We start from the raw sequence: 91,711 nt of genomic DNA, 5'->3' as shown, positions 1-91,711 counted from the left end.
GCTCCGCTGCAGCACCACCCGCATCACCGACCTGGTCAAGGCCGTACTCGCCCTTCACCTGGCCACGTCAAGCTGAGGTTGGAAAAGCCTCAAGGACGCCGCCCACGCCGAGGTGGGGGCCTCTTACGTCGCAAGCTCGGTGCGCTGGACGCCCCTTTGCCGCCCGGCTCAGAACTGGAGGTCCGCCCGGCTGGGCCGGGACAGCCCGCCGGTGGGGCCCTCATGGGGCCAAGATGGGTCCGGAAGGACGGTGAAACTCCGTGAACGATCACCGCAGCCTGAGTAGCCTCATGTCCGCTGACCTGCACAGACGGCAAATGCAGGGACAGAAAGTGAACCTTGGGGTAGCGCCCTGGCGTTCTCGTAATGCGTAGGTCTCGGGTTCGAATCCCGAAGGCGGCTCCATTCGAGGCCCAGTTCAGACCTTATCTGAACTGGGCTTTTTCGTTCAGCGGATGCGGCGGCGACGTGGCGCGCGGGCCGCGCGAGTGTCAGCGGTCTCAGTTCTGGTCTCAGTGGGGCCTTGAATCGGAGCCGCGGGCGGGGGCACGGAGAACCCGCCCACGCGCCGCACGGCGTCCTTCCCGGGCGTGGCGACGTTCTCACCGACTATGCCGCAGCGGTGGGCGATTTTCAGGGCGCGGTGCAGGGCGCGGTGCAGGGCGCGGCGCAGGGCGCGGCGCAGGGGGCGGCGCAGGGGGCGGTGTACCCGCACGATCTGCGACGGAGCACGGCCGACGTCGAGCAGTGCCCGGTACGTCCGGTCCAGGTGCTCAGCCGCAGCTTGTCGATGCGGTGCCGGCCGGCGCCGGGGATGATGCCGTTGCGGGTCTTCGACCGGTCATCGAGGCCACCGTGACCGTTCGCCCGGCCGGGCTCCACATCAGGGGCGTCTTCCGGCGGCCGCCCGATGGAGTCGGAACACAATCGCCTGGCGCCGACCGCCGCGCCGTGACGCAAATTGAGCATCCATTACTCCCGAAGAGTGTTGAGTGACGTGCCTACTGTCAGAAGATGATCAATAAAGTGACATCCACCCGTGGCCGCTTCATCAGGATTCTTGCGGTGGCGCTGGGTTTGTCCGCCCTGTCGTCGTGTGGGTTCACGCTCTCCTCCGATGACGGGGATGCGTCGCGAGGGGAGACATCGAAGAAGCACCGGACGATCGTGGGTGCCGAGAATGCCGGTGGTCTGAAGCGGGACCGCGACCACGAGATGCTGAAGAAGGTCTCCGTGGATCCCGGCAAGGTCACAAAGGACTCCACCGTGGTGGTAACCGCGTACACCGGGGAGCAGGCAGCCGATCCGATCCTCTTCGTGGGCGAGGCCGACATCCCGGAAAGCACCGCTGAGCGGCGGGAGTACCTGTACGGGCAACTGATCCCGCTTCTGTCCCAAGAGTCTGCCGGCAAACGGCCCGAGGCGCATGCGGTCGACGCAGGCACACTGGGCGGATCGGTGGAGTGCATGATGGTGGACCCGAAGCGCGAGAACAGCATCTGCGGTTGGGCAGATTCCCATACAACCGGCGTCGCCGTCATACCCGACATGAAACTTGACGAGGCCGGTCGGCTCTTTGCTTCCATGCGCGCGGACATTGAGAAGTGACAGTCACGACCCTTGCCTGATCAGCCTGCCGGTCTCCGCGGCCGAGCTCATGATCAGGGACGGGGCCGGACACCGGTGGCATCCGGGTCCTGGCCCCCGCGCATCGAGGATCCGCACCAGGGAGTCCGCGATCTGGGTGATGAGGCCTCCCGCAGCCTCGAATCCTCCGCCGAGGTGAGCCGGGTACTGCGGCTCACCTCGGCGTGGGCCGGGGCGGCGAGGGGTGCCGTCCCGGGGGCCGGTGGCCGGGGCGGCGCGCTACTCCAGCAGGGACTGGCCGATCCAGCCGTCCGTCGGGCAGCCGGGGGGGATGGCGAAGACGGCCGAGCCGATCGGGGTGGTCCACTGGTTGAGGAGGTCCGCGGCGGCGAGTCTGCGCTGGATGGGCAGGAACTGTTCGCCGATGTCCCGCTGGAACGAGGCGAACAGCAGGCCGGTGTCGGGGCGTCCGTCCGCGGCCGGGGCGTCGTCGTAGTTGTAGGGGCGGCGGAAGATGCGCGCCCGGTCCTCGGTGACGCGGGCGCGCCGTATGTGGGCGAAGTCGGAGATGACGGGGAAGCCGAGCTCGTTCTTCGCGTCGAAGTCCGGCAGGTCCTTCTCGGCCTTGCCGGTGAGCGGGGCGCCGGTGGCCAGGCGCCGGCCGACGGTGAACTCCTTGGCCTTCGTGTCGGCGGCGTCCCAGGTCTCCAGCTCGATGCGGACACGGCGCAGGACGAGGGTCGTGCCGCCGTCCTTGAGCCACGCGGGGCCCGAGTCGGTCCACACGGCCCCGGCGAAGACGTCGCCGCCGGGGGCCGGGTTGGCGGTGCCGTCCAGCTGGCCCATGAGGTTGCGCTGGGTCACGCCGTCGTCCTCGACGCCGCGCCCGCGGCGGAACCCGCGCTGTGCCCAGCGCAGCCGGGCGAAGCTGCGGGCATCCTTGATGAGCATCCGCTGGGCGTGCGCGACGGTGAGCGGGTCGTCGGCGCAGATCTGGACCAGCAGGTCGCCGCCGCAGAAGCGGTCCTGGAGCCGGTCGATGGAGAAGCGGGGCAGCGGCGCGAGCGACGCGGGCCGCTGGTGCTCCAGTCCGGCTGCCGTGAACAGGCCCGGCCCGAAGCCGAACGTGACCGTCAACCGGGCCGGCAGCGAAGCCAGTTCACCTTCGGTGTCGGCGAGTGCGGGCTCACCCCGGGTCAGCCGTGCGGCGTCGTCGGTGAGCAGCCGCATCATCCGGCCCAGTGCCGCGCGGTCCACGCCCTTGGCCAGGTCGAAACCGAGGAACACGGCGTGCGCCTGGGCCGGGGTGGCGATCCCCGCCTGGTGGCGGCCGTGTAACGGGACGCGCTGCGTGCCGTAGGCCGGGGCCTGCTGCCGCGCCGCGGCGGGGGCGGGGCCGGCCGAGCGGTCGCCGCCGGTGGCCGCGGCGCTGATTCCGGCCCCCGCCAGGGCCCCGCCGACGGTGAGCGCGCCGCCCGCCAGCAGCCGGCGGCGGCTGACCGCGCCGGCCCCGGCACCGTCGGCCGGGGAGACGGTGGTGTCGTCCATGGCGGGGGTCAGCCCTTCTTCATGCCGGGGCTGTAGTTCTCCTTGCCGCCCGCGAACGCCTTGGCGACCGCGGTGAAGCGCAGGCTCCGGCCGTCCTCGAGCGTGAGGGTCACGGTGACCTCGTCGCCCGGTTTCACCTCCTTGGCCAGGCCCATCAGCATCAGGTGGTCGGCGCCGGGCTGCAGTTGGTGCTTGCCGCGGGCCGGGACGGTGAAGCCGCCCTCCTTCGGGCGCATCACCATCTTGCCGTCCACGTCGGCGACTTCGTGCAGCTCCGTCTTCTTCGCCGCGGTCGAGGTCGCGGACACGACCGTGACCTTGCTGCCGGTGGTGTTGACCAGGGTGCCGAAGACGCCCGTCATGGCGGAGTCGGTGGCCTTCACCCACGGGTCCTTCACCGTCACCGCGGCCGCCGGGGTCGCCGCGGCCTTGGCGGAGGCCTTGGCGGAGGCGCTCGGGTCCGAGGACGACGACCCGCTCGTGCCGCAGCCGGCGAGGGCGGTGAGGCATACGGCCGTGGCCGCCGTGGCGGACGCGAGGGCACGCAGGCGGGCGGCGCGGGCCACCGGCGTCGTCTTGGGGGTGATGGTGTGCATGGTGTCTGTGCCTCCGGCTCGGTTGCGGCGTCACTCCCGCAGTCACACAGGGAGTCGGGCCGCGTCGGCGGCGAGTTCCCGGGCCGTGTGTGACGTGTCCCGCACACGCCGCGGCGCGGAAAGCGGCGCCGGCCGGGAACTCGTCGGGGGCCGGATCCGACGTACTGGGATGTGAAGCGCCGAAGCCTCCTCGTAGAAACCAGAGCTGTGCCGCTCGTCGTCCCGGTCCTGCTGCTGGCCGTGGTGTCGGTCCTGTGGCCGGCCGCGCCGGCGTGGGCGCACGCGCGGCTGCTCGACTCCAGTCCGGCGGCCGGGTCCGTGACGGCGAAGGCGCCCACGGTGATCACGCTGAGTTTCGACGGGCCGGTGAAGCAGCCGTACACCGCGGTCGTGGTCACCGGTCCGGACGGGGCGTCGTACGGCGACGGCGCGCCGAGCGTGGTGGACGGCGACGTACGGCAGAAGGTGGGGCCCCTGCCGACGGGCCGGATCCAGGTGACCTGGCGGACCGTCGCGGCGGACGGAGCCCCGCTCCAGGGCCGTTTCGCCTTCACCAGCACGGACGCGTCGGCTGCCGCGGCCGCCCGGCCCGGGCCCACGCCGGCCGCTTCCACACCCACGCCGGCCGCTTCCACATCCACGCCCACGGCGGCGTCCTCGGCCTCGTCGTCGGCGCGACCGGTGGCCTCCGCGGGCTCCGGAGCCGCCGCCGACTGGCCGTGGTGGGTGGCGGGCGGTGTGCTGGTCGCTTCGGCGGCGGCGTTCATGGCCGTCGGCGCCCGGCGCTCCGCGCCGCGGCCCACGACACGGCCGACCGACCGGCGTCCTTGAGAAGTCCTTACCGTGAACGGTTAGCATCGCGCCCGGTGTCGTCGGCGGCCGGGACGGAGTGGGACATGGCGGACACGGGGGCGTCGGGGATCGCGGTCGCCGTCGTGACCATGGGCAACCGGCCCGCCGAGGTCGAGGCGCTGCTGGAGTCCGTGGCCAAGCAGGACCTGGCGCCCGCGCGGATCGTGGTCGTCGGCAACGGCTGCCCGCTGCCCGACTACGGCGCGCGGCCGGCGCTGCCCGGCGAGGTCATCCTCCTCGAACTGGACGAGAACCTCGGCTGCCCCGGCGGGCGGAACGCGGCCCTGCGCGCGCTGCGCGAGTTCGGCGACATCGACGTCGTCGTCGAGTTGGACGACGACGGTCTGCTGGTGGACGCCGGTGTGCTGCGGCGCGTACGGGAGTTGTTCGACGTGGACCCGCGGCTCGGGATCGTCGGCTTCCGCATCGCGGACGAGAACGGGGAGACGCAGCAGCGGCACGTGCCGCGGGTGGGTTCCGCCGACCCGATGCGCGGCGGGTACGTCACCCACTTCCTCGGCGGCGGGCACGCGCTGCGTACGACGATGCTGGACGAGGTGGGGGACTGGCCCGCCGAGTTCTTCTTCGCGCACGAGGAGACCGACCTCGCCTGGCGGGCCGTCGGCGCGGGGTGGCGGATCCTGTACGCGCCCGAACTGCTGCTGCGGCACCCGAAGACCTCACCGGCCCGGCACGCCATCTATTACCGCGTCAACGCGCGGAACCGGGTGTGGCTCGTGCGGCGCCGGCTGCCGTTCGTCCTCGTCCCCGTCCACCTGGGGATCTGGATGCTGCTCACCCTGGCACGGACCCGGTCGTGGGCCGGGCTGCGTGCCTGGTTCGGCGGATTCGTGGAAGGGCTGCGGGAGCCGGCCGGTGAGCGGCGGCCCATGCGGTGGCGGACGGTGTGGCGGCTCACCCGGCTGGGCAGGCCGCCCGTGATCTGACCGGGGGAGGAAGACCCGGCGGTTCGGCCCCGCCGCCGGTCACTTGGCGTCGGCGTAGCACTCCACCACCGCCGTCGTGAAGGGGAACCGCACCGGCGTCTCGCCGAACGTGAGCCGTCCGGCCAGGTCCGCCGCCTCCCGGATCGCCGTCACGACCGCCTCGGCCTCCTCCTCGGGGCAGTGCACGATCACCTCGTCGTGCTGGAAGAAGACCAGCTCGGCCGCCATGCCCGCGCAGGCCTGCCGCAGCGCGGCGAGCAGCAGCAGCGCCCAGTCGGCGGCGCTGCCCTGGACGACGAAGTTGCGGGCGAAGCGGCCCCGGGCGCGGGCGTCGCCGGAGGAGTGCCCCGGAGCCCACTGCCGTCCGTCGGGGTCGTCCTCACCGACGGGGATGCCCGCCTCCTCCGCCGCGTCCCCGCCCGCCCCGGCCGCGGGCGGGCAGGTCCGCCCCAGCCAGGTCCGCACGAGTCGGCCCTCCTCGCCCGCGCGGGCCGCGTCGTCGACGTACGCCACCGCCCGGGGGAAGCGGCGTCTGAGCGCGGCGAGGTTCTTCAGGCCGTCGCCGGAGGTCTGGCCGTAGACCGCGCCGAGGACCGCGAGCTTGGCCTGCGCGCGGTCGCCGGAGAACGCCCGGTCGGAGACGGACTGGTACAGGTCCGCGTCGCGTCCGGCGACCTCCATCAGCGCCGGGTCGCGTGAGATGGCGGCGAGCACCCGCGGCTCCATCTGGTCGGCGTCGGCGACGACCAGCCGCCAGCCGGGGTCGGCGACCACGGCACGCCGGATGACCCTGGGGATCTGCAGCCCGCCTCCGCCGTGGGTGACCCAGCGTCCGGTGACCGTGCCGCCCGCGAGGAACTCGGGACGGAACCGCCCGTCGCGCACCCAGTCCTGCAGCCAGGACCAGCCGTGGGCGACCCAGATCCGGTACAGCTTCTTGTATTCCAGCAGCGGTTTCACGGCCGGATGGTCGACGGACTCGAGCTCGTGGCGGCGGGTGGATCTGACCTTGACGCCGGCCCGGGCGAAGGCCTTGACGACCTCCGCGGGCAGGTCGGGGCGGACGCGGCGGCCGAACGCGGCGGACACCTCGTCGGCCAGCTCGGCCAGCCGCCGGGGCTCGCCGCCGCCCGCGTACCGCTCGCCGAGCAGTTCGTGCAGCACCCGGCGGTGCACCTCGGCGCTCCACGGCAGTCCGGCGCGGTTCATCTCGGCGGCGACCAGCATGCCCGCCGACTCGGCCGCGGTCAGCAGCCGCATCCGCTCGGGGTGCGCCGCCGCCTCGTGCCGGCGCTGCTGCCCGGCGTACACCTCGACGAGGTCGGCCAGCGGGAGGCGGACGGACTGCGGCTCGAAGAGGGGGGACTGGGCGCCCGGCTCGGCGGAGCGCTGCGGCGGATCGGGGGGTACGGGGCCGCCGCGCAGCCGGGCCAGGGCGGCGGCCGCCGAGCGGGGTTCGCCGTATCTCCCCTCGTGGCCGAGGAGGAGGGTCTCGGCGTCCTCGACGTCGTAACACCGCTCCACGCGCACGCCGGCGGCGAGCAGGCGCGGGTAGACCTCGGCGGTGGACCGCCACACCCACCGCGTGACCTCCGGCCGCTCCCGCACGGCCCGCGCGAGGTCCGCCTCCCTGCGCACCGGTCCGGCGGGCAGCCCGTCGGGACCGAGGGGGGCGACCTCCGCGCCGCCGTCCTCGGCCGGAGCGAGCGCCCACCGGTCGGTCATGCCTGCGAGTGTCGCAGGCGGGTCTGACAACGCGGGTCCGACGAGCCGGGGCGAGTGCAGGGCGGGGCCGGCATGAGGCGGGGTCGGCACAAGGGCGGGTCGGCACAAGGGCTGGCCGGCACAAGGGCTGGCCGGCACAAGGTCGGGCCGGCACAAGGTCGGGCCGGCAACGCGGGCTCTCGCCGCGATGCCGGCCCGTTGTTCCGGGCGGTCCCGCTCGGTCCCGCTCGGTCCCGTTCGGCTCAGCTCGTCTCCTTCGGGGCCTGCGCGTACCGCGCGAGCGCCTTCGCGACCTCGGCCTCCACCGCCGGCTTCCCGATGCCGAGGTCCGCCAGCACCCCCGTGCCGTTCTCGAACTCCAGCAACGCCAGCAGGATGTGCTCGGTGCCGACGTAGTTGTGGCCGAGGCGAAGGGCCTCGCGGAAGGTGAGTTCCAGCACCTTCTTGGCGGCGGAGCCGTAGGGGATGAGATCCGGGACCTCTTCGGCGGCGGGCGGGAGGGCGGCGGTCGCCGCCTGCCGTACGGCGTCGAGCGGCACGCCCTGTGCCGTGATCGCCTTGGCCGCGAGTCCCTCCGGCTCGGCCAGCAGGCCGAGGAGCAGGTGCTCGGGACGGCCCTCGGGGGTGCGGGCCGCGACCGCCTCGTTGTGGGCGGCCATCACCGCGTTGCGGGCGCGCGGGGTGTAGCGGCTGAAGTCCTGGTTCTGGTCGGCGTCCGCCGACTCCTTCGGCACGAAGCGCTTCTGGGCTGCCTGCCGGGTGACGCCCATGCTCCTGCCGATGTCCGTCCAGGAGGCGCCGGACCGGCGGGCCTGGTCCACGAAGTGCCCGATCAGGTGGTCGGCCACCTCGCCGAGGTGGTCGGCGGCGATCATCGCGTCCTGGAGCTGTTCGAGGGGCTCGCTGTGGACCTTCTTGATGGCGGTGATGAGTTCGTCGAGGCGTACGGATGACGTGATGCTCGGGTTCGTCGTCATCTGTCAACCGTAGGTTGACGGCCTAAGAGTGTCAACCTCGGGTTGACGATTCTGTGCGGTGTGCGCGTGCGCCGGAACCGTGGGGGGAGTGGGCCTGTCGGTGGGGCGTGTCAGGATCGAGGGGTGAGCAGCACGACCACCGGTACTGTCGACCGCGCCTTCCGGGCCGCCCTCTACGACGACAGCGACACCGCCCTCGACACGGGCGCGTCGGTGCTCGCCGCCGACCCCGCGGCGGACGCCGAACTCGAACGCCGGGGGAGGGAGTTCGTCGCGGCGGCCTGGCAGCGCGGGTGGCAGCCCGCCGACGTCGTACGGATCGTGCGTCGCGAGCTGGACGACGTCCACATACGCCTGGTGTCGTCGCTGATCCGTGCGCAGGCGCCGGACGACCGCCCGCGCGGTCCGCGTTGGGCCGCGCAGTTGGCGGACCTGGCCGCCGAAGCAGCCGAAGCGGGCGAAACAGTCGAAGCAGGCGAAGCCGAAGCGGTCGGCTCCGCCGACGCCGCCGGGCCGGGCGGGGTCCTCCGCCCTCCGCCCCGCACCGACCGCTTCTCGCACGCCACCGCGCTCCTGCAGCTGTACCGCCTGCTGCTGCGCCTGCCCGCGCTCGAACCGCTCGACGAGCGGCAGCCCGCCCCCGGGCAGCCCCGGCCGGAGTCCCGCATGCTCGCGCGCGTCCGCGCGCTGCTCGCCAAGGCGGAGGCGACGGCCTTTCCCGAGGAGGCCGAAGCGCTCACCGCCAAGGCGCAGGAACTCACGGCCCGCTACAGCCTCGACGAGGCGCTGCTGTCGGCGGCGGCGCCCGCCGGGGACGCCCCCGGCGCCTGCCGCGTCGGCGTCGAGCCGCCGTACGAGCAGGCCAAGGCGGTGCTGCTGGACGCGGTCGCCACGGCCAACCACTGCCGTGCCGTGTGGAACGAGGCGTTCGGCTTCTCCACCGTGGTCGGCTTCGAGGCCGACCTGGAGGCGGTCGAGCTGCTGTTCACCTCGCTGCTGGTGCAGGCCCAGTCGGCGATGACGACGGCGGAGGCGGCCCAGCGCAGGGGCGGCCGCAAACGCACCAAGACCTTCCGCCAGTCCTTCCTCGCGGCCTACGCCCACCGCATGGGCACCCGCCTCGCGGCGGCCGCCGGGACCCAGGTGACCGACGACCTGCTCCCCGTCCTGGCCTCGCGCGAGGTCGCGGTCGGCGACCGGCTGGACCGGATGTTCCCGGAGACGACCACGACCCGGCTGCGCGGAGCCGGCGACGCGGCCGGCTGGACGGAGGGCACCGAGGCCGCGGACCGGGCGCGGGTGGCGGACCGGCCGCGGCTGCCGTGAGGCGGGACGTCGGTCGCCGGCGTGCTGTCGGTCGCCGGCCTGTTCTCAGTCGCCGGCCTGCTGGTAACCGGTCACCGAGGCGTCCGGCCCGCCCGCGTCGCCCTTGACGGCGACATCGCCGTACGACCAGGTGAAACTGTGGTCGGCGGAGGAGCCGGGCAGGGTGAAGGTCGCGGTCTTCACCGGCAGGCTCTTGGCGCCGCCCGCCTCGCCGCGCACGTAGGTGAGGGTGAACGAGGCGGTCGCACCCTTGGCGAGGGTCAGCTTCTGCCCCTTGGCGGCCTGGTCGGCCGGTACCGCGGCGGTGCTGCTCCCGGCGTGCAGGCCGACGCCGGGGAAGCCGGTCAGGGTGCACTCGGTGCCGCGGTTGGTGAGGGTGACGGTGACGTTGCCGGTGTCCCCGGCGGCCGGGGCGGGGCTGGCGGCAACCTGCACGCCGAGGCCGTCGAGCGTGCAGGCGCCGCCGGCCTTCGGTGTGCCCTTGTCGCCGCCGTCGCTCCCGCCGTCGTCGCAGGCGGTCAGCAGCAGGGCCGCGGCGAGAGCGGCGACGGTGATCGGGGTGGCGCGCATGTGGGTCCTTCGGTGCTCAGGGGCGTGACGTGCTTCGGGGCGGCGTGACGCCGGTGATCGCGTCCAAGGATCATCGCCCACGAGCCCACGAGCCCACGAGCCCACGAGCCCACGAGCCCACGACCACGCACCGGTTGCCCGGGTGGGTGTCCTACGACCCGAGAGTCGCCGTCGGCAGACCCGAAGGCAGCGTGCCGCCCTCCGACTTGGTGTACGTCTCCTGGCCGAGACCACCCGACCAGGTGATCTTCAGCGACGTCTTGTTGACGGAGTCGACCGTCCCCGTCGCCCGGTCCTTGCTGCCGTCCGTGCAAGTGAGCCGGATCGTCCGCGCGCCAGACTCCTTGCCCGCGGTGCCGCTGCACACCGTCCCGCCGGTCGAGAACAGCCCGGCCTGCCGGCCGTTGACCACCAGCGCCACCGCCTTGCCGCCGGTCGTGGCCAGCCAACTGCCCTGCAGTTCGTCGGAGGTGGCCGTCGTCCCGCCGCTGCCGCCTCCGGTGTCCGCGGTGGCCGTGGCGGACGCGCCCGAACCGGACGAGGAGTCGTCCGAGGAGTCGCCGTCGCCGCCGCACGCGGTCAGCGTCAGCACGCCCACCAGCCCCGCGGCCGCTGCCGCGATCCGCACCGGCGACACCGGCCGGCGTGACACCGTGCGCGACGAACGCGGGAAGCGCGAGAAGATCGCCGAAGTCACTGCAAGCTCCAAGCTGTAGCGGGTTGGCCCGAACGCCCGCAGCAAGCTACCAGTGCACGCCGCCCCCGTGTCTCCGCGCTCTTCGAGCGGTCGCGCGAACCCGTCACGCGGACGCTGCAACAGGAAGGCCCCGGCGAGCGTCTCTTCCTAGTACACGAGGAACGCGGGTGCGCGCGAAGCGCGGCCCCGACGACCCGCACGCACGACGGGACAGGTCACGGGCGGGGACCGAGACCGCAGGTGATGGGAACCCCGGACGGTGCGCTGGATCAGAGGGACCACCGCGCGGGGCGCGTCCGTAACCGCAGCAGCAGCTCGCGTGCACGTGCATCTGCTCGCGCAGCTGCACGTGAACGCAGCTATGATCCGGATCAGTTGACCACTGCATCTTCGGCCCCAAAGGCCACGGCACCACCAGGAGCAACCTGTGGACCAGGACGTGTACAACGGCATGGCGGCCACACAGCTGGACGGGGTGGCCTGGCAGAAGAGCCGGCACAGCAACTCGCAGGGCTCCTGTGTGGAGTTCGCGCGGCTGCCCGGCGGCGACGTGGCAGTGCGCAACTCGCGCTTCCCCGAAGGGCCCGCGCTCGTCTACACGCGCGCGGAGATCGAGGCGATGTTGCTCGGGGTCAAGGACGGCGAATTCGATCACCTGATCGTGGGCTGACCGTCACGGGATTGCCCGGGCGCCCGCGGTGACCGCAGCGTCCGCGGTGACCCGGTACCGCCCGGCGCGACCCTTGGTGATCGGGACGTCACCCTCCGCCACGCGCGTAGAACCGCGGCGTCAGAAGACGCCGCGGTCCGTCATGCGCCGCGCAGCCGGTATGGCGGGTGCTGCGGGTGCCGCGTGTGGCGCCGGCGACAGCATGAACAGCGCCCAGACGACCTTGCCGCCGAACGCGCCCGCCAGCGGGTGCCAGCCCCAGCTGTCGGCGAAGGAGTCGACGAGGAGCAGCCCGCGGCCCGACTCCGCGGAGAAGTCGTCCGCGTCGCCGGCCACCGGGGCGCCGTCGCTGAGGTCGCGCACCGCGCACACCAGCCGCCCGGACCACCGCATCAGGTGCAGCCGCACCGGCGCCTGCTGCCCCGCCGTGCTCGCCGCACCCACGCCTGTCGCACCCGCACCCGCATCCGTACTCGCCCCCGCCCCCGCCCCCTCCGGCAGCGCGTGCCGCAGGGCGTTGGTCACCAGTTCCGAGACCACCAGGCAGACGTCGTCGTAACGGTCGACGGCGCCCCATTGGTCGAGTGTCGCGCGGGTGAACCGCCGTGCCTCGCGCACCGCTTCGTAGCGGGCGGGAAGGGCGCAGGAGGCGGCGTCGGACGCGGCCGTGGCATCCAGCGGCGGAAGGCCCTGCCGTAACGGCTCGAGCATGGTCGATCCATTCGTCCCCATGCGAGGCACTCCCGGGAATTCGCGGTCGTTGCGATGCAGCGGTGGCGCGAGTCCATGGTTTCGGATGCGCAGGGTAGATGCAAGGGCAGATGCACGTGCACGTGACCGAATTGGATATCCACGTACCGCTTACTGGCCATTTTTTCCATCACCTTCCCTCCCTTCCCTTGCCACAACCTTCCTCCTTCCTGCGCAGAATCTCTGGGTTCCTTCCGTATCTGTAATCGGACGAGTACTGCTCGGAGTGTTTTAGTGGCAGACTGCGGCCCCTGAACACGGTTGGGGAGGCTGGCGAAAGTGAGCGCGGGAGAGCCCGGATCGGTGGTGCGGCGCATGCTGCTCGGCTCGCAACTCAGGCGGCTGCGTGAGTCCAAGGGGATCACGCGGGAGCAGGCGGGGTACTCGATCCGCGCCTCGGAGTCGAAGATCAGCCGGATGGAGCTGGGCCGGGTGAGCTTCAAGACGAGGGACGTGGAAGACCTGCTGACGCTGTACGGCATCACGGACGAGGCGGAGCGCACCTCGCTGCTCTCCCTCGCCCGGGAGGCCAACGTCGCGGGCTGGTGGCACAGTTACTCGGACGTGCTGCCGAGCTGGTTCCCCACCTATGTGGGGCTGGAGGGCGCGGCATCGTCGATCCGCGCCTACGAGGTGCAGTTCGTGCACGGGCTGCTGCAGACCGAGGCGTACGCCCGGGCGGTCGTCGAACGCGGCATGCGGGGCGCGAGCGAGGCCGACATCGAGAAGCGGGTGGCGCTGCGCCTGGAGCGGCAGAAGTACCTGGTCGCCGAGAACGCCCCCGAGTTCCACGTCGTGCTCGACGAGGCCGCCCTGCGCCGCCCCTACGGTGACCGCGAGGTGATGCGCGGTCAGCTCCAGCACCTGATCGAGATCTCCGAACAGCCCAATGTGCGGCTGCAGATCATGCCGTTCGGCTTCGGCGGTCACTCGGGCGAGAGCGGCGCGTTCACGATCCTGTCCTTCCCCGAGTCGGACCTGTCGGACGTGGTCTACCTCGAGCAGCTCACCAGCGCCCTCTATCTGGACAAGAACGAGGACGTCACCCAGTACGAGAGGGCCCTCAAGGAGCTCCAGCAGGACAGTCCCGGACCCGGCGAGAGCCGTGATCTTCTCCGGGGTCTCCTCCAACTCTCTTGAAACATAAGTACGATGACGTGTGATCAGACTGTGATGGAGATCTGTCGAAGATCTGGTGTCTGCTAGTGATTGAGGGATCACATGTCGTCCTACTTCAACGACCTGGCTCAGCAGTACATCGACGGTGAGTGGCGTCCGGGAACCGGTTCCTGGGACATCATCGACTTCAACCCGTACGACGGCGAGAAGCTCGCGTCGATCACGATAGCCACGGTCGACGAGGTCGACGAGGCGTACCGGGCAGCGGCCCGCGCCCAGAAGCAGTGGGCCGCGACCAACCCGTACGCGCGCCGCGCGGTCTTCGAGAAGGCGCTCGCGCTGGTCGAGGAACGTCAGCAGGAGATCACCGAGGTGATCATCGCCGAGCTCGGCGGCACGCACCTGAAGGCCGGTTTCGAACTGCACCTCGCCAAGGAGTTCCTGCGCGAGTCGATCCACCTGGCGCTGCGCCCCGAGGGCAAGATCCTCCCGTCGCCGGTCGACGGCAAGGAGAACCGCCTCTACCGGGAGCCGGTCGGCGTCGTGGGCGTGATCAGCCCCTTCAACTTCCCCTTCCTGCTGTCCCTCAAGTCGGTCGCGCCGGCCCTCGCGCTTGGCAACGGCGTGGTGCTCAAGCCGCACCAGAGCACCCCGATCGTCGGCGGCTCCCTGGTCGCGAAGATCTTCGAGGACGCGGGCCTGCCGGCCGGCCTGCTCAACGTCGTCATCACCGACATCGCGGAGATCGGCGACGCCTTCATCGAGCACCCGGTCCCGAAGGTCATCTCCTTCACCGGCTCCGACCAGGTCGGCCGCCACGTGGCCACCGTCTGCGCCGCGCAGTTCAAGCGCACGGTCCTCGAACTCGGCGGCAACAGCGCCATCGTGGTCCTCGACGACGCCGACCTCGACTACGCGGTCGACGCGGCCGTCTTCAGCCGGTACGTCCACCAGGGCCAGGTCTGCATGGCCGCCAACCGCGTGCTGGTCGACCGCTCGATCTACGAGGACTTCACCGAGAAGTTCGTCGCCAAGGTCATGAGCCTCAAGGTCGGCGACCCGCGCGACCCGGAGACCGTCATCGGCCCGGTGATCAACTCCTCGCAGGCGGATGCGCTTTCGGCGGTCGTGACGCAGGCGATCCAGGAGGGCGCGACGGCCCGGTCGCACGGCACGACCACGGGCAACCTGGTCACGCCGACCGTCCTGCTCGACGTACCCCTCGACTCGGCCCTGCTCCGGCAGGAGGTCTTCGGGCCCGTAGCCTTCCTCCTCCCCTTCGACGGCGAGGAGGAGGCGGTGCGCATCGTCAACGACACGCCGTACGGCCTGAGCGGCGCCGTGCACACCGGTGACGTCGAGCGGGGTGTGGCCTTCGCCAAGCAGATCGACACCGGCATGTTCCACGTGAACGACGGCACCGTGCACGACGAGCCGCTCGTCCCCTTCGGCGGCGAGAAGAACTCGGGCATCGGCCGGCTCAACGGCGAGACGACCCTGGACGCCTTCACCACGCTGAAGTGGATCTCGGTGCAGCACGGGCGCAGCCGCTTCCCGTTCTGACCCCTCCCTTCGGGGCATTCCCACCGGCCACGGGCCCTTGCGGACAGAACCTGACCGCAAGGGCCCGTAGCTTCGTCGGTGTCCGGGGAAAGCCCCCGGGCACCGACGAAAGGCGGCGGTCATGGTCACTCACGTCCGAGCTGAGGCACCGGGCGACGAGCGCGGGGCGCTCCTGTCCTTCCTCGCCGAGCAGCGCGGCGGGATCCGGCGGGCGGTACTGGGGCTGACCGAGGAGCAGGCCGCGAGCCGGCCCAGCGCCAGCGAGCTGTCCCTGGGCGGGCTGGTCAAGCACGTCGCCGAGGTCGAGCAGTACTGGATCGCCCTCGTCAAGGGCGAACCGCCGGCGGTCAAGCGTGACCAGTCGAACTGGGACGAGTGCTTCCGGTTGGCCGACGGCGAGACCCTCGCCTCCCAACTGGCCTACTGGGAGAAGGTCGCCGCCGAGACGGAGGCGTTCATCCGGTCCGCCCCGAGTCTCGACGAGACCTTCCCGCTGCCGAACGCCCCCTGGTTCCCGCCGGACGAGGCCGTCTCGCTGCGCTGGCTGTGCCTGCACCTGATCCGCGAGACGGCCCGGCACGCCGGCCACGCCGACATCATCCGCGAGTCGCTGGACGGCAAGACGGCGTTCGAGCTGGTCACCCTCGCCGGCGACTGAGGCCGTCGGACGGGGGCGGGGCCTAGTGATGGAACCCGGTGGCCGCCTGCCGGTCCCGGGTCAGGGGGCGCTGCTGCCGCCGCAGTTCCGGCAGCAGCCGGGTCAGGTCCTCCATGAACAGGTCGGCGAGGTCGGCGGAGAAGCCGTTGCGGCACACGATCCGCAGCACGGACAGGTCCTCGCGGTTCGGCGGGAAGGTGTACGCCGGCACCAGCCAGCCGCGCTCGCGCAGCCGCCGGGAGACGTCGAAGACGTCGAACGCCTCGACGTCCGGGGCCGTCGTGAAGGCGAAGACGGGCAGCTGGTCGCCCCGGGTCAGCAACTGGAAGTCGCCGAGCGCGTCGACCCGCTCGGCGATGCTCCGGGCCACGTCCCGGGTGGTCTGCTGCACCGCCCGGAACCCTTCGTGGCCCAGCCGCAGGAACGTGTAGTACTGCGCGGCCACCTGGGCGCCGGGGCGGGAGAAGTTCAGGGCGAAGGTGGGCATGTCGCCGCCCAGGTAGTTGACGTGGAAGACGAGTTCGTCCGGGAGCGCCTCCTTGTCGCGCCACAGCGCCCAGCCGACGCCCGGGTAGACCAGGCCGTACTTGTGCCCCGAGGTGTTGATGGACGCCACGCGCGGCAGGCGGAAGTCCCATACCAGGTCCTCGTCGAGGAAGGGCGCGATCATGGCGCCCGAGGCGCCGTCGACGTGCACCGGGATGTCGAGGCCGGTGCGCTCCTGGAGGTCGTCGAGCGCGGAGCACAGGTCCGCGATCGGTTCGTAGGACCCGTCGAAGGTGGAGCCCAGGATGCCGACGACCCCGATGGTGTTCTCGTCGCACAGCTCCGCCGCGGCCTGCGGGTCGATGTGGAAGCGGTCGCCGTCCATCGGCACCTGACGCGCCTCCACCTCCCAGAAGTTGCAGAACTTGTCCCAGCAGACCTGGACGTTGACCCCCATGACGAGGTTGGGGCGGGCCTCCCGTGAGGGGTAGCGGTCGGCGTTGCGCCGTGCCCAGCGCCGCTTGAGCGCCATCCCGGCCAGCATGCACGCCTCGCTCGACCCGGTCGTCGAACAGCCCACGGCCGCCGACGGGTCGGGCGCGTTCCACAGGTCGGCGAGCATCGCCACACAGCGCCGTTCCAGCTCGGCGGTGCGCGGGTACTCGTCCTTGTCGATCATGTTCTTGTCCCGGCAGTCCGACATCAGCACGCCGGCCTGCGGTTCCATCCAGGTGGTGACGAAGGTGGCCAGGTTCAGCCGCGCGTTGCCGTCCAGCATCAGCTCGTCGTGCACCAGCTGGTACGCCGTCGACGGCGACAGCGGGGTGTCCGGCAGCCGGTGCCTGGGCGGGGCGTCCGTCATGCCGCCGACCGGGTCGGCCTCCCCGTAGAAGGGGTTGACGGACATCGGACGCTCGTCGGGCTTGCCGGGACCTCGGTGGAGCGGCATGGGCGTGTCTCCAGACAGTCGGGTCGGACGACCGGGGGCGCGTGGTCGCTCCCCCGCACAGCGAGTTGGGCACCGCCGGATCACCATAGGCAGACCGGGCGGATGCGGCGGACGAAGCACGGCGGGGCGGAACGGGCGCCGCGTCCGGGAGGACCGGAGAACCGGCTTGGAGGACGGGAGAACCGACTTGCACCTCACGTGGCGTGAGGCCGCACGGTGGAGGCGTACCGAGAAGGGAGCGGAAGCGGTGAGCTACTCCGTGGGACAGGTCGCGGGCTTCGCCGGCGTCACGGTGCGCACCCTGCACCACTACGACGACATCGGCCTGCTCGTCCCCGGCGAACGCAGCCGAGCGGGCCACCGGCGCTACAGCGACGCCGACCTCGACCGGCTCCAGCAGATCCTGTTCTACCGGGAGCTCGGCTTCCCGCTCGACGAGGTCGCGGTCCTGCTCGACGACCTGGCCACCGGCAGAGGTGACCCGCGCGCACACCTGCGCCGGCAGCACGAACTGCTGACCGCCCGGATCGAGAGGCTGCAGAAGATGGCCGCGGCCGTGGAGCACGCCATGGAGGCACGCACGATGGGCATCAACCTCACGCCCGAGGAACGGTTCGAGGTGTTCGGGGACAAGGACCCCGAGCAGTACGCCGAGGAGGCGGAGGCACGCTGGGGCGACACCGCGCAGTACGCCGAGTCGCAGCGCCGGGCCGCCCGCTACACCAAGGAGGACTGGAAACGGCTGCAGGCCGAGGTCGACGACTGGAGCGAGCGCTACGCCGCCCTCATGGCCTCCGGCGAATCCGCCACCGGTGAGGCGGCCATGGAGCTGGCCGAGGAGCACCGCCTGCACATCTCCCGCTGGTACTACGAGTGCCCGTACGACATGCACCGCTGCCTGGGCGACATGTACGTCTCCGACGAGCGGTTCAAGGCGTTCTACGACGCCATGCGCCCGGGACTCGCCGAGCACCTCAGGGAGGCGATCACGGCGAACGCCGACCGCGCCACCCGGTGAAGCGCGGCCTCGGCCCTTGGTGAGCGGCGGCTACGGCATCCGGTGACCCGCGACTTCGGCCCCCGGCGAGCGGCGGCTTCGGCACCGGACGGAGTCGCCCAACGGGTCCTCGGCTTTGTACCGGCTCTCGCACAGGGGCATCCTGGAGGCACCGGTGGAACCCGGGGCGGACACATTGCGTTGATAGCTTTGTGCGGCCGCACAAGGATGCCGTACCCGCCCACCCCCTCAGGAGCCCGGAACCGTGACGACGCTGGCCCTCGGCCCGAACTGGCTGGATCCGAACTATCTGCTCGACACGTTCGGCATCTGGGGCCTGCTCCTCATCGTCTTCGCGGAATCGGGCCTGCTCATCGGGTTCTTCCTGCCCGGCGACTCGCTGCTGTTCACCTGCGGCCTGCTGATCACCGCAGGCACCCTGGACTTCCCGCTGTGGGCGGCCGTCGCGCTGATCTGCCTCGCGGCGGTGCTCGGCGACCAGGCGGGCTACCTCTTCGGCAAGAAGGTCGGCCCGTCCCTCTTCACCCGGCCGGACTCCCGCCTGTTCAAGCAGGAGAACGTCACCAAGGCGCACGAGTTCTTCGAGAAGTACGGCGCCAAGTCGCTGGTGCTGGCCCGGTTCGTCCCGATCGTGCGGACGTTCACGCCGATCATCGCGGGCGTCAGCGGCATGCGGTACCGCTCGTTCATCACGTACAACGTCATCGGCGGCGTCATGTGGGGCGCCGGCGTGACGCTGCTGGGCTCCTGGCTCGGCAACGTGGCCTTCGTCCACAAGAACATCGAGGCGATCCTCATCCTGATCGTCCTCGTCTCGGTGATCCCGATCATCATCGAGTTCCTGCGCGCCCGCTCCAAGAACAAGAACGCCCGGCCCGAGCCCGCCGCCGCCCAGCAGCAGCCCCAGCCCGCGCTGATGGACGACGCGACCACCCAGCTGCGCCGCGTCCCGCCGACGCCGGACCGCCCGCAGCAGGCCCAGCAGCAGCCGTACCGGGACCAGCCGTACCAGCAGGACTACGGACAGCAGCAGCCGTACCAGCAGGACTACGGCCAGGACTACGGCCAGGATTACGGCCAGGACTACGGCCAGGACTACGGGCAGCAGCCCTACGCCCAGCAGTACCCGCAGCAGACCTACCCGCCCCAGCAGCCCTACGGCGACCAGCGGGACCAGCGGGACCAGCAGCAGTACCCCTACAACGGCGGTTACTAGGAGAACGCGGCCGGACCCGGCGGCGCTAGAAGCCCCGGGTCCGCTTCGCCGCCCGCCGCTTCTCCGCGGACCCGATCCGCAGGAACAGCCGGGAGATCTCCGACCCGAGATTGACCCCGATGGCGATGGCCATGGCCAGCGAGGCCGCCGTGGCCAGCGACACCAGCCCCTTGTTCACGTCGTTCTGCGCGATCGCCAGCAGCCCGAAGTACGTCGCCGACCCCGGCAGCAGCGGCCCGATCGCCGCGGTCGTGTACGGCAGCGCCGAGGCGAACCGGTACCGCGACAGCAACTGCCCGAACAGCCCCACCAGCCCGGCCGCGGCGGCCGTGGAGGCCACCGGGGACAGACCGCCGGCGTAGTGCATCGCGCCGTACACCGACCACGCGACCCCGCCGTTCAGGGTCACGGCGAGCACGGTGGACCGCTCCTGCTGCAGCAGCACCGCGAACGTCAGCGACAGCAGCATCGACGCGGTCAGCTGCCACAGCGGCCGCTCCTCGATGCTCAGACCGGCGTCCGGGTTGAGCTTGGCGCCCAGGTTCACGCCGAAGTACAGGACGACCAGCACCCCGACGACGATGCCGACGAAGAGGTACATCACCTCCAGCAGGCGCGCGGAGGCGGTGATGTAGAAGCCGGTCAGGCCGTCCTGCACGCCCGCCACCAGCGCCCGCCCGGGCAGCAGCGCGAACAGCCCGCCGGTGATGACCGCGGACGCCTTCACGTCCACGTGCGCCACCGTCAGCGCGACGCCGATCGCGGCCGGCGGCATCGCGGCGACCGTGAACTGGTAGAACTCCGGCAGCCCGCGGCCCGCGCACAGCCACGCCAGCCGGTCGCCGAGCATCGCCCCGATCGCGGCCGCCACGAACACCAGCGCCCCGCCGCCGACCAGCACGGAGGCCGCGCCCGCCAGCAGCCCGCTCGCCGCCGTGAGCACCCAGGTCGGGTACGGGTGCCGATTGCGGCGGATCTCCGCGAGCCGCCGGTAGGACTCCTCCAGCGAGATGTGCGTCACCGGGTCGCTGAGGTCGTCCACCAGCTGGAACACGGCCGCCAGCCGCGTGTAGTCGGTGGCCCTGCGGCGCACCGTGCGCGACGCGGTCACCGGGTCGTCCACCAGCGACGGCTGGTACGAGATCGACAGCAGGGTGAAGGTGACGTTCGGCTCGCAGCGGTCCAGGCCGTAGGACCGGCACACCGCGAACATCGCGGCCTCCACGTCCTCGGCGCCCTCGCCGCCCGCCAGCAGCAGCTCGCCGATGCGCAGGGTCAGGTCGAGCACGCGCGGGACGGCCGGACCGCCCTCCTCGGTCTTCGGGGGCGGCTCCGGCGCCGGACGCTCGGCCACCGGCATGCGCAGCATCGTGCGCATCCGGTCCTGCCAGGGCACGTCCTTGGTCAGGCTGACCACCGGGACACCGGCCGGCGGCGTGAACGCGGGCGGAGCCTGCCCCGCGCTGTAGGTGCGCGGCGGGCTGAAAGCCGACCCCTCGGCCTCCGCGCCGGACTGCTGCGGCACCTCCAGCCCCCGGGGCACCGCGAACTCGGACGTGGTCTCCGGCCCGCCTCTCGGCACGGCCAGCCCGCCGGGAATCGCGAACTCGGACGTCGTCTCGGCCTCGAACGTGCCCCTGACCTCGTCCGACAGCGGCTTGCGGCCCTCCGCTTCCGTCACGCACTGCTCCCGACTACGCACCTCCGGTACGTCTCAGTATGCGCACACAGACGCCCGGGAACACGGACGGGCCGCACGCGCGCGCGTGCGGCCCGGTTGTGCGCGGCGGGTCTCAGTGACCGCCCTGCTCCTTGAAGCGCTTGTAGGACCGCTCGATCTCGGCCTCGGCGTCGGTGCGGCCGACCCAGTTGGCGCCCTCCACCGACTTGCCGGGCTCGAGGTCCTTGTAGACCTCGAAGAAGTGCTGGATCTCCAGGCGGTCGAACTCGGAGACGTGGTGGATGTCACGCAGGTGCTCCACGCGCGGGTCCGTCGACGGCACGCACAGCAGCTTGTCGTCGCCGCCGGCCTCGTCCGTCATGCGGAACATGCCGATCGCGCGGCAGCGGATGAGGCAGCCCGGGAAGGTCGGCTCGTCCAGGATGACCAGCGCGTCCAGCGGGTCGCCGTCCTCGCCGAGGGTGTTCTCGACGAAGCCGTAGTCGGTCGGGTAGGCGGTCGAGGTGAAGAGTCGACGGTCCAGGCGGATCCGACCGGTCTCGTGGTCCACCTCGTACTTGTTCCGCGAACCCTTCGGAATCTCGATCGTGACGTCGAACTCCACCGGTGGTTCCTCCATGATCAGCACATAGTTCTGGTGGTTAAGTGTCCCTCACGCAGGTGTGTGATCGCGAAAGGGGCTGGTGGTCGTGCCCGAACTGAGGCCTTGGCGGGCCGCGAGACCGCATGTGGCGCGGATCGCGGGTGCCGTACGACCCCGTCTGGCACGGGCCGCCGGGACCGTACGACCGCGTCTGGCACGGGCGACGGACGCCGTACGGCCACGTGTCGCGCGGGCCGCGGACGCCGTACGGCCACGTGTCGCGCGGGCCGCGGACGCTGCGCGACCGCAGCTCGCTCGGATCACGAGGCCGGGGACCGGCAAGACCTGGCAGTACACCGCGGGCGCCGCCACCGCCGGTCTGGCGCTGACTGCCGCGGTGGTGACCGCCGCGGGCCCGTGGGACTCCAACGGTCAGCGTACGGCCGAGCGGGACCGGGCAGTCGCCCTGGAGCGCACGGGTGGCGCAGATCACGGGCGTCGCGCCGATTCGTCTGGTTCGTCCGATGAATCAGGATCCTTCGGCGCGGCCGACGGGGCGCCCCGCCCCGCCCCCAGCGCCGCCGCCGTCCTGACCGGCCTCGGCGGCGCCACGGGCACCGCCGAGGCGGCCCCGCCCGCGAAGGCCCTCGCCGCGGTCCTGGACCCGCTCCTGGACGACCCCGCGCTCGGCCGCCGCCACAGCGCCGCGGTCGTCGACGTCGCCACCGGCGAGCGCCTCTACGGCGCCGGCGCCGACGACGCCCTCACCCCCGCCTCCACCACGAAGATCGCCACCGCCGTCGCCGCCCTGTCCGCGATGGGCGCCGACCACCGCCTCACCACCCGCGCCGCCCTGGAACCCGACACCGGGGAACTCGTCCTGGTCGGCGGCGGCGACCCCACCCTGACCGCCCGCGGAGGCGACTCCGGAGGCTGGGCGAGTCTGCGCACGCTCGCCGCGAAGACGGCCGCGGCCCTGAAGAAGCGCGATGTCCACCGCGTCACCCTCTCCTACGACACCACCCTGTACAGCGGCCCCGAAGTCCACCCGATCGGGGTCAACGACAACCTGGCCCGCGTCACCGCCCTGATGACCGACGAGGCCCGCACCGACGACTCCTCCAGCGGCCCCGCTCCCCGCGTCGCGGACCCCGCGGCGGACGCGGCCCGCACCTTCGGCGCCCTCCTGGAGGACCGCGGCATCAAGACCACTTCTCCCGGACCGTCCAAGGCCACGAACCGCGCCGAGAACCTCGCCGCCGTCTCCTCGCCCCCGCTCTCCGCCCTGGTCGAACGCATGCTGACCAACAGCGACAACGACATCGCCGAGGCCCTGGCCCGCCAGACGGCCGTCGCGACCGGCCGCCCGGCGAGCTTCGGCGGCGGCGCCGCCGCGATCGCCGCCCGGCTCAAGGCGCTCGGACTGCCGGTCGGCAAGGCCGCGTTCCACGACGGCAGCGGCCTGGACCGCGCCGACCGCCTCACCGCCGGCCTGCTCACCGCCCTGCTGGCCGAGGCGGGCGACACCGGCCACCCCGAACTGCGCCCGGTCCTCACCGGCCTGCCCGTGGCCGGCTTCACCGGCACCCTGAGCAGCCGCTACACGGACGGCGCGGCAGGCGTCGTACGGGCCAAGACGGGCACGCTGACCGGCGTGAACACCCTCGCCGGGACCGTCGTCGACCGCGACGGCCGCCTGCTGGCCTTCGCGTTCCTGGCCTCGGACACGGTCAGCGCGACGGCGGCCCAGACGGCCCTCGACCGGACGGCCACGGCGCTGGCGGCCTGCGGCTGCGGTTGACGGCCGGGCGGTCTGGCGGGCCGTGCCGGCGTCTCCGCTGTGGTTGACGGCCGGGCGGCCTGGCGGGCCGTGCCCGTGCCTCCGCCGCGGTTGACGGCCGGGCGCCCCGGTGGGCCGGGCCCGCGCCTCCGCGCCCTGCCCGCGGCGGGGACGCTCACGTACGGTTGACGCATGACGAGCATCGGTGGTGCTGCTTCTTCTGGGATGGTCGACTGGAACCTCGCGGTGGCGACCGCGACCCGGCTCGTACGGCCGGGCCCCGACGTCAGCCGCGACGAGGCCCGGGCCGTCGTCGCGGAGCTGCGCCGGCACGCCAAGTCCTCGGAGGAGCACGTCCGGACGTTCACCCGGATGGGCACCGAGGAGATCCACGACACGCCTGTCCTCGTCGTCGACCGGCCCGGCTGGGTCCGGGCGAACGTCGCCGGGTTCCGGGAGATCCTCAAACCGCTGCTCGACAAGATGGAGGCGCGGCGCGGCAACAGTCCGGCGGGCGCGGTCCTCGGCGCCGTCGGCGGCAAGGTCACCGGCGTCGAACTGGGGATGCTGCTGTCCTTCCTGGCCTCCCGCGTCCTCGGCCAGTACGAGACCTTCGCCCCGGCCACCCGCGACCTGCCCGCCGGCGAGAACGGCGGCGGGCGGCTGCTGCTCGTCGCCCCCAACATCGTCCACGTCGAACGCGAACTCGACGTCGAGCCCCACGACTTCCGCCTGTGGGTGTGCCTGCACGAGGAGACGCACCGCACACAGTTCAGCGCGGTGCCGTGGCTGCGGGACCACCTCGAGGGCGAGATCCAGTCGTTCCTGGCCGAGACCGACGTCGACCCGGTGACGGTCCTCGAACGCGTCCGGGACGCCGCCCAGTCGCTCGTCGGCGGCCGCCCCGAGGGCGAGGAGGACGACGGCGGACGGTCCTTCGTGGAACTCGTCCAGACCCCGGCCCAGCGCGAGATCCTCGGCCGCCTCACCGCCGTGATGTCCCTGCTGGAGGGCCACGCCGACTTCGTGATGGACGGGGTCGGCCCGGACGTCGTGCCGACCGTCGCGGAGATCCGCGAGAAGTTCCAGCAGCGCCGCGCCAAGGGCGCCTCCCGGCTGGACGTGGCCCTGCGCAAGCTGCTGGGACTGGACGCCAAACTCCGGCAGTACCGGGACGGCGAACGTTTCGTGCGGGCCGTCGTCGACCAGGTCGGCGTGGACGGCTTCAACCGGGTGTGGACCTCGCCCAACACCCTGCCCACCAAGGCGGAGATCGCCGCCCCGGCGGACTGGGTCACGCGGGTGCACCGCAAGGCGGAGCAGTGACGTGAGAGACGGGGACCCCGGGCAAACCCGGAACGCCGTGAACGCACTCGGAAGGTAGTGAGAAGAAACCGGCCGACGGCAGAAGGACGCCCCTCCAATCACCCGTCCGAGGGACCGTGAGCCAGGGGTAGGCGTGCAATGCTCGGGTAACGCCCCGATTCTGTCACCATCTACACACTCTGAGTGACCGGGCTCGGGGCTCACCCCCGACAACTTCATGAAGGGAACCGGACATGGGTCCCCATCCTGCGGTCGCGGCGATACGCCTGGCGGTCCGCCGCGTCCTCCACGACATCCTCACCGAACACAGCCGTGCCCACGGCGACACCCCGGACGAGCCGCTGCCGGCGCCGCTCGTGCTCGTCGCGTGCTCCGGCGGCGCCGACTCCATGGCCCTCGCCTCGGCCCTCGCGTTCGAGGCCCCCAAGCTCGGCGTCCGGGCCGGCGGCGTCACCGTCGACCACGGTCTGCAGCCCGGCTCCGACCTGCGCGCCGCCGAGGTCGTCCTGCGCCTGACCGGCCTCGGCCTCACGCCGGCCGAGTCCGTCGCCGTGACCGTCGGCCGCGAGGGCGGACCGGAAGCCGCCGCCCGCGACGCCCGGTACGCCGCCCTCGACGCCGCCGCCGAACGCCACGGCGCCGCCGCCGTCCTGCTCGGCCACACCCGCGACGACCAAGCCGAAACCGTCCTGCTGGGCCTCGCCCGCGGCTCCGGCATCCGCTCCCTGTCCGGAATGGCCGCGGTCTCGGGGGCCGGCGGCCGTTACCGCCGTCCCTTCCTCGCGCTCGACCGGCAGACCGCCCGCAAGGCCTGCATGGTCCAGTCCCTGCCCGTCTGGGACGACCCGCACAACGCCGACCCCGCCTACACCCGCTCCCGGCTGCGCCACGAGGGCCTGCCCGCCCTCGAGAAGGCCCTCGGCAAGGGCGTCGTCGAAGCCCTCGCCCGCACGGCCCGGCTCTCCCGCGACGACGCCGACGCCCTGGACGCCTGGGCCGGGCAGGCCGACGCCACCGTCCGGGACGCGGCGGGCCTCCTGGAGTGCGCCAAGCTCTACGCGCTGCCCTCCGCCGTGCGCCGCCGTGTCCTGCGCCGGGCCGTCATCGAGGCCGGCTCGCCCGCCGGGTCGCTGTTCGCCGGCCACATCGAAGAGGTCGACCGGCTGATCACCGGCTGGCGCGGCCAGGGAGCCATCAACCTCCCCGGCAAAGTCGTCGCCCGGCGGCAGGGTGGCAGACTGGTGATTCGGCAAGGCTGAATCCTCACCCCTCACAGGGGGTGCAGCCGGTGGGATCAACCGACCGAAAGTGATGCGGGTGGACGCGAAAGACATGGGTGCCGACCTCAAGCAGGTACTCATCACCAAGGAAGAGATCGACGCGAAGCTGGCCGAGCTGGCCGCGAAGATCGACGTGGAGTACGCGGGCAAGGACCTGCTCATCGTCGGTGTCCTCAAGGGCGCGGTGATGGTCATGGCCGACCTGGCCCGGGCGCTGTCCACCCCCGTCACCATGGACTGGATGGCCGTGTCGTCGTACGGCGCGGGCACGCAGTCCTCCGGCGTCGTGCGGATCCTCAAGGACCTCGACACCGACATCAAGGGCAAGCACGTCCTGATCGTCGAGGACATCATCGACTCCGGCCTGACCCTGTCCTGGCTGATCTCCAACCTCGGCTCGCGCGAACCGGCGTCGCTGAAGGTCTGCACGCTGCTGCGCAAGCCGGAGGCCGCCAAGGTCGCCATCGACGTGGAATGGGTCGGTTTCGACATCCCCAACGAGTTCGTCGTGGGCTACGGCCTCGACTACGCCGAGAAGTACCGCAATCTCCCGTTCGTGGGTACGCTCGCGCCCCACGTCTACGGCGGCTGAGCCCGTACGGGCCACTCTTCCGGAGACGGTCGGGAACCCCCCGGGGTTGCTCGCCGTTGAAGCAAGCAGACGGGTCCGCCAGCCGTTCCGTGCGGCTTCGCGCGACAATGCTGGGGTACCGTCAGAAGAACTGTCTTATCAAACTCACTATGGCAGGAGGGACGGGGCGGCACCGCTCCGTGTGGATGGACGTGAAGCGATACTTCCGTGGGCCGGTCATGTGGATCGTGCTGGCCGTCCTTGCCGTGGTCGTGTTGATGCAGGTCGTCGGCTCGTCCGGCGGCTACAAGACGGTGGACACCGGCCAGGTCGTCGCAGCGATCAACGCCAACAAGGTGGAATCGGCCAAGCTGACCACCGGTGACGAGCAGACCATCAAGGTCCAGCTCAAGGACGGCGAAAAGGTCAAGGGCAGCTCGAAGATCCAGGCGAGCTACATCGGCGACCAGGGCGTGACCATCGCCAACACGCTGCAGACCAAGTACCAGGACAAGCAGATCCCGGACGGCTACACGGTGTCGCCGTCCAAGCAGAACCCGTTCCTCAACATCCTGCTCTCCCTGCTCCCCTTCGTCCTCATCGTGGTCGTCTTCCTGTTCCTGATGAATCAGATGCAGGGCGGCGGCTCCCGGGTGATGAACTTCGGCAAGTCCAAGGCCAAGCTCATCACCAAGGACACCCCGAAGACGACGTTCTCGGACGTCGCGGGCTGTGACGAGGCCGTCGAGGAGCTTCAGGAGATCAAGGAGTTCCTGCAGGAACCGGCGAAGTTCCAGGCCGTCGGCGCCAAGATCCCCAAGGGCGTGCTGCTGTACGGCCGTCCCGGCACCGGCAAGACGCTCCTCGCGCGCGCCGTCGCCGGCGAGGCCGGGGTGCCCTTCTACTCGATCTCCGGTTCCGACTTCGTCGAGATGTTCGTCGGCGTCGGCGCCTCCCGCGTCCGCGACCTGTTCGAGCAGGCCAAGGCGAACGCCCCGGCGATCGTCTTCGTCGACGAGATCGACGCGGTCGGCCGCCACCGCGGCGCCGGCCTCGGCGGCGGTCACGACGAGCGCGAGCAGACGCTGAACCAGCTGCTCGTCGAGATGGACGGCTTCGACGTCAAGGGCGGTGTGATCCTCATCGCCGCCACGAACCGGCCCGACATCCTCGACCCGGCCCTCCTGCGGCCCGGCCGGTTCGACCGCCAGATCGCGGTCGACCCGCCGGACCTGCAGGGCCGTCTGGAGATCCTCAAGGTCCACCAGAAGGGCAAGCCGGTCGCCCCGGACGTCGACCTCGCCGCTGTCGCCCGCCGTACGCCGGGCTTCACCGGCGCGGACCTGTCGAACGTGCTGAACGAGGCGGCCCTGCTGACGGCCCGCAGCGACAAGAAGCTGATCGACAACTCCATGCTGGACGAGGCGATCGACCGTGTGGTGGCGGGCCCGCAGAAGCGGACCCGGATCATGTCGGACAAGGAGAAGAAGATCACCGCGTACCACGAGGGCGGACACGCCCTGGTCGCGGCGGCCTCGCCCAACTCCGACCCGGTCCACAAGATCACCATCCTGTCCCGCGGCCGGGCCCTCGGGTACACGATGGTGCTCCCGGACGAGGACAAGTACTCCACGACCCGCAACGAGATGCTGGACCAGCTGGCCTACATGCTGGGCGGCCGCGCGGCCGAGGAGCTCGTCTTCCACGACCCGACCACGGGCGCGGCCAACGACATCGAGAAGGCCACGGCCACCGCTCGCGCGATGGTCACGCAGTACGGCATGACCGAGCGTCTCGGCGCGATCAAGTTCGGCGGCGACAACACCGAGCCGTTCCTCGGCCGTGAGATGGCTCACCAGCGCGACTACTCGGAAGAGGTCGCCGCGCTGGTCGACGAGGAAGTCAAGAAGCTCATCGAGAACGCGCACAACGAGGCCTGGGAGATCCTGGTCGAGAACCGCGACGTCCTCGACAACCTGGTGCTGCAGCTGCTGGAGAAGGAGACGCTGGGCAAGGAGGAGATCGCCGAGATCTTCGCCACCATCGTCAAGCGCCCGCCGCGGCCCGCCTGGACCGGTTCCTCGCGGCGCACGCCGTCCACCCGCCCGCCGGTGCTCTCCCCCAAGGAGCTCGCACTGACCAACGGTGCCAACGGCGCGACCCCGGCGATCTCCACCGTGAAGTCGACGGCGACGGAGCACTCCCCGGTGACCGAGCCGGCCCCCGAGGAGCGCCCGGAGACCTGATCCGGCACCTCGACCGGCCCCACCGGGCCCGGAATGGATGCCGCGCCCCCCAAGGTTCTAGCCTTGGGGGGCGCGGCATTCCATTTCGTATGCACGCAGACGAGGCGCGTGGCCCCGCGCGCGACCCGCACAGGAACGAGGCACCACATGACCGACCCCGTGACGCTGGACGACGGCGAGCGCGCGATCGGCGAGTTCGACGAGAAGCGCGCCGAGAACGCCGTGCGTGAACTCCTTCTCGCGGTCGGCGAGGACCCCGACCGCGAGGGGCTGAGGGAGACGCCGGCGCGGGTGGCGCGGGCGTACAAGGAGATCTTCGCGGGCCTGTGGCAGAAGCCCGAGGACGTGCTGACCACCACGTTCGACCTGGGGCACGACGAGATGGTGCTCGTGAAGGACATCGAGGTGCTGAGCTCGTGCGAGCACCACCTCGTGCCGTTCGTCGGCGTCGCCCATGTCGGGTACATCCCGTCCGCCGACGGCAAGATCACGGGCCTGTCGAAGCTGGCCCGTCTCGTGGACGTCTACGCCCGTCGGCCCCAGGTGCAGGAACGTCTCACCACGCAGGTCGCCGACTCGCTGATGCAGATACTGGAGCCGCGGGGCGTCATCGTCGTCGTCGAGTGCGAGCACATGTGCATGTCGATGCGGGGCGTCCGCAAGCCCGGGGCCAAGACCATAACGTCGGCGGTTCGCGGCCAGCTGCGTGATCCCGCCACCCGCAATGAGGCGATGAGCCTGATCATGGCGCGCTGAGGCGGCCGGCTTCTGGGGCGCCGCCTCGTCACGCCGCGCCCCTCACCGCGCCGGGGCGGCTCCCGTGCCGTTGTGTTCGTCGTCCTCCGGGAGTCTGCAGACGCGCTCCAGGAACAGGGCGGCGGCCACGACTGCGATGCCCGCGACGACGGAGAGGCCGGCGTAGACGGCCTGGTCGCGGCGGGCGGGGATGTCCAGGAGTTCCAGGAGGAAGACGCCCGTGCCGCCGTACATGCCGGCGACGAGGGCCGCGACCAGGGCGCTGGACTGGCCGAAGACGACCGCGCGGGCCGCCATCAGCGGGTCGACGCCCTTGGCCTCGGGGCGGCGTTCGCGCTGGGCCTTGAGGCGGGCGCGGATCGACAGCGCCGTGGCCAGCAGGACGACGGCGATCAGGGCCAGGACGATCGGCGCGGCCAGCGGGACGCTGGGCAGGGTCCCCACCGAGTTCCAGAGGCGGGCACCGGCCCAGGACAGGACGCCGGCCACGACGAAGACGCCGGCCAGCATCCTGATGCGCAGCTCTTTCACGGTGTCCCTTCAGCTCCCCCGGACCGGTCCCGGACTGTGCTCGTCTTGGCTCGTCTTGACCTTAACGGCTATTCGGGCAGGTGAAGTTCCAGGTCCTCGCGGGGTGCGACGCCATCGCGCGTGACGGCGTCGAGGAGGCCGGCGACCGTGCCGCGGCCGGGCAGCTGCGCGTCGGGCTCCACGTCGTGCCAGGGGGCCAGCACGAAGGCGCGCTCGTGGGCGCGCGGGTGGGGCAGGGTGAGGTGCGGGTCGTCGGAGAGCACGCCGTCGTAGGCGACGATGTCGACGTCCAGGGTGCGGGCGCCCCAGCGTTCGTCCCGTACCCGGTGGAAGGCCTCCTCGACCGCGTGGGCCCGCTCCAGCAGGGAGGACGGGGGGAGGGTGGTCTTGAGGACGACGACGGCGTTGAAGTACGACGGCTGGCTGCCCGGCTCGACGCCCCACGGCTCCGTCTCGTAGACGGGGGAGACTGCCTTGACGCGGACGCCGGGGGTGTCCTCCAGGGCGTCGACGGCGCCCTGGAGGGTCTCCAGGCGGTTGCCGAGGTTCGAGCCGAGGGAGATCACGGCGCGTTTGGGGTTGTGGAGGGTGGTGTCGGCGGCGTCCACCTGCTGCACCACGGAGGCGGGCACCGGCTGTACGGTCGGGTCGCTGTGACCGTTGGCGAAGGACGCGCTCATACTCGGCTCCGGGTGATGGTGACGGTCACGTCGTCGAAGGGCACCGTGATCGGCGCGTCCGGTTTGTGGACGCAGACCTCGACCTCCTGGACCCCGTCGTGCCGCAGGCAGACGTGGGCGATGCGCTCGGCGAGCGTCTCGATGAGATTGACCGGCTCGCCCTGGACGACGGCCACGACCTCCTCCGCCACGATGCCGTAGTGCACGGTCTTCGCCAGGTCGTCGTCGGCGGCGGCCGGGCGGGTGTCCAGGCCGAGGACGAGGTCCACGACGAAGGTCTGGCCCTCCTCGCGCTCCTCGGGGAACACACCGTGGTGCCCGCGGGCCTTCAGGCCGCGCAGCGCGACACGATCCACGCGAATCACTCCTGCAATCGTCGGTGACGGCCGGTCCGTACCGCGTGCGTGCGGCACACCGGCTGCGAACGAATCTACCTGCGGGCACTGACAGGGCCGGGCCGTGGGGGCGCGGGCCTGTGCCGGGGCCGGGAGTCTTCATCGTGCGTTCTCCCGGGGGAACCCGGCGGCTCACCGGTCGGTAGCCGCCCCTACCCAGGGCGCCGTGATCCCAACCACTTGTTGCTCCGGGCGGCCGCCCGCCCGCCCGCTCAGGAGGGGGTGTCCTCCTCCTCGTCCTCGTCGGTCTCGGCCATGACCGGAGAGGCGTGGTGGGACCACAGCTTCCAGCCGTCGGGTGTGCGGCGGAAGACGTTCGTGGCGACCACGAGCTGGCCCACCAGCGGTCCGAGCTCGTCGCCCTCCTCGGGGGCCGGGCCGCCGCTGAGGATGTTCTCCGTGCAGGTCACCACGGCGGTGTCGCCGGTGACGGAGACGTGCACGTCGGTGAGGAAGAACTGGATGTAGTCGGTGTTCGCCATGATCAGCGCGTACGACCGCAGGACCTCGCCGCGGCCGGTGAGCACCGGCCAGCCCGGATGTACGCAGGAGATCACGCCGGTGTCCGCGGGGTCGTGGTACTCCTCGTCGACCCCGAGGTCGGCCGGGGTGAGCCAGAGCGAGGCGAGCTCCTCGAAGTCGCCGCGTTCCAGCGCTTCGTAGAAGGCCGTGTTGGCGGCCTCGACCTGTTCGACGTCGGTGTGGGGGGCGCTCACCGGGCTCCCTCGGGGGACCCGCCGCCCGGTGCGGGGGAGTGCGCGCCGGGCGCCCGCTCGGAGATTCGCGCCCCGGTCGTGGTGCCTGTGCCGGGCGCACCTGCCGAGGCTCGCGCCCCGCTCGCGGTGCCCGCTCCGGGCGCACTCGCCGAGATTCGCGCCCCGCTTGCGGTGTCCGCGCCGGGCGTGTGCTCCGACGTATGCGCCGGGTGCGTGTCATCGGCGCCGGGCGCACCGGCCGCGGAACGCGCCTCCTCCACGGCGCGCGCGACCCGTACCGCGTCCGCGGTCGCGCGCACCTCGTGCACGCGCACCGCCCACGCGCCGGAGGCGGCCGCGAGCGCGGACACGGCGGCCGTGGCGGCGTCGCGCTCCCGCGCGGGCGGCGGCGCGCCCTCGGGTCCGGCGAGCACGCGGCCCAGGAACCGCTTGCGGGAGGCGGCGACGAGCAGCGGGTGGCCGAGACCGAGCAGGCGGTCGAGGTGGGCCAGCAGGGTGAGGTCGTGTCCGGCGTCCTTGGAGAAGCCGAGGCCGGGGTCGACGACGACGCGGTCGGGGGCGATGCCGCCCGCCAGGACGGCCTCCACGCGCGTGCGCAGTTCGTCGACGACCTCGGTGACGACGTCGTCGTACACGCCCCTGACGTTGCCGCCCTCCAGGAAGCCGCGCCAGTGCATGACGACGAAGGGGGCGCCCGCCCCGGCGACGACCGGAATCATCGCGGGGTCGGCGAGGCCGCCGCTGACGTCGTTGACGAGGACGGCGCCGGCGGCGAGGGCCTGTTCGGCGACGGAGGCGCGCATGGTGTCGACGGACACGGTGACACCCTCGGAGGCGAGACCGCGCACGACCGGGACGACGCGCCTGAGTTCCTCGGCCTCGTCGACGCGGGTGGCGCCCGGGCGGGTGGACTCGCCGCCGACGTCGACCAGGTCGGCTCCCTCGCCGACCAGGTCCAGGCCGTGCTTGACGGCGGCCGTGGTGTCGAAGAAGCGGCCGCCGTCGGAGAAGGAATCGGGGGTGACGTTCACCACTCCCATGACCGCGCAGCGGTCCCATTCCGGTAGGCCCGCGACGCGCCCGCGTCCGCTGTGCTTGCTCATACGTTCAGCGTAGGCCCAGGGCCGGGCCGCGCGGGCCCGGCCGGGCCGCCGCCGCACAGCCCGCGCGTGCGTTCCGCCGCTCAGGCCGCGCGTACGTTCCGTTCCGCCACCGCGTGGGCGCACGCGCGCGGGGAGGCCGTCCGGCGGCGCAGGGAGCGCGGCAGCGGCAGCGCGAGGTCGACGAAGCCCTCCGCCTGCATGGCGGCGAAGCCGATGCGCGGCAGGTCGGCCGACGCCCGGTAGACCACGAAGCGCGGCTCCCAGCGGGGCTGGAACTTGGCGTTGAACCGGTACAGCGACTCGATCTGGAACCAGCGGGAGAGGAACACCAGCAGCCCGCGCCAGGCACGCAGCACCGGACCCGCCCCGATCTTCTCGCCCCGCGCGAGGGCGGAGCGGAACATCGCGAAGTTCAGCGACACGCGCGTGATGCCGAGGCGGGGCGCGGCCTGGAGGGCGGCGACGATCAGCAGTTCGTTCATGCCGGGGTCGGCCGAACGGTCCCGGCGCATCAGGTCCAGCGAGGCGCCGTCCGGGCCCCACGGCACGAAGTGCAGGATCGCCTTCAGGTCGCCGTACGGACCCGGCTCGGCGTCCGCCTTGTGGGCGGTGGCGATGAGGCAGTCGCCGTCGGCGGGGTCGCCGATGCGGCCCAGCGCCATGGAGAAGCCGCGTTCGGTGTCGGTGCCGCGCCAGGCGTCGGCGGCCCGCCGGATCCGCTCCAGCTCGGTCTCGCCGAGGTCACGGACACGTCGTACCCGGGTTTCGTATCCGGCCCGCTCGATGCGCTTGACCATCTGGCGCACGTTGCGCATCGCGCGGCCGGCGAGCGAGAAATCCGCGACGTCCACCACCGCCTCGTCGCCGAGTTCCAGCGCGTCGAGGCCGGTCTCCCGGGTCCACACCTCGCCGCCCGTCTCCGAGCAGCCCATGACGGCCGGCGTCCACGAGTGGGCCCTCGCCTCGTCCATGAAGCGTTCGATGGCGCCCGGCCAGGCCTCGACGTCCCCGATGGGGTCGCCGCTGGCGAGCATCACCCCGCACACGACGCGGTAGGTCACCGCCGCCTTGCCGCTGGGCGAGAAGACGACGGCCTTGTCGCGGCGCAGCGCGAAGTGGCCGAGCGAGTCGCGGCCGCCGTGCTTGGCGAGCAGCGCGCGCAAACGGGCCTCGTCCTCCTCCGTCAGGCGCGCCGCCGGGTGTTCCGGGCGCAGGGCGAGGTAGATGGTGGTGACGGCGGTGAGCAGTCCGAGAGCGCCGAGGGAGAAGGCGACGGTCCAGGAGGTGTCTCCCTGGTAGTCGACCGGTCCTTCGAAGCCGAACAGACCGTAGAGGACGTGCGTAATGCGATCGGCCAGGCTCGGGTCGCCCACCATGCGATTCGGGTGGACGCTGACGATGATCAATCCGAGCATGAGGGAGCCGGCACCCATGAGAACGAAGTTCGCGAGCGCCCGCCACCGGCTGCGCGGGTCCGGCAGCGCCGCGAACTGGTCGCGGTGGCGCAGCAGCGCCGCCAGCAGCGCCAGCGAGATGACCACGCCGAGGAGCGAGTGCCGGTACGTGAACTGCGTCACCGCGCCCGCCGGCAGCAGCGCCACCCCGGCGCGCCAGGCGCGGCGCTTGCCGCGCCTGAGCCCGTGCGCGAGCAGCAGCAACAGCACGCCGGTGCTCAGCGAGAGGGCCGCCGCGAACGGACCGAGCGCGCCCGGCAGTACCTCGGCGAGGCTGTGCATACGGCTGTGCCGGAAGCGCGGGAAGACGCCCGCGGCGATGTCCAGGAGGCCCACGAGCGTGCACGCTCTGGCGACGAGGACCGGGACGGCCTCGGGGCGCGGACCCCGGAACACGCGCCGCGCCCTGCGTGATCGGGTCGGAACCCCGCCCGACATTTCCTCATCTGTCCTGACAGACATCGCATCCTGTAGTTCTGCGAGAGACCTTGAATCCGGTGCCGATTCGGGCATCCGGCGACATTGCGCCCTCTAGGACGGTGTCACGGGTACAGAGGTTCACTCGTCACTCCAAAGCCGTTTCAAAGGCCGGGGAAAGTCCCGGGCAAGCCCTCGCGAAGGAGCGGGGACCTGGGAGAAAGCGCAGGCAGGAAGCAACCCATGGGTCTTACGAGCAACGCAACGCTGGTACTGGCTATCGCGCTCGCCGTCCTGCTGTTCGTCGGCACGGTGTGGCTGTGGCCGCGCCTGGCACGGGGGAGCTGGCGCGCCGTCGGCGGGCGGGTCGGCCTGCTGCTCGCCACCCAGCTGACCCTGTTCGTGTCGGTGGGCCTGGCCGCCAACCAGGCCTTCGGGTTCTACGCGAGCTGGGCGGATCTGTTAGGCCGGGAGAACGACCAGGGCGTGGTCGTCAACCACACGGCACTCGGGGGATCGGGCGGCCCGCTGCAGGTGGTCGACACGGTACGGGTGCAGGGCGCCGCCGGGGCGCGGCCGCGGACCGGCGGGCAGATCCAGAAGGTCGACATCGTGGGCCGCAGGACGCACATCGCCACCCCCGCGTACGTGTACCTGCCGCCGGAGTACTTCCAGCCGCAGTACCGCACGCGCACGTTCCCGGCGGCCGTCGTCCTGACCGGGTATCCGGGCACGGCGGAGGCGCTTTTCAGCAAGCTGCACTACCCCAGCACGGCCCTGGCGCTCGCGAAGAACGGCCGCATGCAGCCGATGATCCTGGTGATGCTGCGGCCCACGGTGGCGCCGCCGCGGGACACGGAGTGCGTGGACATCCCCGGCGGCCCGCAGACCGAGACCTTCTTCGCCGAGGACCTGCCGGACGCCGTGCTCGCGCACTACCGGGTGGGCCGGAGACCCGGCAGCTGGGGCGTCATCGGCGACTCCACGGGCGGCTACTGCGCGCTGAAACTCGCCATGCACCATCCCCGGGTGTACGCGGCGGGCGCCGGCCTGTCCCCGTACTACAGGGCGCCGATCGACCCCACGACCGGCGACCTCTTCCACGGCCGCAAGGAACTGCGCGGCCGGGCCGACCTGTGGTGGTGCCTCAAGCACCTCCCGCCGCCGGACACTTCACTGCTCGTCACCAGCAGCAGGGTCGGCGAATCCAACTACAAGGACACGCTGAAGTTCATAGAGCGTGTGCAGGCCACCCGGCTGACCCGGATCTCGTCGATCATCCTGGAAAGCGGCGGCCACAACTTCAACACATGGCGGCGTGAGATTCCCGGGACGCTGCAGTGGATCAGCGGGCGGCTGAGCGACCGGTGACCACCGGGAGAGCGGCTCTCCGGAATTCCCGCGCACCGCGTCCGAATAGCGCCTTCACAGCAAAGGCACCGTCTGATGCGCTGTGAACGTTTCGTTATGGCTGTCTTTTTACGGGGCGGGGGGCCAACGTTCCCCTACGCGCGGTAAGTTTCTGGCCATGCCACGTGGACGTCACCGCCATTCTCCGCCTCTGCACAGGCTGCTTCCCCCGTCGGCGATCGCAGGCGTCTCCCTCGTCTGCGCCCTCGGTCCCTGGGTGTTCTGGGATCCGGCCGCGCTCCGGGTGACGGCTGCGATAGCCGCGGCGACCGCAGCCGTGGGCGCTGCTGTCATGCGCCGCTGGGACGTCGAGGCCGGCAAACGCGTCGCCGACCTCACGCGCGCGCGTGCGAGCGACGAGTGGCGGCACGAGGAGCGGGTCGCCGAGCTGGAGACCGACCTGGAGGAGTCGCGCGCGCTGCGCGCCAAGCTCGAGCAGCGGCTGCGAGCGAAGCGCTCCGAGCTGGCGGGGCTGCGCAACGAGCACGCGGCGCTGCTGCGGCGGTACGCCACCGCGGAGACCGAGCGCGCGAGCGCCCTGGAGGGCCGGCGCCTGCTGGAGATCGAGACCACGACCGACACGCCGGCCACGCGCGCGCTGCCGCCCGTGCCGGTGCCGAGGGCGGAGCCGGTGGAGGCGGCCAGGGCTGTGGCTGCCCCGGCGGAGGCCGCCGAGAACGCCGCCGAGAACGCCGACGAGAAGGCGGCGGCTCCCGGGGTGTTCTCACCCGAGGGGGCCGAGCTGTTCCTGCGGGCCGACGCGGCGCTGACGCGGTTCGCCGGAGGCGGCGCCCGCTCCGAGGACGACGCGGCCGCCGGCGCGGAGAGCGGCGAGCAGGCCGAGGGAGCCGAGGCGGCGGAGGCGGAGGCGGCGGAGGGGACGGCCGAGGAGGCCGAAGGCTCCAAGGTGGCCGAGGACGCGGCCGAGGACGCGGCGAACGACGCCGAGGACACCGGGGACGCCGAGGGCGCCGAGGCCTCCGAGCAGTCCAAGGACGACTCTCAGCAGCCCAAGCAGTCCAGGCAGCCCAAGCGGTCCGGGAACGTCGCGGACTCCCAGAAGCCTCAGGTCCCCCCGGCCTCCGTCGAGGAGGACGGCGCCGCGAAAGGCGAGCCGGTGAAGACGGGCGCCGCCGCTGTGGAGGCGGCGCAGGAGGACGAGGCGCAGGGGAAGCCCGAGGCGGCCGACGGGCACGAGCGCGCGGCCGCCACCACCACGGGCAAGCCCAACCAGCCCGTGCAGCAGCCCTCCGGGCACTTCGTCGCGCCGACCGCGGTGGCCGTCGTGCCGCCCGCGCCCGTGCGGCGCCCGGCGGTCGAGGGCGGGTTCGACTTCTTCGGTACGAAGGGCCAGCCGTCGCAGGGCGCCGCCCTGGAGAACGTGCACAACGAGGACCTCGCCGACGTGGTCGGGCAGGAGGCGCTCGCGCTGCACAAGGCCGACGCGGAGTCCGAGTTCAAGCCGGCGGACGAGGAGTCGCGCGGCGTCGGCCAGGTCATCGACCTGACGGCCCACGACGAGACGGAACCGATCAAGCTGCAGGGCTTGCGCAACGTGCGCAGCGCCGTCTCCTGACGGCGGGCGGGGGGCCGACGGGCTCGGCCCCCTCGCTCTCAGCTCTCGCGCCGGCCGTCCTGCCGCAGCCGCGGCGCCCCCTCGAAGACCGCTGAGGTCAGCGGCACGTCACCCGCTGGCGGGCTCGACCCGTCGGGCCCACCCGGCCCCGTCCCGCAGGGCCCGCGCTTTCTCCCGCGCCCACCCAGCGGGTGGGTCACAGGCCGACACGGTCAGGCCGGCACCGTTCAGGCCATCCACCGGTCGGGCCGTGCCGCCCGTCGGCTCGTTCGTGAACGCTCGGCCTGTGTCCGCAGCAGCTCCGCCGCCTCCCGCGCGTCCCGCAGCCGCGCGGTGACGGTCTTGTCGGCCCCGGTGTCCACGTGCACGTCCGCGAGCCGCCACAGCCGCTGCCACGGCCCCTGGGTCAGCCGCACGCTCTGCACCTTCGCGTGCGGCACGAGTTCCAGCCTGCGGCGCAGCAGCCCGCGCCGCGCGGCGAACACCGTGCCGGTGACGGAGAGCCCGTGCCCGCGCCACCACACCGGAGCGCACCACCCGGCGCGCCGCGGCGGCCATGCCCACGGGTCCGCCGCCGGGTCGGCCGCCGGGTCGGCCGTCGGGTCGGCCGTCGGGTCGGCCGCCGGGTCCGCCGCCGGGTCCGCCGCCGGTTCGGCCGCCGGTTCGGCCGTCGGCACGACGACGCCGGGCAGCACGCGGGCGACGACCGCCTCGGCGAGCTCGCGCGGGGCGACGGGCACCAGCACGGAGTTGGCCGACCCGGCCACGTCCAGCTCCACCCGCACCCAGCCGCGGCGCCGCCACAGCAGCGGCTCCACGATCCGTACGGTCTGCACCCGCCCCGGCGGCACCGTCTCGTGCGTGCGGTCCAGCAGACCGTGGTCGATCCGCAGGCCGTCGGGGGACTCGGACACCGTCCAGTCGTACTCCGCGACGAACCGTCCCACGCTGCTCGCGCCCGCCGTCCCCAGCAGCGGCAGGGCGCTGGCGAGGACCGTCCACACGCTGTGGGCGGCCAGCCACAGCACGGGCGGCACGACGAGCGCGGCGGCCAGCGAGCCCCAGGTGGCGCCCGTCAGCACGAGGGAGAGCGCGAGGTGACGCGGGGGCGTGCGCAACAGCTCGCACGCCGGCGCCTCGCCTACTTCGCGCGCCGTCTCGGGGGTGAAACCGGCGGCGCGCGCGAGGAGCTCCGCGCGGAGCGCACGGGCCTCGCGCTCCCCGAGGAAGGCGAGCTCGTCCTTCTTGCCGGCGCCTATGACGTCCAGCCGCAGCTTCGCGACGCCCGCCACGCGCGCGAGGAGGGGCTGGGTGACGTCGACGGCCTGGACGCGTTCCAGCCGGATGTGCGCGGTGCGGCGGAAGACCAGCCCGGTGCGGATGCGCAGTTCGGTGTCGGTCACCGCGAAGTGCGTGAACCACCAGCTGAGGAAGCCGTACAGGGCGGCGGCCGGGACGACGACGGCGAGCGCGATCAGCAGCGTGGTGGCGGTCAGCCGGGCCAGCTGGCGCTGCGCCTGGTCGGGGTCGTGGACGGCCCACCCGATGACCACCGCGACCGGCGCCCACGCCCGCCTGAGCGGCGTCACGGGGTGCAGCCGCCGTTCCACGAGCGCCACCGGAGGACGCTCGCCGTGGGCGTCGTCGGCGGCGGGAGGCGTCGTCACAGTCCCGCCGATCGGGCCTCGCCGAGCTCGGTGAGCCGGTCGCGCAGCCGTTCCGCCTCGGCCGGGTCGAGGCCGGGGATGGTGGCGTCGGTCGCCGCGGCCGCGGTGTGCAGCTGCACGCTGGCCAGCCCGAAGTACCGCTCGACGGGACCCGAGGTGACCTCGACGAGCTGCATCCGCCCGTACGGCACGACGGTCTCCTCGCGCCACAGCACTCCCCGGCTGATCAGCAGGTCGTCGGCGCGCTCGGCGTACCGCCACGAGCGCCAGTTGCGGCCGATCAGCACCCAGCCCCAGCCCGTCAGCGCGAGCGGCACCAGCGCGAGGGCGGCCCAGGCCGGGCCGGCGAGGAACCCGAGCAGCAGCCCGCTGACGAGGGCGCCCGTCCCCAGCCACACCACCAGCAGCAGCCGGCGCATCCGCAGCAGCCCCGGCGGAAGCCCGGTCCACGCCGGCCCCGCCTCCGCGGCGCCCGCCTTCTGATGGCTCCCCGTCTCCATACGGTCAGCCTACGTAGGAGAGACTGTGTCCATGACTCCTACGACGGAGACCATGGTCGGTATCGGCGGCGCCGCGGAGAGCACCGACATGGTGCTCAACATCGGGCCCCAGCACCCCTCCACGCACGGTGTGCTGCGGCTGCGGCTGGTGCTGGACGGTGAGCGCATCACGCGCGCGGAGCCGGTGATCGGATACATGCACCGGGGCGCGGAGAAACTCTTCGAGGCGCGCGACTACCGCCAGATCATCATGCTCGCCAACCGCCACGACTGGCTGTCGGCCTTCTCGAACGAGCTGGGTGTGGTCCTCGCCGTGGAGCGCATGCTCGGCATGGAGGTCCCCACCCGCGCGGTGTGGACGCGCACGCTCCTCGCGGAGCTCAACCGGGTGCTGAACCACCTGATGTTCCTGGGCTCCTACCCGCTGGAACTCGGCGGCATCACGCCGGTGTTCTACGCTTTCCGGGAGCGCGAGACCCTCCAGACCGTGATGGAGGAGGTCTCCGGCGGCCGTATGCACTACATGTTCAACCGCGTCGGCGGTCTGAAGGAGGACCTGCCCGCGGGCTGGACGGCACGCGCGCGTGCCGCCGTCGCCGACGTGCGGTCGCGCATGGACGTCTACGACGACCTGGTGCTCGGCAACGAGATCTTCCGCGGGCGCACGCGGGGCGTGGGGGCGCTCGCGCCGGATACCGTGCACGCGTACGGCGTGAGCGGGCCGATCGCGCGCGCCTCGGGGGTCGACTTCGACCTGCGCCGCGACGAGCCGTACCTCGCCTACGGGGAGCTGCAGGACACCCTGAAGGTCGTCACCCGGCGGGAGGGCGACTGCCTCGCCCGCTTCGAGGTGCTGTTGGAGCAGACCCACAACGCCCTCGACCTCGCCGACGCCTGCCTCGACCGTCTCGCCGACCTGCCGCCCGGCCCGATCAACCAGCGGCTGCCGAAGGTGCTCAAGGCGCCCGAGGGCCACACCTACGCGTGGACCGAGAACCCGCTCGGCATCAACGGCTACTACCTCGTCAGCAAGGGCGAGAAGACCCCGTACCGGCTCAAGCTGCGCTCGGCCTCGTACAACAACATCCAGGCGCTGGTGGAACTGCTGCCGGGAACGCTGGTCGCGGACATGGTGGCGATTCTGGGCTCGCTGTTCTTCGTCGTCGGGGACATCGACAAGTAGCCCTACTCGCCGTCCAGGAGCGCGTCCGGGATGCCCACCGGCTGCAGCAGCCAGCCGAAGCCGCCGAGGCCGCCCGGAGCGGTGAGCTCGGCGGCTTCGCCGGCGCTCGCGAGGGCGCGCACGTAAGCGGCGGGGTGTGTGGTCGCCAGGGTGAGCGGGGGGCGTGCGCCCGTGATGCCCAGCGCGCGCAGCGCGTCGCGCTGCCGCATCAGGCGCGCGCCGGGGAGCGTGCGCTCCGTCGCCGGCATCGTCGGGTGCGCCGTCAGGTGCGCCATGGCGTGCGCCGCGCACGCGTCCAGCGCGACATGCGCCGTGATGTCGCACGACCCGTCCGGCACGGGCGCCGCCGCGCGCCCCTCCCGGAACCCGGTGAGCGTCCCGAACGGGGGGCGCGCGTCCCGGCTGTGCGCGTAGTCGACCGCGACCGCGAGCCCCCGGTCGAGCGTCGCGACCGCGGCGGCCCAGGCCTCGTCCCGGGGCAGCCCGATCTCGGCCCGCAGCCCCTCCCCGGCGCCCAGCGGCCACCACCGCGCGAGCCACTCCGCCTCCGCGCCGCCGACCGGCTCCCCGAGGCGCTCGGTGCCGTCCCGCCGGACGAGCACCCGTCGCGGCACGCCCGTCGCGTCCGTCTCGGCGACCTCCACCGGAACGTTGTCCAGCCACTCGTTGGCGAACAGCAGCCCGGTGACACCCTGGGGCGGCTCGGCCAGCCACCGGACGCGGTCGTCGAGGTGCGCGGGACGGTCGGCGAGCTCGACGGCGTAGGCGCGCGTGCGGACGGCCACGTCGGCGGGGAGCACGGCCAGCACACCGGCGGCCAGCTCGCCCCGCCCCGCCGCCATGTCGACGAAGTCGAGCGACGCGGGCCGGCCGAGCGCCTCGTCGACGCGGCACAGCAGCCGGGCCACGGCCTGCGCGTACAGCGGCGACGCGTGCACGGACGTACGGAAGTGCCCGGCCGGCCCCTCCGGCCTGCGGTAGAAACCGCCCGGCCCGTACAGGGCCGCCTCGGCCGCCGCCCGCCAGCCGCGCCACTCGTCCGTCTCGTCCGTCGTCTCTGCCGTCACCGGGCCAGGCTAAGCGCACCGGGGAACGGGACCTCCACCTTGCGGAGTATGCGCACCGCTCGCGGATCGGCCCTCCGGTTGACCCCTGCACCTATCCCGCTTCCCTACTCTGGGTTACGTGCAGCGCCTCTATGACTTCCTCCGCAGGCACCCGACATGGGTCGACGGCTTCTGGGCCGTCTTCCTGTTCGGGATCTCCGCGGTGAGCGCGACCGCCCATCGGGAGGACCGGGGCACCGACGCGCCGATGGCGGTCGTTCCGGTCATCGTCCTGTTGTGCCTGGTGATCGCGGGGCGCCGGCGCATGCCCGAGAAGATGCTGCTGCTGACGATCGGCATCGGCGCCGCCCAGGTGGCGCTGGACGTGGCGGTGACGCCCGCCGACTTCGCGATGCTGGTGATCGTCTACACGGTCGCCGCGACCGGCGCCCGCTGGGCCTCCCGGCTGGCGCTGGCCGTGAGCCTCGGCGCGGCCACGGTGGCGCAGCTGCGCTGGCCGAACGACAACAGCAGCGTCCTGGGCAACGTGGCGATCGTGGTCCTGCAGACGGTGCCGTTCGCGCTCGCCTGGGTGCTCGGCGACTCGATCCGCACCCGCCGCGCCTACTTCGCCCAGCTGGAGGAGCGCGCGGCCCGGCTGGAGAAGGAGCGCGAGGCGCAGGCCAAGGTCGCGGTCGCCGCCGAGCGCGCCCGCATCGCGCGCGAGCTGCACGACGTCGTCGCGCACAACGTGTCGGTGATGGTCGTGCAGGCCGACGGCGCCGCCTACGTCCTCGACGCCGCGCCCGACCAGGCGAAGAAGGCCCTGGAGACGATCTCCTCGACCGGCCGCCAGGCCCTCGCCGAGATGCGCCGCCTGCTGGGCGTGCTGCGCACCGGCGAGCACCAGGAGACCAGCGAGTACGTTCCGCAGCCAGACGTCGAGCAGATAGACGAGCTGGTCGAGCAGTGCCGCCATGCCGGCCTGCCCGTCGACTTCAAGGTGGAGGGCACCCCGCGCCCGCTGCCCAGCGGCGTCGAGCTCACGGCGTACCGGATCGTGCAGGAGGCGCTGACCAACACCCGCAAGCACGGCGGCCCGAACGCGGGCGCCAGCGTGCGCCTGGTGTACTTCGACGACGGCCTCGGCCTGCTCGTCGAGGACGACGGCAAGGGCGCCCCGCACGAGCTGTACGAGGAGGGCGGCATCGACGGCCAGGGCCACGGTCTGATCGGCATGCGCGAGCGGGTCGGCATGGTCGGCGGGACCCTGGACGCCGGCCCGCGCCCCGGCGGAGGATTCCGCATCAGCGCCCTGCTGCCGCTCAAACCGGCGCACTGACGTTTCCGCACGCCCCCGGTTGACACCTGTAACGCCCCTCAGCAACCCCCTGGACGGACATGGAAGAGGCCTCGATGACGATCCGCGTGATGCTCGTGGACGACCAGGTGCTGCTGCGCACCGGGTTCCGGATGGTGCTCGCCGCGCAGCCGGACATGGAGGTCGTCGCGGAGGCCGGGGACGGTGTCGAGGCCCTGCAGGAACTGCGCGCCACCGACGTCGACGTCGTCCTGATGGACGTGCGCATGCCGAAGCTGGACGGGGTGGAGACCACCCGCCGCATCTGCTCGGCGCCGAACCCGCCGAAGGTGCTGATCCTGACCACCTTCGACCTCGACGAGTACGCGTTCTCCGGTCTGAAGGCGGGCGCCTCCGGCTTCATGCTCAAGGACGTGCCCCCCGGTGAGCTGCTCGCCGCCATCCGCGCGGTGCACAGCGGCGACGCGGTGGTGGCCCCCTCGACCACGCGCCGGCTGCTGGACCGCTTCGCGCCGATGCTGCCGAGCACCGGCAACGAGCCCCGGCACAACGAGCTGGAGCGGCTCACCGGCCGCGAACGCGAGGTCATGGTGCTGGTCGCGCAGGGCCTGTCCAACGGTGAGATCGCGGCCCGGCTCGTGCTGTCCGAGGCGACCGTCAAGACGCACGTGGGACGCATCCTGACCAAGCTCGGCCTGCGGGACCGGGTACAGGTGGTGGTGCTGGCGTACGAGACCGGGCTGGTGCGGGCGGGCGGGCACGGCTGAACCCCTTCGAACGCGCCCCCGACGCGCCCGCCGCCCACTAGGGTCTGCGCATGCTCCTGTGGATCAACGGCCCCTTCGGGGGCGGCAAGACACAGACCGCGCACGAGATCCAGCGGCGTCTGCCCGGCAGCGTCATCTGCGACCCCGAGCACGCCGGCTTCGGGCTGCACCGCATGATGCCGCCCGATCTGCGCGAAGACTTCCAGGACCTGGCGTCCTGGCGGCAGGGCGTCGTGGAGGTCCTCGACCTCGCCCTCACCCGGCACGACGGCGTGGTGATCGCCCCGATGACGGTCACCGACTCCGGCCACTTCAAGGAGACCGTCGGCCGGTTGCGGGAGCTCGGGCACGACGTACGGCACTTCACTCTGCTCGCCGAGCGCGGGACCGTGCTGAAGCGGCTGAACGAGCGCGGCTTCGGGCACCTCCTGCGGAACGTCGCCGGGAAGAACGCCGGTCTGCGGCGGGAGAGCTGGGCCGTACGGCAGCTGGACCACTGCCTCGAACGGCTGCGCGAGCCGGAGTTCGCCGAGCACCTGTGGACCGACCACTCGACCGTGCCGAAGACGGCGGACCGCATCGCCGTGCTGGCGGGGCTGACCCTCCGGCCGAACAACGAGGGCGCCCTGCGCACACGGCTGAGGCAGGCACGGGTCGGGGTGCGGCACATCCGGTTCGACTGAACCCGCTACCGAATCCGGTACGCCGGTCGACGGCCACACCGGGGATGTCGGGCCCACCGGGGGCACCGGGGGCTCAGCGCAGGACGCCCTCCAGGAAGTCGCTGCCCAGCCGGGCCACCACCGGCACGTCCAGCTGGTGCAGGACGTACCGGCCGCGCCGGCGGGTGGTGAGCAGGCCCGCCTTCTTCAGGACGCTCAGATGCCGGGATATCTCGGGCGGGGTCATGCCGTGCACCTGGGCCAGCTCACCCGTGGTGAAGGCGCTGCGGGCCAGGCTCCGTCACAGCCGCATGCGCACCGGGTGCGACAGGGCCGTCATCCGCAGGGCCAGCTGCTCGACCGAGGCCGGCGCGACCGGATCGGGGGAGGCCACCGGGTAGTGCAGCACCGGCTGCCAGGCGTACCGGTGCAGGACCATCAGGTGTGGCCGGCCCAGACTGGTGGGGACGAGCAGCAGGCCGCCGTCGCGCGTGGCCGTGCGGCCTTCACTGAACTTGTCGACCGTGACGCAGGCCGCCGCCTCGTCCAGGGCCACGGCCGGCGACACCGCGGCCAGCGCCTCGGCCAGGCCCTTGCGCCGCAGCAGGTCCGTCTTGTGGCGGGCGTCCGCCGCCAGCTGGTGGCGCAGCCGGGCCCAGGTCTCCGCGAAGAACGCCTCGTCGCAGTCCTCCAGGAACTGCCGCAGCCACGCCCTGATCCGCGGCGGGTCGGCCAGCAGCCGCTCGCTGAAGTGCAGCTGCCGCGGCCCGCGCGCGGCCGCGCGCTCCAGCGCGAGCCGCCGCGTCCCGGCGTCGGCCAGGGCGCCGGGACCGGGCAGGCTGTACGGCAGGGCGCAGGTGAACTCCAGCGCGCCGTCCACGAACTGCTCGTCCGTCAACTTGTCGAGCAGGTCCAGGTCCTCGGCGAGCGTCGCACCGGGCAGGGCGGTACGGTCCGGGACGCCCGCGCAGGGCAGGAAGAGGTCCGAGTACGTCGTCCGCCACAGGAAGTCCGCCTCGCACATCCGGTCCGCCAGATGCGGGTCGAGCCGCGCGGTCACCCCGGTCACCCAGCCCTGCAGGCCCGGATGGTGCCCCGGTTCGGACAGCGCGTGCAGCGCCATGCCGAGCTCGGCCAGGGGCGAGGGGACGACGGCGATCCGCTCCGGCCGCAGCCCCGCGATGTCGATGCGCAGGCTCATGACCTCATGGTGCACCCCGGCACCGACAACGCCGCCCCCGCGTGCGGCCGCCGCCGAACGCCGTCCGTGCCGGACCCGGCCCGGTCACGCGCCACTGGCCCACCCTGCCACTCGCGCACCCGGTTCGCTCCCGCACCGCGTCACTCGCGCACCTCGGGCTTGCCCACCTCCTCGTTCAGCCGGGCAACGAACTGCGAGACCGCCGCCTTCACGTCGCCGGCCGTCCACTCCAGGCCCGCCGCGCGTACGTCGACCTCCGTGTACGCCACCGCGGGGCCCTTGGCGTCCCAGGGGTTCGTGAACAGCAGCGTGTTCGTCTCCTCGGCCTGCCGTACGGCCGCCTCGGCGACGACGTCGGGGTCGTAGGGCAGCCAGACCTGGAACGCGTTGGTGTGCGGCACCTCGGGGTGTACGCGCGCCCACGGCAGCCCGGCAGCCGCGAAGCCCTCGCGCAGCGCGGCGGCCACCACACGCGCGTGGCGCACGTACTCGGGCAGCCGGGGCAGTTCGCGCTCCAGACCGGCGAGCGCCGACAGCGCGGTCGGGAACTGCTGGAAGACCTGCCCGCCGTACCGGTGGCGCCAGGTCCTCGCCTCGTCGACCAGCGTCTTCGGACCGGCGAGCGCCGCGCCGCCGTAGCCGTCGAGCGACTTGTAGAAGGAGACGTACACGCTGTCCGCCAGGTCCGCGATCTCGTCGAGCGGCCGGCCGAGGTGGACGGCGGACTCCCACAGGCGCGCGCCGTCGAAGTGCACCACCGCGTCACGCTCGCGCGCCGCCGCCACGACCTCGCACAGCTCCTCCCAGGACGGCAGCAGGAATCCGGCGTCCCGCAGGGGCAACTCCAGCATCAGCGCCCCGAAGGGCTCGGCGAAGTCGCGCACCTCCTCCGCGGTCGGCTGGCGCGGCTCGCCGGTCAGCCGGACCGGGCGCAGACCGCTGACCTGGCTGAGGGCATGGCGTTCGTGCACCTCCGGGTGGGACATCGCGTGCAGCGCGACGGCCCCGTCGCCGGTGCGGCCGGCCCAGCAGCGCAGGGCCACCTGCTGGGCCATCGTGCCGGTGGGGAAGAAGGCGGCCGCCTCCTTGCCGAGCAGCCCGGCGACCTTGCGCTCCAGGGCCTCCACGACACCGTCGCCGTAGACGTCCGACGCCTCGTCGAGGTCGTACAGGTCCGGCGCCGCGTCCAGGACCGCGAGGCGCTCCCTCAGCGTGCCCCGGAAACCGGGGCGCGACAGCACCCGCGCGCTCCGGTAGGCGCTCATGCGCCGCTTGTAGCGCCGTACGCGCCGCTCCTCGTCCGACAGCGGCTCCGGCTGCTCCGCCGAATGTTCCTCCGACGGATGTTCCTCCGCCGAACCCTCTTCCGGAGAATGTTCCTCCGGCAGCCGCTCCGCCGAGTGCTCCCCCGGCTCGCTGCCCTGCCCGCCCTGCTCCGCGCTCTCGGTCATGCCCCGGATCATGCCGCGCGCCGTCGCCCGCGGGCACGCCCATTTCCCCACCGGCGCACGCGCGCAGGCGGCGTGCGGTAACCCACAGCCTGTGGACAACCGGCCGCCCCTCGGACCGATCGCGTTAGCATGACGAGAAATCGTCCGGTACCCGAAGCGGACTGGAACGGGAAGGCCGCCGTCGCGTGAGTACAAGCCAACAGCCAGATCCCCAGGACCGCCCAGCGCGGCTCACCGTCGGCGTCGTCGGCGCCGGCCGCGTGGGCCCCGCGCTCGCCGCGTCCCTCCAGCTCGCCGGACACCGCCCGGTGGCCGTCTCCGGAGTGTCCGACGCCTCCAGGCGGCGAGCCGCGGAGCTGCTCCCCGACGTGCCGCTGGTGCCGCCCGCCGAGGTGCTCCAGCGCGCCGATCTCGTCCTGCTGACCGTCCCCGACGACGCCCTGCCCGGACTCGTCGAGAGCCTCGCCGACACCGGCGCCGTCCGGCCGGGCCAGCTGCTCGTCCACACCTCGGGACGCTACGGCGTACGGGTCCTGGACCCCGCCCTGCGCGCGGGCGCCCTGCCGCTCGCCCTGCACCCGGCGATGACCTTCACCGGGACCCCGGTGGACGTCCAGCGCCTGGCCGGCTGCTCCTTCGGCGTCACCGCGCCCGACGAGCTGCGGCTGGCCGCGGAGGCCCTCGTCATCGAGATGGGCGGCGAACCGGAATGGATCGCCGAGCCGATGCGCCCGCTCTACCACGCCGCGCTCGCGCTCGGCGCCAACCACCTCGTCACGCTGGTCGCCCAGTCCATGGAGCTGCTGCGCGCCGCCGGCGTCGAGGCGCCCGACCGGATGCTCGGCCCGCTGCTCGGCGCCGCCCTGGACAACGCCCTGCGCTCCGGCGACGCGGCCCTCACCGGCCCCGTCGCCCGGGGGGACGCGGGCACCGTCGCCGCGCACGTCGCCGAACTGCGCACGCACGCCCCGCAGACCGTGGCCGGCTACCTCGCGATGGCCCGCGCGACCGCCGACCGGGCGCTCGCCCACGGACTGCTGAAGCCGGAACTGGCCGAGGACCTGCTCGGGGTGCTCGCCGACGGGACCGGCGGGACCGGCGGGACGGGTGGTACCGGCGGGACCGGCGGCGCCGAGGGAGACGTCCGATGAGCATCACCTTGCTGCGCACCGCGGACGAACTGCACGCACGCACGCGTACCGGCCGTCGCGCCGTCGTGATGACCATGGGCGCCCTGCACGAGGGCCACGCCTCCCTGATCCGCACGGCGCGCGGGATCGCCGGACCCGACGGGGAGGTCGTCGTCACCGTCTTCGTCAACCCGCTGCAGTTCGGCGCGGGCGAGGACCTCGACCGCTACCCCCGCACCCTGGACGCCGACCTGGAGGTGGCCCAGCGGGCCGGGGCGGACGTCGTGTTCGCCCCGTCCGTGGACGAGGTCTACCCCGGCGGCGAGCCCCAGGTCCGCGTCAGCGCGGGCCCCATGGGCGAGCGCCTGGAGGGCGCCTCGCGGCCCGGCCACTTCGACGGGATGCTCACCGTCGTCGCCAAGCTGCTGCACCTCACCCGCCCCGACGTCGCCCTGTACGGCCAGAAGGACGCCCAGCAGCTCGCCCTGATCCGCCGCATGGTGCGGGACCTGAACTTCGGCGTCGAGATCGTCGCCGTGCCGACCGTGCGCGAGGACGACGGCCTGGCGCTGTCCAGCCGCAACCGCTACCTCTCGCCCGAGGAGCGCCGCACGGCGCTCGCGCTCTCCCGCGCGCTGTTCGCGGGCCGCGACCGGCACGCCGCCCAGGAGGCGCTGCGCGCGCGTGCCCGCGAGGTGCCCGCCACGCACGCGCGTGCCGAGGCACTCAGCGCGATAGGGGAGTCGAGGGCCGCGGCCGACGCGCACGCCGTCGCCCAGGCCCGCACGTCGCCCGCCGCCGCCCCGGGCCACGACGCCGAGGGCCGTGCCTTCCTCGGCGCCCCGTCGGCCGTCCGCGCGGCCGCCCGCCTGGTCCTCGACGACGCGTCCCGGCTGTCCCCGCCGCTGGAACTGGACTACCTGGCGCTCGTCGACCCGTCCGACTTCACCGAGATCGAGGACGGCTTCACCGGCGAGGCGGTTCTCGCCGTCGCCGCCCGGGTCGGGGCGACCCGGCTGATCGACAACATCCCCCTCACCTTCGGAGCCGCCTCGTGACCAGCACAGGCATACGCCCGCCCGTCGCCCACCACGACCCTCGAGCGGGAGCGCTTCGCACTCGCCCCCGCTTGTTCGCGCCCGCGCCCGGGTGGTCCATCTCCGCGGACGTGGTCGTCGTCGGCTCCGGAGTGGCCGGACTGACGACCGCCCTGCGCTGCGCGGCGGCCGGCCTGGAGACCGTCGTGGTCACCAAGGCCCGTCTCGACGACGGCTCCACCCGCTGGGCCCAGGGCGGCATCGCCGCGGCCCTCGGCGAGGGCGACACCCCCGAACAGCACCTGGACGACACCCTGGTCGCCGGCGCGGGCCTGTGCGACGAGGAAGCGGTACGGATCCTGGTCACCGAGGGGCCCGACGCCGTACGCCGCCTGATCTCCACCGGCGCCCACTTCGACACCGACGACGAGGGCGGCATCGAGCTCACCCGCGAGGGCGGCCACCACCGCCGCCGCATCGCGCACGCGGGCGGCGACGCGACCGGCGCGGAGATCTCCCGGGCGCTGGTCGAGGCGGTACGCGCGGCCGAGGGCGGCGGCGGGCGACGGGCGGGCGTGCGCACGATCGAGAACGCGCTCGTCCTGGACCTGCTCACCGACGCCGACGGCCGTACCGCGGGCGTGACCCTGCACGTCATGGGCGAGGGCCAGCACGACGGCGTGGGCGCCGTGCACGCGCCCGCGGTGGTCCTCGCGACCGGCGGCATGGGCCAGGTCTTCTCCGCCACCACCAACCCGTCGGTGTCCACCGGCGACGGCGTGGCGCTCGCGCTGCGCGCCGGCGCGGAGGTCTCCGACCTGGAGTTCGTCCAGTTCCACCCGACGGTGCTGTTCCTCGGCCCGGACGCGGAGGGCCAGCAGCCGCTCGTCTCCGAGGCGGTACGCGGCGAGGGCGCCCACCTGGTGGACGCGGACGGCGTGCGGTTCATGGTCGGCCAGCACGAGCTGGCCGAACTCGCGCCCCGGGACATCGTCGCCAAGGGCATCACGCGCCGGATGCAGGAGCAGGACGCCGAGCACATGTTCCTCGACGCCCGGCACTTCGGCGCCGAGATGTGGGAACACCGCTTCCCGACCATCCTCGCCGCCTGCCGCGCCCACGGCATCGACCCGGTCACCGAGCCCATCCCGATCGCCCCGGCGGCCCACTACGCCTCCGGAGGCGTGCGCACGGACTCCCACGGGCGCACGACCGTCCCGGGCCTGTACGCGTGCGGCGAGGTCGCCTGCACCGGCGTGCACGGCGCCAACCGGCTCGCGTCCAACTCCCTCCTGGAGGGGCTCGTCTACGCCGAGCGGATCGCCGCCGACATCGCCGCCGACGCCACGTCCGACGCCACGTCCGACGCCACGTCCGACGGCGCGGACGCCGGTGCGGACGGCCACGCGGACGCCGGCGCGGACAGCGGCGCGCGCGGCGGCCTCCACGCGCGCGTGCCGGAGCCGGCCGGGCATCCCGAGGAACCGGTCCACCCCCTGCTGGAGCCCGAGGCGCGCTTCGCGATCCAGCGGATCATGACGGACGGCGCGGGCGTCCTGCGCTCCGCCGCCTCCCTCGCCAGGGCCGCCGGCCAGCTGGAGCGCCTGCACACCGACGCCCGCGACGCGCTCGCCGAGAACGGCAAGACCGCCGAGCCCGGCGTCGACACCTGGGAGGCCACCAACCTCCTGTGCGTGGCCCGCGTCCTGGTCGCCGCGGCGGAGCTGCGCAAGGAGACCCGCGGCTGCCACTGGCGCGAGGACCACGCCGAGCGCGACGACGCCGCCTGGCGCCGGCACATCGTCGTACGGCTGAATCCCGACCGCACACTCGCCGTGCGCACCACCGATACCGCAGACTTCCCCCCGACCCGGCAGCGCCTTCAGGAGCAGTGACACAAGTGAGCACCCCCGACCTCCCCCTCGCGTCCACCGGCGGCTGCGGCGACGGCTGTGCCTGCGGCGCGGAAGCCGACGCGGAAGCCGCGGAATACCTCGAGTGCGGGCTCGACCCCGCGCTCGCCCAGCTCCTGGCGGACGCCGGACTCGACCCCGTGGAGGTCGAGGACATCGCAGGCGTAGCCATCCAGGAGGACCTCGCCCACGGCGTGGACGTGACCACGGTGGCGACGATCCCCGAGGACGCCGTCGCCACCGGCGACTTCACCGCGCGCGAGGCGGGCGTCGTCGCCGGCCTCAGGGTCGCCGAGGCGGTGCTCTCGGTGGTCTGCACGGACGAGTTCGAGGTCGAGCGGCACGTCGAGGACGGCGACCGCGTGGCGGCCGGCCAGAAGCTGCTGTCGGTCACCACGCGCACGCGTGACCTGCTCACCGCCGAACGCAGCGCCCTCAACCTGCTGTGCCGCCTGTCGGGCATCGCCACCGCCACGCGCGCGTGGGCCGACACCCTCCAGGGCACCGGTGCGCGGGTGCGCGACACCCGCAAGACCACGCCCGGCCTGCGCTCCCTGGAGAAGTACGCCGTCCGCTGCGGCGGGGGCGTCAACCACCGCATGTCGCTGTCGGACGCGGCGCTGGTCAAGGACAACCACGTGGTCGCCGCCGGCGGTGTCGCCCAGGCGTTCAAGGCCGTGCGCGAGGCCTTCCCCGAGGTGCCGATCGAGGTCGAGGTCGACACGCTGCACCAGCTGCGCGAGGTCGTCGACGCGGGCGCCGACCTGATCCTGCTGGACAACTTCACCCCCGGCGAGTGCGAGGAGGCCGTGGCCCTCGTCCACGGCCGCGCCGCCCTGGAGGCGTCGGGCCGCCTGACCCTGGACAACGCGCGCGCGTACGCCGAGACGGGCGTGGACTACCTGGCCGTGGGCGCCCTCACCCACTCCTCGCCGATCCTGGACATCGGCCTCGACCTGCGCGCGGCGGAGTAACGGCCATGCTCCTCACGATCGACGTGGGAAACACGCACACGGTCCTCGGCCTGTTCGACGGTGAGGACATCGTCGAGCACTGGCGCATCTCGACGGACGCGCGCCGCACGGCGGACGAGCTGGCGGTGCTGCTGCAGGGCCTGATGGGCATGCACCCGCTGCTCGGGGACGACCTCGGCGACGGCATCGACGGCATCGCCATCTGCGCGACCGTGCCGTCGGTGCTGCACGAGCTGCGCGAGGTGACGCGGCGCTACTACGGCGACGTGCCCGCGGTGCTCGTCGAGCCGGGTGTGAAGACGGGGGTGCCCATCCTCACCGACAACCCCAAGGAGGTCGGCGCCGACCGCATCATCAACGCGGTCGCGGCGGTCGAGCTCTACGGCGGCCCCGCGATCGTCGTGGACTTCGGTACGGCGACGACGTTCGACGCGGTCTCCGCGCGCGGGGAGTACGTCGGCGGTGTCATCGCGCCCGGCATCGAGATCTCGGTCGAGGCGCTCGGCGTCAAGGGCGCCCAGCTGCGCAAGATCGAGGTCGCCCGGCCGCGGCACGTGATCGGCAAGAACACGGTGGAGGCGATGCAGGCGGGCATCGTCTACGGGTTCGCCGGCCAGGTGGACGGCGTGGTGAGCCGGATGGCGCGCGAGCTGGCGGACGACCCGGACGACGTGACGGTGATCGCGACCGGCGGTCTGGCGCCCATGGTGCTGGGCGAGTCCTCGGTGATCGACGAGCACGAGCCGTGGCTGACCCTGATCGGACTGCGGCTGGTGTACGAGCGGAACGCGTCGCGCCTGTAGCCGCCCTCCGTCCTGTCGCCGCCCTCCGCGGGCGCGCGCCACGCGGGCACGTGGGCGTGGGCACGCGGGGGTGGGGGCCGGCGGCTGGGGCGCAGGGTGCGAGCAGCGCAGAGGCGCAGAGGCGCAAGGGCGCGGTGCGGCGGCCGCGCCCGACACGCCCTGTTTTATGTCGGTTTTGTCTGATTAGCGCGTATCGTCGGCACATGCCCACGCCATACGGATCCCGCGGCGGCATGGCGTTCGGCGTGGAGGAGCTGCGTGTGCTCCGCCGCGCTCTCGCCCTCGCCCTCCGCCCCGAAACCGCCTCGGCCGAGGAAGTCGCCGAGGAAGTCCAGGACTGCCTCCGCCTCGCCGAGTCCCTCGACGAGGCGATGCGCGAGGGCGCCCGGCTGCGCGCCTTCCTGGTGGCCGATCTCGCCCGTTACCGCGCCGCGCTGCCCGGGACCGCCACCGGCTATCTCGCGCTGCTGGAGGAGGTACTGGGTTCCGGCTACCGTCCGCACCCCGACGACCTCGCCGCCCTGCGGGCCCTGCGCGGCAATCCGGTGGCCGCCGCCCTCCTGGACCGCTGCCAGGTCCTCGCGGAACAGGACGTACGCGCCCGCCTCGCGCGCCGGGCGGCGCCCCCGGCCGTCCCGGTGGTCCCCGCCTCCCGCGTCCGCCTCACGGCCCTTCCGGGCGGCCTCTCGGCCGACGACGCCGACACTGGCGACGTCGTCGGCAGTGCCGCGGACCAGGATCCCGCCGAGCGGCCGGAGAAGCCCGCGGAGAAGCCGCCCGCCCCCGAGCCGGCCCCGGCCACCCCGAAGCCGCCCCGCCCCATCCCCACCCCCGGCGAGGTCTTCCCACGCCGCAAACCGAGCCCCGCGCCGCCGCCGAACCACCCCCGCCAGCTCACCGCGGTCTGACCGACCCCGCCCCGCCCGTCCGCCGCCCCGTGGTTAACCTGGGTGCATGGACTACGTCTCCGCGCTCCTGCCCCCGGTCGTCATGGCCGTGTTCTTCATCGGCGTGATCAGGGTGATCGTGAAGACCCAGGGCGGGGCCAACAAGGCCAAGGAGGACGCGGCCGTCGACGCCGCCATCGCGCAGGCGGAGGCGGCCCGTCAGGCCCCCGCGCGGACCGACGGCTGACACCCGGCCGACGACACCCCCACCGGCGTACGACTGCCGCGTCCGTGACTGTCGCGTCCACGACTGTCACGCCTGCTGGCGGCGTACGCCCTTTTTGTCGCGTTTGCTGAAGTAAGTGCCGGTTCGGCACGCGAATGGCGGGATCTCCCACTAGGGTGCTGAGGTGTGCCCCGCCCATTGGGAGAACTCGAAGACGCGGTCATGACACGGGTGTGGAAGTGGAACCGCCCGGTGACCGTTCGAGAAGTCCTGGAAGACCTTCAGCGGGAGCGGACCATCGCCTACACCACGGTGATGACCGTTTTGGACAATCTCCATCAGAAGGGCTGGGTGCGCCGCGAGGCGGAAGGCCGGGCCTATCGATATGAGGCCGTCTCCACCCGGGCCGCCTACGCCGCCGCCCTCATGAACGACGCCTGGTCCCAGAGCGACAACCCCGCGGCCGCTCTCGTCGCCTTCTTCGGCATGATGAGCGACGAACAGCGGCAGGCCCTGTGGGACGCCGTCCGCATCGTCCAGGGACCGGAAACACCCGGAGCCGGGGAGAACCCCGGCTCCGCGCCGCAGGGGGGCGGGCGATAGCGTCCGGTCATGTCCCGAGAGAGTCCCTCGTCCGCGAGTCCCGAAGTCGGCGCTAAAGCCATCACCGTGCGGCGGGCCCGCACCAGCGATGTTCCGGCCGTGCGCCGTCTCCTTGACGCCTACGTCCGCGGCCGCATCCTGCTCGACAAAGCGACGGTGACGCTTTACGAGGACATCCAGGAGTTCTGGGTGGCGGAACGGGACGACAACGCCGAGGTGGTCGGCTGCGGTGCGCTGCACGTGATGTGGGAAGACCTCGCGGAAGTGCGCACTCTCGCGGTCAAGCCCGGCCTGAAGGGCGCCGGCGTCGGCCATCAGTTGCTGGAGAAGTTGCTGCAGACCGCGCGCTGGCTCGGCGTTCGCCGCGTTTTCTGCCTGACCTTCGAAGTGGACTTCTTCGGCAAGCACGGCTTCGTCGAGATCGGCGAGACGCCTGTCGACACCGACGTCTACGCGGAGCTGATGCGTTCCTATGACGAGGGCGTCGCCGAGTTCCTCGGCCTGGAGCGAGTGAAACCGAACACCTTGGGCAACAGCCGGATGCTTCTGCATCTGTGATCGCCGATCACCGCGGAGTATTCCGTCCGGAGCTCTGCCCAGGTTCCCTATGTCCGAAACGCGCATGTTTCCGGGCCTGGCCGGGTCTGCCGGTCTCTCCCGGGGGTTTGTGTTTTTCCGGCAAAAGCGGTTTGCTTTCCGACGTACTGCAGTACTGCATATAACAGGGGACGGCGAAACGGCGGACGCCGCAGACCCCCGGCCCACAAGTCATGAATGAAAGGAAATCCGGTGGCACAGAAGGTTCAGGTCCTTCTTGTCGACGACCTCGACGGCGGCGAGGCGGACGAGACTGTCACGTTCGCGTTGGACGGCAAGACGTACGAGATCGATCTCACGACCTCCAATGCGGACAAGCTTCGCGGCCTTCTCGAGCCTTACGTGAAGGGCGGTCGTCGTACCGGAGGCCGTTCTTCGGGTGGGCGCGGAAAGGCCCGCGCCGCTTCCGGCGGCAGCCAGGACACCGCGCAGATCCGCGCCTGGGCGAAGGAGAACGGCTACGAGGTCAACGACCGCGGCCGCGTCCCCGCGTCCATCCGCGAGGCCTACGAGAAGGCCAACGCCTGAGCACGGGCGCGACGCAGGCGGATCCGGTGGCACTGCGTCGCCACCGTGTTCACGAGTCGTACGAGATCGGGGGCGCCCTCCCGGCCCCCCATGGCCGACAGCGTCGGCAGCGAGGCCTCGGCCTCGGCCTCGCATCCCGGCCCGGGGGGCCGCAGCCACACGGCGGCCCCCTGCAGGGTGCCGGGGGCGCCCGGAGCCGACGGCCGCGCCCCGGCCCGCTCCGGCCCGGGGGGCGGCGGAGCGTCCATCGCGTCGCCCTCGCCGAGCGCCGTCAGGTCGAGCGCCAGCGCTCCCCACTCCAGCCAGTCCAGCAGCCCGGACAGCTCCTCCGCGCTGCCCGCGGCCACCAGCAGCCGCATCCTTCCGCCCTGCACGGCCACCGGTGACCGCGGCGTGAGGTGTCTGAGGCCCGCGCGGCCCGCCTCGGCCGGGACGTCCAGGACGTCGAAGCGTACGCCCACCGCGAGCCGCACAGCGGACCCGGGGTTCCCGGATTCACCGCGCACCGCGGGCATCACGGGCACCGTGGGCCACCCCAGTTCGTTCTCGTACCAGTCGCGGACAGCGGCGCCCGGGTCGAGCGGGCGGCGGGGGAGCGGGACCGTGACCTTCGTCCCGTTTGTGACGTTCGCGACATCCGCGGTGACCGGGGGGAGGGTGCCGACCATGCCAGGTGCAACCGCCGAGGGGGCGCCGAAGTCACGCTGTGGCGTCATCCGGTCGCGCAGAGTGCCGGACAGGGGGTGCGCGGGGGGTGTGGGGAGGCGCAAGGTTGTTCGCCCATAGCGGAGGGAACCGGTGCGCGCGGCATGGACTGTCCGCCCCTGCGGGTAAGACATCCCTAGTGGGAGGGGGCGACACGCAGGACGAGGCGTCTCACGTTCGCCATCGGCGTACTGGTGGTGGGGGTAAGTGCCTGGCCTGCGGGAACATCGTCTCGCACCATCGGGTTGGAAGAGATGTCGGCGTTCGGGGTCAGGAGGCAGTGTTGGTTCTCGGGCCGGTGTCGGCAGTTGGAATGAGCGGTCCCCGCTTGCGGGACTAAGCTGCGGAAGGACAGGGAGGGGAAGTTCCCCCCACTGCCTGACCGCTCTGAGGAGCGATTAACGATGTTCGAGAGGTTCACCGACCGCGCGCGGCGGGTTGTCGTCCTGGCTCAGGAAGAAGCCCGGATGCTCAACCACAACTACATCGGCACCGAGCACATCCTCCTGGGCCTGATCCACGAGGGTGAGGGTGTCGCCGCCAAGGCCCTTGAGAGCCTCGGGATTTCGCTCGAGGCGGTCCGCCAGCAGGTGGAGGAGATCATCGGCCAGGGCCAGCAGGCCCCGTCCGGGCACATCCCCTTCACCCCCCGTGCCAAGAAGGTCCTGGAGCTGTCGCTCCGCGAGGCCCTTCAGCTGGGCCACAACTACATCGGCACGGAGCACATCCTGCTCGGCCTGATTCGCGAGGGCGAGGGCGTCGCCGCCCAGGTCCTGGTCAAGCTGGGCGCAGACCTCAACCGCGTGCGGCAGCAGGTGATCCAGCTGCTCTCCGGTTACCAGGGCAAGGAGACGGCCACCGCCGGCGGTCCTGCCGAGGGCACCCCCTCGACGTCCCTGGTCCTCGACCAGTTCGGCCGGAACCTCACCCAGGCCGCCCGTGAGTCCAAGCTCGACCCGGTCATCGGGCGCGAGAAGGAGATCGAGCGGGTCATGCAGGTGCTGTCCCGCCGTACCAAGAACAACCCGGTGCTGATCGGTGAGCCCGGCGTCGGCAAGACCGCCGTCGTCGAGGGCCTCGCCCAGGCCATCGTCAAGGGCGAGGTGCCCGAGACCCTCAAGGACAAGCACCTCTACACCCTGGACCTCGGCGCGCTGGTCGCCGGCTCCCGCTACCGCGGTGACTTCGAGGAGCGCCTGAAGAAGGTGCTCAAGGAGATCCGCACCCGCGGCGACATCATCCTGTTCATCGACGAGCTGCACACGCTCGTCGGCGCGGGTGCCGCCGAGGGCGCCATCGACGCGGCCTCGATCCTGAAGCCGATGCTGGCCCGCGGTGAGCTGCAGACCATCGGCGCCACCACCCTGGACGAGTACCGCAAGCACCTGGAGAAGGACGCCGCCCTCGAGCGCCGCTTCCAGCCCATCCAGGTCGCCGAGCCGTCCCTGCCGCACACGATCGAGATCCTCAAGGGTCTGCGTGACCGGTACGAGGCCCACCACCGGGTCTCCATCACGGACGAGGCGCTGGTGCAGGCCGCCACCCTGGCCGACCGGTACATCTCGGACCGCTTCCTGCCGGACAAGGCGATCGACCTGATCGACGAGGCCGGCTCCCGGATGCGCATCCGCCGGATGACCGCGCCGCCGGACCTGCGCGAGTTCGACGAGAAGATCGCCGGTGTCCGCCGCGACAAGGAGTCCGCGATCGACTCGCAGGACTTCGAGAAGGCCGCTTCGCTCCGCGACAAGGAGAAGCAGCTCCTGGCCGCCAAGGCCAAGCGGGAGAAGGAGTGGAAGGCCGGCGACATGGACGTCGTCGCCGAGGTCGACGGCGAGCTGATCGCCGAGGTCCTCGCCACGGCCACCGGCATCCCGGTCTTCAAGCTGACCGAGGAGGAGTCCAGCCGCCTGCTCCGCATGGAGGACGAGCTCCACAAGCGGGTCATCGGCCAGGACGACGCCGTCAAGGCGCTGTCGAAGGCGATCCGCCGTACCCGCGCCGGTCTGAAGGACCCGAAGCGTCCGGGTGGTTCGTTCATCTTCGCCGGCCCGTCCGGTGTCGGTAAGACCGAGCTGTCCAAGGCGCTCGCGGAGTTCCTCTTCGGTGACGAGGACGCGCTGATCTCCCTCGACATGTCGGAGTTCAGCGAGAAGCACACGGTCTCCCGGCTGTTCGGTTCGCCCCCCGGCTACGTGGGCTACGAAGAGGGCGGCCAGCTGACCGAGAAGGTCCGCCGCAAGCCGTTCTCCGTCGTCCTCTTCGACGAGGTCGAGAAGGCCCACCCGGACATCTTCAACTCGCTGCTGCAGATCCTGGAGGACGGTCGCCTGACCGACTCCCAGGGCCGGGTCGTGGACTTCAAGAACACGGTCATCATCATGACGACCAACCTCGGCACCCGGGACATCTCCAAGGGCTTCAACCTGGGCTTCGCCGCCTCGGGCGACACGAAGACCAACTACGAGCGCATGAAGAACAAGGTGTCGGACGAGCTCAAGCAGCACTTCCGCCCCGAGTTCCTCAACCGCGTCGACGACGTGGTCGTCTTCCCGCAGCTGACCCAGGCCGACATCCTGCGGATCGTCGACCTGATGATCGGCAAGGTGGACGAGCGCCTGCGGGACCGGGACATGGGCATCGAGCTCTCCCAGTCCGCCAAGGAACTGCTGTCCAAGAAGGGCTACGACCCCGTGCTGGGCGCCCGGCCGCTGCGCCGGACCATCCAGCGCGAGATCGAGGACTCGCTGTCGGAGAAGATCCTCTTCGGCGAGCTGCGTCCCGGTCACATCGTGGTCGTGGACACCGAGGGCGAGGGCGACGCCAAGACCTTCACCTTCCGGGGTGAGGAGAAGTCGGCGCTGCCGGACGTCCCGCCGATCGAGCAGGCGGCCGGCGGTCCCGGGCCGAACCTGAGCAAGGAGGCGTAAGCCTCACCGCACGTGAGAGGGGGCGGGGGCGTCGGGGCCCCGCCCCCCCCAACTGCCTCCCTAACACAAAGACAGCTGCCCCGGGGATGGCGGCAGCGGGTTAGGGTTGTCGGGGTGGCCGCCCCCCAGGGCGGTCGGGGGCCGGGGGGCCCGGGGCCAACCCTGACAACGTGGGCTAACCCCACCCCCCCGGGGGGGGGGGGGGGGCCGCCCGCCCCCCCCCCCCTCTCACGTGCCTCCGTACGACTACGACAGCTGCCCGTCGTAGTCCGGCAGCTTGTACGTCTTCTCGGCATGGCCGCCCGACAGGTCGGTGGCGCTGTTGCCGATGTTCGCGATGATCGTGTAGCCCTTGTTCCCGATGGCGACGCGCTGGGCGGTCTTGTAGGCGGCGACGTTCTTGAAGAGGTCGAGCAGGCCGCGGACGTAGAGGCTGGAGACGTCGTAGCCGTCGTACTCGAGGTTGTACTCGGTGGGCAGGTAGATGATGCCGGGGCGGGCCGTCACGAAGAACAGGGAGACGCCGTGCTCCTGGGCGTACTTCGCGACGTCCAGGACCGGCTTGTTGGCCGGCTGCGGGTAGCTGAAGCCGAAGTCGGTCTCCAGCGTGGTGTTGTCGACGTCGAACACGATCGCCTGCTTCTCGCCCGGCTTCGCGGCGGCGATGCGCGCCTTCAGGTACGGCAGGGCCTGGTCCATCACCGCCTGGCAGTCCCGCTGCCAGGTCGCGTAGTCGACGTCCCCGGCGGCGGTCGCGGTGCTGGTGGCCGTAGCGGCGTCGGCGGGGGCGGCCAGGGCCACCAGGGCGGCCGCGGCGACCGCGGTGACGGTGGTGCGGCGGGCCAGGGGGCGTCGTCCTGTCATGGGTGGGGGTTCCTCTCACGTCCGTGACGCTGCTGTTGTCGGGTGCATGCTCGTCGGCGCGGATGGCGCGAGGGGAACCGTAAGGTTACTGAGCGGTAAGTGGGAAGAGGTGTGCGCCGGATGAAGCCTCGAGCGTGTCCCGGCTCGGCGCGGCTCGGCACGGTTCGGCACGGCTCGGCGCGGTTCGCCGGGGCGGGTGGCGTCGGTCACGCCGCGGGGGTGCCGGGGGTCGCGCGCCGGTGACATGCCGCACAGGCGATTTGTCCGTTACTAGGGCGGTTAGTGGGTCTGGCGCGACGAACAAAAAGAACATTTCCCTCAAGGGGTGGGTCGGGATGTCGCTTTATGGGGCGATTCATGCGTCATGGGCGTTCTGTCAAGAAGGAAAAACATTTGAGGTGAAGTACTAGCGATCGTCGTAGATCGCGTTTTTTGGGCTTCGCGGATCCGGGGGTTACCAATGAATCGCCCATCCGGCGGCCGCTCGTGCGCCGGGTGGCCTTTTTCTGCCGCCGTCCCCCGAGGGGTCCCATGTCCACGTCTGTCTCGTCCCGTTCCGCCCGTACGTCCCTGCTGCGCACCCGCGCGGCTGTCCTGGCCGCCGGCCTCGGAGCGTCGGTCGTGCTGGGGGCCGGGGTCGCGGTCGCCGCCGACACCGGCTCCGCCCCCGGCGCGGCAAGCACCGTCGCCGCCCAGGCCGCCGCCAAGAAGGCCGCCTCCTGGGTCCACCCCGTGAAGAACTACAAGCTGTCCGCGAGCTTCAACCAGGCCGGCAGCATGTGGCAGTCCACCCACAGCGGGCAGGACTTCGCCGTGCCCAGCGGCACGGACGTCGTCGCCGCGCACGGCGGCACCGTGGTGAAGGCCGGCGGGAACGGCGCCGGCGACGGGCCCGCGTACGGCAACGCCATCGTCATCCGGCACGGCAACGGCACGTACTCGCAGTACGCGCACCTGTCCCGCATAGACGTCCGGGTCGGCCAGGTCGTCGCCACCGGCCAGCACATCGCGCGCTCCGGCAACACCGGCAACTCCAGCGGCCCGCACCTGCACTTCGAGATCCGTACGACCCCGAACTACGGGTCGGCCGTCGACCCGGTCGCGTTCCTGCGCGCCAAGGGCGTGACCGTCTGAGGACCGTTCAGGGCCGTGTTCGGGGCCTTCCGGGACCGTTCGGGGCCGTTTGGAGCGTCAGGGCGGGCCTATGACGGGTGCGTCCCCTCGTGGGCCCGCGTGACCAGGTCCGTGGCGACCTCGAGGACCGCCTTGCGCTTCTCCTCGGGGTCGGCCTCGATGTCGTTGAGGACGAGCATCCCGGCGTGCAGCGTGAACATCGCGCTGACGGAGCGCACCTGGTCGATCAGCTCGGCGTCGGGATCCATGAGGATGTCGCGGATGCCGAGCATGCGGTCGCGGAGCATCTCGCCGATGCGCAGTTCCTTCACCGTCGCCTGGTTCTCCTGCATGAAGCGGAAGAACCGGGACGCCCCGGTCAGCGCTTCGCTGTAACGGCGGATGAGTTCCTGCTTGGTGGCCAGTGTCCGGGGCTGCTGCCGGCCCCACTCGATCAGTTCCTCGATCGGGTGGGTGAGGTCCTCGAAGATGCTGACGAGGATCTCTTCCTTGGTCTTGAAGTGGTAGTACAGCGCCGCCTTGGTGACGTCCAGGTGCTCGGCGATCTCGCGCAGCGAGGTCTTCTCGTAGCCCTGCTCGGCGAAGAGTTCGAGGGCCACGTCCTGGATGCGCTGGCGGGTGTTGCCGCGGCGCTGCCGCTTGGTGCCGTCCATCGTGTCGCCCATCCTCGTCCCCCGATGAATACTTACTTGACGCCCGGCTAGTTGCGGGTCTACCTTCACGATTGTAGTCAACTTGCCGGGCGGCAAGTAAGTAGCGGTTGCTCTGGGGGAGTGGAAAAGATGGCGGACACACGGCAGGCCGACACGGCCGACCCGGGGGCGGGGAAGAAACCCAGGAGCGTTCGGGTCGTCCTCTTCGCGCTGATGATCACGATGATGCTCGCGATGCTCGACAACATGATCGTGGGCACCGCGATGCCGACGATCGTGGGCGAGCTCGGCGGACTGCAGCACCTGTCGTGGGTGGTGACGGCCTACACCCTCGCGACCGCGGCGGCGACCCCGGTCTGGGGCAAGCTCGGTGACATGTACGGCCGCAAGGCCACCTTCATGACCTCGATCGTGATCTTCCTGATCGGGTCCGCGCTCAGCGGCATGGCCCAGAACATGGGCGAGCTGATCGGCTTCCGGGCGGTCCAGGGCCTGGGCGCCGGCGGTCTGATGGTCGGCGTCATGGCGATCATCGGCGACCTGATCCCGCCGCGGGAGCGCGGCAAGTACCAGGGCATGATGGCCGGCATCATGGCGATCGCGATGATCGCCGGACCGCTGGTCGGCGGCACCATCACCGACAACTGGGGCTGGCGCTGGGCGTTCTACATCAACCTGCCGCTCGGCGTGGTGGCCCTCGGCCTGATCAGCGCCGTGCTGCACCTGCCCAGGAAGCGGTCGAAGGCGGGCATCGACTACCTCGGTGTCGGCCTGCTGACCGTCGGCATCACCTCCATCGTCCTCGTCACCACCTGGGGCGGCACGGAGTACGCCTGGACCTCGGCGCGGATCATGGAGCTGATCGGGATCGGCGTCGCCGCGCTCGTCGGGTTCGTGTTCTGGCAGACCAAGGCCGCGGAGCCGGTCGTGCCGCTGCACATCTTCCGCAGCCGCAACTTCACGCTGATGTCCGTCATCGGCTTCATCACCGGCTTCGTGATGTTCGGCGCGACCCTCTTCCTGCCGCTGTACCAGCAGTCGGTGCAGGGCGCGTCCGCGACCAACTCCGGGCTGCTGCTCCTGCCGATGCTCGGCGCGATGCTGGTGACGTCGATGGTCGCCGGGCGGGTCACCACCAGCAGCGGCCGCTACAAGGTCTTCCCGATCGCCGGCGGCGTGCTGATGATCACCGGGCTGTACCTGCTGTCGCTGATGGACACCGGGACCTCGCGCCTCACCTCCGGCGTGTACATGGCCGTACTGGGCCTGGGCATGGGCTGCCTGATGCAGATCACCATGCTGGTCGCGCAGAACAGCGTGCAGATGAGGGACATGGGCGTCGCGTCCTCCTCGACCACCCTGTTCCGCACGCTCGGTTCCTCCTTCGGCGTCGCGATCATGGGCGCCCTGTTCAACAACCGGGTCCAGGACGTGATGTCCGAGCGGGCCGGGGCGCTGGGATCGAAGATCACCGAGCAGTCCGCGCAGCTCGACGCGGCGAGCCTGGCCAAGCTGCCGGTCGCGGCCCGCGAGGCGTACCAGCACGCGGTGTCCGCCGGCACGCACTCGGCGTTCCTGCTGGGCTCCGTGATCGCCGTGGTGGTGCTGGTGGCCGCCCTGTTCGTGAAGGAGGTCCCGCTGAAGGGAGCGGGACCGAAGGCGGGCGAGAGCCCGGCCGACGGCACGGAGCCGGTCGCACCGCTGGCCGAGGCCGTGTGAGCCCGCACCGAACCGGACCGACTGATCAGACCCACCGATCCAGTCCCACTGATCCAGTCCCACTGATCCAGTCCCACTGATCCAGGCCCACTGAATCAGACCCGTTGATCCAGACCTGAAGACCCCGGCGCGTGTCCGCCCCGGGGTCTTCGGCTGTCCTCACCCTGCCCGGGAAGGCGTGCCGGGCCCGATGCCGGGCCCGGTGTCAGACCCGCGTGCCACCATCGGCCCCATGGACAAGATGCGGCAGTTGCGGCTGGCGAAGGACGCCATGGACCGTGACTGGTCCGACTCCGCGCTGGACCTGGACGCGGTCGCCGCGCACGCCGGATATTCGCGCTACCACTTCGTACGGGCCTTCAAGGAGGCGTACGGCGAGACGCCCGGCCAGTACCTGACGCACCGCCGCATGGAGCGCGCCGAGGACCTGCTGCGCACGGTCGGCCTGTCGGTGACCGAGATCTGCCACCTGGTCGGCTTCAGCAGCGTGGGCACGTTCTCCACCCGGTTCAAGGCGTGGACCGGGCTGACCCCCAGCGAGTACCGGACGAGACACAGGGGACGCGGCGCCGCCCTCATACTCACCCGGGACGCCGTCGCGGACACCTTCCGGCGGGTGGCCGCGCTCGCCGCGGGCTCGACGCTCGTCACGACCTTCCTGCGGCCGCCGGACGACGTCGAGCCGGAGGAACGGCCGCAGTTGCGGGCCGCGATGGAGGGCGCCCGTGCCTCCGGCACGCCCTTCCTCAGCTTCTTCGGGCCGCCGGAGATCCGGGCGCTCGCCGAGGAGGCCGGTTTCCGCGACACCCGGCACGTGCCGGCGGAGGAACTCACGGAACGCTATTTCGCGGGCCGGACGGACGGCGTACGGCCGTCGAGAGGGGAGGAACTGCTGCTGGCGGACGTGTGAGGGCTCCGCCCGGCAGGGGTGATCTACGGCAGCATCGGGTGGCTGCCGGTGTCCGTGGGTGCGTGTTCCGGCAGCCACAGCACCGCCACCGCGCCCTCGGCCGGCACGTGGTCCGGCGCCCCCGCCGGCCGTACGTTGCGGAACGTCAGCCGGGCGCCCAGCACCCGCGCCTGCCCCGCCGCGATCGTCAGGCCCAGCCCGTGCCCCTGGCCGGACCGGTCCCGGCTGCCGGTGCGGAAGCGGCTCGGGCCCTCGGCGAGCAGGTCGGCGGGGAAACCGGGCCCGTGGTCGCGCACCCGGATGACCCGGCCCTCGACGGTGACCTCGATGGGCGGCCTGCCGTGCCGGGCGGCGTTGGCGAGCAGGTTGAACAGCACGCGCTCCAGGCGCCGCGGGTCGGTCGTCACCTCCGACTCGTGCACCACCCGCACCTCGATGTCCGGGTCCTTGGCCGCCACCCGCCGGGCGACGAAGTCGCCCAGCATGATGTCCTGCAGCTCGGCCCGCTCGGAGGCGCCGTCGAGGCGGGCCACCTCCAGCACGTCCTCGACGAGGGTGCGCATGGCCTTCGCCCGGTCCAGGACCAGCTCGGTCGGCCGGCCGGGAGGCAGCAGTTCGGCCGCCGTCAGCAGCCCGGTGACCGGGGTGCGCAGCTCGTGCGCGATGTCGGCGGTGACCCGGCGTTCGGCCTCCAGCCGCTGCTGCAGCGCGTCCGCCATGGCGTCCACCGCTCTCGCCAGATCGTCGGTCTCGTCGCGTACGACCCCGCCGATCGCGTCCCGCACCCGGACGTCCGGCTCACCCCTGGCGACCTCGTTCGCCGCGGCCGCCGCCTTGCGCAGCCGGCGCGAGAGCTGCCCCCCGATCAGCACGCCGAGCGCGCTGCCGCCCAGGACGACGGCGATGGAACCGATCACCAGAGCCTGGTCGAGGTCGTTCAGGATGTCGATGCTGCGGTCGGTGAACCCGGTGTGCAGCGACAGCACGTGCCCGTCCTTGACCGGCACGGCCGCCCAGATGTCCGGCACGCGCCTGGGCCGCTCGCTGACGTAGGTCGCCCGCCGGCCCTGCTCGACCCGCTCGCGCAGGGCCGGCGGCAGCTCCGGGTCGTCGATCTTGACGTTGGGGAAGTTGGGCCGGTTGGACAGCTCGTAGTTGCGCTGGGCGATCTGGACGCGCTCGTCGGCGAGGTCGCGCGCGTTGTCCAGCATCGACACCCGGGCCGCGTTGTGCACGACCAGGCTCAGCGCGACCGCCACCAGCGCGCCGACCAGGGCGATGGCCGCACTGAGCTTCCACCGCAGGCCGGTCCGGATGCCGGCGCCCGTACCGAGGCGCCGGAGGATGCCGCGCATGTCCCTGGAGTCCCCGTTCACGCCTTCAACTTGTAGCCGAAGCCGCGGACCGTCTCGATCCGGTCCTGGCCGATCTTCGTGCGCAGCCGCTGCACGTGCACGTCGACCACGCGCGTGTCCCCGCCCCAGCCGTAGTCCCACACCCGCTCCAGCAGTTTGTCGCGCGACAGCACTGTGCCCGGCGCCGAGGAGAACTCCAGCAGCAGCCGCATCTCGGTCGGCGTGAGCGCCACCGGCTGCCCGGCCCGGCGCACCTCCATCCCCTCGGTGTCGACCTCCAGGTCGCCGAAGGTCAGCACCCCGCCGGTCACCCCGTCGCCGGCCTTGACGCCGCCGCCGGCGTGACCGAAGCGGCGCAGCACGGCCCGGATCCGCGCGACCAGCACGGCGCCGTCGAACGGCTTGGTCACGTAGTCGTCGGCACCCGCCTCCAGACCCAGCACGACGTCGATCGAGTCCGCCCGCGCCGACAGCATGATCACGGGGACCGTCGACTCGTCCCGGATCCGGCGGCACAGGCTCACCCCGTCGAGGCCGGGCACCATGACGTCGAGAAGCGCGATGTCGGGGCGGTCGGCGCGGAACGCCTCCAGCCCCGACAGTCCGTCGGGCATCGCGGTGACCGCGAAGCCGTCCCGCTCCAGGGCGAGCTGGGTGGCCTCGCGGATGACGTCGTCGTCCTCGACGAACAGGACGTGGGTCTGGTCTGCCATCCCGCTCTCAGTTCTCGGTGTCGTGGGTCTCTGTTGAGGAGACGCGGTGATTGTGCCGCGCGTTCACCGGTACATCGTCGTGGGGGTCCGAGCGGTTCACGGCGTCGACGAGGGGTCGCCCCCGACGGCGCTGCTGTAGTCGTTGTGCGTGCGGTACCGCTCGGCGAAGCGGCCCGAGATCCAGCGGTAGGTGATCACGTTCTCGCCGGACGGGCTCGACACCGGATCGCCCTTCTCGTAGACCTGCTTGGTCACCACCAGGTCGCCGCGGTCGATCTCCGCGTAGACCGGGGGCTCCTCGGCCTTGAACACGTTCTCGTACCGCCCGTGTTCCTCGCGGTACACGTACGAGCCGACTCCGACCGCGTCGCCGCAGGTCAGCACGTTCACCACGACGTCCGCCGCGGAACCTCCGGTCAGGTCGCCGTACGACACGTCGACCGGGTACTCGTCGCCGACGCACGGCTTCAGCTCGCGCCTGACCTCCGCCGAGATCCGGGGGTCGTCCTTGACCAGCTCGACCCCGTCCACGCGCCCGGTGGCCCCGACGGTGCGGGGGGTGACCGACTTGGTGGCGGGCGCCACCGAGTCGGCGTGGGCCGGGCCCTCGTCCCGGGCGCCGGTGCCCCCGGTGGCGCAGCCGGAGGCGAAAAGCGCGAGGGCGGGGGGGGGGGGGCCCCCCCCCCCGCGGCCCCCCCCCCCCCCCCCCCCCCGCGGGGCCCCGGGCGGGGGGCCCCCCCCCCGCCGCCCCCCCCGCCCCGGGGGGGGGGCGGCGGGCGGGGGGGGGGGGGCCCCCCCCCCGGGGGGGGGGGGGGCGCCCGGGGGGGGGCCCCCGCCCCCCCCCCCCGGGGGGGCGCGCCCCCCCCCCCCCCCCCCCCCCCCCCGCCTGCACGGCCCACCTGCCCGTGGGCCCCGCGCCGGTCAGACCGCGCAACGCTCCCGCTCCTCACGCTCCAGGGCCCGCGCGTCCAGCTCGCGCCGCTCCAGCTCCTCGCGGAGCCGGGCGAGCGCCCGGTGCAGCGTGCTCTTGACCGTTCCGGCCGACATGCCGAGGGCGGCGGCCGTCTCCTCCGTGGACATCTGCTCCCAGTGTCGCAGCACGACCACACTGCGCTGCTTGGGAGCGAGCACCTTCATGACGTCCATCAGCAGCGCCCGGTCCGCGTGCTGCTCGGTGGAGTCGTCGACGGAGGCGTCCGGCAGCTGCTCGGTCGGCACCTCCTCCAGCTTGCGCGCCCGCCACCACTCGGTCCGGGTGTTGATCATCACGCGGCGCAGGTAGGCGTCCGCGAGCCGCTTGTCCGCGATGCCCTCCCAGCGGCCGTAGGTGCGCACCAGCGCGGTCTGGAGGAGGTCCTGCGCGTCCACCGGGTCCGGGACCAGACGGCGGGCGCTGCGCAGCAGCGCGTCCTGCCGGGTGCGGACGTACTCCTCGAACTCGAGCACCTCGCCCTGCGCCATGATCAACCGCCTCCGATTCCCCGTTCCCGGCCCGCCCGCCGCCGGCTCCCCTGTGTGCACCGCTGTGCGCGGTACGCCGTTGAAACTACGGAGGCGTTGTCACGGCGCTGTCCGAGGCAGCGCGCGACTGTCAATCAGCTGTCCGTCGGTTGTGTAACGGAAGTAGGAAAGGGGGAAGCGGGCGCACCGAATTGCCCCGGTTCAATGCGATGTGGTGCTCGGTCAGGAGAGCGGCAGCCGGTACAGACCGCCGGGCAGCGGTTCCACGAGACCGTCCGCGACGAGACCGTCCAGCGCCCGTGCGCGCTGCACCGGCTCGTGCCACACGCGGTCGAGCACCGTCTGCGGGACGGGCGCGTGCGCCTCGCGCAGCACGGCCAGCAGCTTGCCGCGGACCTGGCGGTCCGTGCCCGCGTACGTCTGCCCGCGGCGCGGCGGGCCGTCGTGCTCGGGCTTGCCCGCCAGCCGCCAGGCGCACTGCGCGGCGATCGGGCAGCGGTGACAGCTCTCGTTCCTGGCCGTGCAGATCAGCGCGCCCAGCTCCATGGAGGCGGCGGCCCAGCGGGCGGCGGTGCGCTCGTCCTCGGGCAACAGGGCGCGCGCGAGCCTGCGTTCGGCGGCGGTGGTGGCGTTCGGCGGGTACTGCACGCCGGTGACCGCGCGCGCGAAGACCCGGCGGACGTTGGTGTCGAGGACGGCGTGCCGCTGGCCGTAGGCGAAGGAGGCGACGGCCGCGGCCGTGTACTCGCCGATGCCGGGCAGCGCGAGCAGCTGGGCGTGGTCGGTCGGTACGTCGCCGCCGTGCCGTTCCGCTATGGCGACCGCGGCGCCGTGCAGGCGCAGGGCGCGGCGCGGGTAGCCGAGCCGGCCCCAGGCGCGGACGGCCTCGCCGGGGGCCTCCCTGGCGAGGTCGGCGGGGCGGGGCCAGCGGGCCAGCCACTGCTCGTAGACGGGCAGGACACGGCTCACCGGCGTCTGCTGCAGCATGAACTCGCTGACCATCACGCCCCAGGCGCCGGCCTCCGGGCGACGCCACGGCAGGTCGCGGGCGTGCTCGTCGAACCAGGCGATGACGGGGGCGTGGAGCGTCGTGCCGGGGGCTTGGCTGTGGGGAGTGTTCGTGGGCGCAGTCATGGCGTTCCGATCCTGCCATGGCCCGCCGCGGTTCGGCCGTCGCGCGGTGCACACGGGTGCGTCGCGGTGCCGGGATGATGATCTGGAAAAGTTGGGGCTCCAGCGGCGGGTGGGGCAGGCTAACGTGCCGATCTCTCGTACAGTTTGCGCCGTGGGATCTCTGCGCAATCCGATCGGGCCGCTTCCCTCCTCCATCTACTGGCGACGGAGGGCCGTACTGCTGTCCGTGATCGCCCTGTTGGCGCTGGTGATCGCCTGGTTCGTCACATCGGACGACGGTGGCGGCAAGAAGAGCGACGACGGCGCGAACGGCAGGACTCCCGCGCCCACGATCTCCGCCGGGCCGTCGGGTTCGGGCCCCGCCATCAGCCAAGCGCCGGGCGGGCGGGACGAGTCGAGCGGCGGAGACTCCAACGGGTCCGGTTCCGGCGGGAGTTCGGACTCCGGTGGCGATTCCTCCGGGACCGGGAGCGGGTCCGGATCGGATTCCGGTTCCGGGTCCGGCTCCGGGGGCGCCGACGGGTCCGGTGGCGGCACGGGCGGCGGCTCGGACGCGGTCCTGGGCACCGGCGTCGGTGCGGGCGACACGGTCCCGGCCGGCTCGACGCTGCCCGACTGCGGCGCGAGCGCGGTGAAGTTGAGCCTGCGCAGCCTGCACAACGCCTACGAGCCCGGTCAGACGCCCACCCTCCTGCTGACCGCGACGAACTCCTCCGGCAGCGACTGCAAGGTGGATCTCGGCCCCAGGGCCGCGGTGTTGACGATCACCAAGGCGGGCGGCGACGACGACTACTGGTCCTCCGCCGACTGCCCCAAGGGCTCCGGCAGCCTGGTGTTCCGGGCGCCGGCCGGCAGCAGCATCACGTACACCGTGAAGTGGGACCGCAAGCCGAGTGCTCCGAAGTGCGCCACCCCTCCGGCCGGGTCGGCCGGGGCCGGGACGTACCTGGTGGAGGCCAAGGCACCGGGCTTCACGAAGGCACAGACGTCCTTCGTGCTACAGGACGCCTGAGACGGCCGATCACGGCGGTACGACCGAGGCATCCGGCCGAGTCGGCGGGCCACTGACGGAGGACCGAGTCGGCCGATCGAGGCGGTGGACCGAGCCGGTCGATCGAGGCGGTCGGCTTATGCGGTGGGCCGAGCCGGTCGGCCAGTGGCGGTCGGCGGAGGTGGTCGACCGAAGCGGTCGATCGGGGCGGTGGGCCGAAGCGGTCGGCTGATGCGGTCGATCGAGCCGGTTGGCCACTGGCGGTCGGCGGAGGCGGCGGACCGAATCGGGTGGACCGAGGTGGTCGGCCCAGGTGGTCGGCCGAGGTGGTGGGCCGAGGTGGTGGGCCGAGCCGGTTGGCCACTGGCGGTCGGCGGAGGCGGTGGACCGAAGCGGTGGACCGAGGCCGTGGGCCGAGGCTGTGGGCCGAAGCGGTCGGCTGATGCGGTCGATCGAGCCGGTCGCGGCCGGCGGTGGGCCGGGGTGGTGGGCCGTGACGGTCGGCTGACGCCGGTGGTGGGTCGGGGTGGTGGGCAGTGGCGGTCGACGGAGGCGGCGAACTGAAGCGGTCGATCGCGGCGGTGGACCGATGTGGTCGGCCAAGGCGGTGGACCGAGGCGGTCGATCGATGGTGGTCGGCCGGGGTGGCGGCAGGCGGCCGCGGGCCGGGGCGCCGGACCGAGACGGTCGGCCCGTGGCGTCGGTCGGCCGAGGCGGTCGCGGCCGGCGGTGGGCCGGGGTGGTGGCCGTGACGGTCGGCTGAGGCCGGTGGTGGGCCGGGGCGGTGGGCCGGGGTCAGACGTACCGTTCGAGGATCGAGGACTCCGCCAGGCGGGACAGGCCCTCGCGCACGCTCCGCGCGCGGGCCTCGCCCACGCCGTCCACCGTCTGGAGGTCGTCGACGCTCGCGGCGAGCAGCTTCTGCAGTCCGCCGAAGTGCTCGACGAGCCGGTCGATGATCGCGCCGGGCAGCCGCGGGACCTTGGCCAGGAGGCGGAAGCCGCGCGGGGACACCGCCGAGTCGAGGGCCTCCGGAGAGCCGGTGTACCCCAGCGCCTTGGCCACCGTGGACAGTTCGAGCAGCTCCGCGTGGGTGAGGGCGTCGAGTTCGTAGAGGGCCTCGTCGACCGTGCGGGAGCGCTTGGCGGTGGGCTCGGGGACGTAGTCCCGGACGACGAGTTCACGCTCGGGCTCCACGCCGGCGATCAGCTCGTCCAGCTGGAGGGCCAGCAGGCGCCCGTCGGTGCCCAGTTCGACCACGTATTCGGCGATTTCGGTGGCGATGCGGCGCACCATCTCCAGGCGCTGGGCCACCGCCGAGACATCACGGACCGTCACCAGGTCCTCGATCTCCAGCGCCGACAGCGTCCCCGCGACCTCGTCCAGGCGGAGCTTGTAGCGCTCCAGGGTCGCCAGGGCCTGGTTGGCGCGGGACAGGATCGCCGCGGAGTCCTCCAGGACGCGGCGCTGCCCGTCGACGTACAGGGCGATCAGGCGCATCGACTGGGACACGGACACCACCGGGAAGCCGACCTGCTTGGAGACCCGGTCCGCCGTGCGGTGCCGGGTGCCGGTCTCCTCCGTGGGGATCGTCGCGTCGGGCACGAACTGCACGCCCGCCCGCAGGATCTTCGACAGGTCCGAGGACAGCACGATGCCGCCGTCCAGCTTGCACAGCTCCCGCAGCCGCGTGGCCGTGAACTCCACGTCCAGCACGAAACCGCCCGTGCACATGACTTCGACGGTCTTGTCGAAGCCCAGCACGATGAGACCGCCGGTGTTGCCGCGGAGCACCCGCTCCAGGCCGTCGCGCAGGGCGGTGCCCGGAGCCACGGCGCTCAGCGAGGCGCGCATCAGGCCATCGGAACCGGCACTCCCACCGGACTTTCCGGGAGCCGCTGCCCGGTCGTTGGCTGCCACTGCACTCCTCCGGTCGCAGGTTCTGGGGCGCTCCCGTATCGCACATTCGGTCGTACGGACGGGCGAGACCAGGGCAAAGTCTACCGGCGCTCCTCCGCCTCCCGTGGGGCGTCTCGGCGACGGGAGCGCGGAAGGACCCGCAGGGCGTCCCCTATGTCGGCCACTTCCAGCACCTTCATGCCGGAAGGGATCTTGCCCGGGTCGCCCGGTACCAGGGCGTGCGTGAAGCCCAGACGGTGCGCCTCGGACAGCCGGCGCTGCACGCCCGTGACCCGTCTGACCTCGCCCGCGAGGCCCACCTCGCCGATCGCGACGAGGTTCTTCGGCAGCGGGGTGTCGCTCGCCGCCGACGCCAGCGCGAGGGCGATGGCGAGGTCGGCCGCGGGCTCCGACAGCCTCACCCCGCCGACCGTGGCGGAGTAGATGTCCCGCTTGCCGAGCGCGCTGATGCGGCCGCGCTGCTCCAGCACGGCGAGCATCATGGACACGCGGGAGGTCTCCAGACCAGAGGTGGTGCGCCGCGGAGAGGGGATCTGCGAGTCGACGGTGAGCGCCTGGACCTCGGCGACGAGCGGGCGGCGGCCCTCCAGGGTGACCGTCAGGCAGGTGCCCGGAACGGGTTCGTCACGCCGGGTCAGGAAGAGCCCGCTCGGGTCGGCGAGGCCCGTGATGCCCTCGTCGTGCAGTTCAAAGCAGCCGACCTCGTCCGTGGCGCCGTACCGGTTCTTGACACCGCGGACCAGGCGCAGGCGCGCGTGCCGGTCGCCCTCGAAGGACAGGACGACGTCCACCAGGTGCTCCAGCAGGCGGGGGCCCGCGATGGCGCCGTCCTTGGTGACGTGGCCCACCAGCAGCGTGGACATGCCGCGTTCCTTGGAAGCGCGGATCAGGGCGCCGGCGACCTCGCGCACCTGCGCCATGCCGCCCGGGGCGCCGTCGATCTCGGGTGAGGCCACCGTCTGCACCGAGTCCAGGATCAGCAGCGACGGCTTGACCGCGTCCAAGTGGCCGAGCACGGCCGCCAGATCGGTCTCCGCGGCGAGATACAGGTGGTCGTCGAGCGCCTTGATGCGGTCGGCGCGCAGCCTGACCTGGCTCGCCGACTCCTCACCGGTGACGTAGAGGGTGCGGTGCTCCTCGCTCGCCGACTTCGCCGCCACGTCCAGCAGGAGCGTCGACTTGCCGACGCCGGGCTCGCCCGCGAGCAGCACCACCGCGCCGGGCACCAGCCCGCCGCCGAGCACCCGGTCGAGCTCGGGCACGCCGGTGGAGCGGGCGGTGGCCTGACGGCCGTCGACCTGGCCGATGGGCAGCGCGGACGTCGTCACGCGGCCCGGCGCCGTCGTCCGGACGGCGGGCGCGCCGTACTCCTCGATCGTCCCCCAGGCCTGGCACTCGGGGCAGCGGCCGAGCCACTTGGCCGTCTGCCAGCCGCACTCGGTGCAGCGGTAGGAGGGGCGGTCCTTGGTGGTCTTGGTACGGGCAGCCATGCGCAAACCGTAACCGCCGCCACCGACAACGCCGCCCCCGCCGGGGAAGCGGGGCCGCCCGTCCCCGTTTGAGGGATCGTTTCACCCGTATGGATTAAATGTGCTCAAGGGGGAGGAAACCCCTGGTCTCCGGCCTCTACGGTCACATGGATGACGAGCAGCAGTCCGGAGACCTCCACCCGCATCACCGGTGCGGAGACCTCACCCCGCGTCACCGGTGCGGACCGGGCGCGCCGGGAGGCGCGAGACCGCGCCGCGGCGCGCACGGTCGCGAAACGGCCGCCCGCGCCGCCTGCGCAGCCCGCACCGCCCGCGCGCTACGAGCCGTACCTCGACGGGCTGTTCACCTACTGCCTGTCCGTGCTCTGCGACCACGACGCGGCGACCGCCGCCCTGGGGGACGTCCTCGCCCTCGCCGAGCGCCGCCGCGGCCCCGAGGCGGCCGGGGACCGGCGGGCCTGGCTGTACGCGCTGGCCCGCTGGGCGTGCCTGCGCAAGCTCGCCGAGGCCAGGCAGAAACGTCAGAGCACGCACGCGGCGGGCCGCCCCGCGGGTCCCCGGCAGCCCGCGGCCCCGTCCGTCCCCGAAGCCGTCCAGCAGGCCAGGCGGCGCGAACTCGCCCTGCTGGCCTGGCCGGAGGCCGCCGGCACCACCCCCGAGCAGCGCGAGGCCCTCGAACTCGCCGTGCGTCACCACCTCGCCGCCCACGAGGTGGCCGCCGTCCTCGGCACGGCTCCCACCGCCGCCCGCGAACTGCTCGCCTCCGCCGCCTGCGAGGTCGAGCGCACCCGCGCCGCCCTCGCCGTCGTCGAGACCGGCACCTGCCCGACCGTGGCCCGGCTCACCGGCGATGGCCGGCTGGTGCTCAGCACGGCCCTGCGCAAGGAGCTCGTCCGGCACGTGGACGACTGCCCGCGCTGCCGCCGCGGCGCCGAGCGCGCGATCCCCGGCCGCTGGCCCGGCGCGAGCGTCACCCCCGCCGCCGAGCTGCACGTGCTCCCGGCGCCCCGCGCCGCCCTGCACGCCGCCATGGCGCACTCGCCACGCGCGCGTGGCGCCGCCGCGCCCCGGTTCGACCGGCGCGGCTTCCCGATGGACCCCAGGGACCGCGCCGCCCGCCGGGCCCGGCTGCGCACGCGTGCCGTCACCACGACCGTCGTCGCCACGGTCGTCGCGGCGCCCGTGTTCGCCCTGTGGGTCGCCTACCGCGGCGGGCCGGCCGGTGGGGGAGCCGACGGCGCCTCCACCGGCGCCGACGAGGGGCACGGCCCCGGCCGGCCCGCCGGCGAGGGGGCGGGCGGCGGCTACGAGAACGCCGGCAACGCGGACGCCGGGCCGGACCCCCGCTTCGGCGGGCGCGCCGGGACGGACGTCTCCGCGGAGGTCGTCGGTGTGGCCGGCGCGGGTCGCAAGGGCGCCGGGCAGATCGAGGTGTCGGCCCGCACCAGCGGCGACACCACCCTCATCACCCTCACCGCCACCGGCTCCGTGGTGCGCTGGTCCGCGACGACCGGGGCGCCCTGGCTGTACCTGAGCCGGACGTCGGGCATCCTCGCGCCGGGCGAGTCGGTGACCGTCAGGGTGCACGTCGACCAGTTGCGGGAGCCGGCGGGGAGCTGGCGGGCGCAGGTGGCGGTGTCGCCGGCCGGCGCCGTCGTCACCATCGACGGCCGCGGCGTCGCGCCCAGCCCCTCGTACCAGGGTCCGAGCGGTCCCGCCGCCCCGACCCCGTCCGGCCCCCGCCCGACCCCGACGGCCACCTCGGCGCCCCCGGACCCCACCCCGAGCGACCCGCCTTCTTCGCCCGCCCCGCAGCCCACGCCCAGCGGATCCGCCCCGTCCGACCCGGCGGGCTCGTCCCCGCCGCCCACCGGCGGCGACCCGAGCCCGTCCGCGTCCTGACCGGCCGGCAAGGGCCTCTCCGCAGTCCCGAGCGGTCAGCCCACGGGGTCCGTGGGGTCCGCGGGATGCGCGGGATGCGCGGGGTCTGAGGGATCCGCGGGATGCGGTGCCAGCAACGGCAGCCGCGAGGCCAGCCGCGCCTCGCACAGCTCCACCAGGCGGTCGTACCCGGCCTTGCCCATCAGCTCGGTCAGCTCCGCCCGGTAGGAGACGTACACCGGCTCGCCCGCACCGTGCGCCGAGGTCGCCGACGTGCACCACCAGTGCAGGTCGTGGCCGCCCGGACCCCAGCCCCGGCGGTCGTACTCGCCGATCGACACCTGCAGCACGCGCGTGTCGTCGGGCCGGTCGATCCAGTCGTAGGTGCGCCGGATCGGCAGCTGCCAGCACACGTCCGGCTTGGTCTCCAGCGGCTCGCGGCCCTCGCGCAGGGCCAGGATGTGCAGCGAGCAGCCGGCGCCGCCCGGGAAGCCGGGCCGGTTCTGGAAGATGCAGGAGCCCTGGTAGGGGCGGGTCTGCCGGTCGCCGTCCTCGTCCTCGGACACCCAGCCGTTCCGGGTGCCCTCGGCGTGGTGCTGCCAGATCTCCGGAGTCAGCCGCGCCGCGTGCTCCGCGACCCGCTTCTCGTCGTCCTCGTCGGAGAAGTGGGCGCCCAGCGTGCAGCAGCCGTCCTCCGCGCGGCCCTCCTGGATCCCCTGGCAGCCGCTGCCGAAGATGCAGTTCCAGCGCGAGGTCAGCCAGGTCAGATCACACCGGAAGACCTGCTCGTCGTCCGCCGGATCAGGGAACTCCACCCACGCGCGCGCGAAGTCGAGGCCCTTCTCGTCCGCCTCCCGGACCTTGCGCGACTTCTTCGGCGACCTCACCCGCGGAGCGACGGCGGAATCCGCGGCGGACCCGGCTCCCGCTGCCGACTTGTCGGCCTTTGCCTTTTTCGTCTTTGGCACCCGACCAGGGTACGGCGCTCGCGGCGGCCTCGGGGACCGAGGACCGCCCAGGTGGCAGTAGCGTTCCGTACATGAGACTCGGTGTCCTCGACGTGGGATCGAACACGGTGCATCTGCTGGTGGTGGATGCGCACCCGGGCGCGTGCCCGCTACCCGCGCACTCGCACAAGGCGGAGCTGCGCCTGGCCCAACTCCTCGACGAGGACGGGGCCATCGGCCCCGAAGGGGTCGACAAGCTGATCGCCGTCATCCATGACGCGCTGCAGGCCGCCGAGGACAAGGGCGTGGAGGATCTCCTGCCGTTCGCGACCTCCGCCGTGCGCGAGGCCAGCAACGCCGACGAGGTCCTCGCGCGGGTGAAGCGCGAGACCGGCGTCGAGCTGCAGGTCCTCGCCGGCGCCGAGGAGGCCCGGCTGACCTTCCTCGCCGCCCGCCGCTGGTTCGGCTGGTCGGCGGGGAAGCTGCTCGTCCTCGACATCGGCGGCGGCTCCCTGGAGATCGCCTACGGCATCGACGAGCAGCCCGACGCGGCCGTCTCGCTGCCGCTGGGCGCGGGCCGGCTGACCGCCGCCCGGCTGCCCGGCGACCCGCCCGCCCCGGAGGCGGTGCGGGCGCTGCGCCGCCATGTGCGGGCCGAGATCGCCCGCACGGTCGGCGAGTTCAGCCGCTTCGGCGCCCCCGACCACGTCGTCGCCACCTCCAAGACCTTCAAGCAGCTCGCCCGCATAGCCGGTGCCGCCCGCTCCACCGACGGCCTCTACGTCCAGCGCGAGCTGAAGCGGGAGTCCCTGGAGGCCTGGGTCCCGCGCCTGGCCGGCATGACCACCGCCCAGCGGGCCGAGCTGCCCGGCGTCTCGGAGGGCCGCGCGGGCCAGCTGCTCGCCGGGGCGCTGGTGGCCGAGGGCGTGATGGACCTGCTCGGCGCGGAGTCGGTGGAGATATGCCCGTGGGCGCTCAGGGAGGGAGTGATCCTGCGCAGGCTCGACCACATGGGATCGGCGTGACCTCCCGCGGGGGCGCCGAGCGGCACCGGCGAGCCCCCGCGGACCGTACCGGCGGGGCCCCGGCGGACCGTACCGGCGGGGCCCGGCGGACCCACACTGGCGGGGCCCCGGCGGACCGTACCGGCGGGGCCCGGCGGACCCGTACCGGCGGGGCCCGGCGGACCCGCACTGGCGGGGCCCCGGCGGACCCGTACCGGCGGGGCCCGGCGGACCGTACCGGCGGGGCCCGGCGGACCCGCACTGGCGGGGCCCGGCGGACCCGTACCGGCGAGCCCCCGGCGGACCCGCACTGGCGAGCCCCCCGCGGACCCGCACTGGCGAGCCCCCGCGGACCCGCACCGGCGAGCCCCCGCCGACCGTCACCTACCCGTGGCGATGGCCACAACGGCGTACTGGGGCCCGGCCGCACGCACCCGCACCCCGTAACCTGTCACCCATGGCAGAGCCAGTCGTGCGCATCCCGGATGCGAAGGTCGCCCTGTCGACGGCGTCCGTCTATCCGGAGTCGACGGCGACGGCCTTCGAGATCGCCGCGCGTCTCGGATACGACGGTGTCGAGGTCATGGTGTGGACCGACCCGGTCAGCCAGGACATCGAGGCCCTGCGCAGACTCAGCGACTACCACCGGATCCCGATCCTCGCCGTGCACGCCCCCTGCCTGCTCATCACGCAGCGCGTGTGGTCCACCGACCCCTGGGTCAAGCTCCAGCGAGCCCGCGCCGCGGCCGAGAAGCTGGGCGCGACCACGGTCGTCGTCCACCCCCCGTTCCGCTGGCAGCGGCAGTACGCGCGTGACTTCGTCGACGGGATCTGGCGGATGGCGAACGAGACGGACGTCCGGTTCGCCGTCGAGAACATGTACCCCTGGCGCTACCGCGACCGCGAGATGCTCGCGTACGCCCCCGACTGGGACGTCACCAAGGACGACTACCGTCACTTCACGATCGACCTCAGCCATGCCGCGACGGCCCGCACGGACGCCATCGACATGGTCGACCGGATGGGCGACCGCCTGGGCCACGTGCACCTCGCGGACGGCCGGGGATCGGCGAAGGACGAGCACCTGGTCCCCGGCCGCGGCACCCAGCCCTGCGCCGAACTGCTGGAGCGCCTGGCGCTCACCGGCTTCGGCGGGCACGTCGTGATCGAGGTCAACACCCGCCGGGCCATGTCCGGCGCCGAACGCGAGGCCGACCTGGCCGAGGCGCTGGCGTTCACACGCCTGCACCTGGCGTCCGCGATGCAGGTGCCCCGGCCGTGACCGAGGCCACCTCCCGGCGCCGGGGCCGCCGTACCCGCACGGAGTCGGCCGGCACCCGCGACCGCATCCTGACGGTGGCCCGCGAGGAGTTCTCCCTGCGCGGCTACGACAAGACGTCCGTGCGCCAGATCGCCAAGGCGGCCGGTGTGGACTCGGCGCTGGTGCACCACTACTTCGGCACCAAGGAACAGGTCTTCGCGGCGGCCATCGAGACCGCCTTCGCGCCCGCCCGCCACGCGCCGGACGCGGTCGCCGACGGCCCGCTGGACGGCGTAGGAGAACGGCTCACCCGCTTCATCTTCGGCATCTGGGAGAACCCCACGACCCGCACACCGCTGCTGGCGATCGTCCGCTCCGCCGTGAACAACGAGACCGCGGCCGGTGTCTTCCGCGACCTGGTCGCCGCGCAGCTGCTGCGCCGCATCGCCGTGCAGCTCGACGTGCCGGACGCGGAACTGCGCGCCGAACTGGCGGCCGCGCAGCTGGTCGGGTCGGCCATGCTGCGGTACGTGATCAAGATGGAGCCGCTGGCCTCCGCGGACGTGGAGCAGATCATCGCGCGGGTGGCCCCGGTGGTGCAGGGACACCTGACCGGACCTTGACGGCACGGCCCGGACGGCGAGACGTCGGACGGCGAGGCACCGGCCCGTGAGAAGCCCGACCGCACGGCGCAAGACACGCGTCCCGTATTCCGGACACCTCGTCCCGACACCTGGATGACCGGCGTACGCTCGACGTGAGGTCCGTACTGGCCTCGAACCGGCTGACAACCGACTGAACACCGACTGAATCGTCCGACGGCAGTCCTGAAGGAGCGAGCGACGATGCCCGAGCTGAGGTCCCGCACAGTCACCCACGGCCGCAACATGGCGGGCGCCCGCGCCCTTATGCGTGCCTCTGGTGTACCCGGTGCGGACATCGGCCGCAAGCCGATCATCGCCGTCGCCAACAGCTTCACGGAGTTCGTGCCGGGCCACACCCACCTCCAGCCGGTCGGCCGGATCGTGAGCGAGGCGATCACCGAGGCGGGCGGCATCCCGCGCGAGTTCAACACCATCGCGGTCGACGACGGCATCGCCATGGGCCACGGCGGCATGCTCTACAGCCTGCCCTCCCGCGACCTGATCGCGGACTCGGTCGAGTACATGGTCGAGGCCCACTGCGCCGACGCCCTGGTCTGCATCTCCAACTGCGACAAGATCACCCCGGGCATGCTGATGGCCGCGCTGCGGCTGAACATCCCGACGGTGTTCGTCTCCGGCGGCCCGATGGAGGCCGGCCGGGCCACCCTGGTCGACGGCACGGTCCGCTCGCTGGACCTGATCGACGCGATCGCCGACGCCGCGAACGACAAGATCTCCGACGAGGACATCCTCCGCATCGAGGAGAACGCCTGTCCGACCTGCGGCTCCTGTTCCGGCATGTTCACCGCCAACTCGATGAACTGCCTGACCGAGGCGATCGGCCTCTCCCTCCCCGGCAACGGATCGGTCCTCGCCACCCACACGGCCCGCAAGCAGCTCTACGTCGCCGCGGCCCGCACGGTCATGGACATCACCCGGCGCCACTACGAGCAGGACGACGACACGGTCCTGCCGCGCTCCGTCGCCACCTTCGCCGCCTTCGAGAACGCGATGGCCCTCGACATCGCGATGGGCGGCTCCACGAACACGATCCTGCACCTGCTGGCCGCCGCCCAGGAGGCGGGCGTGCCGTTCGGCCTGGAGCAGATCGACGCGGTCTCGCGCCGCGTGCCGTGCCTGGCGAAGGTCGCGCCCAACGTCGCGAAGCACCGCACGTACTACATGGAGGACGTGCACCGCGCCGGCGGCATCCCCGCCCTGCTCGGCGAACTGCACCGCGCGGGCCTGCTGAACGAGGACGTGCACTCCGTCCACAGCCCGTCGCTGGCCGACTGGCTGAAGACGTGGGACGTCCGCGGCGGCTCCCCCTCCCCCGAGGCGGTCGAGCTGTGGCACGCGGCCCCGGGCTGCGTCCGCTCGGCCGAGGCGTTCTCCCAGTCCGAGCGCTGGGACACCCTCGACGAGGACGCCGAGAACGGCTGCATCCGCTCCGTCGAGCACGCCTACTCCAAGGACGGCGGCCTGGCGGTCCTCAAGGGCAACCTGGCGGTCGACGGCTGCGTCGTGAAGACGGCCGGCGTCGACGAGTCCATCTGGACCTTCGAGGGCCCCGCGGTGGTGTGCGAGTCGCAGGAAGAGGCCGTCGAGAAGATCCTCAACAAGCAGGTGACGGAGGGCGACGTGGTCGTCATCCGCTACGAAGGCCCCAAGGGCGGCCCCGGCATGCAGGAGATGCTCTACCCGACGTCGTTCCTCAAGGGCCGCGGCCTCGGCAAGAGCTGCGCGCTCATCACGGACGGCCGCTTCTCGGGCGGCACGTCGGGACTGTCGATCGGCCACGCGTCCCCCGAGGCGGCGTCCGGCGGCACGATCGCCCTCGTCGAGGACGGCGACCGCATCCGCATCGACATCCCCGGCCGCACGATCGAGCTCCTGGTCGACGACGCCGAGCTGGCCCGCCGCAAGGAGGCGCTGGGCGGCACGTACGCCCCGCGGAACCGCGACCGCAAGGTCTCCGCGGCGCTGCGGGCCTACGCGGCGATGGCGACCAGCGCGGACAAGGGCGCGGTGCGCGACGTGACCAAGCTGGGCTGACGCCCCCGCCCAGCACCGGGGCCGCTCCCTCCGGGGGCGGCCCCTTCGCCGTCCCCGCCCGCCCGACAGGCGCTTCCTACCAGGCCGCCGGATCCCGCGAGTCCACGGCGAAGACGGTGCCGTCGGGTGCGGCGGCGTAGACGCGGGGGGCGGCGGGCTGGGGGGTGGGGAGGGCGGCCATGAACGCGTCCGCGCGGGAACTGAGCCGCGGCCGGGTCTGCCCGAGCAGCTTCCCCTTCGCCACGTCCACCCCGAGCAGCCGTCCGTCAGCGGCGCTGAAGTACACGTGACGGCCCTCGATGACCGGTGCCGAACCACGGCTCACGGACGTCTCCACGGACCACAGCTGCCTGCCGGCATCCGTGTCGACCAGCGTCAGGGAACCCCCGGTTCCCAGCAGACAGACGAGATTCCCGCGCACGGTGGCCTGCGCCTGATCGATCGGTACGGTCAGCGGCACACGCCGGGTGACCCTCGACTCCGGTTCGTAGCGGACCACCGCGCTCGCCGTGCCGACCTCGTTGCCGCCGGCCAGCAGCACCAAGCTGTCGCCGGTGACGCCGGCGATCGTCAGCCCGCCGTCGAACCACGCGCTCCAGCCCTTCCGCCCGGTGGCGGCATCGACCGCCGTGACCTTCGTCCGCGTCCCGTCGGCCGACGGGGTCGCGGCGAAGGCCCAGCGGCTCTTGGGGAACGACACGAAGTACGGCTCGTCCAGCCCCGTTATCCGCCGGCTCCACTCGGTTTCCCCGGACAGGCTGTCCACGCCGGTCACCTTGCCGCCGGAACCGGTCAGCAGCAGCGTGCCGCCCGCGTAGCGGATGCTGCTGTAGGCCGAGACGTCTCGTGCCCACCGCACCTTGCCCGATGACGGATCGAGCGCTTCCACCCGCTTCCCGGCCTGGGTCAGGACGTGCACCAGGCCTCCTGAGAGGACCGGTGACACATCGGGAGCGTCACCACCGGAGAGACCGTGCCGCCACCGCACGCTCCCGTCGTCGGGGTCGAGGGCGGACAGCAGGCCGGGCTGTGCGCACAGCAGCAGCCGCGTCCCGTACGTGCAGCGGGGCAGGCCGCCCGCCGTGCCCGACGGCCTGGTCGCCCAGGCACTGAACGGGGACGGCGCCCCGGCGCCCGTCCCGCCCGGTGCGCCGTCCCCGCCGTCCGGCGACTGGGCCCAGGCGAACGCGCCGCCCGCGACGAGGAACAGGGCCAGGGCCAGGACCGCCGCCCGCTTGCCGCGGCGCCCTCCCGTCCGCCGGGGCGGCGGCTCCTCGGGTTCCGTCGCCGGACGCGGTGCGTCGGCCGCTCGCTGCGCCGGTATGAACGCCTGCGTGTCGTAGGAAGCGGCCACGGACCGGAGCTCGCGCATCAACTGATCCGGCGTGGGCCGGTCCTCCGGCTCCTTGGCCAGGCAGCGCAGGACGAGCGGCGCGAGGTTCTCCGGTACGCCGGTCAGGTCCGGCTCGTCGTGCACGACCTGGTAGGCGACGACGTAGGGGCTGTCGGAGTCGAACGGCCCGCGTCCGGTCGCCGCGTGCACCATCACCGACCCCAGCGCGAAGACGTCGGCGGCGGGCCCCACCTCCCGCGGCCGCCGGAACTGCTCCGGCGCCATGAAGGGCGGGGTGCCGATCAACTTGCCCGTCTCGGTGCGCAGTTCGCTGTCCTTCGGCCGGGAGATGCCGAAGTCGATGACCTTCGGCCCGTCCTCGGCGAGCAGTACGTTGCTCGGCTTCAGGTCCCGGTGCACGACCCCGACCCGGTGGATGTCGCGCAGCGCTTCGGCCAGCCCGGCCATCAGTCGGCGCAACTGGGCGGAAGCCATGGGCCCGTTCCGCTTCACGTGCTCGGACAGGGTGGGCCCCGGAATGAACAGCGTGGCCATCCAAGGCCGTTCGGCCTCCGGGTCGGCGTCGACGACGGACGCGGTGAAGGCGCCGCTGACCCTGCGGGCCGCGCCGACCTCCTGCCGGAAACGCCCCCTGAACTCGGGGTCCTTGGCGAACTCGGCGTGTACGACCTTCACCGCGAGCTTCATGCCCGAGGTGCTGCGGGCCAGGTGGACGACCCCCATGCCGCCCGAGCCGAGGCACGACTCCAGACGGTAGTGACCGGCGTACTCGGGCAGTTCCGCTTCCGCGCCCGCTCCGGCCTTCCGCTGCGGCGCCATGGGACCACCCCCGTGCTGTTCGTCCATGCGCGCGAAGCACGGAGCCTAGTCGATGACTCGTGCGGGACAGAGGCGACTTGCCAGCGTTCACGAGCGGGTCGCATAGGCGTGTTTGATGGCGCGTGCCATGGGTATCAACGGGGCCCCATGGCACGCATGGGGTTGAACGGGGGAGTTTTCCATGACTGTTGACCGCGTCGAACAGATCGAAGGCGGCGACGAGGAGGCCGTCACGGCGATGGCCGCGTCGGCATCCGTGACCTACTACCCGGTGGCTCCGGGCGTCAGGCTGAACGTCCGCAGTGGTCCCGCCACCAGCTACCCGATCGTCAAGGTCCTGCCCGAAGGGTCCCGAGTGGGAATCCTGTGCCAGACGCCGGGCACCACTGTGTCGGGCTACTACGGCACGTCGAACATCTGGGACTGCATCGGCAGCGGCGAGTACGTCTCCGACACCTACGTGAACACCGGCAGCGACGGCTATGTCCGCCCGAGGTGCGGATCCTGACCCACCACACCACTACCAGGGGACATCCATGACTTCCCGCAGGCGCATATCCGTCCTGCTCGCCGGTGCCGTCGGAGCCTTCCTCATGGTGACGGCGGCTCCGGCGACCGCTTCGGCGGCAACCGTGCAGTACTACCCGATCGCGCCCGGCGTCGAGCTGAACGTCCGCAGCGGTCCCGGCACCGGCTACCCCCTCGTCCGGGTGCTGCCGGCGGGCTCCCAGGTACCGATCTTCTGCCAGACGCCGGGCACCACGGTGTCGGGCTACTACGGCACGTCGAACATCTGGGACAACATCGACAACGGCGAGTACGTGTCGGACGCCTATGTGAAGACGGGCAGCGACGGCTACGTAGCCCCGCGCTGCGCCTGAACCCTCCCGGAGCCCGCGTCCGCCTGCGAGCCATAATCGTCCCGTGAGCGACGAAACCGGCCCCCAGGACAGCGCGGGCTCCGCGGCCCCCCGCCCGGAACCCCTCCGCTTCTTCGGCACCACCTGGGTGAACCACGACCGCGGCTACGGACTCCGCCGCATCGGCGCGGCCGTCGGCTCGCTCGCCGCCGCCGTCGCCTCCTGCCTCGTCCTGCGCTTCGCCTACGAGGGCCTCCAGATCGCCGACACCGGCGCCTTCGTCACCGTCCTCATGGTCGCGATGTTCGCGATCTGCAGTGCGCTGGCCTTCCGGCACGCCTGGGACGGCTTCGGCGCCCGTCCCGACCCGCAGCGCCAGGCGTCCCTGCGGGGCCTCCTCGCCATCGGCTTCGTCGGCTCCCTCCTCGCCTACTTCTTCCGCTCCCTCACCGAGGCCCCCGGCGAGAAGCTGCACCGCCAGGAGTACGAGGCGGCACTCGCCCGGCACGCCAAGCGCGGCGCCCGCCGCACGGGCAACCCGTCCAAGAAGCGCCGCCGCGCCTAGAACGCGCCGCCGCGCCCGTACCCCCCTCCGGCCGTCGGCCGGCTCTCACGCGTGCCCGCGTCCTCCCCCGACGCCCACCCGCAACGCCCACTCGGCCCCGGCTCAGACGGTCGTCCGGGTTCCGCTTGACAGCCCCGGCGGACAGGAGGATTGTTCAGCACATGATGAATATAAGTCGCGGCGACGCCGACGCCCCCGATCCCGGAGCCGCGCCCGCCGCGCCCGCCGTGCGCGCCGAGGGCCTTTCCGTGGTCCGCGGCACCCGCACGGTCGTGCGCGGCATCGGCTTCATCGTGCCGCGCGGCCAGGTCACCGGCCTGCTCGGCCCGTCCGGCTGCGGCAAGACCACCCTGATGCGGGCGATCGTCGGCACCCAGGCCAAGGTCACCGGCACCCTGGAGGTCCTCGGCCGGCCCGCCGGCCACCCCACCCTGCGCACCCGCATCGGCTACGTCACCCAGGACCCGTCCGTCTACGACGACCTGTCCGTCCGCCAGAACCTGGACTACTTCGCCGCGATCCTCGCCCCCGGCACCCCGGCCCACGACCGCCGCCAGGACGTCGACCGGGTCCTCGCCGAGGTCGACCTCACCAGCCACGCCGACGCCCTGGCCCGCAACCTCTCCGGCGGGCAGCGCAGCCGCGTCTCCCTCGCCGTCTCCCTCCTCGGCCGCCCGGAACTCCTCGTCCTCGACGAACCCACCGTCGGCCTGGACCCGGTCCTGCGCCGCGACCTGTGGAACCTCTTCCACCGCATCGCCGCCGAGCGCGGAGCCACCCTCATCGTCTCCTCCCACGTCATGGACGAGGCCGAACGCTGCCACCGCCTCCTGCTCATGCGGGAGGGCGAGATCCTCGCCGACGACACCCCGGACGCCCTGCGCACCCGTACCGGCTCCGACACCGTCGAGGGAGCCTTCCTGCACCTGGTCGACGAGGCGGCCGTCGCCGCCCGCGCGAAGGAGACCACCGGATGAGCACCACCCCGAGCACCCCGAGCACCGCGACCACCGCGTCCCCGGCGGTCAAGCCGGTCCCCACCGGCGCGCTGAACCTGCACCGCACCACCGCCACCGCGACCCGGGTCCTGCGCCAGCTGCGCCACGACCCCCGCACCATCGCCCTCATGATCCTGGTGCCGTGCCTGCTGCTGTTCCTGCTGCGCTACGTCTTCGACGGCAGCCCGCGCACCTTCGACAACATCGGCGCCTCGCTCCTCGGCATCTTCCCGCTGATCACGATGTTCCTGGTGACGTCCATCGCCACCCTGCGCGAACGCACCTCCGGCACCCTGGAACGCCTCCTCGCCCTGCCCCTGGGCAAGGGCGACCTGATCGCCGGCTACGCCCTCGCCTTCGGCATCCTCGCGATCATCCAGTCCGCCCTGGCCACCGGCCTCGCGGTCTGGTTCCTCGGCCTGGACGTCGTCGGCAGCCCCTGGCTGCTGCTGCTCGTCGCCCTGCTCGACGCCCTGCTGGGCACCGCCCTCGGCCTCTTCGTCTCGGCGTTCGCCGCGTCCGAGTTCCAGGCGGTCCAGTTCATGCCGGCCGTGATCTTCCCCCAGCTCCTCCTCTGCGGCCTGTTCACCCCGCGCTCCAACATGCACCCCGTCCTGGAGGGCATCTCCGACGTCCTGCCCATGTCCTACGCCGTCGACGGCATGAACGAGGTCCTCAAGCACACCGACATGACCGCCACCTTCGTACGGGACGTGCTGGTCGTCGCCGGCTGCGCGGTGCTGGTCCTCGGCCTGGGCGCGGCGACGCTGCGACGCCGGACGACCTGACCGGCCACCATCCCGGCCATCCTGACCGGCCGCACCTCACCGGCAGCCTCGCCCGCCCCGGGCCCGCCCTGCCCCCGCCCCGTACCGGCCGCCGCCGCACCCGCGCCCCACGTCCGCCCACCGGACAAGCGCCCCGCACGCCGATGCCCGGTGCGAGGATGAGTCCGGACGACGCAACCCTCGGAGGGCACCCCAGCCATGACGCAGAAAGTCGCAGTCCTCGGCACCGGCAAGATCGGCGAAGCCCTGCTCAGCGGAATGATCCGCGGCGGCTGGGCCCCGGCCGACCTCCTGGTCACCGCCCGCCGCCCGGAGCGAGCCGAAGAGCTCCGTGCCCGCTACGGAGTCACCCCGGTCACCAACCCGGAGGCGGCCAAGACCGCCGACACCCTGATCCTCACCGTCAAACCGCAGGACATGGGCGCCCTCCTCGACGAACTCGCCCCCCACGTTCCCGCCGACCGCCTGGTCATCAGCGGAGCCGCCGGCATCACCACGGCCTTCCTCGAGGAACGCCTCGCCGCCGGCGTCCCGGTCGTCCGCGTCATGACGAACACGCCCGCCCTCGTCGACGAGGCCATGTCCGTCATCTCCGGCGGCAGCCACGCCACCGCCGACCACCTGGCCCACACCGAGGAGATCTTCGGCGCCGTCGGCAAGACGCTCCGCGTCCCCGAGGCCCAGCAGGACGCCTGCACCGCCCTCTCCGGCTCCGGGCCGGCGTACTTCTTCTACCTCGTCGAGGCCATGACCGACGCCGGCATCCTGCTCGGCCTGCCCCGCGACAAGGCCCACGACCTGATCGTCCAGTCCGCGATCGGCGCCGCCGTCATGCTCCGCGACAGCGGCGAGCACCCCGTCAAGCTCCGCGAGAACGTCACGTCCCCCGCGGGCACCACCATCAACGCCATCCGCGAACTCGAGAACCACGGCGTGCGCGCCGCCCTCATCGCCGCCCTCGAAGCCGCCCGCGACCGCAGCCGCGAACTCGCCTCCGGCAAGAAGGACTGACCCCCGCCGGGGGCGGCCCCACCACACTCACCGCCCCCGCGGTCACACCCCCGCGGTCACCGCCCCCCGGCGGTCACCCCCCCCGGCCGTCACCGCCCCCCGGCGGTCACCGCGCCGCGTCCACGACCTCCTTCGTGGTCACCACCCGCGCGAACCCGCCCCCGTGCAGCGACACCGCCGACGCCTGCGCCACCTCCTCGGCGCTCCGCCGCCAGCCGAACGGCCCCTCCAGGTCGAAGGTGTACGTGGCGTCGTACGCGACCACCACGTCGTACCCGAGGTTCCCGCCCATCCGGGCCGTCGTCTCCACGCACATGTTGGTCTGGATCCCGGCCACCACGAGCTGCGTGACGCCCGCCGCCCTCAGCCAGGCGTCCAGGTCCGGCGTCCCGTAGAAGGCCGAGTTCACCGTCTTCGTGACCAGCAGCTCCGCCCCGCCGGCCGTCCTGCCGCGCCGCCGCTCCACGTACTCCTTGAAGTCGTTGCCCGCCTGCCCCGTCCGCAGCGGCGACCGCGGACCGACGGAGTCGTGCCGCACGAACACCACCGGCCGTCCCGTCGACTGCCACGCGTCGATGAGCGCGGCGATGTTGTCGTCCGCCCCGGGATTGTTCCGCGGCCCCCAGAAGCCGGCGTCCTCGAAACCCTGCTGTACGTCCACGACCACCAGGGCCGCGTTCTCCGCTATGTCCATGCCCACGATGCTGCCGCGCCGCCCCCTGCCCTCCCAGCGGCGCGGAAGTCGGCGATCGATGGTTTACTGCCATCCATGGCCAGCGCCCACCGCGTCGCCCTCGTCGCCTTCCCCGGCATCCGCGCCTTCGATGTCGCCGTCATCACCGAGGTGTGGGGCACCGACCGCACCGATCGCGGCGCCCCAGCCTTCGACCTGCGCCGCGTCGCCGCCGACCCCGCCCCCGTCCCGATGCGCGGCGGCCTCACCCTCCTGCCCGAGCGCACCCTCGCCTGGCTCTCCCGCGCCGACCTGATCGTCGTCCCCGGCCTCGACGACCACCTCACCCCCGCACCCGCGCCGGTCCTCGACGCCCTCCGCCGCGCCCACGCCCGCGGCACCACCGTCGCCGCCCTCTGCGGCGGAGCCTTCACGCTGGCCCAGGCCGGCCTCCTCGACGGCCGCCGAGCCGTCACCCACTGGAACCTCGTCGACCTCCTGCGCGCACACCATCCCCGGGTCACCGTCGTCCCCGACGCCCTCTTCATCGAGGAGGACGGCATCTGGACCTCCGCCGGCACCGCGGCCGGCATCGACCTGTGCCTCCACCTCGTCCGCCGGGCCCACGGCGCGGAGGCGGCGGCGACCATCGCCCGCTCGATGGTCACCGCCCCCTTCCGCACCGGCACCCAGGCCCAGTTCATCGAGCAGCCCACCCCGCGCGCGGACCGCGACGCCGACGCCCTGGCCGCCGTACGCGAACACGCCCTGCGCCGGCTGCACGAGCCCCTCACGGTGGCCGACCTGGCCGCGCACGCGGGCATGTCACCGCGCAGCTTCGCCCGCCACTTCACCGCGGCCACCGGCACGACCCCGCTGCGCTGGCTCCTGGACCAGCGCATCGCGGCCGCCCAGAAACTCCTCGAACGAACCGACCTGCCCATGCCCGAGGTCGCCCGCCGCGCGGGCTTCGGCAGCGAGGTCACCATGCGCCAGCACTTCGCATCGCGTCTCGCCACCAGCCCGCGCGCCTACCGGGCGGCGTTCGGCGCGGGGTCCGCGCCGGAGACGGCCGGCAGCAGCCCGATGGCGCGATAGGCGGCATCCACGGTCGGCCGCGCCATCGCGCGCGCCCGCTCCGCGCCGTCCCGCAGCACCCCGTCCACGTATCCGGGGTCCGCGCACAACGCCCGGTGCCGCTCCCGCAAGGGCCTGAGCACCTCGACCACGGCGTCGGCGGTGTCCTTCTTCAGCGCGCCGTACGACGCGTACGAACCGGCCAGCTCCTCCGGATCCCCGCCGGTGCAGGCAGCGAGGATCTCCAGCAGATTCGCGACACCCGGCCGTTCCTCCCTGTCGTGGACGACGTCCTGCCCGCTGTCGGTCACCGCCCGCATGACCTTCCTGCGCACCACGTCCGGCTCGTCGAGCAGGTAGACGATCCCCGGCCCCGCGTCGTCGCTCTTGCCCATCTTCGACGTCGGGTCCTGCAGATTCATCACCCGTGCGCCCACCGCCGGCGGCGTCGCCTTCGGCACCGTGAACGTGTGGCCGTAACGTTGGTTGAACCGCACCGCCAGATCCCGCGTCAGCTCCACGTGCTGCGTCTGGTCGTCCCCCACCGGCACCTCGTCCGCCGCGTAGGCCAGGATGTCCGCCGCCATCAGCGCCGGATACGTCAGCAGCGACAGCCGCACGCTCCCGCCCCGCGCCCGCTCCCGCGGGGCCTTCTCCTTGTACTGGATCATGCGCCGCATCTCACCGTCGGTCGCCACGCACTCCAGCAGGTACGACAGCCGTGTGTGCTCGTCGACGTGACTCTGCACGAACACGGTGCACAGCTCCGGGTCCAGTCCGGACGCCAGCAACAGCGTGGCCGCCTGCCGACTGAGCCTGCGCACCCGCGCCGGGTCGTGGTCGACGGTCAGCGCGTGCAGATCGACGATGCAGAACAGCGCGTCCGCCTCGTGCTGGTCCACCGCGGCCCACCGCCGCATGGCTCCCAGGTAGTTCCCGAGCGTCAGGTGCCCGGTCGGCTTGACCCCGCTGAAGACTCGCGTCATCCCTCTTCCACCTCCTGGTCGAGGCCGCCGGCCCCGGCGGCCGGCCCTCAGGAGCTTCTGGAGGGAGATACGAGAACGGCCGCCGAAGCGGCGGCCGTGGGTGCGTACGTGACTGCGGCCGCCGTCAGGCGGCCCACCAGAACTGGTTGCACGTACGCGTCGTCATGCCCCACAGAGTACGCCTCCCGAACGCCTTCACCAGGCGGTTCCGGGGGTGTCCGGACCGAAGTTGACACGGACCGGGCCGGTCCGTACTGTTCTCCGAGTTGTCCGACGTGAGCGCCGACTCCGGTCGGTCCCCGGACAGCCATTCCGCAGTACCAACCAAGACCGGCGTCTGTCGATCATTCGACCTGCCGCCGCGTCTTCGGCATGCGTATTCGCGAAATGAGGAATCCGCGTCCGAAAGGCCGCAGCCCCCGATTAGCTCGGGAGCGAGGAATCCGCTAAAGTCTCACTCGTCGGAACGGCCCAACGGCCGGGAAGACAAATCCCGCTGACTGGGAATCAGACGCCGAAAGGATCTGATAGAGTCGGAAACGCAAGACCGAAGG

Annotated in this window: 80 protein-coding genes and 5 pseudogenes; 49 read left to right on the top strand and 36 right to left on the bottom strand. The window is 72.4% G+C overall.

Translation table 11 applies throughout. The features are described from left to right. Positions 1–589: 589 nt before the first annotated feature. Positions 590–849: pseudogene (locus tag ACH4ZX_RS33075) on the bottom strand (hypothetical protein); the annotation flags it as partial. Between the two features lie 165 nt (positions 850–1,014). Between ACH4ZX_RS33075 and ACH4ZX_RS33070 the strand changes: the two are divergent. After that, positions 1,015–1,608 carry a hypothetical protein gene (locus ACH4ZX_RS33070; protein WP_398280936.1) on the top strand — a complete coding sequence of 198 codons (594 nt, stop codon included), beginning with the start codon at positions 1,015–1,017 and terminating at the stop codon, positions 1,606–1,608. 258 nt (positions 1,609–1,866) lie between these two features. Here the strand turns inward: ACH4ZX_RS33070 and ACH4ZX_RS33065 are convergent, their stop codons facing one another. Further along, the gene (locus ACH4ZX_RS33065; RefSeq protein WP_398280933.1) at positions 1,867–3,135 is read right to left on the bottom strand and encodes a Dyp-type peroxidase; all 1,269 of its coding nucleotides are present in this window, start codon (positions 3,133–3,135) and stop codon (positions 1,867–1,869) included. A gap of 8 nt (positions 3,136–3,143) precedes the next feature. Continuing rightward, the gene (locus ACH4ZX_RS33060; protein ID WP_398280931.1) at positions 3,144–3,731 is read right to left on the bottom strand and encodes a copper chaperone PCu(A)C; all 588 of its coding nucleotides are present in this window, start codon (positions 3,729–3,731) and stop codon (positions 3,144–3,146) included. Positions 3,732–3,938: 207 nt separating this feature from the next. Here ACH4ZX_RS33060 and ACH4ZX_RS33055 point away from each other — a divergent pair, with 207 nt between their 5' ends. Beyond that, a complete protein-coding gene (locus ACH4ZX_RS33055) occupies positions 3,939–4,562 on the top strand; it encodes a copper resistance protein CopC (protein WP_398280928.1) in 624 nt (207 codons plus the stop codon). Positions 4,563–4,627: 65 nt separating this feature from the next. Then, the gene (locus ACH4ZX_RS33050) at positions 4,628–5,530 is read left to right on the top strand and encodes a glycosyltransferase family 2 protein (protein WP_398280925.1); all 903 of its coding nucleotides are present in this window, start codon (positions 4,628–4,630) and stop codon (positions 5,528–5,530) included. A gap of 39 nt (positions 5,531–5,569) precedes the next feature. On the opposite strand, the gene ACH4ZX_RS33045 is transcribed toward ACH4ZX_RS33050, so the two are convergent. Then, the gene (locus ACH4ZX_RS33045) at positions 5,570–7,255 is read right to left on the bottom strand and encodes a bifunctional 3'-5' exonuclease/DNA polymerase (RefSeq protein ID WP_398280922.1); all 1,686 of its coding nucleotides are present in this window, start codon (positions 7,253–7,255) and stop codon (positions 5,570–5,572) included. Between the two features lie 242 nt (positions 7,256–7,497). Then, positions 7,498–8,232: a Clp protease N-terminal domain-containing protein gene (locus ACH4ZX_RS33040; protein WP_398280919.1), complete on the bottom strand. Its 735-nt coding sequence runs from the start codon at positions 8,230–8,232 to the stop codon at positions 7,498–7,500. Positions 8,233–8,355: 123 nt separating this feature from the next. Here ACH4ZX_RS33040 and ACH4ZX_RS33035 point away from each other — a divergent pair, with 123 nt between their 5' ends. Beyond that, complete coding sequence (locus ACH4ZX_RS33035; RefSeq protein ID WP_398280916.1) at positions 8,356–9,558, top strand: DUF2786 domain-containing protein; 1,203 nt, start codon at positions 8,356–8,358, stop codon at positions 9,556–9,558. 45 nt (positions 9,559–9,603) lie between these two features. On the opposite strand, the gene ACH4ZX_RS33030 is transcribed toward ACH4ZX_RS33035, so the two are convergent. Both ACH4ZX_RS33030 and ACH4ZX_RS33025 read right to left on the bottom strand, forming a co-directional pair. Continuing rightward, positions 9,604–10,128: a DUF4232 domain-containing protein gene (locus ACH4ZX_RS33030; protein WP_398280913.1), complete on the bottom strand. Its 525-nt coding sequence runs from the start codon at positions 10,126–10,128 to the stop codon at positions 9,604–9,606. Between the two features lie 151 nt (positions 10,129–10,279). Then, complete coding sequence (locus ACH4ZX_RS33025; RefSeq protein WP_398280911.1) at positions 10,280–10,825, bottom strand: hypothetical protein; 546 nt, start codon at positions 10,823–10,825, stop codon at positions 10,280–10,282. Between the two features lie 451 nt (positions 10,826–11,276). On the opposite strand from ACH4ZX_RS33025, the gene ACH4ZX_RS33020 reads away from it, so the two are divergent. Next, a complete protein-coding gene (locus ACH4ZX_RS33020; protein WP_324784534.1) occupies positions 11,277–11,495 on the top strand; it encodes a DUF397 domain-containing protein in 219 nt (72 codons plus the stop codon). A gap of 120 nt (positions 11,496–11,615) precedes the next feature. Here ACH4ZX_RS33020 and ACH4ZX_RS33015 read toward each other — a convergent pair whose 3' ends face one another. Beyond that, entirely contained in the window at positions 11,616–12,227 is a 612-nt protein-coding gene (locus tag ACH4ZX_RS33015; protein WP_398280908.1) for an ATP-binding protein, read from the bottom strand. 333 nt (positions 12,228–12,560) lie between these two features. On the opposite strand from ACH4ZX_RS33015, the gene ACH4ZX_RS33010 reads away from it, so the two are divergent. The 3 genes from ACH4ZX_RS33010 (at position 12,561) to ACH4ZX_RS33000 (ending at position 15,585) form a co-directional block, all read left to right on the top strand. After that, positions 12,561–13,385 (top strand): helix-turn-helix domain-containing protein, encoded by an 825-nt coding sequence (locus ACH4ZX_RS33010; RefSeq protein WP_398280955.1) that lies wholly within the window; start codon positions 12,561–12,563, stop codon positions 13,383–13,385. Between the two features lie 81 nt (positions 13,386–13,466). Continuing rightward, a complete protein-coding gene (locus ACH4ZX_RS33005; protein WP_398280905.1) occupies positions 13,467–14,927 on the top strand; it encodes an aldehyde dehydrogenase family protein in 1,461 nt (486 codons plus the stop codon). 121 nt (positions 14,928–15,048) lie between these two features. Continuing rightward, on the top strand, positions 15,049–15,585 hold the full coding sequence (locus ACH4ZX_RS33000) for a DinB family protein (protein WP_398280902.1): 537 nt from the start codon (positions 15,049–15,051) through the stop codon (positions 15,583–15,585). Between the two features lie 22 nt (positions 15,586–15,607). Here the strand turns inward: ACH4ZX_RS33000 and ACH4ZX_RS32995 are convergent, their stop codons facing one another. Further along, the gene (locus ACH4ZX_RS32995) at positions 15,608–17,020 is read right to left on the bottom strand and encodes a glutamate decarboxylase (RefSeq protein WP_398280899.1); all 1,413 of its coding nucleotides are present in this window, start codon (positions 17,018–17,020) and stop codon (positions 15,608–15,610) included. 247 nt (positions 17,021–17,267) lie between these two features. On the opposite strand from ACH4ZX_RS32995, the gene ACH4ZX_RS32990 reads away from it, so the two are divergent. Both ACH4ZX_RS32990 and ACH4ZX_RS32985 read left to right on the top strand, forming a co-directional pair. Further along, positions 17,268–18,038 (top strand): MerR family transcriptional regulator, encoded by a 771-nt coding sequence (locus tag ACH4ZX_RS32990; protein ID WP_398280896.1) that lies wholly within the window; start codon positions 17,268–17,270, stop codon positions 18,036–18,038. A gap of 244 nt (positions 18,039–18,282) precedes the next feature. Beyond that, entirely contained in the window at positions 18,283–19,254 is a 972-nt protein-coding gene (locus ACH4ZX_RS32985; RefSeq protein WP_398280893.1) for a VTT domain-containing protein, read from the top strand. Between the two features lie 25 nt (positions 19,255–19,279). Here ACH4ZX_RS32985 and ACH4ZX_RS32980 read toward each other — a convergent pair whose 3' ends face one another. Further along, a complete protein-coding gene (locus ACH4ZX_RS32980) occupies positions 19,280–20,935 on the bottom strand; it encodes a threonine/serine exporter ThrE family protein (protein ID WP_398280890.1) in 1,656 nt (551 codons plus the stop codon). A gap of 112 nt (positions 20,936–21,047) precedes the next feature. Continuing rightward, complete coding sequence (locus ACH4ZX_RS32975) at positions 21,048–21,539, bottom strand: inorganic diphosphatase (RefSeq protein WP_029394330.1); 492 nt, start codon at positions 21,537–21,539, stop codon at positions 21,048–21,050. A 79-nt stretch (positions 21,540–21,618) separates the two neighbouring features. On the opposite strand from ACH4ZX_RS32975, the gene dacB reads away from it, so the two are divergent. The 6 genes from dacB to folE all read left to right on the top strand — a co-directional run bounded on the left by dacB (position 21,619) and on the right by folE (position 29,477). Beyond that, positions 21,619–23,319, top strand: a complete 1,701-nt coding sequence (dacB, locus tag ACH4ZX_RS32970) for a D-alanyl-D-alanine carboxypeptidase/D-alanyl-D-alanine-endopeptidase (protein ID WP_398280887.1) — start codon at positions 21,619–21,621, stop codon at positions 23,317–23,319. Positions 23,320–23,490: 171 nt separating this feature from the next. Then, positions 23,491–24,624: a zinc-dependent metalloprotease gene (locus ACH4ZX_RS32965; RefSeq protein WP_398280884.1), complete on the top strand. Its 1,134-nt coding sequence runs from the start codon at positions 23,491–23,493 to the stop codon at positions 24,622–24,624. Between the two features lie 233 nt (positions 24,625–24,857). Next, positions 24,858–25,883: a tRNA lysidine(34) synthetase TilS gene (tilS, locus tag ACH4ZX_RS32960; protein WP_398280881.1), complete on the top strand. Its 1,026-nt coding sequence runs from the start codon at positions 24,858–24,860 to the stop codon at positions 25,881–25,883. A 52-nt stretch (positions 25,884–25,935) separates the two neighbouring features. Further along, on the top strand, positions 25,936–26,496 hold the full coding sequence (gene hpt / locus ACH4ZX_RS32955) for a hypoxanthine phosphoribosyltransferase (RefSeq protein ID WP_398280951.1): 561 nt from the start codon (positions 25,936–25,938) through the stop codon (positions 26,494–26,496). A gap of 185 nt (positions 26,497–26,681) precedes the next feature. Beyond that, complete coding sequence (gene ftsH / locus ACH4ZX_RS32950) at positions 26,682–28,721, top strand: ATP-dependent zinc metalloprotease FtsH (RefSeq protein WP_398280948.1); 2,040 nt, start codon at positions 26,682–26,684, stop codon at positions 28,719–28,721. Positions 28,722–28,868: 147 nt separating this feature from the next. Then, a complete protein-coding gene (gene folE / locus ACH4ZX_RS32945) occupies positions 28,869–29,477 on the top strand; it encodes a GTP cyclohydrolase I FolE (RefSeq protein ID WP_360745306.1) in 609 nt (202 codons plus the stop codon). A gap of 42 nt (positions 29,478–29,519) precedes the next feature. Here folE and ACH4ZX_RS32940 read toward each other — a convergent pair whose 3' ends face one another. From ACH4ZX_RS32940 to ACH4ZX_RS32915, 6 genes and pseudogenes are all read right to left on the bottom strand, one after another. Beyond that, positions 29,520–30,008 carry a DUF3180 domain-containing protein gene (locus ACH4ZX_RS32940; RefSeq protein ID WP_398280877.1) on the bottom strand — a complete coding sequence of 163 codons (489 nt, stop codon included), beginning with the start codon at positions 30,006–30,008 and terminating at the stop codon, positions 29,520–29,522. Between the two features lie 68 nt (positions 30,009–30,076). Beyond that, entirely contained in the window at positions 30,077–30,688 is a 612-nt protein-coding gene (folK, locus tag ACH4ZX_RS32935) for a 2-amino-4-hydroxy-6-hydroxymethyldihydropteridine diphosphokinase (RefSeq protein ID WP_398280874.1), read from the bottom strand. Beyond that, positions 30,685–31,044, bottom strand: coding sequence for a dihydroneopterin aldolase (gene folB / locus ACH4ZX_RS32930; RefSeq protein WP_351897483.1), 360 nt, complete (start codon positions 31,042–31,044; stop codon positions 30,685–30,687). Before folB ends, folK begins: the two co-directional genes overlap by 4 nt. Before the next feature lie 251 nt (positions 31,045–31,295). Further along, the gene (locus ACH4ZX_RS32925) at positions 31,296–31,799 is read right to left on the bottom strand and encodes a nuclear transport factor 2 family protein (RefSeq protein WP_398280870.1); all 504 of its coding nucleotides are present in this window, start codon (positions 31,797–31,799) and stop codon (positions 31,296–31,298) included. A gap of 155 nt (positions 31,800–31,954) precedes the next feature. Beyond that, a pseudogene (folP, locus tag ACH4ZX_RS32920) lies at positions 31,955–32,902 on the bottom strand (dihydropteroate synthase); the annotation flags it as partial. Between the two features lie 80 nt (positions 32,903–32,982). Further along, positions 32,983–34,794, bottom strand: coding sequence for a phosphatidylglycerol lysyltransferase domain-containing protein (locus ACH4ZX_RS32915; protein ID WP_398280867.1), 1,812 nt, complete (start codon positions 34,792–34,794; stop codon positions 32,983–32,985). A 222-nt stretch (positions 34,795–35,016) separates the two neighbouring features. On the opposite strand from ACH4ZX_RS32915, the gene ACH4ZX_RS32910 reads away from it, so the two are divergent. Together ACH4ZX_RS32910 and ACH4ZX_RS32905 are read left to right on the top strand one after the other, a co-directional pair. After that, positions 35,017–36,144: an alpha/beta hydrolase gene (locus ACH4ZX_RS32910; protein WP_398280864.1), complete on the top strand. Its 1,128-nt coding sequence runs from the start codon at positions 35,017–35,019 to the stop codon at positions 36,142–36,144. A 157-nt stretch (positions 36,145–36,301) separates the two neighbouring features. After that, the gene (locus tag ACH4ZX_RS32905; protein WP_398280861.1) at positions 36,302–37,759 is read left to right on the top strand and encodes a hypothetical protein; all 1,458 of its coding nucleotides are present in this window, start codon (positions 36,302–36,304) and stop codon (positions 37,757–37,759) included. Positions 37,760–37,986: 227 nt separating this feature from the next. Here ACH4ZX_RS32905 and ACH4ZX_RS32900 read toward each other — a convergent pair whose 3' ends face one another. Both ACH4ZX_RS32900 and ACH4ZX_RS32895 read right to left on the bottom strand, forming a co-directional pair. Continuing rightward, on the bottom strand, positions 37,987–39,426 hold the full coding sequence (locus tag ACH4ZX_RS32900; RefSeq protein ID WP_398280859.1) for a PH domain-containing protein: 1,440 nt from the start codon (positions 39,424–39,426) through the stop codon (positions 37,987–37,989). Then, positions 39,423–39,926, bottom strand: a complete 504-nt coding sequence (locus ACH4ZX_RS32895) for a PH domain-containing protein (protein WP_398280856.1) — start codon at positions 39,924–39,926, stop codon at positions 39,423–39,425. Before ACH4ZX_RS32895 ends, ACH4ZX_RS32900 begins: the two co-directional genes overlap by 4 nt. A 31-nt stretch (positions 39,927–39,957) precedes the next feature. On the opposite strand from ACH4ZX_RS32895, the gene ACH4ZX_RS32890 reads away from it, so the two are divergent. Then, positions 39,958–41,109 carry an NADH-quinone oxidoreductase subunit D gene (locus ACH4ZX_RS32890; protein ID WP_398280853.1) on the top strand — a complete coding sequence of 384 codons (1,152 nt, stop codon included), beginning with the start codon at positions 39,958–39,960 and terminating at the stop codon, positions 41,107–41,109. Between the two features lie 2 nt (positions 41,110–41,111). On the opposite strand, the gene ACH4ZX_RS32885 is transcribed toward ACH4ZX_RS32890, so the two are convergent. Further along, entirely contained in the window at positions 41,112–42,176 is a 1,065-nt protein-coding gene (locus tag ACH4ZX_RS32885; protein ID WP_398280850.1) for an SAM-dependent methyltransferase, read from the bottom strand. 118 nt (positions 42,177–42,294) lie between these two features. On the opposite strand from ACH4ZX_RS32885, the gene ACH4ZX_RS32880 reads away from it, so the two are divergent. The 3 genes from ACH4ZX_RS32880 to ACH4ZX_RS32870 all read left to right on the top strand — a co-directional run bounded on the left by ACH4ZX_RS32880 (position 42,295) and on the right by ACH4ZX_RS32870 (position 44,926). Next, complete coding sequence (locus tag ACH4ZX_RS32880) at positions 42,295–43,497, top strand: sensor histidine kinase (RefSeq protein WP_398280847.1); 1,203 nt, start codon at positions 42,295–42,297, stop codon at positions 43,495–43,497. 74 nt (positions 43,498–43,571) lie between these two features. After that, on the top strand, positions 43,572–44,243 hold the full coding sequence (locus ACH4ZX_RS32875) for a response regulator (protein WP_398280844.1): 672 nt from the start codon (positions 43,572–43,574) through the stop codon (positions 44,241–44,243). 50 nt (positions 44,244–44,293) lie between these two features. After that, on the top strand, positions 44,294–44,926 hold the full coding sequence (locus tag ACH4ZX_RS32870; protein ID WP_398280841.1) for an AAA family ATPase: 633 nt from the start codon (positions 44,294–44,296) through the stop codon (positions 44,924–44,926). A gap of 73 nt (positions 44,927–44,999) precedes the next feature. Here the strand turns inward: ACH4ZX_RS32870 and ACH4ZX_RS32865 are convergent. Together ACH4ZX_RS32865 and ACH4ZX_RS32860 are read right to left on the bottom strand one after the other, a co-directional pair. After that, positions 45,000–46,106 (bottom strand): annotated as a pseudogene (locus tag ACH4ZX_RS32865) (DUF5937 family protein). A gap of 140 nt (positions 46,107–46,246) precedes the next feature. Continuing rightward, a complete protein-coding gene (locus ACH4ZX_RS32860; RefSeq protein ID WP_398280838.1) occupies positions 46,247–47,557 on the bottom strand; it encodes a threonine aldolase family protein in 1,311 nt (436 codons plus the stop codon). Positions 47,558–47,742: 185 nt separating this feature from the next. Between ACH4ZX_RS32860 and ACH4ZX_RS32855 the strand changes: the two genes are divergently transcribed. The 10 genes from ACH4ZX_RS32855 to ACH4ZX_RS32810 all read left to right on the top strand — a co-directional run bounded on the left by ACH4ZX_RS32855 (position 47,743) and on the right by ACH4ZX_RS32810 (position 56,255). Continuing rightward, a complete protein-coding gene (locus ACH4ZX_RS32855) occupies positions 47,743–48,708 on the top strand; it encodes a Rossmann-like and DUF2520 domain-containing protein (RefSeq protein WP_398280835.1) in 966 nt (321 codons plus the stop codon). Beyond that, entirely contained in the window at positions 48,705–49,745 is a 1,041-nt protein-coding gene (panC, locus tag ACH4ZX_RS32850; protein WP_398280832.1) for a pantoate--beta-alanine ligase, read from the top strand. Before ACH4ZX_RS32855 ends, panC begins: the two co-directional genes overlap by 4 nt. Positions 49,746–49,756: 11 nt before the next feature. After that, positions 49,757–51,619 (top strand): L-aspartate oxidase, encoded by a 1,863-nt coding sequence (locus tag ACH4ZX_RS32845; RefSeq protein ID WP_398280945.1) that lies wholly within the window; start codon positions 49,757–49,759, stop codon positions 51,617–51,619. A 5-nt stretch (positions 51,620–51,624) separates the two neighbouring features. Next, positions 51,625–52,611: a carboxylating nicotinate-nucleotide diphosphorylase gene (gene nadC, locus ACH4ZX_RS32840; RefSeq protein ID WP_398280829.1), complete on the top strand. Its 987-nt coding sequence runs from the start codon at positions 51,625–51,627 to the stop codon at positions 52,609–52,611. Between the two features lie 5 nt (positions 52,612–52,616). Then, positions 52,617–53,414: a type III pantothenate kinase gene (locus ACH4ZX_RS32835; protein WP_360745246.1), complete on the top strand. Its 798-nt coding sequence runs from the start codon at positions 52,617–52,619 to the stop codon at positions 53,412–53,414. A 233-nt stretch (positions 53,415–53,647) separates the two neighbouring features. Continuing rightward, positions 53,648–54,322, top strand: coding sequence for a hypothetical protein (locus tag ACH4ZX_RS32830; RefSeq protein ID WP_398280942.1), 675 nt, complete (start codon positions 53,648–53,650; stop codon positions 54,320–54,322). 46 nt (positions 54,323–54,368) lie between these two features. Next, positions 54,369–54,548 (top strand): hypothetical protein, encoded by a 180-nt coding sequence (locus ACH4ZX_RS32825; RefSeq protein WP_360745243.1) that lies wholly within the window; start codon positions 54,369–54,371, stop codon positions 54,546–54,548. 177 nt (positions 54,549–54,725) lie between these two features. Further along, entirely contained in the window at positions 54,726–55,130 is a 405-nt protein-coding gene (locus tag ACH4ZX_RS32820; protein WP_398280825.1) for a BlaI/MecI/CopY family transcriptional regulator, read from the top strand. Between the two features lie 9 nt (positions 55,131–55,139). Beyond that, positions 55,140–55,688, top strand: coding sequence for an amino-acid N-acetyltransferase (locus ACH4ZX_RS32815; RefSeq protein ID WP_398280822.1), 549 nt, complete (start codon positions 55,140–55,142; stop codon positions 55,686–55,688). A gap of 231 nt (positions 55,689–55,919) precedes the next feature. Further along, positions 55,920–56,255, top strand: coding sequence for an Lsr2 family protein (locus ACH4ZX_RS32810; RefSeq protein ID WP_398280819.1), 336 nt, complete (start codon positions 55,920–55,922; stop codon positions 56,253–56,255). Here the strand turns inward: ACH4ZX_RS32810 and ACH4ZX_RS32805 are convergent. Further along, a complete protein-coding gene (locus ACH4ZX_RS32805) occupies positions 56,234–56,923 on the bottom strand; it encodes an SCO3374 family protein (RefSeq protein ID WP_398280816.1) in 690 nt (229 codons plus the stop codon). The genes ACH4ZX_RS32810 and ACH4ZX_RS32805 overlap by 22 nt on opposite strands. 441 nt (positions 56,924–57,364) lie before the next feature. Here ACH4ZX_RS32805 and ACH4ZX_RS32800 point away from each other — a divergent pair, with 441 nt between their 5' ends. After that, positions 57,365–59,890, top strand: coding sequence for an ATP-dependent Clp protease ATP-binding subunit (locus ACH4ZX_RS32800; RefSeq protein ID WP_324785544.1), 2,526 nt, complete (start codon positions 57,365–57,367; stop codon positions 59,888–59,890). A 246-nt stretch (positions 59,891–60,136) separates the two neighbouring features. On the opposite strand, the gene ACH4ZX_RS32795 is transcribed toward ACH4ZX_RS32800, so the two are convergent. After that, positions 60,137–60,754 (bottom strand): HAD family acid phosphatase, encoded by a 618-nt coding sequence (locus ACH4ZX_RS32795; RefSeq protein ID WP_398280812.1) that lies wholly within the window; start codon positions 60,752–60,754, stop codon positions 60,137–60,139. Positions 60,755–61,285: 531 nt separating this feature from the next. Here ACH4ZX_RS32795 and ACH4ZX_RS32790 point away from each other — a divergent pair. After that, positions 61,286–61,888 (top strand): M23 family metallopeptidase, encoded by a 603-nt coding sequence (locus ACH4ZX_RS32790; RefSeq protein ID WP_398280809.1) that lies wholly within the window; start codon positions 61,286–61,288, stop codon positions 61,886–61,888. A 68-nt stretch (positions 61,889–61,956) separates the two neighbouring features. Here the strand turns inward: ACH4ZX_RS32790 and ACH4ZX_RS32785 are convergent, their stop codons facing one another. Next, positions 61,957–62,553 (bottom strand): TetR/AcrR family transcriptional regulator, encoded by a 597-nt coding sequence (locus ACH4ZX_RS32785; RefSeq protein WP_398280806.1) that lies wholly within the window; start codon positions 62,551–62,553, stop codon positions 61,957–61,959. Between the two features lie 117 nt (positions 62,554–62,670). Here ACH4ZX_RS32785 and ACH4ZX_RS32780 point away from each other — a divergent pair, with 117 nt between their 5' ends. Further along, entirely contained in the window at positions 62,671–64,260 is a 1,590-nt protein-coding gene (locus tag ACH4ZX_RS32780; protein ID WP_398280803.1) for an MDR family MFS transporter, read from the top strand. 232 nt (positions 64,261–64,492) lie between these two features. Beyond that, positions 64,493–64,840, top strand: a pseudogene (locus ACH4ZX_RS32775) (helix-turn-helix transcriptional regulator); the annotation flags it as partial. Between the two features lie 353 nt (positions 64,841–65,193). On the opposite strand, the gene cseC reads toward ACH4ZX_RS32775, so the two are convergent. From cseC to ACH4ZX_RS32750, 5 genes and pseudogenes are all read right to left on the bottom strand, one after another. Continuing rightward, on the bottom strand, positions 65,194–66,525 hold the full coding sequence (cseC, locus tag ACH4ZX_RS32770; protein ID WP_398280800.1) for a two-component system sensor histidine kinase CseC: 1,332 nt from the start codon (positions 66,523–66,525) through the stop codon (positions 65,194–65,196). Between the two features lie 17 nt (positions 66,526–66,542). Next, positions 66,543–67,238, bottom strand: coding sequence for a two-component system response regulator CseB (cseB, locus tag ACH4ZX_RS32765; RefSeq protein ID WP_398280797.1), 696 nt, complete (start codon positions 67,236–67,238; stop codon positions 66,543–66,545). A 96-nt stretch (positions 67,239–67,334) separates the two neighbouring features. Then, positions 67,335–67,901: pseudogene (locus tag ACH4ZX_RS32760) on the bottom strand (hypothetical protein); the annotation flags it as partial. A gap of 258 nt (positions 67,902–68,159) precedes the next feature. Beyond that, entirely contained in the window at positions 68,160–68,699 is a 540-nt protein-coding gene (locus ACH4ZX_RS32755) for a SigE family RNA polymerase sigma factor (protein ID WP_360745210.1), read from the bottom strand. 222 nt (positions 68,700–68,921) lie between these two features. Next, entirely contained in the window at positions 68,922–69,833 is a 912-nt protein-coding gene (locus ACH4ZX_RS32750) for an A/G-specific adenine glycosylase (protein ID WP_398280793.1), read from the bottom strand. A 151-nt stretch (positions 69,834–69,984) separates the two neighbouring features. On the opposite strand from ACH4ZX_RS32750, the gene ACH4ZX_RS32745 reads away from it, so the two are divergent. After that, positions 69,985–70,845 carry a hypothetical protein gene (locus ACH4ZX_RS32745; protein WP_398280790.1) on the top strand — a complete coding sequence of 287 codons (861 nt, stop codon included), beginning with the start codon at positions 69,985–69,987 and terminating at the stop codon, positions 70,843–70,845. A 774-nt stretch (positions 70,846–71,619) separates the two neighbouring features. Here the strand turns inward: ACH4ZX_RS32745 and disA are convergent. Both disA and radA read right to left on the bottom strand, forming a co-directional pair. Next, positions 71,620–72,744, bottom strand: coding sequence for a DNA integrity scanning diadenylate cyclase DisA (gene disA, locus ACH4ZX_RS32740; protein WP_324785531.1), 1,125 nt, complete (start codon positions 72,742–72,744; stop codon positions 71,620–71,622). 80 nt (positions 72,745–72,824) lie between these two features. Further along, entirely contained in the window at positions 72,825–74,234 is a 1,410-nt protein-coding gene (radA, locus tag ACH4ZX_RS32735) for a DNA repair protein RadA (RefSeq protein WP_398280786.1), read from the bottom strand. Between the two features lie 150 nt (positions 74,235–74,384). Here radA and ACH4ZX_RS32730 point away from each other — a divergent pair, with 150 nt between their 5' ends. Continuing rightward, the gene (locus ACH4ZX_RS32730; RefSeq protein ID WP_398280783.1) at positions 74,385–76,136 is read left to right on the top strand and encodes a hypothetical protein; all 1,752 of its coding nucleotides are present in this window, start codon (positions 74,385–74,387) and stop codon (positions 76,134–76,136) included. 35 nt (positions 76,137–76,171) lie between these two features. Here ACH4ZX_RS32730 and ACH4ZX_RS32725 read toward each other — a convergent pair whose 3' ends face one another. Continuing rightward, positions 76,172–77,083: a hypothetical protein gene (locus ACH4ZX_RS32725; RefSeq protein ID WP_398280780.1), complete on the bottom strand. Its 912-nt coding sequence runs from the start codon at positions 77,081–77,083 to the stop codon at positions 76,172–76,174. A gap of 71 nt (positions 77,084–77,154) precedes the next feature. On the opposite strand from ACH4ZX_RS32725, the gene ACH4ZX_RS32720 reads away from it, so the two are divergent. From ACH4ZX_RS32720 to ilvD, 4 genes are all read left to right on the top strand, one after another. Further along, entirely contained in the window at positions 77,155–78,087 is a 933-nt protein-coding gene (locus tag ACH4ZX_RS32720) for a Ppx/GppA phosphatase family protein (protein WP_360745188.1), read from the top strand. A gap of 436 nt (positions 78,088–78,523) precedes the next feature. After that, positions 78,524–79,348 (top strand): sugar phosphate isomerase/epimerase family protein, encoded by an 825-nt coding sequence (locus ACH4ZX_RS32715; RefSeq protein WP_398280777.1) that lies wholly within the window; start codon positions 78,524–78,526, stop codon positions 79,346–79,348. Further along, entirely contained in the window at positions 79,345–79,950 is a 606-nt protein-coding gene (locus ACH4ZX_RS32710) for a TetR family transcriptional regulator (RefSeq protein ID WP_398280774.1), read from the top strand. Before ACH4ZX_RS32715 ends, ACH4ZX_RS32710 begins: the two co-directional genes overlap by 4 nt. 222 nt (positions 79,951–80,172) lie before the next feature. Beyond that, positions 80,173–82,026, top strand: a complete 1,854-nt coding sequence (gene ilvD / locus ACH4ZX_RS32705) for a dihydroxy-acid dehydratase (protein WP_398280771.1) — start codon at positions 80,173–80,175, stop codon at positions 82,024–82,026. Between the two features lie 76 nt (positions 82,027–82,102). On the opposite strand, the gene ACH4ZX_RS32700 is transcribed toward ilvD, so the two are convergent. Continuing rightward, positions 82,103–84,199, bottom strand: a complete 2,097-nt coding sequence (locus ACH4ZX_RS32700; protein ID WP_398280768.1) for a serine/threonine-protein kinase — start codon at positions 84,197–84,199, stop codon at positions 82,103–82,105. Positions 84,200–84,380: 181 nt separating this feature from the next. Here ACH4ZX_RS32700 and ACH4ZX_RS32695 point away from each other — a divergent pair, with 181 nt between their 5' ends. The 6 genes from ACH4ZX_RS32695 to proC all read left to right on the top strand — a co-directional run bounded on the left by ACH4ZX_RS32695 (position 84,381) and on the right by proC (position 88,421). Continuing rightward, positions 84,381–84,707, top strand: a complete 327-nt coding sequence (locus ACH4ZX_RS32695; RefSeq protein WP_398280765.1) for an SH3 domain-containing protein — start codon at positions 84,381–84,383, stop codon at positions 84,705–84,707. A gap of 85 nt (positions 84,708–84,792) precedes the next feature. Continuing rightward, positions 84,793–85,080, top strand: a complete 288-nt coding sequence (locus tag ACH4ZX_RS32690) for an SH3 domain-containing protein (protein WP_398280939.1) — start codon at positions 84,793–84,795, stop codon at positions 85,078–85,080. A gap of 43 nt (positions 85,081–85,123) precedes the next feature. Then, the gene (locus ACH4ZX_RS32685; protein ID WP_398280762.1) at positions 85,124–85,624 is read left to right on the top strand and encodes an EamA/RhaT family transporter; all 501 of its coding nucleotides are present in this window, start codon (positions 85,124–85,126) and stop codon (positions 85,622–85,624) included. A 161-nt stretch (positions 85,625–85,785) separates the two neighbouring features. Further along, on the top strand, positions 85,786–86,601 hold the full coding sequence (locus tag ACH4ZX_RS32680) for an ABC transporter ATP-binding protein (protein ID WP_398280759.1): 816 nt from the start codon (positions 85,786–85,788) through the stop codon (positions 86,599–86,601). Next, positions 86,598–87,410: an ABC transporter permease gene (locus ACH4ZX_RS32675; RefSeq protein ID WP_398280756.1), complete on the top strand. Its 813-nt coding sequence runs from the start codon at positions 86,598–86,600 to the stop codon at positions 87,408–87,410. Before ACH4ZX_RS32680 ends, ACH4ZX_RS32675 begins: the two co-directional genes overlap by 4 nt. A 198-nt stretch (positions 87,411–87,608) precedes the next feature. Continuing rightward, positions 87,609–88,421 (top strand): pyrroline-5-carboxylate reductase, encoded by an 813-nt coding sequence (gene proC, locus ACH4ZX_RS32670; RefSeq protein WP_360745160.1) that lies wholly within the window; start codon positions 87,609–87,611, stop codon positions 88,419–88,421. Positions 88,422–88,527: 106 nt separating this feature from the next. Here proC and ACH4ZX_RS32665 read toward each other — a convergent pair whose 3' ends face one another. Further along, complete coding sequence (locus tag ACH4ZX_RS32665; protein WP_398280751.1) at positions 88,528–89,115, bottom strand: cysteine hydrolase family protein; 588 nt, start codon at positions 89,113–89,115, stop codon at positions 88,528–88,530. Between the two features lie 75 nt (positions 89,116–89,190). Between ACH4ZX_RS32665 and ACH4ZX_RS32660 the strand changes: the two genes are divergently transcribed. Next, positions 89,191–90,192 (top strand): GlxA family transcriptional regulator, encoded by a 1,002-nt coding sequence (locus tag ACH4ZX_RS32660; protein WP_398280748.1) that lies wholly within the window; start codon positions 89,191–89,193, stop codon positions 90,190–90,192. Here ACH4ZX_RS32660 and trpS read toward each other — a convergent pair. Then, positions 90,126–91,157 carry a tryptophan--tRNA ligase gene (trpS, locus tag ACH4ZX_RS32655; protein ID WP_398280745.1) on the bottom strand — a complete coding sequence of 344 codons (1,032 nt, stop codon included), beginning with the start codon at positions 91,155–91,157 and terminating at the stop codon, positions 90,126–90,128. The genes ACH4ZX_RS32660 and trpS overlap by 67 nt on opposite strands. Between the last annotated feature and the right edge of the window lie 554 nt (positions 91,158–91,711).

This window comes from Streptomyces sp. NPDC020490 (assembly GCF_044335305.1).
Classification (GTDB): Bacteria; Actinomycetota; Actinomycetes; order Streptomycetales; family Streptomycetaceae; genus Streptomyces.
The sequence above is the reverse complement of the archived record's forward strand: the minus strand, read 5'-3'. Positions and strand labels throughout refer to the sequence as shown.

Excerpts from the sequence above, each read along its gene's own strand:
- ACH4ZX_RS33000 (WP_398280902.1), top strand. The coding sequence starts at position 15,049 with ATGGTCACTCACGTCCGAGCTGAGGCACCGGGCGACGAGCGCGGGGCG.
- ACH4ZX_RS32660 (WP_398280748.1), top strand. The coding sequence starts at position 89,191 with ATGGCCAGCGCCCACCGCGTCGCCCTCGTCGCCTTCCCCGGCATCCGC.
- ACH4ZX_RS32675 (WP_398280756.1), top strand. The coding sequence starts at position 86,598 with ATGAGCACCACCCCGAGCACCCCGAGCACCGCGACCACCGCGTCCCCG.
- ACH4ZX_RS33060 (WP_398280931.1), bottom strand. The coding sequence starts at position 3,731 with ATGCACACCATCACCCCCAAGACGACGCCGGTGGCCCGCGCCGCCCGC.
- ACH4ZX_RS32910 (WP_398280864.1), top strand. The coding sequence starts at position 35,017 with ATGGGTCTTACGAGCAACGCAACGCTGGTACTGGCTATCGCGCTCGCC.
- ACH4ZX_RS33045 (WP_398280922.1), bottom strand. The coding sequence starts at position 7,255 with ATGACCGACCGGTGGGCGCTCGCTCCGGCCGAGGACGGCGGCGCGGAG.
- ACH4ZX_RS32715 (WP_398280777.1), top strand. The coding sequence starts at position 78,524 with ATGGCAGAGCCAGTCGTGCGCATCCCGGATGCGAAGGTCGCCCTGTCG.
- tilS (WP_398280881.1), top strand. The coding sequence starts at position 24,858 with ATGGGTCCCCATCCTGCGGTCGCGGCGATACGCCTGGCGGTCCGCCGC.
- ACH4ZX_RS32815 (WP_398280822.1), top strand. The coding sequence starts at position 55,140 with ATGTCCCGAGAGAGTCCCTCGTCCGCGAGTCCCGAAGTCGGCGCTAAA.
- ACH4ZX_RS33065 (WP_398280933.1), bottom strand. The coding sequence starts at position 3,135 with ATGGACGACACCACCGTCTCCCCGGCCGACGGTGCCGGGGCCGGCGCG.
- folK (WP_398280874.1), bottom strand. The coding sequence starts at position 30,688 with ATGAGCGCGTCCTTCGCCAACGGTCACAGCGACCCGACCGTACAGCCG.
- ACH4ZX_RS32720 (WP_360745188.1), top strand. The coding sequence starts at position 77,155 with ATGAGACTCGGTGTCCTCGACGTGGGATCGAACACGGTGCATCTGCTG.
- ACH4ZX_RS33070 (WP_398280936.1), top strand. The coding sequence starts at position 1,015 with ATGATCAATAAAGTGACATCCACCCGTGGCCGCTTCATCAGGATTCTT.
- ACH4ZX_RS33040 (WP_398280919.1), bottom strand. The coding sequence starts at position 8,232 with ATGACGACGAACCCGAGCATCACGTCATCCGTACGCCTCGACGAACTC.
- ACH4ZX_RS32790 (WP_398280809.1), top strand. The coding sequence starts at position 61,286 with ATGTCCACGTCTGTCTCGTCCCGTTCCGCCCGTACGTCCCTGCTGCGC.
- ACH4ZX_RS32695 (WP_398280765.1), top strand. The coding sequence starts at position 84,381 with ATGACTGTTGACCGCGTCGAACAGATCGAAGGCGGCGACGAGGAGGCC.
- ACH4ZX_RS32995 (WP_398280899.1), bottom strand. The coding sequence starts at position 17,020 with ATGCCGCTCCACCGAGGTCCCGGCAAGCCCGACGAGCGTCCGATGTCC.
- ACH4ZX_RS32915 (WP_398280867.1), bottom strand. The coding sequence starts at position 34,794 with ATGTCGGGCGGGGTTCCGACCCGATCACGCAGGGCGCGGCGCGTGTTC.
- ilvD (WP_398280771.1), top strand. The coding sequence starts at position 80,173 with ATGCCCGAGCTGAGGTCCCGCACAGTCACCCACGGCCGCAACATGGCG.
- ACH4ZX_RS32755 (WP_360745210.1), bottom strand. The coding sequence starts at position 68,699 with ATGGCGCAGGGCGAGGTGCTCGAGTTCGAGGAGTACGTCCGCACCCGG.
- ACH4ZX_RS32680 (WP_398280759.1), top strand. The coding sequence starts at position 85,786 with ATGATGAATATAAGTCGCGGCGACGCCGACGCCCCCGATCCCGGAGCC.
- ACH4ZX_RS32835 (WP_360745246.1), top strand. The coding sequence starts at position 52,617 with ATGCTCCTCACGATCGACGTGGGAAACACGCACACGGTCCTCGGCCTG.
- ACH4ZX_RS32690 (WP_398280939.1), top strand. The coding sequence starts at position 84,793 with ATGGTGACGGCGGCTCCGGCGACCGCTTCGGCGGCAACCGTGCAGTAC.
- ACH4ZX_RS32860 (WP_398280838.1), bottom strand. The coding sequence starts at position 47,557 with ATGACCGAGAGCGCGGAGCAGGGCGGGCAGGGCAGCGAGCCGGGGGAG.
- panC (WP_398280832.1), top strand. The coding sequence starts at position 48,705 with ATGAGCATCACCTTGCTGCGCACCGCGGACGAACTGCACGCACGCACG.
- ACH4ZX_RS33005 (WP_398280905.1), top strand. The coding sequence starts at position 13,467 with ATGTCGTCCTACTTCAACGACCTGGCTCAGCAGTACATCGACGGTGAG.
- ACH4ZX_RS33010 (WP_398280955.1), top strand. The coding sequence starts at position 12,561 with ATGCTGCTCGGCTCGCAACTCAGGCGGCTGCGTGAGTCCAAGGGGATC.
- ACH4ZX_RS32700 (WP_398280768.1), bottom strand. The coding sequence starts at position 84,199 with ATGGCGCCGCAGCGGAAGGCCGGAGCGGGCGCGGAAGCGGAACTGCCC.
- ftsH (WP_398280948.1), top strand. The coding sequence starts at position 26,682 with ATGGACGTGAAGCGATACTTCCGTGGGCCGGTCATGTGGATCGTGCTG.
- ACH4ZX_RS32830 (WP_398280942.1), top strand. The coding sequence starts at position 53,648 with ATGGCGTTCGGCGTGGAGGAGCTGCGTGTGCTCCGCCGCGCTCTCGCC.
- ACH4ZX_RS32890 (WP_398280853.1), top strand. The coding sequence starts at position 39,958 with ATGACTCCTACGACGGAGACCATGGTCGGTATCGGCGGCGCCGCGGAG.
- cseC (WP_398280800.1), bottom strand. The coding sequence starts at position 66,525 with ATGCGCGGCATCCTCCGGCGCCTCGGTACGGGCGCCGGCATCCGGACC.
- folE (WP_360745306.1), top strand. The coding sequence starts at position 28,869 with ATGACCGACCCCGTGACGCTGGACGACGGCGAGCGCGCGATCGGCGAG.
- cseB (WP_398280797.1), bottom strand. The coding sequence starts at position 67,238 with ATGGCAGACCAGACCCACGTCCTGTTCGTCGAGGACGACGACGTCATC.
- ACH4ZX_RS32730 (WP_398280783.1), top strand. The coding sequence starts at position 74,385 with ATGACGAGCAGCAGTCCGGAGACCTCCACCCGCATCACCGGTGCGGAG.
- trpS (WP_398280745.1), bottom strand. The coding sequence starts at position 91,157 with ATGACGCGAGTCTTCAGCGGGGTCAAGCCGACCGGGCACCTGACGCTC.
- ACH4ZX_RS33020 (WP_324784534.1), top strand. The coding sequence starts at position 11,277 with ATGGCGGCCACACAGCTGGACGGGGTGGCCTGGCAGAAGAGCCGGCAC.
- ACH4ZX_RS32825 (WP_360745243.1), top strand. The coding sequence starts at position 54,369 with ATGGACTACGTCTCCGCGCTCCTGCCCCCGGTCGTCATGGCCGTGTTC.
- ACH4ZX_RS32800 (WP_324785544.1), top strand. The coding sequence starts at position 57,365 with ATGTTCGAGAGGTTCACCGACCGCGCGCGGCGGGTTGTCGTCCTGGCT.
- ACH4ZX_RS32965 (WP_398280884.1), top strand. The coding sequence starts at position 23,491 with ATGACGAGCATCGGTGGTGCTGCTTCTTCTGGGATGGTCGACTGGAAC.
- ACH4ZX_RS32895 (WP_398280856.1), bottom strand. The coding sequence starts at position 39,926 with ATGGAGACGGGGAGCCATCAGAAGGCGGGCGCCGCGGAGGCGGGGCCG.
- ACH4ZX_RS32875 (WP_398280844.1), top strand. The coding sequence starts at position 43,572 with ATGACGATCCGCGTGATGCTCGTGGACGACCAGGTGCTGCTGCGCACC.
- ACH4ZX_RS33030 (WP_398280913.1), bottom strand. The coding sequence starts at position 10,128 with ATGCGCGCCACCCCGATCACCGTCGCCGCTCTCGCCGCGGCCCTGCTG.
- ACH4ZX_RS32750 (WP_398280793.1), bottom strand. The coding sequence starts at position 69,833 with ATGACTGCGCCCACGAACACTCCCCACAGCCAAGCCCCCGGCACGACG.
- ACH4ZX_RS32795 (WP_398280812.1), bottom strand. The coding sequence starts at position 60,754 with ATGACAGGACGACGCCCCCTGGCCCGCCGCACCACCGTCACCGCGGTC.
- ACH4ZX_RS32870 (WP_398280841.1), top strand. The coding sequence starts at position 44,294 with ATGCTCCTGTGGATCAACGGCCCCTTCGGGGGCGGCAAGACACAGACC.
- ACH4ZX_RS32780 (WP_398280803.1), top strand. The coding sequence starts at position 62,671 with ATGGCGGACACACGGCAGGCCGACACGGCCGACCCGGGGGCGGGGAAG.
- ACH4ZX_RS32665 (WP_398280751.1), bottom strand. The coding sequence starts at position 89,115 with ATGGACATAGCGGAGAACGCGGCCCTGGTGGTCGTGGACGTACAGCAG.
- proC (WP_360745160.1), top strand. The coding sequence starts at position 87,609 with ATGACGCAGAAAGTCGCAGTCCTCGGCACCGGCAAGATCGGCGAAGCC.
- radA (WP_398280786.1), bottom strand. The coding sequence starts at position 74,234 with ATGGCTGCCCGTACCAAGACCACCAAGGACCGCCCCTCCTACCGCTGC.
- ACH4ZX_RS33015 (WP_398280908.1), bottom strand. The coding sequence starts at position 12,227 with ATGGGGACGAATGGATCGACCATGCTCGAGCCGTTACGGCAGGGCCTT.
- ACH4ZX_RS32905 (WP_398280861.1), top strand. The coding sequence starts at position 36,302 with ATGCCACGTGGACGTCACCGCCATTCTCCGCCTCTGCACAGGCTGCTT.
- ACH4ZX_RS33050 (WP_398280925.1), top strand. The coding sequence starts at position 4,628 with ATGGCGGACACGGGGGCGTCGGGGATCGCGGTCGCCGTCGTGACCATG.
- ACH4ZX_RS32805 (WP_398280816.1), bottom strand. The coding sequence starts at position 56,923 with ATGGTCGGCACCCTCCCCCCGGTCACCGCGGATGTCGCGAACGTCACA.
- hpt (WP_398280951.1), top strand. The coding sequence starts at position 25,936 with ATGCGGGTGGACGCGAAAGACATGGGTGCCGACCTCAAGCAGGTACTC.
- ACH4ZX_RS32785 (WP_398280806.1), bottom strand. The coding sequence starts at position 62,553 with ATGGGCGACACGATGGACGGCACCAAGCGGCAGCGCCGCGGCAACACC.